This window comes from Clostridium sp. AF34-13 (assembly GCF_003477845.1).
Taxonomy (GTDB): domain Bacteria; phylum Bacillota; class Clostridia; order Lachnospirales; family Lachnospiraceae; genus Butyribacter; species Butyribacter intestini.
The window spans coordinates 147,481-243,599 of the sequence record NZ_QUEB01000003.1 but is presented as its reverse complement, the minus strand read 5'-3'; the positions used below and the strand labels follow the sequence as shown (position 1 = coordinate 243,599).

Here is a 96,119-nt window from a genome sequence, read left to right as displayed (position 1 = left end):
CACATGAGACTTGAAAGAGAAGAACAGTATAGGAAAGGCGAAGAAGCAGGAGAGGCCCGTGGGATTGAAATTGGAGAAGCCCGTGGAGAAGCCCGTGGGATTGAAATAGGAGAAGCTCGTGGAGAAAACCGTGGAAGATGTGAGGGATTAAAAAATCAGATAAGAAAGAAACTGGCAAAAGGAAAAACAATTCTACAGATAGCAGATGAAGTAGAAGAAACAGAGGAAAAGGTGATTGAGCTGATAAAAGAAATTGAGACGGAGCAGGTGTAGGAGGGAGGATAAATCAAGCCGTATTCGCAATTCTACGAAGTTCATTTATTGGAATATGATTTGACATTCTGTGTTAAAAAGCAAATAAATACCAATAATATAAACATAATTATAATAATCAAAATAACTCAAAACGCTTCAAAATTGGTAACAGTTCAGCCTTTCATTTATTACATTCATAAACCTGCAAAGCAGCAAGCTGTCAGTTGCTGCTTTGCAGCTTTTTGTTTATTTACGCGAAAGCAAAGTGAGGATGGAACAAATAAATTTGTTCCATCTGAGCGTGCTCGAGAGGGATTTGCCATCATTTCAGAAATGAAAGGCTATTCTACCATAAAAATGTACTTAACAATACAATGAACAAGCTCATTGTATTGCCAATTACATTTTTATGGCTGAACTGTTACCGAAATTATAAAATTAAAAAAAATCAATGTATAAAATTGCTAAATTTGCAGGTATAAAAAATATTAACACTGTGTTAATATTTTGTTCAAATGTTAAAGGCAGTTTGATGGGTGCAATAAAGACCGATGATTTCTGCTTTAAGCAAAAGTAAATTAACAATTTATTACCCATAGAGATGGGAGAAGGAGGATTTCTTAATGAGATTAAAAAAAGGAATGAGAAAAGCCCTTTCTTTAGCTCTTTCAACAGCACTCATTATTACAAGTGCAAACATTGGGAGTACAAAAAGTAAGGCAGCAGAAGCGGATGATACGACACATTCATATGTCGCAACAGTAAAAGATAACAAATTAACAAGTGTAACTCTTGATGGAAAAGATGTTACAAAAGAACAGAAAATATTTAATAATGGTACAGATGATAATGGTAAGTTTTATGTAACAGATAAAGAAAGTGCAAAAACAGTACATGGACTTGGAATTGATTTTTCTGAAGTTGTTTCTAGCACAAAGGGTTATAAAACACCAACTATCACATTAGCAGGTACAGGAGATTGCAATCAGTACTATTATGGCGGAAGTGTTGTTACTAAGTTTAATGGAACAGACAGTGATACTTGTGGTTCTTGGAATTATGTAGGAGATGGTGACTCATCAAAGGTTATCGCAGATGCAATAAAAGATAGCGGAAGTAAATTCCTTTTAAATATTAAAGATGAAGCTAGTGAGGATTGGACAAATATTAATTATACTGTTACAGTAGAGTATTATGACAGTTCAGCAAAACCAACTATTGATATGTCAAATGTCAAAGATGAGATTACTATTCATCGTGGAGAGACAATTAAGATTTCTGCACCTGTAACAAAACCAAATTCAACAAGAACTATTGAATTTGACGGATGGGCATATGACAAAACATATACTGCTATCAAAGGTGTAAAGGCTTGGTTTGATGATGAGACAGATGAGTTCTATATATCAGCAAGTGATGATGCAGATATGAATGCAGATACACCTAAGATTTATATGGGAACAAAAACAGATATTGATGGAACTACATATAAATTATCAGGTGGGAAAGATTGTACTCTCGTTGTTAAAGAAGCTTTAGCAACACCGACACCAACAGCAGAAGTTTCATCAGCACCTGCAGTGTCAACAAAGCCTTCAACAGCCCCAACAAATGGAGCAACAACAGCCCCAACAAATGGAGCAACAACAGCCCCAACAAATGGAGCAACAACAGCCCCAACAAGCGGAGCAACAAATACACCGGCACCTGTAACATCAAATACACCAGCACCAACAAGCGATGCAACACCAGCTCCGACAGAAGCTCCTAAGGGAAATATGGATAAATTTAATGTTGCATTTAACTATGTAGCAGATGACAAATGGGGCGAGCAGTCATGGGGAGACAAGTCAGTTGATGTAACTGGTGATGGAAAATATGAAATCAGCTACACTGCTCAGTCTGATACAACTGACATCTTTATGATGATTCTTTCAACAGACCTTTACAAAGGTTCATTAAACAAAGACTTTAAGCTTGTTCCTACAACTGTTTCTGTTGGAAAGACAGATTACAAAGTAAATGCGAAAGGCGGATGGTGCTTCTCAGACCAGGAAGAAACAAACGCTTACAGATACAACATTGTAAATCCATATAACGGACCTATTGGTTCAGATGGTGTAACATATGTTGACCCTGCCGTAACATCTATTGATGGACTTGGAACAGTACCTGTAAAGAAAGGAGATACAATCAAGGTATCATTTACTGTATCAGGAATGAAGAGCAGCACTAGTGCAAAATCAAAAGCTAAAGTAACAGTTTCTAAGAAAACAGTAACAGTAGCAGCAGGAAAGTCAACAACAGTTTCTTATAAAGCACTTAATAAGGCAGGAAAAGCAGTTAAGGCATCAGCTAAGACTTCTAATAAGAAACTTGCAACAGTAAAAGTAACAAGCAGCAAGAAAATTAAGATTTCAGTACCTAAGAAAGCAACAAAGGGTTCTTCAGCTAAGATTACACTTACAAGTGCAGGAAAGAAAGCAACTATCACAGTTAAGGTTGCAAACCCTGTTAAGAGTGCAAAAGCAGCTAAGAAAACAGTAAAGATTAAGAAGGGCAAGAAAGCAAAAATAACAGTTAAGGTTACAGCTCAGAATAAGAAGAAAGCAACAACAGATAAATTAACAGCTAAATCTTCTAAGTCAAAGATTGCTAAGATTACAGGCAAGAAAGTTTCTAAGGGTAAAGTAACAGTAACAGTTAAGGGTGCTAAGAAAGGTACTTCAAAACTTACAATCAAGATTGGTAAGAAATCAGTTAAGGTAACAGTTAAAGTAAAATAATTGCCATAATATAATAAAATTTTCCAAAGCATAATTTTTGAAATAAAAAGCAGAGGCGAATGTAAAAATTCGTCTCTGTTTTTCTTTGATTATAGCAAAATTAAGGCGGAATTATTATGATTTTTAAAAAATTCTATTCCAAATATTGTCAAAAATTAGCCTTAACTATAATGTTGATAATATGGGAAAAATCACTGAAAAAACTCTTGTATTTTATGTAGAAATATCTAATAAATATACAAAGTGCACAAAAAAAGCTGGAATTATTATGCATTTTTACTGTTTATTTGAAAATGTTATTCTGTTACTATGTTAGATGTAACGAAACGGCTTATAGGGTTGAGTGCGGACTACAACTTTATCGTTTCAAAAATTATGCAACCCTATATATGATAGGGAGAAGGAGGATATGTTAATGAGATTAACAAAGGGAACAAAAAAAGCTCTTTCCTTAGCACTTTCAACAGCGTTAGTATTGACAGGTGCAAATGTAGGTACATTAAAGGCAGATGCAGCTAAAGTTAATAACAAAGATGGTGTTAAATTAACACTTACAGGTAAAACTTTAACTGAAAAATACGCTACTGTTAAAGAGGATGGAACAGTTAAAGTTACAACAACTTTTGCAGATGCAGCTACAGCAGGTGCTCTTAAAGGAGCAAACTTTGGTGAAACAAAGACAGCTACTGATGTAAAATATGTTGATGACTGTGATTTCTCTTTAAAGATTGTTAAAGTTGAAGTTGCTGAGAAGAATGTATTAGCAAAGAATGTAACTGGAGATTACAATAATTCAGATTTATATGAAGTTAATACAACAGATAAATCTTTCAAAGATTTTGTGGCAGAAAAAGGCGATGAGATTACATTTACATACAAGGTAACCGGTCTTGAGGATTATGAGGATACTTTAGATGCACTTAAGAAAGAGAATGAAGCACTTGCAGCATCAAAGGCAGCCCTTGAGAAAAACAATGCTTCACTCGTAGCATCAAAAGCAGCCCTTGAGAAAGACAATGCTTCACTCGTAGCATCAAAAGCAGCCCTTGAAAAAGACAACAAGTCACTTGCAGCATCAAAGGCAGCTCTTGAGACAGAGAACAAAGCACTTGCAGCATCAAACTCAGCACTTGCAGCATCAAAAGCAGCTCTTGAGGATCAGCTTAAGAATACACCTGCACCAACAGAGACACCGGCACCGGTTGCTAAAGGTCAGATGGGTAACTTCAATGTTTCATTCGACTATGTTGGTGATGATACTTGGGGCGAGCAGTCTTGGGGTGACAAGAGTGTCAATGTAACAAAAGATGGTGATTACTCTATCGAATACACAGCAACAAGTGATTCAAAAGGAATCTACTTAATGATGCTTGACACAGACCTTTATTATGGAAGTCTTGCAGACAACTTTGCATTCACAGTTAAGAATGTAAAGATTGGTGACAAGACATACGCTATAGATAACAAAGGATGCTGGGGATTTGCAGATCAGACAGTTTCAAAGAACTACAGATTCAACATCGTAAATCCATGGAATGGTCTCTTTGACAAGACTGGTGTTAACTGGCAGGATGAAAAAGTTACAACTATTGATAAGTTAAACAAAGCTCCTGTTAAAGCTAATGATAAAATTGTAGTAAACTTCAATGTAACAACAAAGAAAGCTTCTTCAACAGTATCTATCAAGGCTGCTAAGTCTAAGGTTTCGGTTGCTCCATCTAAGTCTGCAACAGTTAAGTACACAGTTAAGGGTACATCAACAGTTAAGGCTACAAGCAACAACAAGGCTGTAACAGTTAAGGTAAACAAATCTAAGAAGAATGTTACAATCACAGCTAAGAAGACAGCAGTTATGGGCAAGACAGCTACAATCACACTTAAGGCTGGTTCTAAGAAGTCTACTATTAAAGTAACTGTTGCTAAGACAGCAAATGTTAAGAAGAAAAAGATAGCAAAATACACAGTTGCACTTGCAAAGGTAACTAAGAAAGTTAAGGCTAAGAAGATTAAAGTCTCTGTAAAGAACAAGAAAGTTGCAAAAGTCACAGTTAAAAAGACTGCAAAAGGACAGGTAACATTCCAGGTTAAGGGACTTAAGAAAGGTAAGACAACTGCTACACTTAAATATGGTAAGAAGTCCGCAAAAGTCAGCGTAGTAGTTAAATAATATTTAATAAGTTTGAATTCCCACAATTAAGGAAAACAAATCGAAAGAGCTTTCAGGGAGGGCACACCAATAGGTGTGCTCTCTTTGTGTTATGAACAGATAAAGAGTAGATTGAAGATGTCCGATTGAGTATGCAACAGGTGTTTATAAATGCCGTATATATTAAAAAACATGTATAATATATCTAAAAGTCAGGATATAAATATTAACAAAAATATAATAAAATATGAACATAATAATAACAGTTCAGCTATAAAAATATATTGCAATATTTGAGTTTGCCAATTCTATTGCTATATTTATGACAAAACTGTTACTTATAAAAGGTATAAAATGAATTAAAATTATGTGAGAGGAGAATTATATGAGAAAAACAACTAAAAAATTATTAGCTGCTGCATTGTCAACTGCTATGGTTGTTGCATCGTTTACAGGTGTAGGTGCAGTGAATGGTGCAAAGCCGGCAAGTGCTGCAATAAGTTCAGTCTGGAAAGAAGACGGTTATCACGCTTATCTTTATTATCAGACAAAGACATGGGATTACAGAGATCCGCTTAAAACAGGAAAAGAGTATTCTTATGTGCAGGCCGGTGGTCAGGATGTGACAGAGAAAGCAGAGATTACGGATGTTCTTTTAAAAGAAGGTGACGGAGAGTACACTGTTAAGATTTCAGGTGTTGACCTTACAGGAGCAGATGCGTTTAACATGATGGGAATTTCGACAGATATTCCTCTTAAATCAGCAGACAGCATAAAAGTCACAGATGCAACATTAAAAATTGATGGTAATGAGGTAGAGGGAGCAGCAGGAGTAGAACTTCCACATACAAAATCATATGAGGCAAACGGTTATAGTGTATTCAGTTATACAGGTTATGACGGATGGAATCTTTCAAGCACTATTCCTTTCAAACAGGGCAAACTTACAACAATGCCTAAATCCGATATTGAGATTTCATTTAAGATAACAGGTGTTCCTAAGTTTACAAAGACATATGGAAAAAAGGCTGGAGCTACATTTACAAGCGGAAATTATACATATAAGGTAACAACTGCCGCTACAGAAGATACAAATGGCAAAGTTGCAATTACAAAGCTTTCTACAAAGGGAAAGAAAGCAAAGACACTATCAGTTCCAAATACAGTTAAGGCATCAGGCGCGACATATACGGTATCTGCTGTTAATGCAAATGTTTTCAAAGCAGCAAAAGCAACATCTGTTACACTTGGAAAAGGTGTGACAAAGATTGCATCTTCAGCATTTGCAAATTGCAAGAAACTTACAAAACTTGTGGTAAACGGTAAATTATCGTCTGTTGCAAAGAATGCATTTAAAGGTTGTACTAAAAAGATTAGCATTTCAGGAAGTTCAGTTGATGCAAATGCTAAAAAGATTAAGGCAGCCGGTGCTAAGAGCATTAAAAAGGTTTATACACCTATTTTTGCCACAAAATATGCTACAAGTGGACTTGTGAGCGGAAAAGCTGGAACTGTTGCAATTACTGCTGAAAATGTTAAGAGTGTGACAAAGGTTACTGCTTCAAGTGCAGATGAAAAAATAATCAAAATTAAGAATGAGAAGACATCAGGTCTTACATATTCTGCTGAGATATTTGGTGTAGCTGCCGGAAGTGCAAAGGTTACATTTAAGATTGCATATAAGAGAATTGATGGAAAAACAGCAACAAAGACTATTACAAAAGATGTAACAGTTGCAGATGGCGGTTTTTACGGACAGCTTGAGGATAAAGATATTACACTCCGCGTGAAACTGCCGGAGACTTCAACAAATGTCGGTGAAGAGAGAACCGTTTCGATAAAGGGCGGGACTTCAGCAAACATGACTGTTAAAGACAACGGTACTGTTCGTAAAGATGTTTCTACACAGTGGCTCATTGAAAATGAGATGGGGGAGGGTGTAAACCTCGGAAATACTCTTGAAGCTACTTTAGGAACTTATGCTGACAAGGTTGCTGCTACAGATGCTACAGTATTTGAGCAGGCATGGGGGCAGCCTATTACAACAGAAGCTTATATCCAGTCACTCCGTTCATATGGCTTTAATACTATCCGTATTCCTGTAGCATGGTCAAACATGGATTCAGAGGATGGAACATATACTATCAATGAAAAATACCTCGGTCGTGTAGAAGAAGTTGTAAACTACGCATTAAACTGTGGTATGTATGTAATTGTCAACGATCATTGGGATTCTCAGTGGTGGGGACAGTTTGGTGCGTGCAAGGAAGATGCTGACGGAAAAAAAACTGCCGATGAGACAAAACGTGCAGAAGCATGGAAGAGATATAGTAGATATTGGACACAGATTTGTGACAGATTTAAGGATTATTCAGATCATCTCATTTTTGAAGGTGCAAACGAGGAACTTGGTGACAGATTAAACGACGCAATCTATGAAAGTGGTTATTGTGTACCAAAAGATGACAATGATACAAAGGCTATCTCAGGAAACCTTACAGAGGATGAGAGATACGAAATGGCAAATAAGATTAACCAGAAATTTGTAGACATTGTCCGCAGTACAGGCGGAAACAACGCATACAGACATCTCCTTATCGCAGGTTATGATACAAACATTGACAAGACTTGTGATGACAAATTTAAGATGCCAACAGATACAGCAGAAAATGGAACTACTAAACTCAGCGTTTCAGTTCATTACTATACACCATGGGATTTCTGTGGAGACGGTGGCAGCGGTATCTATACACAGAAAGACAAAGAAGCAACAGAAACATACTTCACAAAGATGGATAAATTCTACAATGCAGGATACGGAATCATCATGGGTGAGTTCAGTGTTTGCAATCCAAAGCAGGAGGGTGTTGCACAGTGGTTAAATGATACAATGACTATTGCAGCTAAACATCATATTTTACCTGTACTTTGGGAGACAAATCAGTACATGGATAAAGACAACTGTAAGATGAGATACAATGACATTGCCGTACTCTACAATACAATCACAGGTTCAACAGGTGATACAAGTTCAAAGATAAATACAAACGGAACAACAACAGACGGTTCAATCGCAGATTATCTTGAAACAACAAATGTAAATAACCTCAAAGCAGGCTTTGAATGGACAGGAAAGTGGTACAAGAACGGCGGTGGAAACCTCGTAGGAGATGATATATACACAACAGAAGAAGGTGGAACAAAGGTAACAAAAGGTTCTGTTGAAGCATTTGTACCTGAGTCATCATCAAAATCATCAATTGACGGAGATACAACAGAGCTTGGCTTTAATGACTGGGGCTATCAGGCATTCTTAAAGATTGATTTATCTAAGTATAAGAAGCCGGTTGTTGCATTCAACTTCTTAGATATATCAGATACAGAGGACTTTGTCGAAACAGTGACTATTGGAACATCAGACAAAGTTGGCGGAAGCGGAAAGAATACATATGACCTTAAGTATTCAGAATTCCATGGAAAAGGAATAGTGCTTAATGATACATTGTTAAAAGCACTTGAAACAGAGCCATACCTCTATATAACATTTGCAGGAAAACCTGCAGTGACAGGAATTACTGTTTACGAGGGTTAAAATCTTAACAGATAGTGTAAATAGAATATTTTGTATAGTGTATCACTGACTTTTAGTTAAATAAGCATTAAAACAAGCCGAATACAGAATAAAGTATCTGCGTTCGGCTTGTTTATTTATTTCTTAAAACCGGTTATGCTGATTATTTTCCACAGTTCTTTTTATCAATCTGCTGATTAAAAGCATAAAAGTTTCGACAGTCAAGGTTTTCCTGAGTGCGTCTGAGACATTCGCCAAATCTCTGGAAATGAACAATTTCTCTTTCTCTGAGGAAACGGATAGGTTCTGCAACTTCAGGGTCTTTTACTATACGAAGAATATTATCATAAGTCAGGCGGGCCTTCTGCTCTGGTGCGACCTCGTAAGAACAACATAGCTGGAAACCCTTGAAAATACGCCATTTTGCGTAGGACAAGCCTTTTCCTGCTACGATTGCATAAGAACAAAAACATAGAAAAATGAAGATGAAGCAAGCTATCCTACATAGTTCCAATGGTTTCAGCAACTAAGACGTTCAACAATGAGCGTCTATTTTTTTACCCAAAATGAAAGGAGAATCAAACATTATGAAAAAGATTATGAAGCGATTGCTTACAGGTGTACTTACCCTTGCAACCGTATTTACTGCATTACCTGTCACACAGGTTCATGCTGCGGATTCCGTCTATACTACTACGGACGGTAAAGCAGGAACAATCGTCAAGATTGACAATGGCGGTTCAGAGGTTTCCAGCTTTGAAGAAAGCATAATGAACGCTGACGGGCAGATTGCCTACTGTATTGATATAAACACAAATTTCCAATCGGGATATAAGAATCGTATCAATGCAACGGAGCGAATGAGCGACGACCAAATATCTGATGTGGCGTTGAATCTGGAATACGTCAAACAGTATGCAGAAAAGCACAGTCTTTCCAGCAAACAAGTCTATCTGTTGGAACAATGTGTTGTCTGGCGAAGATTGAGCGTTCACTTAGGCTGGGGGTACAACAATGTACGAGCTGCCTATGATGAAGTGTCAGAGAAAATCCAGTCAGAAATCTATGAGAACGCAAAGGCTTTCGCTAAAGAAAATAAAGACCGTTACGATTGCGGTGGTTACATCTATGTTGGTGAAGGACAGGACTTAGGACAGTTCTGGGCGAAGTTAGCTGTCGGTGATGGCAAGATTCAGAAATCGTCCAGTAATACAGCGATTACAAAATCTAATGACTGCTATTCTTTATCTGGTGCGACTTATGGTGTCTATTCTGATAAAGGCTGCACGAAATCAGTTGCCACACTTATGACAGATGGCAACGGGAATACGGATACGGTGGAGTTGAGAGCTTCTACATACTATGTAAAAGAAATCGAAGCTCCAAAAGGATTCCAGTTAGATAACAACGTCTATACCCTTACGGTAAAGGCTGGTGAAACTTCCACATTGAAAGTCAGCGATACACCAAAAGTCACAGACACTTTGGTTGAGCTTTTCAAGATTGATATGGAAACAGGAAAAGCAACCGCACAGGGTAACGCTTCTTTAGAGGGTGCGGAGTTCGTCTGGAAGTATTATGACGGTTATTACACAAAAGATAATCTTCCATCAGAACCAACACGCACATGGACGACAAAGACAAAAGCGGAAAAAGGCAGCGATAACACTATCCACTATATCACAAGATTGGCAGATTCCTATAAGGTATCTGGTGACAGCTTCTATACACAAAACGGTACTATCTGTTTACCGCTTGGTACTATCACTGTAGAAGAAAAAGCTGCTCCAAACGGTTACTTGTTAGATGGTGCTTATATGCAAGCCGCTGGAAGTTCTGAACAGATAAAAGGCGTATATGTGGCACAGATTACAGAAGATGGCGAACTTGCAGCATTAAGCGGCAGCAACCAGTATTCCGTATCGGACAAGATTATCCGTGGAGGTGTGAGAATCCAAAAGCGTGACCTTGAAACAAAAGACACAAAACCACAAGGCGGTGCAACATTGAAAGATACTGCCTTTGAAATCATTTCCTTAAATGATAATGCGGTATTGGTAGATGGCAAATTATACAACAAAAATGAAACAGTCAAGACAATCCATACAGGCGTTGACGGTATCGCTACGACTGCCGCAGATACTTTACCTTATGGAAAATACCGCTTAGAAGAAAGCAACGCCCCAGAGGGATATTTGACGGACGGTGCAAAACCGATTGAGTTTGAAATCACAGAGAATGGAAAAATCGTTGACTTAACTGACGAAGCACATTCCATCTACAATCAGATTAAACGTGGTGACTTGGAGGGTGTGAAAATCGGTGACGGTACTCATAAGCGACTTGCGAATGTTCCGTTCAGGATCACAAGCAAGACCACAGGCGAAAGCCACATCATTGTGACGGACGCAAACGGTCAGTTCTCTACCGCTGCTGACTGGGTATCTCATACACAGAACACCAACGCTGGCGAAAACAGTGAGGACGGTATCTGGTTCGGTACTTCCACACCAGACGACAGCAAAGGTGCGTTGCTCTACGATACCTATACAATCGAGGAATTACGCTGTGATTCCAACAAAGGAATGACACTGATTCCTGCTTTTGATGTGATAGTTTCAAGAAATAAGACTGTCATTCATTTGGGTACATTGACAGATGATTATGAACCAGAAATCTCTATCCATACTACCGCTGCTGATAAGGCAACAGGCGAAAAATCAATTGTCGCTGGTAAAAGCGTGACTATCGTTGATACCGTCACTTTAGACGGACTTACAAAAGGTACGAAGTATCAACTAAAAGGCTGGCAGATGGTGAAGTCTGAAAACGCACAGCTTCTTATTGATGGTGAGCCTGTGGAAAGTGATTACACTTTCACTGCAAAAAAATCAGAGATGGAAGTTGAGGTTTCTTATACATTCAATGCTTCTGCTCTTGGTGGTAAAGATCTTGTAACTTTTGAGGAATTGTACGATTTATCCAATCCAGACGAGCCTATCAAGATGGCAGAACATAAGGACATTGAGGACGACGGGCAGACTGTGAGAATCGAGGAAAGAATCATCACCATTCATACCACAGCTACCGACAAGGCAACAGGTGAAAAGATGATTGTTGCTGGTAAAGAGGTGACTGTCATTGATACGGTCACTTTAGATGGCTTGGAAAAAGGAACAAAATATCAGCTTAAAGGTTGGGAAATGGTGAAATCTGAAAATGCAGAGCTTCTTGTGGGTGGTGAGCGTGTGGAAAATGACCTTGCTTTCACCGCTACGGACACGAAGATGGAAGTTCAGATTACATTTACATTCAATGCCAGCGAGCTTGCAGGCAAGGAGCTTGTGACATTTGAGGAATTGTACGATTTATCCAATCCAGACGAGCCTACAAAGGTAGCAGAACATAAGGACATTGAGGACGACGGACAGACTGTGACAATCACAGAGCGTATCATTACCATGCATACAACCGCTACCGACAAGGCAACAGGGAAAAAGACAATCGAAGCTGGTAAAGATGTGACTATCGTTGATACCGTCACTTTAGACGGACTTGAAAAAGGTGTGAAATATCAGCTCAAAGGCTGGGAAATGGTGAAGTCTGAAAATGCAGAGCTTATCATAAATGGTAAACGTGTAGAAAATGACCTTACTTTCACCGCTACCGATACGAAGATGGAAGTTCAGATTGCATTTACATTCAATGCCAGTGAGCTTGCAGGAAAAGAGCTTGTCACATTTGAGGAATTATATGACGTGACAAATCCAGACGATCCTATCAAAGTAGCTGAACATAAGGACATCAAGGATAAGGGGCAGACGGTGACAGTCAAAGAAAAACCAGAATCCCCTGCCACATCAGAAGAACCCAGCACACCAACAAGAACAGGCAATTCACCAAAGACAGGTGACAATACACCATTTGCCGCATTGTTCGCTATGATGGGGATTTCCGCTGCTGGTCTTATTTTTGCAGGATATAAGAGATTTCGCAAAGTAAAGAAAGTTAAATAATACGGGAGGTCACAGTATATGAAAACTTCCCGTTCACCGCCCACCATAAAGAAGTCAGTCTGTAACTGACAGCTTAACCAAATTCTGCTTGATTATCATTTATCTTTCTGAATGGGGATTGTCAAGGGTGCTTCAAGCACAACGCTTGCCCTTGATGATTCACAGGCAGACAGATACTATCCAGACAGCAGAATGACACTATCAATCATTAAAAATATAGAAAGAAAAGAGGTAAATACATTTATGGAATTAAAACACGTTATCCCTAACATGGAAAGAACATTCGGGAATTTGGAATTTGCAGGTGAGAATAAGGTGGAACAGCGTAGGATCAACGGACGTATGACGGTCGTTTCCCGTAGCTTCAACCTTTATTCGGACGTGCAGAGAGCAGATGATATTATCGTGGTGCTGCCTGCTTCTGCTGGTGAGAAGAACTTTGAATCAGAGGAAAAAGTAAAACTTATCAATCCAAAAATCACCGCAGAGGGTTACAAAATCGGTACAAGAGGATTCACAAACTATATCCTGTCAGCGGACGATATGGTGAAAGCATAAGGAGGAAAAATTTATATGAGATTAGCAAATGGAATCATTATTGATAAGGAAAAGACATTCGGAGTGTTGAAGTTCTCGGCGTTGCGTCGTGAGGTACATATCCAGAATGAGGACGGTACGGTTTCTGAAGAAATCAAGGAACGTACCTACGACTTGAAGTGTAAGGAACAGGGACGCATGATACAGGTAAGTATTCCCGCCACTGTTCCATTAAAGGAGTTTGACTACAACGCAGAGGTGGAAATCATCAACCCTGTGGCAGACACGGTGGCAACCGCTACATTTCAAGGTGCAGACGTGGACTGGTACATCAAGGCAGATGATATTGTTTTAAAGAATAAGAATGGTCAGCCAGCAGGAAATCCACAGCACCATAACCAGCAATCACAGAATAAAAAATAAGTCATGTCGTTTTGTTGCTTGCAATATTGGAATAGGATATAATTTCCTCATAAAGTAAGATTTGTGATATACTAAAATTTAATAACGAGGAGGAGTTTAAGTGTCAGAAATTTTGCAACTACTAAATGATTTTCAAGGAATTATCGGTACAATTCTTGGTAGTGTTACAACACTGATTGTTACTGATATATTAAAAAAAAGAGGACAATTAAAAAATTATCTTGTTTCATACGAAGCCAAGTTTCAAACATTTCGAGATGTCGGTTGCAGTATGGGCGGCAAAAGGGATGAAGATTTTTATGGTTATTCTATAAAATATATAATTCAAATATATAATCAGAGTGATACTCCCAAAATAATGAGAGATTTTAGGCTAATATTCTATAAAAATGCAAAAGAACAATATTCCCTTATCCCTGATAATGAAGAAACCAGAAGATATTCTGCTCATATCTCACATATTGATGAGATGGAAGTTGCCAATATTGCTCCAAAAGAAATACAGGTATTAAAACAATCAATCTATGTTATGTATGATATGTTAGATAAAATTCAAGGTGCTGATAAAGTAGAATTGCAATATAAAGATGAAAAAGATAAAAATAGAAAAATTATATTATCAAATAAAGTAATTACAACAGATGATTATGTGCAAGAATAATATCATTTAATACTTGATTAAAACTTAATATTCTATATTGCATAAGCAGTAAATCTATAAGGTTTGCTGCTTTTTTTCATGGAAAGGAGATTTTTATATGCCACAATTCAAAAAATGGGGAAAACATATCAGAGCCAGCGACAAATCACTGGTTTTTCGTTTCTCGGCTGGTTCGCTGCTCCTGCTGTTTCTTGCTATGATTATACTGTTGAACCTAAAGGCAATTGTAACAACGGACTGGGAATCGGTTAGCTTTCTACAAGATGGCAGTGTCCATTTTTCAGTTACGCCATATAGGATAGTTACGGTCATAGTGTCAGCTCTGGTCTGTGTGATTGCTGCCTTTTTGTATCAGCGTTTCCAGTATGACAGGGTGAAGCAGCTCTTCCACCGTCAAAAGCTAGCAAAGATGATACTTGAAAATGGCTGGTATGAATCGGAAACAACACAGGAAAGCGGATTCTTCAAGGATTTACCAGCGTCCAGTAAAAAAGAGAAAATCACCTATTTTCCTAAACTGTATTACCGTATGGATAACGGACTATTGTATATCCGTACAGAAATCACGCTGGGAAAATATCAAGACCAGCTCTTACACTTGGAAAAGAAGCTGGAAACAGGCTTGTACTGTGAGTTGGTGTCAAAAGAATTAAAGGACAGCTATGTGGAGTATGTCTTACTTTATGACACTATCGCAAATAGAATCACTATCAATGAAGTACAGGCGGAACATGGCAGCCTGCGTCTGATGAAAAATGTCTGGTGGGAGTATGACAAGCTCCCCCATATGCTGATTGCTGGCGGCACTGGTGGAGGAAAGACCTATTTTATTCTCACTATCATTGAAGCTCTGCTCCGCTGCAATGCGGTCATGTATGTGTTAGACCCGAAGAACGCCGACCTTGCGGATTTATCCGTCGTCATGCCAGAAGTCTATTACAAAAAGGAAGATATAACTGCCTGTATTGACAGATTTTATGACGGTATGATGGCAAGAAGTGAAGCTATGAAACTCATGGAGAACTACAAGACGGGTGAAAACTATGCCTATCTTGGTCTTGCTCCGCATTTTCTCATTTTTGATGAATATGTGGCGTTTATGGAAATGCTGACGACAAAGGAAAACGCCGCTGTTTTAAATAAGCTTAAACAAATAGTCATGCTCGGACGACAGGCAGGTTACTTTCTCATTCTCGCCTGTCAGCGACCAGACGCAAAATATCTCGGTGACGGAATCCGTGACCAGTTTAACTTCCGTGTTGCATTGGGGCGTATGTCAGAGCTTGGCTATTCCATGATGTTTGGTGAGGTAGACAAGGACTTTTTTCTGAAACAGCTCAAAGGACGTGGATATGTCGATACGGGAACGAGTGTCATATCCGAGTTTTACACTCCCCTTGTACCCAAAGGACACGATTTCCTAAAAGAAATAGGCAGATTGTCACAAAACAGGCAGGACGGACAGGCGGCGTGCGAAGCGAAAGCCGCAGGTACGGACTAGCCTGTGTTGGTGTGGCTTGCCACACCAACCATTCGCCCCCGTTATCTAACAGGGGGGCACAAATCAACTGAAAACAGTCAATTTAATATGGAAAAATCCTTAAAATATGAGGATTTTTCAAACATTCAAGGGAATGTGACAAAATCGGTAAATGTCACATTCCTTTTCGATTGGAGGGATTTTTACTGAACGATACCGACTGGATAAATGATTTTAAAGAAAAACGGACACAGTACGGCGTTTCCCAGAATCAGCTTGCGGTCATGGCTGGTGTCAGCCGAGAGTATGTCAGCAGGCTTGAATCTGGAAAAGTAGCCTTGGCAGATGAAATCAAGGTGAAACTCACGGACGCTCTGGATAAACTGAATCCAGAAAATCCGCTGGAAATGGTCTTGGATTACGTCAGAATCCGATTCCCCACACAGGACGTAAAACACGTTGTGGAGGATATTCTTAAATTAAGGCTTGATGTGATGATACATGAGGATTTTGGCTTCTACTCCTATGCGGAACATTACGTCTTGGGTGATGTGTTCGTGCTGGCTTCACCCGATAAGGAAAAAGGCACATTGCTAGAGCTGAAAGGTAAAGGCTGCCGCCAGATGGAAAGCTACCTTTTGGCACAGCATAGGAGCTGGTATGACTTTCTCATGGACGCTCTGATAGAGGGAGGTGTGATGAAACGTCTTGACCTTGCCATCAACGATATGGTAGGAATCTTAGACATTCCGGAGCTGACAGAGAAATGCAACCATGAGGAATGTATTTCCGTATTCCGCAGCTTCAAGAGCTACCGCAGCGGTGAGCTTGTAAGAAGTCAAGAACAGGATAAATACGGTATGGGAAATACATTATACGTCGGTTCGCTCAAATCGGAAGTCTATTTCTGTATCTACGAAAAGGACTATGAACAATACGCAAAGTATGACATAGCCATTGAAGATACGAAAATCAAGAACCGTTTTGAAATAAGGCTAAAGAATGAGCGAGCCTATTATGCGGTGCATGACCTGCTGACCTACCACGATGCAGAGCGTACCGCTTTTGATATTATCAACCGCTATATGCGATTCGCTGACAAGGAGGTGGATAAGCGACGCAGCGAATGGAAAACCAATGAGAAATGGGCGTACTTTATCGGTTCTGATCGTGGGCGTTTGAAACTGACGACCAAACCAGAACCGTACACGCTCGCAAGGACGCTGAACTGGATAAGCAGACAGGTAGCTCCCACATGGAAAGTCTTACAGCAGATAGACAATACCAACGGTACGACTTACCTCAAAGATATTTTAGACCATGCGAAGCTCACCGAGCGTCATAAAAAGCTGATTGAACAACAGACGACTTCCACAGAGGAAATCATCAGTAAGGAGGAATGACAACATGAAGCATATCTTATTTGACTTCTTCCTGTTCTCACTTGGGGCAGGATTCGGAGTAGTGACTATGTGTCTTATGCAGTCTGCAAAAGCCGCAGACAGAGAAATTGAAATGATGGAAAGGAGAAAGAGATAATGAATTTCGGACAGAACTTATACAACTGGTTTTTATCTAACGCACAATCCCTTGTGCTTATGGCAATCGCTGTTATCGGGGTGTATCTCGGATTCAAGCGTGAGTTTTCCAAACTTATCGGATTCTTGGTGATTGCCCTAATCGCTGTCGGCTTGGTATTCAATGCCGCTGGCGTAAAAGACGTACTGTTGCAGTTATTCAATAAGATTATTGGAGCATAAGTTTTATGTTAAAAATAGAATTGTAGAATATATCAATAACTAGTATAATTTAGATGTAAATTCTATTTAAAAGTGAGGAAAAATATGGACAATATAGAAAATAAAAAGAAGCTCGCTAATATATTAAAAAGGGCAAAAAATACTGCTAAACCAGATAAATGTATTATGTGTGACAAACCACAAACAAGCTATTGTAATTCTCATTTAATTCCGCAAATGGTATTGAAAACTATTGCTGACAATGGGAAACTTTTACACCCTAATACACTAATCGGAATTGAGATTCTTGACATTGAGAAAGGTATCAATAATGCTGGTACATTCCATTTTATTTGTAGAAAATGTGATAGTGAACTTTTTCAAGATTACGAAAACCCAGATAAAATGAAAACTTATCCAACTGATATAATGATGGCAGAAATTGCTCTAAAAAATATGTTGTTAATGTTGAGCAAACGAAATGAAGAAAAAGAGATATTTAATATTGTACAAAACGAAATGAACGGTTTTGAAAACAAGGAGGTTCTTGATGAAATTCAAAGACTAGATATACAGGAATATCTTGATGCTTTAGATTTATACAAACAAATTATAAAAAACAATTCTACCGGTTGCTTTCAAGTTTTATATTGGAAGAAATTACCGTATGTTGTACCTTTAGCTGCACAATTACCTATTGCAGTTTATAAAGATATGTATGGAAATATTATAAATGATTTGTACGATACTAACCCTGATTATCGTATACAAAATCTTCATTTATGTGTTTTTCCTATTGAAAATGAAACCATTGTATTACTCTTTTATCATAAAAGGGATAAAAATTACCGTCGTTTAAGACATCAATTTAATAGTTCATCAGATGAGCAATGTTTAAGATTTATCAATTATTTGATTTTTGCATACACGGAACATTATTTTTTTGCAAAATCAATTAGAGATAAAATAGAGTTTGATAAAAATATGATAAAGCTTAGTAAAGAGTCAAATGGAAATCCAAATTTTGGTTTTGTGGATTTTAAAGACTTATTTACTGAGTATATCCCCGTATCTATGAATGATATACCAAATTTCTTGTCTGAAGAATACAGTTTGCAAAAAACTGAAAGTTAAGACAGGTATTTATTTAAGCAGTAAATCATATCGGTTTGCTGCTTTTTTCATGTAAAAATTTAAGATTGGAGGACAACATGAAAACAGATATTTTTGAGAATATGAAAGAGCTGGTCGGCTGTAAAGATGTTTCAGACCTGCCCTATAGAAAACGCGAGGTATGGGAAGAAATCAAACGACAGTCACTGCTTGCCTATCCCAAAGAACAGTTAGAAAAATTTTCCCATTATGTATTCGGTGTAGATTATGCTGTTATAATGGGAATACTGGATATGATGAAAGGAAGTGACAGACCATGCAGGAAATGCGAATCTACCTGTTAAACAATACAAAACCTTACCACGACGAGGACGACGGTTACTCTGGCGACTGGTTCAACTGCCCGATAAATTTTGATGAAGTCAGAGAAAAGTTAGGTGTAGAGAATGAGGAACAGGTCGAGATTGCAGACTATGAGCTGCCATTCCATATCAACACCGACACACCGATATGGGAAATCAACGCCCTTTGCCGCTTCGTGCTGGAAATAGACGGTACGCCTATCGGTAACGAAATGAAAGCCATTCAGCAGAAATGGTTTGACAGCTTCGAGGACTTTATCGACCATAAGGACGAGATACGTTACTATGATGTGGGTGACGGTGCAGCACTGGCAGAATACCTTATCTGTGAGGAAAATATATTCGGTGAGATTCCCCACGAATTACAGAAGCATATCGACTACCATTCCTACGGAAACGAGCTGGAAATGGACGACAGATACCTTTTCACAACAAACGGTGTATTCCGTTATCAGTAAGGGGTGATGTGGTATCGAAGAAATGCGAATCTATATCGCCAATCTGGGGAAATATAACGAGGGTGAGCTTGTAGGTGCGTGGTTCACACCGCCTGTCGATTATGATGAGATGGCAGAACGTATCGGCTTGAATGATGAATACGAGGAATACGCAATCCATGATTATGAGCTGCCCTTTGAGATTGACGAATACACACCCATTGAGGAAGTCAACCGCCTGTGTGAAATGGTGGAGGACTTACCAGAGGACATACAGGACGAGCTTTCAGAGCTGCTCTGCTATTACAGCAGCTTGGAGGAATTGTGCGAACACGCAGACGACATTATCCATTATCCCGATTGTGACGATATGACAGACGTTGCCTATTACTTCATAAATGAATGTCAAAGCCTTGGTGAGATACCAGACAGGATAAGGAACTACATAGACTATGAAGCCTACGGTCGTGACCTTGATTTAGAGGGGCGTTTTGTCGTCACCAATCATGGCGTGTTTGAATGTCCGTATTAGCAATGACAACTGAATATCTTATTATCAGCCAGTTATCAATGAACTGGTATTTTTTATGCAGCAGCTTGTGAAAACAGGCTGCTGTTTCCATTTTAAGAGAAATCTTCAAAGAAAGGAGCTGTGAAAAATGAAGAAAATCAAAAGCTATACAAGCATTTGGAGCGTGGAAAAAGTCATTTATGCCATTAACGACTTTCAACTCCCGTTCCCTCTCACGTTCAGTCAGATGGCATGGTTTGTCGTGTCGCTGTTCGTGGTTATCCTCTTTGGGGAGCTGCCGCCCTTTAACATGATTGACGGTGCGTTCCTCAAATACTTTGGAATCCCTGTCGCTTTTACATGGTTCGTGTCACAAAAGACCTTTGACGGGAAAAAGCCTTTTGGGTTCTTGAAATCCTGTATCTCGTTCTTCCTGCGACCAAAAGTGACCTATGCAGGAAAAGCCATCAAGCTGAAAAATGAAAAATTCAATACCGCTGTTACAGCAGTTAGGAGTGTGATGTATGTTCCCGATTAAATATATCGAAAACAATCTGGTGTTCAACCATGACGGTGAGTGCTTCGCCTACTATGAGCTGACACCTTACAATTATTCGTTCCTGTCACCAGAGGAAAAGTACATGGTGCATGACAACTTCCGTCAGCTTATCGCCCAGAACCGTGACGGGAAAATCCATGCCTTACAGATTGCCACAGAAGACAGCTTGCGTGCGGTGCAGGAACGCTCAAAGAAAGGAATCACAGGCAGGTTGAAAAAGATAGCCTGTAAAAAGGTAGACGAACAGACCGAAGCGTTGGTTGAGATGATTGGGGAAAATCAGATTGACTACCGCTTTTTTCTTGGCTTCAAGCTGCTGGTGAATGAGGAAGAAATCAGCTTAAAGGGCATGAAAAAATCAGCGGCTATGACCTTTGCCGATTTTATCTATGAGGTCAATCACAAGCTCATGGGCGACTTTGTTTCCATGAGCAATGATGAAATCAACCGATTCATGAAGATGGAAAAGCTGCTGGAAAGTAAAATATCAAGACGTTTCCAGTTCCGCAGACTGGATAAGAACGACTTCGGGTATCTCTTGGAACATATCTACGGAAACACGGGTGTTGCGTACAGTGATTATACCTATGAGCTGCCTGTCAAGAAGCTAAAGCGTGAAACGCTGGTAAAGCGATATGACCTTATCCGTCCGACACGCTGCATGATAGAGGAAAACCAACGATACCTAAAGATTGAACGTGAAGATCAGACAACGTATGTTGCCTACTTCACGATTAACAATATCGTGGGTGAGCTGGACTTCCCATCTTCGGAAATCTTCTACTATCAACAGCAGCAATTCACGTTTCCTATTTCCACTTCCATGAATGTAGAGATTGTAACGAATAAGAAAGCCTTAACCACAGTCCGTAATAAGAAAAAGGAATTGAAAGATTTGGATAACCATGCGTGGGAATCCAATAACGAAACAGGAAGTAATGTCATGGACGCTCTGGATTCGGTGAATGAGCTGGAAACCAGCTTAGACCAGTCAAAGGAATCCATGTATAAATTATCTTACGTTATCCGTGTAGCTGCTGATTCTCTGGACGAGCTGAAACGACGCTGTGATGAAGTCAAGGACTTCTACGACGATTTGAATGTGAAGCTGGTACGCCCATTCGGGGATATGCTCGGCTTACATGGTGAATTTATCCCATCAAGCAAGCGTTACATCAATGACTATATCCAGTATGTCACTTCTGACTTTCTCGCTGGTCTTGGATTCGGTGCGACACAGCAGCTTGGGGAAACGGACGGTATCTATATCGGTTACAACCTTGACACAGGAAAAAATGTATATCTAAAACCCAGCCTTGCCGCACAGGGCGTAAAAGGCTCTGTCACCAACGCATTAGCGGCAGCGTTCCTCGGTTCGCTCGGCGGTGGCAAGTCATTCTGTAACAACCTTATCATCTATTATGCGGTGCTGTTTGGAGGGAAAGCGGTCATTGTAGACCCGAAATCAGAGCGTGGCAACTGGCAGGAAACACTACCCGATATTGCACATGAAATCAATATAGTCAACCTTACCAGTGAGGACAGGAACAAAGGACTTCTCGACCCGTATGTGATTATGAAGCGTACAAAGGACGCTGAAAGCCTTGCGATTGATATTTTAACATTCCTTACGGGCATTTCTTCCCGTGATGGTGAGAAGTTCCCTGTCCTTAGACGTGCAATCCGTTCCGTTACACAAAGTAAGCAGCGAGGACTACTCCATGTCATTGATGAATTAAGGAAAGACGGTTCGCCTGTTGCAGAAAATATCGCAGACCATATCGAGAGCATGACAGACTATGACTTTGCACACCTCTTATTCTCGGACGGTGATGTGGAGCAATCCATCAGCTTAGACAGGCAGCTCAACATCATACAGGTAGCAGACCTTGTGCTGCCAGATAAGGACACAAAATTTGAAGAATACACTACTATGGAATTATTGTCAGTGGCAATGCTTATCGTCATCAGTACCTTTGCCTTAGACTTTATCCATTCAGACCGCAGTATTTTCAAGATGGTGGATTTGGACGAAGCATGGACGTTTTTACAGGTGGCACAGGGAAAGACTCTCTCTAACAAGTTGATTCGTGCTGGTCGTTCCATGAACGCCGCTGTTTACTTCGTCACACAAAACTCTGGTGATGTGGACGACGAGAAAATGAAGAACAATATCGGCTTGAAGTTTGCCTTTAGAAGCACGGATATAAAGGAAATCAAGAATACCCTTGAATTTTTCGGCGTGGATAAGGAAGACGAGGGCAACCAGAAGCGATTGCGTGACTTAGAGAACGGACAATGCCTGTTTCAAGATTTGTATGGGCGTGTAGGTGTTATCCAGATTCACCCTGTATTCGCTGATTTGTTCCATGCCTTTGATACCAGACCGCCCGTACAGACGGAAGAATCGAGGTGAAGCCTATGCGTAAACGAAAAATCCTGAGATTCTTCGGTATCGCTCTGCTGGTGGTTCTCGGTGTGCTGGTGTTCCTATCTATCACAGGCACGGTGGCTCATGCCGCTGGTCTGGTTGACAGTACAGTGAGTGACGCTAACGCCTACTCTAAATATCCGCTGGAAAACTACCAGCTTGACTTTTACGTTGACAGCTCGTGGGACTGGCTGCCTTGGAACTGGTTGGATGGTATCGGGAAAAGTATCCAGTATGGCTTGTACGCTATCACAAATTTTGTCTGGACGGTGAGCTTATATATTTCCAATGCAACGGGATATATGGTACAGGAAGCCTACAAGCTGGACTTTATCTCTGATACCGCAAGCTCTATCGGAAAGAACATCCAGACGCTTGCTGGTGTCACGCAAAGCGGTTTTTCCAGTGAGGGATTCTATGTGGGATTCCTGCTTATCCTCATTCTGGTAATGGGTATCTATGTCACCTACACAGGACTTATTAAGAGTGAAACGACAAAAGCGGTTCATGCAGTCGTCAACTTCCTTGTAGTCTTTATCCTGTCAGCGTCCTTTATTGCCTACGCTCCGAACTATATCAGTAAAATCAATGATTTTTCCGCTGATATAAGCAGCTCGGCATTATCGCTCGGTACAAAGATTGTGCTGCCCGATTCCAGCAGCAAGGGAAAAGACAGCGTGGATTTGATAAGGGACAGCCTGTTTTCCATACAGGTGAAACAACCGTGGCTGCTCTTGCAGTATGGGGAATCCGATATTGACAAGCTCGGCTCTGACCGTGTGGACAGCCTGTTAGAAGCAAGCCCAGATACGGACGACAGAGAAGATATAGTGGTTGAGGAAATCGAGGATAAGGACAATGCAAACCTAAGCGTTACAAAGACCATGAGCCGATTAGGAACAGTGGTATTTCTGTTCATCTTCAATATCGGAATCTCTATTTTTGTATTCCTGCTTACTGGCATGATGATTTTCTCACAGGTGCTATTCATCATTTACGCTATGTTCCTGCCTGTCAGCTTCATTTTATCCATGATACCGACCTATGAGGGCATGGCAAAAAAGGCACTTACGAAGCTGTTCAATACCATCATGTTAAGGGCAGGTATTACGCTGATTATCACCACAGCATTTAGTATCTCAACTATGTTTTACTCCATTTCTTCTGGCTACCCGTTCTTCATGGTGGCATTTTTACAGATAGTCACTTTTGCAGGAATCTACTTCAAGCTCGGTGACTTAATGGCAATGTTCAGTCTGCAATCTTCCGATACACAGCAGGTCGGCAGACGTATCATGCGGCGACCTTATATGTTCTTAGGCAGAAGTGCAAGACGCTTGGAACGTAAAATCGGCAGGACGGTTGCGGCTGGTGCTGCTGGCGGTGTAGCTGGTGCGGTGGTCGCTTCAAATAGCCGCAAGGTTGATACAGCAAAAGGAAACAGTCATACACGACCAAACCATGACACCGCTTCTGATACTTCCACTTTTGGGAAACGTGCTGGTGCGAAAGTCGGTGCTGTGCTTGATGGTAAAGACCGCTTGAAAGATAAGGCAAAATCCATTAGACAACAGGTCAAGGATATGCCGACACAGGCACAGTATGCAGTACATAGCGGCGTAAACCAGATACAGGAAAATGTATCAGACTTCAAGCGTGGTATTGTGGAGGAAAAAACGACCAGAAAACAGGGTCGTGCAGAGAAACAGGATAAGCACAGACAGACGGTTGCGGAAAAACGTATGGAACTGGATAAAGCGAAAGAAAGCACAGGATCAGTGACAAAAGGAACTGCCCCTGTGCATGAGCGACCAGTGACAACGCCTGTATCTGCGAAAGCAGCTCCACAGTCGGCAGGTTCTAAAGAAGAACAGAATATCAAAGAACGCCCTACTACTGTTAAGAGGGAGCAATCACAATCTGCCAGAGCAAAAGAGCCTGTCACAAAGCAACAGGAAGTAAGGACGCAGGTTGCCAGAGAATCTTCTTCTCCAGCAGCTACACCAAAACATTCGGGAACTGTGACAGATATGCCCCGTCAGACAGTCAAACATCAAAAGCAGACAAAGACCGTACAGAAAAAGACCACAAAACCGTCAACCATGAAGAAAACGACCAGCAGGAAAGGCGGTAAGAAATGAAGCTAAGACACTTCGCTGTGTTCGGTGGGATTTTTACGGTGATTATCTGTCTGCTTTTGTTCCTGTTTATCGTGACCGCAGATGATGAAGAAAACAGCACTTCCTACTTTGATTTTTCTGGACTGAATCTGTCAGAGGAAGTGCTGAAACATCAACCGACGGTAGAAAAATATGCGAAAGAATACGGAATCTCGGACTATGTGAACTATCTGCTTGCCATCATGCAGGTGGAATCTGGCGGTACAGCTACGGACGTCATGCAGTCGTCAGAATCAATGGGGTTGCCGCCTAATTCCCTCTCGACGGAGGAATCCATCAAACAGGGGTGTAAATACTTCTCGGAGCTTTTAAAATCCGCAGAAGCAAAAGGCTGTGACATTGACACAGTGGTACAAGCCTATAACTATGGCGGTGGCTTCATTGACTATGTGGCGAAGCATGGAAAAAAGTACACTTTTGAACTGGCTGTCAGTTTCGCTAAAGACAAATCGGGCGGTGTCAAAGTCACCTATAAGAATGAGATTTCCATTAAGGAAAATGGCGGCTGGCGTTATAAGTACGGAAATATGTTCTATGTCCGTCTGGTGAACCAGTATTTAGCTGTTCCCAGTTTCAGTGACGCTACCGCACAGGCAATCTTCAAAGAAGCATTGAAGTATCAAGGCTGGAAGTATGTCTTTGGCGGCAGCAATCCAAACACCAGCTTTGACTGTTCTGGTCTTACGTCTTGGTGCTATGGGAAAGCTGGTATCAGTCTACCTCGTACCGCACAGGCACAGTATGACGCTACGCAGCACATACCGCTGTCACAGGCGAAAGCTGGTGACTTGGTATTCTTTCACTCCACTTATAATTCTGGAACGTATGTCACCCATGTGGGAATCTATGCAGGAAACAACAGAATGTATCACGCTGGCGACCCTATTGGATATGCAGATTTAACAAGCCCGTACTGGCAGAAACACTTGATTGGTGCTGGTCGGGTAAAATCAAAATAGAAAGGAAATGGTACTATGATATTTAAGAAAAAGGACAAGGAATCAAAACCGAAAAAAGAGAAAAAAGTGCTTGTGATGAAAGTCGGCACACACAAGAAAACTGTGATTGCCTTATGGCTGGTGCTGATTACAAGCGTCAGCTTTGGGGTGTATAAGAATTTCACCGCCATTGATATGCACACGGTACATGAAAAGGAAGTCATTGAACAAAGAATTGTTGACACTAACAGGATAGAGAACTTTGTAAAAGCCTTTGCGAAGTCCTACTATTCTTGGAGCAATACGCAGGAATCCATTGATAAAAGAACCGCAGCCATCAACAATTATCTGACTAAGAGCTTGCAGGATTTGAATGTCGATACGGTAAGGCAGGATATACCCACAAGCTCTACGGTAACAGATGTAAAGATTTGGGATATAGAACAGGCTGGAACAGACGACTTTACCGTTGTCTACTCCGTAGATCAGACGGTAACGGAGGGTGAAACGTCAATCGGTTACACCTCCGCTTATATGGTAGTGGTTCATGTAGATAGCAATGGAAACATGGTTATCATACAGAATTCGACCATTAGCAGCACACCGACAAAATCCAGCTATGAACCAAAGACAAAGGAATCTGACGGAACGGTGGATGCTGCCACAACGGAGGAAGTGACAGAGTTCTTGGAAACATTCTTTAAGCTGTACCCTACCGCTACGGAAAAGGAGCTTGCCTATTATGTATCTGGCAATGTGCTTGAACCTGTAAACTGTGGTTATCTGTTTTCAGAGTTGGTAAATCCTATCTTCATCAAAGATGGGGAACAGGTCAAAGTTTCGGTATCGGTGAAGTATCTCGACCAGAGAACAAAAGCAACACAGATTTCACAGTTTGACTTAACGCTGGAAAAAGATAGTAACTGGAAGATTGTAGGATAAAAAGATAATCTGATAGATTGACACATTAAAATGAATGTGTTAAAATTTCTTTGTTTTATAAAGGAGAAAAATTATGAATTACTATATAACAAATCAACCCAAAAAGAAACTTATCTCTGTACAATTAAATCCGATGAAACATTGTACAGAGTATAGCATATAAAGAAATGCGTAAGATTTCATCGGGAATGTGGCAATAGAGTGATATACTTTTATTGTCTCTTTTCCGTATGTTATAAAACGTAAAAAAATTAAGGCTATAGGCAATGTTTTGTCTATAGTCTTTTGTTATACATTCATAATTTTAACAGGAGGCTATTGCACTTTGTGTATTTTGCCTCCTATTTTTTATGCTCAAAAACAGAGAAAGGAACATGAAACATGAGTTTATTAGAGATTACAAATTTATCACATTCGTTTAGTGAAAATGTTTTATATAAAAATGCAGATTTTTCATTAAACAAAGGAGAACATATTGGAATTGTCGGGCAGAATGGAACGGGAAAAAGTACGCTGATTAAACTTTGTACGGGGCAACTTCTCCCCGATGAAGGGCGTATTATATGGCAGCCTAAAACAAGTATCGGCTATTTAGACCAATACGCTGAAATTGATATGCAGCTTGATATGAAAAGATTTTTGAAAACTGCTTTTTCACATCTATATGAATTGGAAGAAAAAATGAACTGTTTATATGAGAATATACATGATGGTGATTTTCAAAACTTAGACATAGCAGCAAAGTATCAAGAAGAATTAGAACGACAGGATTTTTATTTGATTGATACGAAAATAGAGCAGGTCGCAACTGGTTTGGGATTATCAGCAATCGGTTTAGATAGACCTATTGCACAAATGAGTGGCGGTCAACGTGCAAAGGTAATATTAGCAAAACTATTGCTTGAAAAGCCAGACGTATTATTGCTTGATGAACCAACCAATTTTTTGGATAAAGAACATATTGATTGGCTGTCGGAATATCTCTGCGGTTTAAGTAATGCCTTTATGGTTGTTTCGCATGATTATAGTTTTTTAGAAAAAATTTCAAATCGAATTTGTGATATAGATAACTACAAAATCGGAAAATATTATGGCACTTATTCGGAATTTTTGAAAAAGAAAACTGCTCTGCGAGAGAATTATATACGTCAATATTCCGCACAGCAAAAGGAAATCAAGAAAACGGAAGAATTTATCCGTAAAAATATAGCAGGAAGAAAATCAAAAATGGCAAGGGGCAGACAAAAGCAACTAGACAGAATGGATAAGATGGAGGCTATTGAACAAAAAGAAGTTGTGCCATTTTTTCATTTTCGTGAAATGCCTTTGACAAATACAGAACATTTAAGCGTTAAGCATTTATCTGTTGGTTATCATTATCCTGTTTTATCTGACATTGATTTTGCTATTAATGGTGGACAGAAAGTTGTAATAACTGGTTTTAACGGTATTGGAAAATCGACATTATTAAAGACATTGGTCGGAAAATTAGATGTTCTAAATGGTTCATTTTCTTTTTCCGAGCAAGTGAAGTTACGATATTTTGAACAGGATTTATATTGGGAAAATGAAAAGGAAACTCCAATACAGATAGTGTCTGATTGTTATCCGTCCCTTACGATAAAGGAAGTAAGAAAAAACCTGGCATGTTGCGGAATCATAGGAGAACACGCAATGCAGAGTATTGGCACATTAAGCGGTGGAGAACAAGCAAAAGTAAAAATATGCCTATTAACTCTTACTCCTTGTAATTTTATTATCATGGACGAGCCAACAAACCATTTGGACATTCAAGCAAAACAAGCTTTAAGAATTGCATTAAAGGAATTTAAAGGCACAGTTTTGCTTGTTTCTCACGAACCTGCTTTTTATAAAGAGATAGCACAAAAAATAATTAACATTGAAAATATCATTAAGAAAAAATAACTCTGATAAATGTAAAATTATTCTTTTATTTTTTTAGACTTGATAATTCCGTCAGCGACACTTTCCATGATAATTAAATCCTTATCGGAAAGGTTGTCAAGTTGTTTTTCCAACTGTCGTCTTCTGGTGCTTTTATCCAGATCAGACGCAGGCAGGAAAAATTCATCAACGGAAATATTAAGTAATGATACAAGGTCATAGAACACCTGTAAACTTGGGTGCTGCCCTTTGTTTTCAATATTTGTCAAATAGCGTGGGTCAATTTCAATCATAGCTCCCACCTGTTCACGAGTAAGACCTCGTTTTTTACGAGCTTCTTTGATGGCAAGACCAAAGGCTCTGAAATCATACTTATCTTCTTTTTTACGCATATTTAATCACCTCACTACATTTTACTGTTCCTGTTGATTTTCTAACAGGTATAGAAAAACGTATAGTAAGGTTTATCAGTTCCTATTATGCGTAAATCAATTAAAAAGTGCTGCATAGCGGCAAATAAAAAAAACCGCTATTAACAGTACCGTTTTTGCGTGTCACAAAATACCTTTTTCCAGATGGCGGTTGAAAAGCCGCCTTTTTCTTTTCCCATCAATAGAAAAACAACATAATGGTTTTGGGTTAGCGGCTTTGGGAGGTAGCCGCATTGAAAGACCTGTATAATCGACAATCTTCAATATATCCGTTATTGTCAAAAAAATCCTAGCTTTCACAGCGGCACAATATACCCTTGAATATGGTTTTTCACGTTACATAACAGGAACAATTTTAAAAGCACAAGAACAGCATTTCTTATATGCCCTTGTGCTTTTTTGCTACTTTAAAAAATTTTTTGATTTTTTTCTGATTCGGGTTACAAATCGCCCCTCCGTGTTGAGTGTTAGTGCGGAAAGAGGTAAAAAGCCTTTTCGCTTTAGCAACTTCAACTTGAAAGGAGGTGAGATTATGAAACCTTCTTCATTTGAGAACGCTATAAGACTTCAATTTGACTGTCTGGCTCGTAAGGTAATTGGCAGAACTGTAAAGAACTACAACAAAGAACTTGCCAGACGTGCAAAGCATGAAATATCTTTCTGTGAAATACCAGAGCTGGAATTAAACCAGTTGGGTGTATCGGACGAATACCCGATTGAATTTACTTCCTTTGATGTGTTTGGTACAGAAGTTCGTGTGTATGATGAGAAATTATGTGAAGCAATCAAAAAATTAAGCGAAAGACGACGCAATGTTGTGTTGATGTTCTATTTTCTGGAATTACCAGACGCAGAAATCGCAGAGATTTTGGATATTTCCAGAAACTCTGTTTATAGAAACAGAATGTGTTCACTAAAGCTCATTAGAGATATGTATGAGGAGGAATTATAACATGATGAAGTCTACAAAAAAGTGTCCTCTATTCTCCACAATCAGTTTAGCTGCTGATGGCGACGAAGTGGCAATAGAGAAAATATTAAATCACTATGACGCTTACATATCAAAAGCAAGTTTACGCCCGTTCTATGATGAACACGGAAATATGTATATTGTGGTCGACATGGAACTGAAAGGCAGAATCAGAGCTGCTCTTATTAAAGCAATTCTAGGTTTTGAAGTCAGAGTGAAATAAGCGAATATATACGGAGTGTTCTATCACCTCATTCCAGCTCCGTTTTACAAGTGTTCTTTGAAAAATGAATAAAGTAATCAGATACGTTTGATATACGGTGAGCCGACGGACTGGAACGCCATGACCCACGAAAGGAGGAATAAAGAAGCGAGCGACCATGCCAGTGATCCGTAAGCGACTGTTGGAAAAGTTGCTGCCATGACCTGTATATCAGAATAATGATACACCCGTATGACACGGTTCACCCATCAGAATGGAAATGGTGAAATTCCAGTGGAGCTTTCCAAAGCCATCTGATTACTTCTTATTTATAGACAAATTCTTTCATAATGTACAAGCATTTTTGCATACTTTGTAAATATATTGTAGTGAGGTGGTTCAATGGCAAATGACGCAAAGGTAGTTTGCAAGAATGTTTTTAAAAATTGTGATAGAGCGGCGTTTACAAAAGCATTTACTCTAAAATGGATAGAGTTGATAAATCAATATGAAAAAAATAAAGGAAAGGCAACTCCTGCCAGATGATAGACAAACTATCCTACGAGATGTTATAATAACATTATGTAGAGATAGTTTGTTTCGTCTTCTCTAAAAGGAGAACGAAGCATGATAGAATCAAAATCAAGAGTTGCTATTTATTGCCGCTTATCAGAGGAAGATAGAAACAAACAATCAGAAACAGACGACAGTAACAGTATTCAGAATCAAAAGTCAATGTTACTTCAATACTCATTAGAGCATGGTTGGGAAGTCTACAACATATACAGTGATGATGATTACACTGGTTCTGACAGACGACGACCAGAATTTAACAGGTTGTTGGAGGACGCAAAGAATCGTAAATTTGATATTGTCCTTTGTAAGACACAATCCAGATTTACCAGAGAACTAGAATTAGTGGAAAAATATATCCACGGTCTTTTCCCTATTTGGGGTATTCGTTTCATCAGCATTGTTGATAATGCAGATACCGCTAATAAAGGAAATAAGAAATCAAGACAGATAAATGGTCTGGTGAATGAGTGGTACTTAGAGGATATGTCAGAAAACATTAAAAGCGTTCTCACTGACAGAAGAAAGAACGGACACCATATCGGTGCTTTTGCCCTGTATGGTTACAAAAAAGACCCTGACGTAAAAGGGCATTTGATTATTGATGAAGAAGCTGCGGAAGTTGTCAGAGAAGTTTTTACACTGTTTTCACAGGGATATGGAAAGACCGCCATTGCCCGTATGCTGAATGACAGAGGAATACCAAACCCTACGGAATACAAACGACTTCATGGTTTGCGTTACAAGCAGCCTAAAACGAAAAACAGTACCCTATGGAAATATTTTGCCATATCAGATATGTTGGTGAATGAAATCTATATCGGGAATATGGTTCAAGGGAAATATGGCAGCGTTTCTTATAAGACAAAGCAAAACAAACCCAGACCAAAAGACGAGTGGTACAGAGTTGAGGGTACACATGAGCCGATTATTGACCGTGAGTTATGGGATAGGGTTCAAGCATTGGTAGCTCAAAAGGCAAAACCTTTCACAGTTGGCACAATCGGCTTATTTGCCAGAAAAGCTCGCTGTATGAATTGTGGTTATACAATGCGTTCATCAAAGAATCGTGGTAAGCATTATTTACAATGTTCTAACCGCCATGTAGCAAAGGACGCTTGTATAGGTTCTTTCATTTCAGTAGACAAATTGGAAAAAGCTGTGATTGATGAACTTAATAAGTTATCCGCAGAATATCTGGATAAAGATGAGCTTGAACAAAATGTGCAATTCAATAATGACTTGCGAGGTCAAAAAGAAGCTTTGGAAACGGAGATTGCTGCTTATCAAAAAAAGATTGCGGAATACACAAAAGGAATCCGTGAACTATATTTAGATAAGGTAAAGGGTATTCTTTCCGAACTTGATTACTTGGATTTATCTAAAGATTTCTCAACACAAAAAGAAAGGCTCGAAAAACTGGTAATTGATACGCAGAAACAGCTTGATGTTATTGAAAGAAAAATGCTGATTGGCGATAACAGACGACAGTTAATCGAGCAATATACAAATCTTGAACACTTAGACAGGGAAACGGTTGAAAAGCTGATTGATTATGTATTGGTCGGTAAGAAAGACCCTGTAACTAAGGAAGTACCTATTGAGATACATTGGAATTTCTAAAGTTCTCATATCTGGCAGCTAGTATGCCAGATTATTGGGAACTATCTTTTAAAACCTCAATGTTGTCTTTACACAATCGTACCATCTGCCGCCATGTCTTCATAAAGATCGGTTATTGTATCACCAGTGCTCTGAAGCTGGCTCGCACTGAAAGGCTCTCCACTTGCTGCCTGCGGCCATATGGCAAGTGTGTGGTCAATATAGTATTTATCAAAGCCGGATGCCTTGATTTCTTCCGGTGTAAGATTTTTTGTAAGCTGTCTGATAATGGTAGCAACAATTTCAAGATGACCGAGTTCTTCGGTGCCGATGTCAGTAAGAGCACCCATGACACGGCGGTCGGTCATACTGTAACGCTGTGAGAGATAACGCATAGCGGCACCAGCCTCGCCATCCGGACCACCGTATTGACTCATTATTACCATTGCAGCTTTTGGGTCGCACCTTGTTATATTGACAGGGTATTGCAATCGCTTTTCATAATTAAACATAAACTCCTCATTTCTGCGTCAAACGCAATGATATTTGTTTTTCGTGAAATTTACAGAAACTTTAAAAATCCATAATAAACAACAATAGTTTATTTTTTATTCCCATGGCCACGGGTCTTTTACCCATTCCCAGTAACATGAGTCCGGGACATCATATTTAGAAAGTGGACCATATTTCTGTGTATATTCATTTACTGCTTCTTCTCTTTCTTTTTTTAATTTGTTGTAATAACACAGAGCATCTTTGTCACATGGGTGTGTGTCTAAAAAAAGAACTGTATCGTCCATTGCGAAGCTTACCTGGGTGATATATGCCAAGAGGTTATGCTTTTCTCTATTCATCTCGCACCTCCTTTTTGACTGCAAAATCCATTTGGAATACAGCCGTAAAACGGATAGTCAAGTTCTTTAAAAATAGTTCCCTGTGAAAGACCTTCGCAGAGGGCATAGACATTTCTCCACTTTTGCCAAGGAACATAGCCTATTCCAATAGGAATATTGTGCATATCAATATGTGATATTGAATCAGCACAATTTTCAGGTGGTCTGTAATGTGGTCGCTCACAACCGGAATCGCATGTTCGTGGTTGATTTTGATGGTGGTTGTTGCAACCGGAAGTCATATTGCTCTGGTTTTGAGAATGACTATTGCATCCCGGAACCGTATTATTTGGTTTTTGAGAGCAGCAGCTGCAGTTACCACAATGCTGACAGCCTGCCTGTAATCTGAAATTCATGTTATTCATAGGAAATTCCTTTCGTTATCGGAATCATATATTTTAAGAATTAGAATATATTTATATATCTAATCTATATATTTTTATGAAGAAATAAGAAAAATGTTACTGAGATAGCATATTACTGACGGGATAGTTAGGTAGATATTAAGAAAACTTATATTATAAGGATTGAAGTTCAGAATAATCCCATAACATAATATCTAAGAGATAATCAGAATTGTTATAGTTGATAAGAAATGGAATATAATCAGGGACAGTTTCATCATGTATATCAATATTGGACATAATATACTGAATTGGATTTATGGTTTTGTCAATTTTAAAGACAGCAAAAAAGGATACCAGCATTTTCTGGTATTTGTTGGTTTGCAGTAATGTATTTTGGTTTTCAGAGTATGTATTCATGAAAATTGAAACCTCATTTCTTTGTGTGGTATAGCAATGTTGTAAGCCGTAGTACCAGTTTAGGGTCAGATACATTTTAAATCCAATAGGGTTATATAAATTGTTATTGGTTACACAGGCTATTTAAAATTAGTTCTATATTTATTTTAACATACTTTTGTAAAATTGTAACATAAATAATTAAAATATTTTATATTTTTGTGCAGAAACATGTCGAAAAATTCACAATAAATCAGGGGAGTAGTGCGAAAAATCTATATATACAGGATTTTTCGCACACAAGATTTGTGTCTGTGCACACTTGACACAAACTTAATATGCAAAAAAATGTGTGCAGAAATGAGGAGTAAAGTGAAAAATAGGATAATAAAAGTAATTATTTCATTATGTTTTATTTTGTTGGCGATAGGAGCAGTCAGGGGAGATTATTTTTCTGTTATTGATGTTTTACAAAAAAGTGTCGGCTATGATAATTCAAGGTCTGTTGAAAAGATGCAGGAGGATTTTGATGCTTTTTTAAATCAGATTTTTATTGACAGCGTTTCGCAGGATACCTTGACAATGAATTATACTTTAAAAAATAAAAAGATATATGGTCTTGATAATATGGAGGTCAGTTTTGGAAATATGGATTTTGATGAACAGAAGGGGACTTATTCGGTTTATGAAAATATGATGGAGACTCTTAGAAGTTTTGATTATGATAAATTGAAAGAGGAACAGAAAATCTGTTATGATCTTGCAGAGTACATGATGAAACTAAATCTGGAATCGTCAAAATATCCGGACTTTGAGGAGTATTTAAGTGAGACTTCGGGTGTCCAGGCACAGCTTCCTGTTTTGCTTGTTGAATATAATTTTTATACGGAAAATGATATTAAAGATTACATAAAGCTGTTAAATCTTATTCCAGAGTATTTTAATAATGTCATTAAATATGAAAAATATAAGGCAAGTAAGGGAACTTTTATGAGTGATACTTGTGTGAATCTGGTGATAAAACAGTGTAATGCGTTTGTTAAAAATCCGGATAAAAATTATCTTATTACGACTTTTGAAAAGAGAATATCAGGATTTGCCAATATAAATGATACTGATAAACAAAATTATATTGCTAAAAATAGAGATGCTGTACTTAATAAAGTTATCCCGGCATACAAAAATCTTGTATTTGGATTGGAGTCACTTAAGGGTAATGGAAAGAATAATGGAGGTCTTTGCGGTTTTAAAAATGGTAAAAAGTATTATGAATATCTTGTAAGGCGAAAGACGGGGTCTGACAGAAGCATTAAAGAAATGGAAATATTAATAGATAAGGAATTGAAGCAGGCACAGAAGAAAATTTCGGAGATTATTGCAAAAAATTCAAAGATTTATGATAGTGCCGTAAATGTAAAGTATAAATATACTGAGCCAAATGAAGTTATAAAACATTTAAAGAGTGCAATGAAAGAGGATTTTCCGTCACTTTCCGATGACATAAAGTGTCAGGTAAAGTATGTTGACCATTCTCTTGAAGAAAGTCTAAGTCCCGCTTTTTATCTGACACCTGCGATAGATAATTATAATAATAATGTGGTTTATCTTAACGGAAATAAAAAATACGACCTTAGCAAAGCGTTTACAACAATAGCACATGAAAGTTATCCGGGACATTTGTACCAGAACTGCTTTTTCTATTCAAAATCACCGGTTCCTTTCAGAAGTGTTGTTAATATAGGCGGTTATGTTGAAGGATGGGGGACTTATGCAGAACTTTACAGTTACAAATATGCCGGGTTGGATGAGAAAACGGCAGAGATACTTCGGGAAAACACTATCGCAACGCTTTGTATTTATGCACAGGCTGATATAGGAATAAATTATAACGGCTGGAGTCTTACAAAATTGGCAAAATATCTCATGGCATATGGATTTGATATAGAACAGAGTAAAACAGTGTATAACAGTATGGTTTCAGAGCCGGCAAATTATCTTAAATATACTATGGGTTATTTAGAGATAGAGCAGATGTATAAAAAGGCAGAGAAGAAGCTTGGAAAGAAGTTCACACCGAAGAAATTTCATGAATATATATTGTCGATAGGGGAAGCACCTTTCTCATTATTAAATGAAAGGCTTGATACTTGGATAAAGGAGCAGAGCCGGGGCTGAAAGAAAAGTATTATCTATATTAGTGCAGATAGGAAAACAGACAGCCATGTTGATGTTTGCAGATGTGAAAAATCTAAAATTGTATTATAATGTGAAAGCAGTTGAGAGATAAATAAAAACAGCACAGCAGTTTTTTAAATACTGCTGTGCTTGTGGATTAAAAAAGTACAATATTTATATAATTCTGCGTTTATTTATCACGGTCAGGCAAATAGCACTTTATTCAATCAAATCTCTCTGGGTGAGGATTTTTGCTTCGCCACTTTCACGCATTTCAATAACCGGAGAACCTTTGTGGTTTATATAATCATCAGTGATAGTTACCCGTCCTATCATGTCATCCTTAGGAATTTCATACATTATATCAAGCATAAAGTCTTCAATAATGGCACGAAGAGCTCTTGCCCCGGTGTTTTTCTTTAAGGCTTTTTTTGCTATGCAGTGAACGGCTTCATCGTCAAATTTAAGGTCAACTTCATCAAGTGCGAGAAGCTTTTTGTACTGCTTTAAGATTGCATTTTTGGGCTGTGTGAGTATCTGTGCGAGCATATCCTCAGTCATTGCCTGAAGTGTAAATACTATAGGAAGTCTGCCTAGAAATTCAGGAATCATACCAAATTCTCTGAGATCCTCAGTAGTAACTTTTGAGAGAATATTTTCGTCGTTATCATATTTATCTTTAAGTTCAGCTTCAAATCCAATGGACGACTGTTTTGTAAGTCTGTTTTTAATAACTTTTTCAAGTTCAGGAAAAGCACCGCCACAGATAAATAAAATATTTCTCGTATTAACCGTTGTAAGCGGAACCATTGCATTTTTGCTTGTAGCACCGACCGGAACTTCGACATCACTGCCTTCAAGAAGTTTTAACATTCCCTGCTGAACGGATTCTCCACTTACATCTCTGCTGTTTGTGTTTCTTTTTTTAGCAATCTTGTCAATTTCATCTATAAAGATAATTCCATGTTCGGCTTTTTCAACATCGTTGTCGGCTGCGGCGAGAAGCTTTGATAAAACGCTCTCTACATCATCGCCTATATATCCGGCTTCTGTAAGTGAAGTCGCATCAGTTATGGCAAGAGGAACCTGAAGTATTTTAGCAAGTGTTTTAACAAGATATGTTTTACCGCAGCCTGTTGGACCTACCATAAGCATATTTGACTTTTCGATTTCGATTCCGTCATCTTCCTCAATATCATCTGAGAGTACACGCTTATAATGGTTATAAACTGCGACAGACATTACTTTTTTTGCAAATTCCTGACCGACTACATATTCATCGAGTTTTGATTTAATTATATGAGGTGCAGGAAGATGTTTTATGTCAAAGACACCTGTCTGTATATTATCTTTTTTCTTTTCTTTTGCAGCTTTTTTCTTTTTAATCTTCTGATTTTTAGGGATATTGTCACCGCCCGGCATATTTGGCATACCAAATCCGAACATATCCATATAAGGCATATTTGGAAATGTGCCGTTCAGGTTCATATTGTTCATTGAATCAAAAGTTTTCTGCATACAGTCATTACAGATACATATATTATTTGGAATATGTATCATTTTGCCTGCTTTGCTTTCAGGACGGCGGCATATATAACAGATTTCTTCATAACTATCGTTGTTATTATTGTTATCTGATGCGTTTATATTATCACTATTATTATTATCTGACATAAATTATCTCCTTTTCTTGACTACTATGCTGTAGTGTGTTAAAATATGAATTGTGTGCTCCCATAGTTAAATGGATATAACAGCCCCCTCCTAAGGGGCAGTTGTAGGTTCGATTCCTACTGGGAGTGCTTTTTGTTTATCTGGATGTGTTTATGCGGTGGCAAAATTGTTTACAATTTAGCAAACCGTAACATCATGATAGCTTATATATTTAAAATATGCAATGCAACTTAGTAAAAGATTAGCGTTTTTTTATAAATAGATTAAGATTTTAATAAATTGAATTAAACGATAGATTTAGTGTTATGAGCAAGCAGCACAGCAAATTGCGAATATCCGCTTGACTATCAGATAAGAGGTATGTTATTTACACAGGAAGTGGGGAGATTATGAACAGAAAAAGAGTTTTATCGTCGTTTTTGACTGTAATTATCATGTTTTCCGCAATGTTGTCGGGAGTTAGTGCACAGGCAAAGGGTGGTTCATGGCCGAAAGGACCGTCAACGGACAGTCTTGTCAGCGGTTCGGCAATAGTTATGGAAGTTTCCACGGGTACGGTATTATATGGAAAGAATATTCACAAAAAACGATATCCGGCAAGTATCACCAAAATTCTTACGGCACTTTTAGCTGCTGAGAACAGTTCACCGAGTGATGTTGTAACATTTTCAAAGACGGCAGCATACGGTATAAGTCCAGGAGATTCGACGGTAAGTTCTGAGCCGGGTGAGAAAATGTCGATGGAACAGTGCCTTTATGCCATCATGCTTGAGTCCGCAAATGAGGTTTGTCTTGCGGCAGGAGAACATGTTTCAGGAAGTGTAAAGAACTTTGTTAAGCTGATGAACAGGCGTGTTAAGCAGCTTGGTCTTAAAGACACACATTTCAATAATCCAAACGGTCTGCCTGATCCTAATCATTATACTACGGCATATGATATGGCGATGATAGGAAGAGCAGCTTTACAGAATTCCGTATTTAGAAAGGTCAGCAATACACCGAGATATACTTGTGCAAAGACAAATAAGCATAAGATGAAGAGAATATGGCTCAATCATCATGAGGCTATCAATCCGGACGAGTATCCTCAGTACGGATACAAATATTGTATCGGTGGAAAGACAGGATTTACACACGCAGCAGGAAATACGCTTGTTACATTTGCGGAAAAAGACGGTATGCAGCTTGTCTGCGTTGTCATGAAGTCGACAAGCCAGAAAGCAGGAGAGCCTAATCAGTACACGGATACGATTAAACTTTTAAATTATTGTTTTGGAAAGTACAAAAAGCATAATGTCGGTGGTTCTGATTCAAAGATAAGTGAAGATTTGTTTGACAATTACGGAAGTTTCTTTAACAGTTCAAATTCTCCGGTGAGATTTGAGGGTGAGTCAAGTGTTGTACTTCCAAAGAATGTTAAACTTTCAAAGGCTAAGCAGAAAATAATTTACAATAAAAATGTTAAAATTAAGACTGGAAAGAATATTATAGGAAAAGTAACCTACACTTATGCGGGAAAAACGGTTGGTTCAAGCAATATTATTTATGACAGTACAAAGAAAACATATCTTGATGAAGCATCAAGAAAAGTTGTAAACAAAGAAATAAAATCAATCGAAAAGACAAATTCAAATCCATCATTGTTTCATAAGATATTTACCGGAATAAGAGATGGCATTTCAGGTGGAATTTATGGAGTGATTGATTTTATCGTAAACAACATTGTTCTTTCGATAGTCATACTTTTAGCGATAATAGTTATTGTGATGTTTATAATTTTTGCCATTACAGGTAAGTCCATTGTAATGTCAAGGAGCAGAAAAAGGCATGGTGGCTACCAGAGTAAAATGGGTAGAAGAAATCATGCTAAAAGAGTAAGGCAGAACAGAAAAGATTCTTCTAATAAGAATGTGAGAAGAAATCATAGTAAGCATTATACAAAGAAAACATCTGCTTCAACAAGTGATAAGCCGTCTACAAGAAAAAACACAAATTATTCAATACGCCGTAAGAAAACGCGTGAGAGTTTTGGAAAGAATTTCTTTGACTTTTAAATATCGGATCGGAGTGGATTGTCACTCCGGTCTTTTTTTCATATTTATATAGTGAGGGTGATTGCGAAACTGATTATATGTTGTGTTAATTGCACAATTTAATAAAGTATTATGAGAGTTTCGCAATTTGATATTATTGAAATATGGAAAAAGAAGCGGAGATTATTTGTATGAACAGGTTGTGTATGGAGGCGGCGGTTTCGCAGGAGTATCAGGATTATCTTGTAGAGTATTATGGAGATGAAAAATACCTGACCGATAAATATGGTGAGGGATGTTATCAGATAATCTCTGAGCGGTTTGCGATTGCATATGTAAAGGGAGATGAAGTTAGAAGTGGCATAAACGGCGGAGCATTTTTTGTGCCCGCCTGCTATGGTCTTATGTCATCAGAGCCTGCTCTTGCGTCGGCGGGGATAACAAAAGTCAGAAATCAGCCGAATCTGTCTATGTACGGACAGGGAGTTATGGTTGGGTTTATAGATACGGGGTATGCCGTGCGAAAATAGAAGAAAGGGATATAACAGGAGTATGAAAGAAAAATATTATTCAGATTGTATTAAGGTTTTAGATGAAGTGGGAAAGGTTGTTATAGGAAAAGACGACTGCATAAGAAGTGTTATGGCGGCAGTTTTGGCTGAGGGACATATACTTATTGATGATGTTCCGGGTGTCGGAAAAACATCGCTCGCAACAGCATTTGCGAAAGCAATGGGTCTTGAAAACAAAAGAACACAGTTTACATCGGATGTAATGCCGGCAGATATTACCGGATTTAATATGTATGACAACAAGAGTCAGGAATTCATTTATCAGCCTGGACCTGTAATGTGCAATTTTTTTCTCGCGGATGAAATCAACAGAACCTCACCGAAAACGCAGTCGGCACTTCTTGAAGTGATGGAGGAAAAGAGTGTGACCGTTGACGGTGTGACGAGAAAAGTTCCTGAACCGTTTATAGTCATAGCTACGCAAAATCCGGAGGGAAGTATAGGAACACAGCTTTTGCCGGAATCACAGCTTGACAGATTTATGATATGTATTTCCATGGGTTATCCTTCACTTGAGGATGAGATAAAGATTGCAAAAAATTGTGAAAAAGATTATGAAAATGTGCGTATGTCAGAAAGTGTTGCGTCTGTTATTGACGGGGAAGAACTCTTAAATATAAGAAAATATGTGAAAGATATTTTTATAGCTGATGAAGTTTATGATTATATATGCAGACTTATCAGAGCTACCAGGGGAAGCGATTATATAAGACTTGGAGTAAGTCCGAGAGGAACAATCGCACTTACGAAGCTTTCAAAAGCATTTGCATTTCTTGATGACAGAGATTATGTGACACCAAAAGATGTCAAGGAGGCATTTGAAAAGATTGCTCCGCACAGGATTGTCATGTCGGGAAGAGCATCAGGAGAAAGGATTTCTTCGCAGATGGCTATCAAAAAAATAAGTAACGGCATAAAAGCACCGGGAATTAAAAAGAAGAAATGAGGAGAAAATGGCAGGTAGGATTTTTACATTTATTTTGAGTGTATTGTTTACTTTATATATGTCAGTTTTATATAACAGCAATGGTTTTTTGTTTGTGTTTTATGCTGAAATTTTAATAGGAAGTATGTTGTTTATCATGAATATGATATTGTTTTTCAAGCTTAAGATAAAGCTTGAAACAAAGCCTGTCATAAACAAATGCGGGCGGATAAATTTTGAACTTGTTCTTGAAAACAGGAGTATTTTGCCAAGTGGAAAAATACTGCTCACATTGAACTGCCTTGACCCATATAATATGAAGCAGAAAAAAGTTGTTGTTAAGCAGTGGTGTTCGGCAAAAAGGACAGAGAGATGTTCGTACAGTTTTAGGGATGATGAAATCTTATCCGGAAATTATATAGTTTCTGTTAAAAAGGCGGGAATATACGACTATCTGGGATTTTTCAAGTTAAACAAACATATGAAAAATAAAAGTGAAGCAGTTTGTATAGTGCCTGTGACAGATGGAAAATATATTGAAACCGAAGAAAAAGATAGTGATGACAACTGTGTGATGATTAGCGGGAATAAGAAAAATAACGGAGATTTCAGCCATGTCAGAGAGTATAGAAATGGCGACAGGCTTAGAAATATACATTGGAAGCTTTCATCAAAAAGTAATATACTCTATGTAAAGGAATTTTTGGATGATAGTAAAAATTATTATTGTTATTATATTGAGACAAGACCGTTAAAAAGAGAAGAAATTGCAAGAGAATTTGATAAATGGAACAAGGTAGGATTTGGGACTATCGAAAATGGTGAAAATATAGTCTATGTCTGGTATGATGCAAGACAGAAGCATGTGAAAAGAGCATATGTATCAAATGAGGAAGAATTATACCGGGCGTTATGTGAGATAAATGTTTATGATGAAATGAATTTGCGGTCAACAGGAAATAATCCTGTTATTGATAAAGATACGCTTATAGAAATGGAGAAAACAGGTTAGAGTTATGGAATTGTATGGAATCAGGCAAAAGAAAAGACAGACAATGCCTTTAGCGGGGATTTTTATGGCGATAACTGCCGTTGGAGTTTACCGCAGTTTTTGTGATGAGTTTAGTTATCCGGCAAATTATAGAGAGGTGTATCTGGCAATCTTCATCTTCTCGTTGATATTTACATTGACGGGGATGTTAAAATCAATTCCCCAAAATATATTATTTGCCGGATATACGATTGCCTTTTTTGGTTTTATGCTATTAAGGCGTGATTATTTGAAAGGGAGTTTAAATATACTTCTTAATTATGTGAACATAAAAAAACAGGAGTATTTACAGTCTGATGAAATGACAGATGTAACTTCCGTTTTGCACGGTTCACGGCTTGGGAATAGTGGAAAAGCAGCCATTATCGTGATAATAGGGATGATGGTTCTTGCCATGGCAATATGTATTTTTAGTCTGAAAAGCAGGGTGTGGAGTTATATTCCGGCGGCGGTAGTGGTTATCATGGGAATGATGTACGGAAAAACACCATCTGTGGAGACTTTTGCGATGCTTGTTGCAGGTGGTGCGGGTATAGCATTTTCTATTACAAACCGTAAAATGAAAAATAAGGCGGTGGGATATGCGGTCATTTCAGTTATAATGGCAGCCTGTATGGCAGTTTCAGTCTGTGTTACAGATCAGACCGAAGAAAAGATTATGTCGAAAAACAATCAGATTTTAAGAAAACAACAGCAATATGAAAAGATTGCAAAAAAGATTGCTGATAATATCGTTGAACAGATACAGGATATGAGTTATCGTGGAAGATTATCAAATGTTTCACCTGTTTACACGGGGAAAAATATGTTTGAAATAGTGCTCGACAAAAAGCCCGGGTCAAAAATTTATTTTAAAGAATTTAGTGCGGACACATACAATAACGGCAAATGGACGAGTGAAGCAGAGGAATCAGGATTTTATTCTTATCGTTTGAAAAGTATTTTTTCTTATGGATACAAGTCTGTTAAGGATATGGCGGACAAAAGTAGTGAAACAAAACTTATAAATATGCGTGTCCAATATGACAATAAGGCAAATCAGAGAGATAAAAAACTGGCTCTGCCTTATTACAGTGATGTAAAAAATATAAATACAAATAAAAAATCTGATGATAAAAATGTAACAACTGTTGATAATGGGATAAAATTAGATGATTTGGAGAGAAGCATAACAAGAAAAGCTGATGATTACAATATAAAGTATTATGATGTGGCGTATTCAGAATATAATTATCTTTTAAACAGTGATAAAAGTTATGTGACAGATACAAAATATAGCGAATATGTCAGAGAAAATTACCTTGGAGTGCCTGATGATGACAAGTTAAAAAAATTTGCAGATGAAATAGAATTGTCTGAACAGTTAAGCCTTAAATGTCAGGAAATAGAGTCTGCATTGCAAGCTGATACGACATATACAAAAAATCCGGGCAGACTTCCTCTGACGAAAGATTATCTTGACTATTTTCTTTTTGAAAATAAAAAGGGCTACTGTGAGCATTATGCAACGGCATCGACGATTCTTTTAAGATTGAAAAATATTCCGGCAAGATATGCCGCAGGTTATATGGTTTTTCCAAGTCAGTTTAAAAAGGTAGTGAGAAAGAGTGCTTTTGGGAAAAATAAAGTGTACTATGTGGCACAGGTACATGATGAGGATGCACACGCATGGTCTGAGATATATAAAGAGGGGGTGGGCTGGCTGCCGGTAGATATGACAAAAACATCTGCAATCTCAAAGGAATATGCCGATGAAGAACCGCCACAAGTTTCTTTTGATACTGTACCGAAAAGCACTAAAGCGGCAGATAAAGCTCAACACAGGGCAAAAAATACGGCAAAGCCAAAGAAAAATAAAGTTAAAAATGATAACGGGAATGTAAAAAAGAAAAAAGACAACAGGAAAAAGTCCGATAACAAGACAGTAAAGAACAAAACAAAAGTTAAGGACAAGATGGAAAGCAATATTAAGAAAAGCCAGTCGGAAAAGACTGCAGCAAAAAACAGAACAGGCTTGCCGTTGTATGTAAGATTACTGCTTGTTTTTGCGGTGGCATTTGTACTTTTTCTGATATATATTTTTTATGGCAGACAAAAAATGTTTTATCTTTTATATAAAAAGAAGATTTCAAGAGCAGAAAACAATTCAGCAAAGCTTTTTGTGGCAAGAAGATTTTTGACCCTGTATATGGGATGTGAAGGCAGGAAAATGGAAAAGCTTTCCGATGATGAATATATCAAAAAACTGTCCGAGGTGTGTGATATAGGAAATCTTAGGGAGATACTTGAAAAGGCTGCTTTTTCGGCGGAGGATATATCAGAGAGCGAACTGTTGTGTTGTCTTTGTATAATGAATGAAATTGCATCAAAGATTAGAGCCGAAAGGTCTTTACATTGTCTTTATTTTGAGTTAAACTTGTTACAGAACTTTATTATAGAAAAAACTAAATAAATTTACTTTTTTCTATAACACTTATTAAAAATTTTCACTGAGAAGGAGGAAAAATATGTTAGAGGAATTAAAGAAAAGAGTTTATGAGGCAAATATGCTTTTACCAAAGTACGGTCTTGTAACATTTACCTGGGGAAATGTAAGTGAGATTGACAGAGAGAGTGGAATTTTTGCTATCAAGCCAAGTGGTGTTGAATATGACAAGCTTACACCTGAAGATATGGTGCTTGTTGACCTCAACGGAAACAAAGTTGAAGGAAAATATAATCCGTCATCAGATACGGCAACTCATGTAGAGCTTTACAAAGCATTCAAGGACATCGGAGGAGTCGTACATACTCACTCATCATATGCTACAAGCTGGGCACAGGCAGGAAGATCAATTCCATGCTATGGAACAACACACGCTGATTATATTTATGGTGAAGTTCCATGTGTACGCTGTCTTACAAAGGACGAGATTGAGGATGCATATGAAGAGAATACGGGAAAACTTATCGTTAGCGAGTTCAATGCAAGAAATCTTGATCCTGTAGCTGTTCCTGCTGTTCTTTGCAAAAACCACGGACCATTTGCATGGGGCAAAGATGCTCACGAGGCAGTTCACAATGCAGTAGTTCTTGAGGAAGTCGGAAAGATGGCATATCGTGCTGAGACTATCAATCCTAGAATCCAGCCTGCACCACAGGAGCTTCAGGACAAACATTACTATCGTAAACACGGTGCTAACGCATATTACGGTCAGGGCAAATAATAATATTTTTATTCGCACACCAGCGGGGATAGACTACGGTCACCCCGCTTTTTTAAATGCTGACGGAACAAGCAGGATATATTCAATATGGGATCAGACAATACCCATTGAAAATATGAAAAGCGGCAGAATTCCCGACGGATTTTTGTTCGGGGCAGAATATTTAAGAAGTAATATTAATGAAGCACTTATGTCTGATAATCCTAAAAACATAGTTCCGAGTGTAGACACAAACGGACATGGAACATTTCTTGCAGGGGTTGCCTGTGGCAATAAGATTGATGAGAGAAATTTTTCGGGGGTTGCCCCGCTTGCCGATATATGCGTCGTTAAGTGCCGTGAAGCAAAAGACGGTCTTAAAAGATATTTCCGCATAGGCGGTGATAAAGTAGTCTACGGTGAGCAGGATATAATGCTTGGCATAAAATATTTGTGGCAGACTGCAGTAAAAGCCGAAAAACCGCTTATCATATGCTTTGGAATAGGAACAAATATAGGAGGGCATGAGAGAGGAGGATGTCTTGGAGAATATCTCGAAAGTAGAGGAAATTACAGCGGTGTGTGTGCGGTGGCTGCGTGTGGAAATGAAGCTAATGCCGGACATCATTACAGGAGCGGACTGCTCAGGTCGGGGCAGGATGTTGAGGTCGAACTGCGGACGGGAAGTGATGATGGATTTACGATAGAGTTGTGGGGAGATGCACCAAATCTTTATGCGATAGGTATCATATCTCCAAGCGGTGAATACAGCGGAAAGACAACGGCAAAACTCGGTGAGCAGCACAGGATAAGGTTTGTACTTGAAAAAACAGTGGTTGACATAGATTATCTGATAACGGCATATGAGAGCGGCGACGAGTGTGTAAGGCTAAGATTCAGCTCAGTTGAACCGGGGTTATGGAAAATAAGGGTTTTCAATGACAACCGGGGTGATGGTTTCTTTGATATGTGGCTGCCGATAAAAAATTTTATAACTGATGAAACTTATTTTCTTGAAAGTGACCCTGATGTGACGATATGCAATCCGGCAAACAATATAGCTATATTGTCAAATGCCTACTATAATTCATATACGACCAGTGCCGTTGCAGACTCAAGCCGTGGCTACACAAGGTCTGGATATATAAAACCCGATATATGCAGTCCGGGAATAGACATATTTGGACCGATGGCAAGTGTCATTACAGACAGGACACAAAAAGGTGATGTGTCATTGGCAAGATATGGTTATATGAGCGGTTCAAGTGCCGCTACGGCAATAACAGCCGGGGCAGCAGCACTTTTGATGGAATGGGGGATAATAAGAAAAAATGACATAACGATGGACACCGTGTCCGTCAAGAAATATCTTATCCGTGGTACGATAAACACGGGGGTGGAAGTCCCAAACAGGATATGTGGTTACGGCGGCATTGATCTTTATGGTGTGTTTCAGACAATGCGGGGAAGAATATGATTTTAATATATTTTATCATATGACAGGTATATCCTATTTCAGTTTGACTATGTTGTAATTTTTTGGATAAATTTATGGATTTACTGCACTGACGGTCTATGTGTTGCCAGTGTCAGAGTTTTTTATGTCACGAAGCAGCACTTTGTATCTGAGGTTTGCAGCATTTATTTCATATATAAAAAGGTCTATAAGGTCCGGGTCATCTACACTTTCGAGTCCTTTGTAAGCATTTTCAAAGCTTTTTTGTGTCTCTTTTAGTGCATTTTTAAGGAACTCTTCTCTTTTGGGAGGGTTTCTTTTTTTGTTTGAAAAAATCATAAAAATTCCTTTCTCATTATTTGACTCTAATATCATTTATAAATAAGTATAGACAAGGGTTGGAAAAAATATGCAATTTTATAAAAAAGTTAAAAAAATTTTTTGTCATTTTCTCTTAAAAAACGACAAATTAAAATTTAAGTCTTTAGAAAAGAGAAGATGACGTGATTACAAAATACAGTGAAGTATCATATCAAAAAAATTAAAAAAAGTTTAACGAAATTTTTGCCTTAGGAGTGAGGCAGATGTTGTGCAGAATAAATAACAAACTAAGAAAAATTTTAGTCAGATATTAACAAAAATAAAGATGAAATTTTGGCGATTTTAGATAAAAACAGGGGGTGTTGACATACATTTTGTGTGATGTTAAAGTTAGCCCACGCAAATGGAGGAGGTGAAAGACATGAGAGAAATATTTGTGTGCGGTATGCTTTTAATGGCAGGAATTGATGATATGAAAAGAAACAGAATAAGTAATTGTATAGTGATTCCGGCAATAATTTTGTCGGTTATATACAAAGTGTATTTTGATGGATTTTTGTATGCAATGCGTGGGATAAAAGATATGACTTTAATATGTCTGATATTTCTACCGGTGTTTAAGCTGCGGGGAATAGGGGCAGGAGATATAAAATTATTTTGTATGATTACCGGATTCTACGGATTTATTTTTGGTATAAAAGTGGCTGCACTCACTATTATGTTTGCAGGAGTCGCGGCGGTATATCGTGTTTTAAAGTATCCGTATTTGCTAAACAGATTTTTTGAATTAAAAAATTACCTGTTATATGGTGTTTGTGGTGCCGGGCATTATTTTGCAGCGGATAAGTCAGAAAGAGCAGTGATTATCCGCATGGCACCATTGACGGCAGCAGCATATTTTTTAGTGTTGTTGTAATTGTTAAAAAATTGAGTTTGTAAGTTGTTTTTCAGGCAGATAAAGACAAACTTATTGTAAGAGGAGGGATAGTTTGGAGAAAGTAGTAATAGGTCTATATGATAAGACGGTCTATTCAGAGAGGTTTGCAGAATACTTTTATAATAATAAAAATAATTGTATAGATTTCATGATATTTACAGTGTTTGACAAAATTTCAGAATTTGTAAAAAAGGGAAAGCTGGATGTATTACTTTTGGGTCAGGAGTATGTTGATGAGATTAAAAACACAAAAGAAATTGGTAAGATAATTGTTTTGTCAGAAGGAAATTATGTGATGGAGGGTGAAAAATATCCGGTTGTGTTTAAGTATCAGTCGGTAGAAAATATTATTAACGAGGTGCTTGAAAATATAGCTGATGACGAGAAAATCCGATTGGAAGAAAATAATAAAAATCCGGTCAAAATCAATACGGAGTTAATAGGAGTGTATTCGTCAGACAGCGTAAATCTGGCATTGAAATATGGTGTTGATCTTGCGATAAAGACGGCAAAAGTAAAAAAGACACTTCTTGTATGTCTTGACCAGTTAAACGGTCTTGATGGTGCATTAAGGCTGGAAAATAATATGTGTGAACAGTTTTTTTCATATGAGGGAGAGAATATGACTTATGAAACTTCATATGTAAGAGGAATGTCAGAAGTCATATATTATCTGAATAAAAAGGGCAGTAAGCTTGCCCTGAAATTACAGTCTATAATATGTCACAGAGGTGGCGTGGATTGTATATATTCGGTGGAAGATTACAGAGATCTTAAATACTTTGATATTGAGGGAGTAGAGGAGTTTATCAGTATTCTTTCAGGTCAGATGGAGTATGAAACGATTATTTTTGTAATAGGTTATCTCAATGAAACATTTATTGAGTTGATGCAAAGGTGTGATAAATTGTATTTTTCTGCTGTGCAGGATGAGATTGACAGGCAGAGATTTAGTTCTTTTGAAAAGACGCTGATGCGTGATGGTCTAGCAGGAAGTCTTGATAATATTATGTTTTATGCATCAGAAAAATCAGTGATTGATTGAGCAAAAAAGAGAGGAACTTCCTGATTAAAAGTTAAAAATATGAGCAATAAAAAATTTTAAATAACTGATCAAAAAGTAACAGTTCAGCCATAAAAAGATAATTGGCAATACAATGAGCTTGTTCATTGTATTGTTAAGTACCTTTTTATGGTAGAATAGCCTTTCATTTCTGAAATGAAATAAACAAAAGCTGCAAAGCAGCGACTGACAGCTCGCTGGCAGGTTTATGAATGTAAGAAATGAAAGGCTGAACTGTTACGACAAAAATTCTGATTTAAGGTAAAAACATGGATTGTAAGTGGATATATGGAGAATATAAGCAAAATAAAAACAGAGATTTATAGGGAACTTGTTGAAAAAATGATTGATGGAGGGGAGTGCAGTGATGAAGAATTATATGAATTGATAGAGGAACGGGTATTTGAAAAAAGCCATAGTACATACATATCACAGAATAATAAGGAAATACTTGTCAGAGGAATTTTTAATTCAATACGCGGAATGGATGTACTTCAGGAACTTGTAGATAATCCTGATATTACTGAGATTATGGTGAACGGCTGCGATAATATTTTTATTGAAAAGAATGGCAGGATAAGCAGGTATCCGGAAAAGTTTGTAGATGTTAATAAACTTGAAGATGTTATCCAGCAGATAGTATCAAAGGTAAACAGGGTTGTGAATGAGACAAGTCCTATTGTAGATTTCAGGCTTGTTGACGGTTCAAGAGTGAATGTTGTACTGCCGCCTGTAAGCCTTAGCGGACCTGTTGTAACTATAAGAAAATTTCCGGAGAGTCCAATGACAATGGAGAAGCTTATAGAGATAGGTTCACTTACAAAAGATGCAGCGAGCTTTTTGGAAAAGCTTGTGAAAGCGGGATACAACATTTTTATAAGTGGAGGAACAGGCAGTGGCAAAACAACATTTTTAAATGCACTGTCAGATTATATTCCAAAAGATGAAAGGATAATCACGATAGAAGATGCGGCAGAGCTTCAGATAAGAAATATACAAAATCTTGTAAGGCTGGAAGTAAGAAATGCAAATGTTGAAGGCAAAAATGCGGTAACAATAAGAGATCTCTTAAAGTCATCGTTGAGGATGCGGCCTGATAGAATAATCTTGGGCGAGATAAGAGATGCTGCGGCATGTGAGTTGCTAAACATAATGAACACCGGTCATGACGGAAGTCTTTGCACCGGTCATGCAAACAGTTCAAAGGATATGCTTTCAAGAATGGAAACATTGGTATTGTCAGGAATGGATATACCGGTGATGGCAATAAGAAATCAAATAGCATCTGCACTTGACATAATAATCCATCTTGGGAGGATTCGTGATAAGACCAGAAAGGTTTTAGAGATAGCAGAGATTGTTGGTATGGAGGGGGACAGGATAAAGCTTCAGACTTTATTTGAGTTCGTTGAGGAAGGTGAGGATAAAGACGGGAGGGTGAAAGGAAGTTTATGCAGGAGAGAAAAGGGGCTTATCCACACGGAAAAGCTTCAAAGAGCCGGGATAGAGTTATAAATTTATTCAAATCAGATAAAACAAAGTTGATAAAATACTTTTTTTGTGGATTTGGAAAGATGTTTTTGGTATCAATGTTATTTTACAAGTCAGTTATCATATGTTTATTCATATCTGTTATATATGGGTGGCTTAATATAAAAGTTGAAATAAAAAGAAATAATGAACACTGGAAATGGAATGTAAATCTTGAATTTAAGGAAATGATGTTGAGTGTGTCGGCTGCTCTTTCAGCGGGTTATTCTATTGAAAATTCCATAAGGGAGTCAAGAAAAGACATAGAATTATTGTATGGGAAAAAATCGCTGCTTTTGCCTGAGGTAGACAGAATGATTTTATCCGTAGAAAACAGTATTCCTATGGAAAAGGCAATATCGGAGTTTGCATCAGGGTGTGATGTTGAGGATATAAAGTGCTTTTCGGATATATTTTGTATTGCACAGAAAACAGGTGGAAATATGGTTGAAATAGTTAAATCTACGGCAGATAAGATAAGCAGTAAGATAGAAGTCAATAGGGAGATAAAAACAATGATAGCGGCAAAAAAGATGGAAAGCAGGATAATGAATGTAGTACCGCTTTTGATAATCGTATATTTCTGGATAACCTCACCAGGTTTTTTGGATTGTCTTTATACGGTGGGCGGGCATATTTTTATGACAATATTGTTTTTGATATACATATTCGGCTGTATGCTCAGCAATAAGATAGCAAATATAAAAATTTAATGCTATCAGGGAAATGGCAGAGTGGATTGTGAATATCCGCCTGGCTGTAGATGGCAGGCTGCATCATTGATTAGGACAAGATGTAAATCTACAAATAAGAAGGAGGGGTATGTTGAGGGATATTATTTTATTTGGTGTTAGTGTCGGAGTATTATGTTTATATTTTGCATTTCTGCTTTATGAATGGTTTTTAAATAAAAAGAAAATGCGGGCTGAAACTGATAAAACATATAATTTTATACTACCGGCGGCAAAAAGGATTTTAAGTATTTTGCAGAATAGACTTTATATGGAGTTAAAGGAAGAAACCTTAAAAAGATACAGAAAATTGTATGTTGGAAAAAGTGATGATGATATAAAACGGGATTATTACATAAAACATATATCGGTATTTTTATATATGCTTGGAATATGTCAGGTATTGTTTTTTGTGACGTTGTTATCATGTCAGAATGACCGGGAACTGGTTTGCGGTTATTATATTGAGAAAAATGACATTGGTGGCGAACAAAAAGAGATAAAGGTAGAGACAAAAATAGGTGGGTTAGAAAAAGAATTAGATATAACATTACCAGAGAGAAAATATAGTGACGAGGAAATTAAGATACAGTCAGAAAAGGTAAAAAAATATATTTATGCACATTATCTTGGAAAAAATAAATCCTCTGATAAAGTCTGTAAAAATCTGTATCTTATGAAAAAAGTTAAAGGAAGTATGTTTGTGGTGTCGTGGTTTTCTGATGATGAGAAAATTATATCGGAACAGGGAAAAGTATATGGCAGCAGGATAAGTAAGCCGCAGCAGGTCGGACTTACGGCTGTTATAAAATATGAGGCATTCAAGGAAAAATTAAGGTTTAATGTTATTGTAACTCCAGTAAAAAAAGGAAACGAGCAAAGTATATGGGACGAGTTGGATAAACTTCTTTCAGATGCTATGGAAAAAACAAAAAGTCTGAGATATTTTAAACTTCCTGAAAAAGTCGCAGGGAAAAAAATCAAATATGGCATAAATAGATATGAGCCTTTGTGGAAACTTACGGCAATTATGGCAGTTATGTTTATTATTGTTCCATATTTACTTGAAAGCATGACAAAAAGTAAAGTGTCAGACAGGGAAAAGCAGTTAAAACTTGCATATCCTGAGATGATAGAAAAGTTTGTATTGCTGGTAAATGCAGGATTACCGGTAAAAAATGCGTGGATTCGTATAACGGAAACAGAGGGTGAGAAATCAAAAGCTAATAATTATACTGATAAAAATTATTTGAGTAAGAATTATCGGGATAATTATTATCTTATAGAAGAAATGCTTCTGACAAGAAGGCAGATGGAAAATGGACTTAGTGAAGAAAAGGCATATGAGCTGTTTGGGAGGAGGATAGGACTTTTAAGCTATATGAAGTTTTGCACATTACTTGTGCAAAATATGAAAAAAGGAACCGCAGACCTGATAAGGATTTTGGAGTATGAATCCGCAGATGTATTTAACGAGAGAAAGGAGAATGTCAAAATACTTGGAGAGGAAGCAGGAACAAAGCTTCTTCTTCCCATGATGATAATGATGGTGATAATATTTGCAATAATAATGTACGCTGCTTTTGCAGGTATGTAATGTACTCTCAAAATCTTCTGGACGAAGAATTTAGAGATGAAGTTTTGATATACAATGACATTTTCAAAGTGCGTACACGGTATGTACGACGAGAAAATTGAAACAATAAATCGGAAATCTAGTGTAGTGTATCATTGATTTTCAGCTAAATAACGCAGGGTAAATTTTCATTCCTCCGCCTTGCAGAATGAAAATTTATGCAAGTTATTTGGCGAAATGTCATTGATACAGTACACTGGCCGAAATGCTCGTTTTGAGGAGATACCGAGAGTACATTGTAGAGAAAGAGAGGGAAAAATTATGATAAGAAAGAACGATTTAAGAGATTTGATTTATGAGGAAGATGGAATAGGTGTCGTTGAGATTATTCTTATTCTTGTAGTGCTTATAATGCTGGTGGTTATATTTAGAAAACAGATAACAGGTATTGTAAGCAGTGCATTTTCAAATATAAATGAGGATTCGGAAACGATAAATGAAGATATTGAACTTGATGAATAAGAAAAAATTAACAGCACAGGGAAGCATAACCGTTTTTATGACCTTTATTTTTATGATTATATTAAGTCTCATACTTGATATATTTGAAAATACAAGAATCATATCTTCAACAGGCTATATGAAAAATGCATCGCTTAGTGCAGAAAAGACCTTGTTTGGTGATTACAATCTGGAACTTTATAAGGAGTATGGCTTGTTTGGATATGGTGGTTATAATGGGATTGATTACGATGATATGTGTCAGGAATTTAGGGAAATTGTTAAAAAAAATCTTTGCGTAAAGCCGGAAAATGCGTTATTGACATATACGGACATATATAAAATAAAAAATATAACTGTAAAGACTGAAAAAAGTCAGGGATTTAAAGATGGTGATAATTGGGACAGGCAGATAAAGGCGTGTCTTGTGAGCGATACTGTCGATGAAATTGCAGACAAGATAAAAAATAAACATTCTGAGGATGGTACATATGATGAAAAGGAAGTTTATAAAAAACTTGATGATGCAGACAGTTATGAAACGGGAAAATATAAGGAAAAATATGCTGATAAGAATGAAAAGGGGAGTGAGGAAAAGCAAGGAAAAACAGAGATTGAAAATTCGGATAAAGATGGAAATAAATCTGAGAAAAACGATAAAACAGAAGCCAAAAAGGATAAAGCTGATGAAAAAAGAAATGACATGGAAGATGCGGATATTGGAAACCCATTAGAAATGTTTAAGGAACTAGTACAGAATGGTTATCTTTCGCTGGTGTGTGATATTTCTGAAGTTTCAAATGAGAACATAGAAAAAGCACTTGTAGAAGATGGTTATGTCAGTGAAGAAAAAAAAGTTAAAGAAAATGTCTTATCGGAAAGCAGTAAAAAGAATAAAGCTGGAAAAAATGTTTTATTGGAAGGCAGTGAAACAAATAAAGTCAGAAAAAATGTTTTATTGAAAGGCGGTGGAGAGAATAAAGCTAGAAAAAATGTTTTATCGGAAGATAGAGAGAAGAAAATTTCAAAATCAAAAAAACATGAGAAAACAGAGGATTATGAGAGTGCCGGTTCATTTTTAAAAAATATATTCTCAAACACTGATATGCAGGATACTGACTTTAAGGCTATAGGAAGCTGTGGAACAAATAAATTGTCAGAGATGATTTATGCGGAAAAGAAACTTACATCTTATGCAAAGAGTTCTGCAAGTGCAGTTGATTATGGTATGGAATATCTGATATGCGGAAAAGAAAACGAAAGGGATAATCTGACTGGAGTTATAAATAGGATAATTTCTATGCGTATGCTTATAAATTTTGCAATCATTTCAAAAGATGAAGTGATAAAAGCAAAAGCACTTGCCACAGCGACTGCAATAGCAGGAATAACAGGAATAGAGCCGGTCATAAAAGGGGTTCAGTATGCAATAATTGCAATCTTAGCGTTTGAGGAGTCATGTATAGATACAGCAGCACTTCTTGACGGTAAAAAAATTCCACTGTTAAAAAATACAACTGATATAAAAATAAAATATGAAGAAATATGTACCGTATCAGGCAGTTTTTTTAGAGAGAAAGCACGGCAGTATCAAGAAAGTGATGGAAAGATAACAGCAAATTTTATAGATTACAGGGAATATCTTTTTGCATTTCTTGCGGTGGTTCCGGAAGAAAAAATAAAAAGCAGACTATTTGATATTATCCAACATGATTTGAGAACAAGATATAATGAGAGTTTTCGCATCCATGATTGTATAGTAGCAGCGGATTACAATATTACATATAGTATGAAATTTGCATTTCCGTTTTTATGGAATATGTATGGAAAGGATTTGAAGTATAAAAAATTTAGAAGGCAGGTGAGCGTTAGTTACAGATATGGATAAAAATATAAAAGCATCAATTACGGTTGAAGCATCATTTTGTGTTCCTATATTTTTTCTGGTGTTGTTTTCATTGTTGTATGAATTTAATATTCTATTTGGAATAAATGAAAATTATGCAAAATTGTATGATGCGGCAGACAGATATGCGATATACAGTCATGATACCAATGAAAATAATTCGGACAAATCTGAATATTCATATGAAAAAATCAGAATGCTTACAGATAATATAGCTTCGTTTTTAAATGGTAAAAATATAATAAGCTGGACAGATAAAGGCGGATATAAGGTCTGTTATATGAAATACAAAAAGAAAGTTCCATTTGGAATGGCAGGGTTTGGACAGAACTTTTACCACCAGATGGTTGTGAGTGAGTATGCTGGAAAAAGTATGCTGACTGATGAAACGGCAGGGGATGAAGATGTTTATATAACGGAGACAGGCAAAGTCTATCATACACATTCTGACTGCACATATTTAAAACCGAGTGTAAAGAGAGTTTTTGCAGATAAAATTGACGGAATGAGAAATCTTTCAGGAGGGAAATACAAAAGATGTGAGCATTGTTTAAAATACTCTAAAACTGTAGGGATTTATATTTACATAACAGATTATGGAGACCGGTATCATATGTCAGGACATTGTTCAGGAATAAAAAGAAATATAAAAAAGGTAAAAAAATCAAAAGTAGGAGGAATGTTAGAGTGCAATAAATGTATGGAAAGGGGATAGATATATGGCAGTAACGATATTACTTGGATTATGTCTTGCTATATGTATGATAACGGATATTATAAAAAGAACGGTTGATATAAGAGTGCTGATATTATTTTTTTGTATGCTTATGATTTGTGGATTTATTGAAAAAAACATCAGTATTCATAATATTACAACAGGTTTGTTTGCGGCTGCTTTATTTGCGGCATTATCTTTTGTTTCAAAAGGAGCAATCGGCATGGGAGATGCCTTACTGTATTCATGTATTGTGTGTTTTGTGGGCATGGAAAAAGCTTTTTACATTATTTTTATGTCGGTGATGTTTGCGTTTTTTGCTGCATTATATCTTGTGATAGTTAAAAGAAAAGAAAAAAAATATGAAATACCGCTGGTACCGTTTATTTTTATGGCATATGTAAGCAGCTTTATGGTTTGACAGGGGGAGGGTTATTGGAAAAGATTGATTATAATAATAAAAATATGAGAAGTTATAAAAAATGTAAAGATGCAAATCAGAAAGAAGATACATCTGTTGAATATGAGGAGGTAGGCAAAAAAAGAAAAATGGTTAAAAAATATGATATATCAGGTAATTACACGGTTGAAGCTGCTTTTATTGTTCCAATGATACTGGGTATTGTCTTTGCAATCATGTATATGCTCTTTTTTCTGCATGATAAAGTGGTTTTGCAGGAAAATCTAAGGACAGTAGTGTTGAGTGCTGCACAGAATGAAAATGTATCTGGCAGGAATGTAGTTACTGACAATTTAGCAGAAAAGATTGAGAAAGGTGCTGAGAGTTCGTTAGGAAAAAAAGGAAATACCGTAACAGGCTATAAAGAACAGGTATCAAAAAATTTAATAGTCCTAAAAGTCAAAAATGCGGATTGCAATGTTGGTATTAAGTATGTGACAGCTAAGGCAAATGCTGTTGCGAATATGAATATTCCCGTTATAGCTTACTTTATGAAAAAGAAAAACAAAATCTGCTTAAAAACAAGATGCTTGAAATTGAAACCGGAAAGTATGCTTTGGAGAAAAAATACTAAGCAGTAAAAAGCTGCAAATGGCTTTTGGAGGTGAAAATAGAAATTATGGTTAAATATGAAAAAAAAGATGGTGCATTTGGTTCATATATTGTGTATGAGATTGATGATGTGGACAGTGAAACAGCAGAAAATGAAACGATAGAACTGAAAATGCTTAAAAATAACAAGATACCGGGAGTGCTTACATATGACATTAGATATATGGATGATAAATTTTGTCTGTATTATGATATAAAAGATATGATTTCCATGAAAGATGCGATAAATATAAAAAGTGTTGGGTATAATGAGCTGTGTCGTATATATACTGCGGTTATACAGATTGCAAAAAGTTGTAAAAAATATCTTATATCATTTGATTCAATTATGTTTAAAATGGAGCTTATATATACTAAAAGAAAGTTTAGGGAGTTTGCTTTCTGTATTTTTCCGGACCATGATATATCATATAGAAAACAGTTGAAAGATATGACGGAAGAACTTATGAGGGCAGTAGAGCATGAGGACAGGGAGGGGGCGGAATTTATTTATGAATTATATGAAATTGTTTCAACAGATAGTTTTTTTATTGGTGACATTGAGGAGTTTGTAGATGAAAAAAAGAAAATTCATGATTTAAAGAATAGTGAGATATGTGAAGACAAAATATCTGTGGAAGATAAAGGCAGAAGAATACAGTCGGAGCAGACGAAAAAGGAACTTTCCGGTGAGTGCCGGAGAGAAAGAAATAACTGTAATGATAAAATTTATCAATCTGATATAATCGGTGTGGAGGAAAAAGTCTGTAAAGTTAATAAAACAGGTTTGTACAGAAAAGATTATAGCGATGGCAAAGTCCGTAAGGCAGGAAAAAGCCCTAAATATAGTAAGATTTTTAAAAATAGAAAGTCTTATCAAGACGGTGAAATCTGCATGACGGGCAAAGATTATCAAGTTGGCGAAGTCTGTCGGGATAGAAGTAAAAAATTTACGCTGGTGAGAGGAAATATAAAAGATGTGCTGGTGAGGGAGTTCGTTCCAAGAGCCATAGATATAAAGAAGTCTGTTTCATTTGGCTGTGGAATGGAGGAGTGTGTGCATATAGGCAGAAGTGTAAAAAATGAGGTTGTATTTCCACATAATTATATCAGCAGGATACACGCAGTACTTGAGGCAGATGAAAATTTTTTGTATGTTACCGATAAAGGTTCTTTAAACGGGACTTTTATAAATGGCAAAAAAATTGCCGCAAATGTAAAAACAAAGTGTAGTGTCAGGGATGAGATTACATTTGCGGATATATGTTTTATTGTTGTTTGAGTACACCAGGGTTCTGGAGCTAAAAGACATTTTGAAATCAACTGATGCCGTGTATTGTTCCATTGCTGTCTGATTTTGTCACTTGCATAATACTACTTAAAAACAATAGATTTGTTGATATATTCTGTTTTAACTACAATATACGGATAACTCTTGGCTTTAGAAGTTGATTTTTGCTTAGGACCATATAATTCCGTGTCAAATACGATATAGTTATCTGAAAGATAAAGTTCATTGACGGTAATGCTGAAATCAGGTGAAAGCTGTTTGCCGTAGCCTTTTACTATATAGAGTTCTCCCTCACATGAAAAACTGAGTTCAAAGGCATTTTCTTTGCGTTCCCTTATCATTTTTCTGAGTTCCTGTGGGATTTCGCTACCGGTTACGACAGTGTAATCTATATCCCTAGTTTTTGGATAATCATCCTGTTTGCTGCATCCGCTAAACAAAAGAGTTGGTGATAATGCGGCTGATAGGAGAAAAATATAAACTTGAATTCGGTGAAATGAGTTTTTTTTTCGATTGAACATAGGGCTGCCTCACTTTATTATATTAGTAAAATATTATGAATAAAAAATGCTTTTTATGTATATTTTTAAGGAAATAAGGTACAAAGAACCGAAAAAATTATCAAAAAATCAGCGTCAGAAAGATAGTATATGTTGTAATTGCTTTCATTGATTTTTAGAGGACTGTGGTTTATAATAGTAAATATCAGACATCGTTGGCTGTGGAAGTAAAAGCAGGAGGATAGTAAATAGTATGAAAGAATTGAACAAGGTAGAGTTTAAAAAGGAAGTCGAGGATTATTTAAAAGTTTTATTTAGAAAATCTATCAATGAAGCTGATGATCAGCAGAAGTTTCAGGCTGTAGCATATGCAGTTAAGGATTTTATCGTAGATCAGTGGATGGCTACACACAGAACTTATGAGGAACAGGATGTTAAGACAGTTTATTATTTGTCAATGGAGTTCCTTACAGGTAGAGCTTTAGGAAATATTATCATTAACTTAAAAGGAAATCAGGCAATAAAAGATGCTATCGAAGAACTTGGTATGGATCTTGATGTGATCGAGGATCAGGAGCCGGATGCTGCACTTGGAAATGGTGGTCTTGGAAGACTTGCGGCTTGTTTCCTTGACTCGTTGTCAACACTTGGATATCCGGCATATGGATGTGGTATCCGTTATAAGTATGGAATGTTTAAGCAGGTTATTGAAAATGGTTATCAGCTTGAAAAGCCGGATGACTGGCTCAAATATGGAAATCCATTTGAAATTAAAAGACCTGAGTATGCAGTCGAGGTTAAGTTTGGCGGTTATGTTGCTATCCGCAAGGATGAGTGCGGCAGGGATAAGTTTGTTCAGGAGAATTATCAGTCAGTAAGAGCCGTTCCTTATGATCTTCCAATCGTTGGCTACAATAATAATGTTGTAAATACATTGAGAATTTGGGATGCAGAGCCTATTGATACATTCAATCTTGACTCATTTGATAAGGGGGATTATCAGAAAGCAGTTGAGCAGGAAAATCTTGCAAGAACTATCTGCGAGGTACTTTATCCAAATGATAACCATATGGCAGGTAAAGAGCTTAGATTAAAGCAGCAGTATTTCTTTGTATCTGCAAGTATTCAGCGTGCAGTTATGAAATATATGGAAAAGCATGATGATATTCGTAAAATTCATGAAAAAGTCGTATTCCAGTTAAATGATACACATCCTACAGTTACTGTTGCAGAGCTTATGCGTATCCTTATGGATGAGTATAATCTTTCATGGGATGAAGCATGGGATGTTACCACAAAGTCATGTGCATACACAAACCATACAATCATGTCAGAAGCACTTGAAAAATGGCCTTTAGAGCTGTTCTCAAGACTTCTTCCAAGAATTTATCAGATTATTGAAGAAATAAACAGAAGATTTGTACTTCAGATTCAGGCTGCATATCCTGATGATAACAGCAAGGTTGAGAAAATGGCTATCATTTATGACGGTCAGGTTAAGATGGCACATCTTGCAATAGCAGCAGGTTTTTCTGTTAATGGTGTTGCTAAACTACATACTGAGATTCTTAAACATCAGGAACTTAAAGATTTCTATGAGATGATGCCTGAGAAGTTCAACAATAAGACAAATGGTATCACGCAGAGAAGATTTTTACTTCATGGAAATCCGTTGCTTGCACAGTGGATTACAGATAAGATTGGTGATGACTGGATTACAAATCTTAAACATATCAATGAACTTTCTGTTTATGCTGATGATGAACTCAGCCAGAAAGAGTTTATGAATATCAAGTATAAGAATAAAGTAAGACTCGCAAAATATATCAAAGAGCATAATGGAATCGAAGTAGATCCTCGTTCTATCTTTGATGTGCAGGTAAAGCGTTTACATGAGTATAAGCGTCAGCTTTTAAATATTCTTCATGTAATGTACCTTTACAATAAATTAAAACAGAATCCGGGAATGGACTTCTATCCTAGAACATTTATATTCGGTGCAAAGGCATCGGCAGGATATATGAGAGCAAAATCAATTATTAAGCTGATCAACAGCGTTGGTGATGTTATCAATAATGATGCTTCAATCAATGGAAAGATTAAGGTTGTATTTATTGAGAACTACAGAGTATCAAATGCCGAGATTATCTTTGCGGCAGCAGATGTTTCAGAGCAGATTTCAACAGCAAGTAAAGAAGCATCAGGAACAGGAAACATGAAGTTTATGTTAAACGGTGCACTCACACTTGGTACGATGGATGGTGCAAATGTTGAGATAGTTGACGAAGTTGGCGAGGAAAATGCATTTATCTTCGGTCTTTCATCAGATGAGGTAATCGCATATGAGCACAACGGACAGTACAATCCAAGAGATATATACAATTCGGATGCAGACATCCGTGCCGTTCTTACACAGCTTGTAGACGGGACATACTCACAGGGCAATTTTGAAGAGTTTAGAGATATTTACAATTCACTTCTTGACGGACAGGGCGGCAGACCTGATATGTACTTTATCCTTAAAGATTTCAGATCATATGCAGAAGCTCAGGAAAGAGTTGAAGCAGCTTACAAGGATGAGAAGAAGTGGGCTCGTTCAGCTATGTTAAATACAGCAAAGAGCGGTAAATTCTCATCAGATAGAACTATTGAGGAGTATGCAAAAGAAATCTGGCATCTTGACAAAGTTAAAGTTGAGGTTACGGACGCTGACTAATTGTGAGTCTATATGAGTGCCGGCTGGTTCATTATAATGTGTAATAGCAAATTATTATAGAATGAGCAAGCCCTGATATTACCGATTATATTTTTATAGCTGAACTGTTACACTCTAAATTGCATATATTAAGGGTTTTAGTAAAGACTTCAAAATGTGCAAAAGAGAATGTTACAAATCATCCCCCGTTTTACTGCGATAGCAGTAACGGGGGATTTTTTTAAATGCATAGGAAAAAGCACATAATGTAGAGTGATGTCATTTTTAAATGTATATGAAAAAGCATATAATGTAGAGTGATGCTGTTTTTAAATGTATAGAAAAATGCAAATAACATAGTGTGATGCCGTTTTTTAAATTTTAACATTAGCTGCCGGCTAAACAAAATAACCGGATTTTACAGGACTACAGTGTAATTAATTTTATGTTTTTTGACCGAATAGCTTCATTGTGGTAAAATTATCCATGTTGCATACAATAAATGCATGAAAGTGCACAAAATGCATGAAAGTGCATATTGCAGATTAGTAGGGAAAGGAAAATTTTATGAAAACAAAACAAATTATCAGCATCGTGATTACCGGAGTTGTGATAATAGCGGTTGGAATCACAGGTGTTGCATCAAATGTGATAGGTTCAAAACTTATTAAGCAAAACAAAACAGAAACAAGCAGTATAGTGAAAGATATGTTTTCGTCAGTTTCGGGAGATTCAAATATAGAGCTTCCGAATAAAGATTTTGTCGGTGTCATAAATATTGAGGGGGAAATCGGAGCTTCTTCATCTAACAGTCTTACATCAGACAGCACATACAATCATGACTTTTATTTAAAATATATTGAAAAGATGGAAAAGTCAGATAAAAATAAGGGAATACTTCTTTATGTTGACAGTCCGGGAGGAGCTGTTTATGAGAGTGATGAGATGTATCTTAAACTTATGGAATATAAAGAAAAGACAAAAAGACCGATATGGGCATATTTTGCATCACAGGCTTGCTCAGGCGGATATTATATCTCAATGGCGGCAGATAAGATTTATGCAAACAGGAATTGCTGGACGGGTTCTATCGGCGTTATAGTTTCACTTACAAATTGCAAGAAACTTTATGACAAACTTGGTATAAAAGAGATTGATATAACAAGCGGAAAAAATAAAGCTATGGGTTCACAGGGGCTTGAGCTTACAAAAGAACAGAGAGGTATCTTACAGTCACTTGTAGATGAAGCTTATGATCAATTTGTTGGTATTGTTGCAGATGGCAGAAAGATGGATAAGTCGGCAGTAAAGAAAATAGCAGATGGTCGTATCTATTCAGCAAAGCAGGCAAAGGAAATAAATCTCGTGGATGAGGTTGGCTCTCTCAAAGACGAAAAGAAAGCATTTGCAAAAGAAGCAGGATTTTCGGAGGACATAACTTATTATACACCTGAAAAGGATTCATTATCAGGAATGTTTAGCAGTATATTTGGTGCAGTAAAAGACATTGTTCCTAAGTCAGATATTGATCTTGCAGAGGACATTGTTCAAAACAATGGAAATGGGGTGCTTAAATATTATGCAAAATAGACCGGATAATCGTATATATGCAGGCTTTTTTGTTCGTCTTGCAGCATATATAGTTGATACTGTAATTGTCTGGGCGGCTATGCTTATCGTCAGGATTCCAGTATGGGTCACAACGATTTCAAGCCCCGATAACTTTTTGGTAAAAGATTTTATCTTTCAATATTCTATCAAAGATATATTGTTTTACATTATGCAGGCAGCATATTTTATCCTGCTAACATATTTCACGGGTTCAACACTTGGAAAGAAGCTCTTTCAGATAAGGGTGGTGAGTGCCGAGGATAGAAAAATGACATTTTTTGAAGTGACATTCAGAGAGACAGTAGGAAGATTTTTGTCTGCACTTATACTCTCGATAGGATATATCATGATTGCTATTGACAAGAAAAAAAGAGGACTTCACGATATTTTAAGTGATACAAATGTTGTATATTATCATGAGAAAAAGGTTTACACTCATGCGGATATACATTACAGAAACATGGTTGATGCAAATGTGCAGGCTGTGGCACAGCCACAGAATCCAAATTCACACGGAGAGGTAAATGCACAGTCACAAAGTCCAAATCCATATGGAGAGGTAAATGTGCAGCCACAGAACCAAAATCCATATGGAGAAGTAAATGGACAGCCACAGAACCAAAATCCATATGAAAAAGTAAATACGCAGCCACAAAATCAGGATAATAAATCTGTATATTCAAATGATACGGAAGATTTTGACAATACGGATAATGCTGAAGTATCATCGGTAAAAACGGTTCATCCACAGAATATGCCGGGTGGATATTTTGAGGACGCTGACGATAAAGATGGAAAATAAAATCAGGTAAAAGTTTTATTTTAATAGGTCCCCACCCACCACTTATTGGTCTATGCAATAGAAGTGGTGAGTGGGGACTTTTTTTCTAATTTCTAAATTCTGACAGTACTTTTAAAAGTTTGAAAATATCAACAGGCTTTGATAAATACTTGTTCATGCCGGCATTAAGACATTTTTCAATATCTTCTTTAAAGGCATTTGCAGTCATTGCTATGATAGGAATAGTATGAGCTTCGGAACTATTCATGTTTCTTATGGCGGTTGTTGCGTAAAGTCCGTTCATTACGGGCATTTGCATATCCATAAGTATCGCATCATAGGTATGCTTTTTAGAATTTTTAAGCATTTCAACACATATAGAACCGTCGGAGGCGTGTTCACAGGTTATGCCATGCATTTTCAAAAGTTCAGATATGACTTCGTAATTTAATTCATTGTCTTCCGCTATAAGCAGGTTCATTCCGGAGCAGATTTTTGAATAATATTCTATTGTCAAAGTTTCAGTGGCATTTTTTGAACGCTCCTTAAGATATGGAAGTTCCAATGTTACGGTAAAAGTAGTTCCTTTGCCGAGTTCGCTCTGAACATCTATGCTGCCGTTCATTATATCAGTAAGATATTTAACAATCGACAGACCAAGCCCATATCCGGGAACTTTATTTATTCTTGAATCAGTTTCACGCGTGAATTTTGAATACATATTTTCAATATATTCTTTTGACATACCGATGCCGGTGTCACTGACTTTAGCGATAAGCCGTATGTTTTTGCTGCCTGGTATTTCTTGTTGATACATTTCAAAAACAATACTTCCTCCGTCAGGAGTGTATTTTATGGCATTAGATAGTATATTTGTGTATATCTGCTTGATACGGAGTGGGTCGGCAAATAATTCACTATATAAAATATCATGTTTAAAACATTTGATGTCAAGGTCTTTACCAAGTTTTATCTGTTCCAATGATGGAGGAAATTCATCAAAAATTTCACAGATATTTATTTCCTTTGGTGTAATTTTCATCTGTCCGTTTTCTATTTTTGAAATATCGAGAACTTCATTGACAAGCTCTAATAAAAAGTTGCCTGAAAGTTTAATTTTTTCAAGACTGTATTTTACTTTGTCAGGTTCGGTTAAATGCGTTGCGGCAATATCTGTAAATCCCATAATTGCATTCATCGGTGTTCTTATGTCGTGTGCTATCTGTGATATAAATTCTGTTTTTGCAACATTTGCTTTGTTTGCTTCTTCAGCTATTGAAATCCAGCTTTGTTCACGGCGTTTGCTCGCACTTATTATCTGTGTGACATATAAAACATCTGTTACGGTATTTGCTTCGTTTCGTTTTCTTACTATAAATCTTGCAGTGTGCCAGTTATTGTCAGTAGTCAGGTACTCTGTTGCTATGGTTTCCTCATTTTCAAGGCGTTTTGCAAGTGTCGATATATCAAAGAACTGCAGCAGTCTGTCTTTGTATTCGGGAACAATAAATTCATTGCACAATTTGTTCATTTCATAGGATGCACAGCCTGTTTTTCCTGCAAGTCTATGGGAGCCGCTTTTTCCGGATATTTCTTTAAATGTATCTTTTTCCAAGTCTATAAGAAAAATTGTATAATATATCTGGCTTAGTGCAGATATAACTTCATTTTTAAGATTGGCTTCTGCAAGTGCCTGTTCAAGTTCAAACTGTTTTTTCTGCTCAATCGCCACAATGTCATCAATATGTCTGAAACCGAGTAAGAGTTTGTAGTCTGAAACAGTTAGTGAAATTCGTACAATGACAGTTTCAAAATACTGTTGTCTTAAAAGATTTGGTACGCTTCGATACCTGAATACCAATCGTTCTTTGTTTTTTAGCTCATTTTTAAGATTTTGTATATCCATTGTTTTCTTAAAGAAATCAATACTTTCAGATGCTATATATTTTTCAGCGTAAATTTTAATTGTTTCAGTATAGTCGAGCGGTTTTGGATTTTCAACCGGAATGAAATTAGCGGCATTTGCAATTCTGTCAAGCTTGAGCAGTTCCAGAGTGTTTTTTTCAAGATCGACATAATACACGGAGGTATAGTCACGGCATAAAACATCAAGAAACTGTTTTTCTTTTTCAAGCTCAGATTTATTTTCATTTATAATGTCCTGACGCTGCATAAGGAGAAAATCCTTATCTATATTTTGCCATATACTGCCAAGATGCATACCTATCGTACGCATAAGCATCAGGTGGAAAGGCGAAATTGGAAAGGAAGGTGCATCAAGTCTGATATATCCGAGAAGGTTTCCGGCATATGATATAGGAAATGCAATAACAGAATTTATACCGGCATTAAGAAGTTTATTATTCTCATCAGTCATGGCAGTAGGACTGTCCTTAATATCTGTTTCGATGATTATCTGACGCTTGGACAAACGGCTGTGCCAGTCAGGGATTGTTTCTGCCGAAAATATGTCAGGCAGAGTATCAGATAAATGATAGCCGTTTTTCAAATACTTAAATTTAAGTTCATATATATTTTTGTTAAATAATTCAAAAATAAAAGCTGCACTGCTGTTTGTAACAGTGCAAAGCTGTTTGAAAATTGACTCTAAGAATGTTGCTCTGCTTTTGTCTGGTGTAAGATTTTCTAAGTTAATCAATTCATTGATTATCGAATCGTAAGTACTTTGAAAATTATTATTTTCGTTGTTATTATAAATATTTTCCATGTATGTGCTCATATATATTCTCCTTCATCCCCTCAATATATGTTTATTGTGTCATTGATATTCAATATATAAATTACAGATTGTCGTGTATTTAAATGTAAGTCAGTGATATAGTATGCCGGTGTTGTTTAAAAGTATTAAGTTAATTGTAGCATTAAAACAGATAAAGTAAAAGTGCTGAGTTCGGTGTTGTAGTGGTGCATGGATATTTGGTGGTTGACATTTTTGGTGGTTGACATTTGCAATTAACGGTGTTATTATTTCACATACGCAATATATAACAATGTTAAGTTTTGAAAAGGTTATATATTATGCAGTACATTATATTAAATATGATAAGTTTTTAAATGATATTTTTTGCTGCCAACTGATTACATTACAGGTGTAAACATTATTATTTTTTTGATGAGGTGAGATGATGAATGATAAATTTGAGGAACTTTTTAAGGCTATGCATCAGTTTCATAAACTGAGGATTGGTGAGATGATGCCAAATGTCAGCGGTGCTGATTTTTGGGCGATGAACAATATTGTAAATAAGAGCGAAGATGGAAAGATAACTATTTCTGAACTTGCTAAAAAGACAAATGTACTTCCATCTGCAATATCGAGAACTATCAGAGGTCTTGAGGACAAAGGATATGTCGAAAGGACAATAAATAAAAATGACAGGAGAAATACTTATGTTGAGATGACTGACAGGGGAATAGAAGTTATGCAGGAAGTAAAAGAAACTATGCATAATTTCGGAGAAGCAGTTTTATCAAAACTTGATGAGGATGAACTTTCACAACTCGTAGCATATCTGAATAACATATATGATATTGCGAAAAAGGAGATTGAAATTAGAAAGATTAAGAAATAGATATGATGCGAAACTGATTGCAGGCTGTGAAGATTGTGTGGATATAGCAAAGAATACCGCCGGCACGCTTGCGCTATGTTGTCACTCGTAGCAGTACATAAGTCAGTAAAAGACATTGACTAAGTGCTGACGGTGACAAAAATGTCGGCTAACATTCTTTGTTATATCTCCACAATCAATTTAAAATTATGACAGTTTCACAAATGTCTATAAGAATTAAAAGATAGAAAGTAAAGAAAGGATAGAACAATGGGTAAAATTTTTAAAAATATGCTTCCTTACCGGAAAGCGGTTATTATTATCATTGCTTTGCTGTTTGTGCAGGCGTGGTGTGATCTGTCGCTTCCGTCTTACACATCGGATATTATCGATGTGGGTATTCAGAACAGCGGTGTTGAACATATTGTGCCTGAGAAACTTACAAAGAGTGAGTTTAAAACGGCACAGTTTATCATGACGGATGATGAAGCTGATTTGTGGAAAGGTCTGTATAAAGCGGATGGAGAGTTTTATAAACTTAAGGATAAGTCATCTAAGGAGCTTGATGAAGCGGATGAAAAACTTAATTTGCCGCTTATCATGAATTATCAGATGAGCACTTTAGAGGTAAGCAGCTTCAAAAAGACGATTGCAAATCAGATGGGAAAGAAAGAGTCTGAACTTGAAAATGTAAGTGTCGAGCAGCTTGGCGAGTCACTCGGTGTGAAACTTAAGAGTTTCAAACAGGAAAAAGAGGATGATGACGGAAACAAAGTCAAGGTTGACTGTGTTGACGCAAGACCGTTTTTTGCCGGAATGATGCAGAGTGGCAAGATGGATAAAAAGAGCATTTTGTCTATGAGGGATAAGATGAGTGATACTATATATGCAATGGGAAGTTCTCTTGTTAAATCAATGGGTGTTGCCTATGCGGTTTCCTGTGATAAGGCGGCAGGCATTGATGTTGACCATATCCAGAAATCATATCTTTTGTTTGCGGGACTAAAAATGCTTGGAATGGCACTTCTTATGGGTGTGGTGACAGTGATCGTCGGTTTCTTTGCTTCGAGAGTCGGAGCAGGAATCGGTATGACACTCAGGGAAAAAGTATTTAAAAATGTTGTCGGATTTTCAAATGCCGAGATGGATAAGTTCTCAACTGCATCACTTATCACGAGAAGTACAAATGACATCCAGCAGATACAGATGGTATCGGTAATGCTCTTAAGGATGGTTGCATATGCACCTATTCTTGGAATCGGCGGTGTGTTAAAAGTTGTGCAGACGGGAGCAGGCATGGGATGGATAATCGTGCTTGCGATAGCTGTGATACTCGGATATGTCATGGTACTTATGTCTGCCGCTATGCCTAAGTTCAAACTTATGCAGAAGCTGGTCGATAATATCAACCTTGTTTCAAGAGAAATTCTTACCGGACTTTCAGTTATCCGTGCATTTGGCAGGGAGAAAAAAGAAGAAGAAAGATTTGACGAGGCAAATAAAGACCTCACAAAGACAATGCTTTTTACAAACAGGGTTATGACATTTATGATGCCGGGCATGATGATGATAATGAATATTCTTACAGTCGGCATTGTGTGGTTTGGTGCTAAAAAGATTGACGGTGGAAATATGCAGGTCGGAGCTATGACTGCATTTATAACATATGCGATGATGATAGTCATGTCATTCCTTATGCTTACGATGATGTCGATAATGCTCCCTCGTGCGGCTGTCGCAGCAGAGCGTATTGACGAGGTTGTCCGCACAGAATCTTCTATTAAAGATGCTGACGATCCGGAAAAACTTACAAGCCATGACGGTGTAATATCATTTGAGCATGTAAACTTTAAATATCCGGGAGCAGAGGAAGATGTACTTCACGATATTGATTTTGTGGCAAGACCGGGGGAGACAACTGCTATCATAGGCAGTACGGGATGCGGCAAATCAACATTGGTAAATCTTATTCCGAGATTATACGATGTTTCGGATGGAAGGATATTGCTTGACGGAAAAGATATAAGAAATATTTCAATGTCAGATCTCAGGGAAGAAATCGGTTTTGTACCTCAGAAAGGAGTTCTTTTCTCAGGAACTATAGCTTCAAATCTCCGCTTTGGAAATGATGATGCAACTGATGATGAGATAAAGAAAGCCGCCAGGATAGCACAGGCGACAGAGTTTATCGAGGCGAAAGATGATAAATACGAAAGCTCAATATCACAGGGTGGAAGTAATGTATCAGGAGGTCAGAAACAGCGTCTTGCGATAGCGAGAGCGATAGCCAAAAATCCAAAGATATTTATATTTGATGACAGTTTTTCGGCACTTGATTTAAAGACGGATGCAGCACTTAGAAAAGCGTTATCTGAAAATGTAAAGGACAGCACGGTTATCATTGTTGCACAGAGAATAAGCACAATATTACACGCAGAGCAGATACTTGTTCTCGATGACGGAAAAGTAGTCGGAAAGGGAACGCATGAACAGCTTCTTAAAAACTGTGATGTGTATCGTGAGATTGCAAAATCCCAGTTGTCCGCTAAAGAACTTGGCATGGATGAAAGTGAGGTGTCAGACAATGAGTAATGAGGAACAATTTAAAAAGCCACAGCCACGCAGGAGAGGGCCTATGGGCAGAGGTATGCAGCCGGGCGAAAAGCCTAAGAATCTCAAAAAATCATTAAAAACACTTGTAAAATATATCGCAAAATATAAGGCAGGCATATTTGTCGTAATGTTTTGTGCGGTGTGCTCAACCGTCTTTACCGTAGCAGGACCGAAGATATTAGGTAAAGCGACAACGGCATTATCTGAGGGTCTTATGGCAAAGATAAGCGGAACAGGAAGCATTGATTTTGATAAGATAGGACGCATACTTCTTATTGTGCTCGGTCTTTATCTTTGCAGTGCATTGTTTAGCTTTATTCAAGGCTGGATAATGACCGGCATCACGCAGAAAGTATGTTATAAACTTCGACAGGAAATATCAGAAAAGATAAACAGGATGCCGATGAAATATTTTGAGAGCCGCACTTACGGCGAGGTGTTATCACGAATTACAAATGATGTAGATACACTCGGACAGGGTCTTAACCAGAGCATAACAACGATAATCACATCCGTTGCAACACTTATCGGTGTCCTTGTAATGATGCTCAGTATCTCGCCGCTTATGACACTTATCGCACTTGTCATACTTCCTATATCACTTGCACTTATAAGTCTTGTGACAAAGAAATCACAAAAATTTTTCCGTGCACAGCAGGAATATCTCGGTCACATAAACGGTCAGGTCGAGGAAGTTTACGGCGGTCATCTTGTAATAAAAGCATTTAACCGTGAAAAAGATACTATAGAGGAATTTGAAAAAACAAACAAAATTTTATATGACTCAGCATGGAAATCGCAGTTTCTTTCAGGAATGATGCAGCCTATAATGATGTTTGTCGGAAACTTAGGCTATGCGTCAGTTGCACTTGCAGGTGGGATGCTCGCAATAAAAAATGTAATTACGATAGGTGATATACAGGCATTTATCCAGTATGTAAAGAACTTCACACAGCCGATACAGCAGATAGCACAGGTAATAAACATGGTTCAGTCAATGTCTGCAGCATCGGAGAGAGTTTTTGAATTTCTTGACGAGGAGGAAGAACAGCAGATAGCAGAAAATCCTGCCGACATTTCAAAAGTAACAGGAGAGGTATCATTTGAAAATGTTCATTTCGGTTACAATCCTGAGCAGATAATCATTAACGATTTCAGTGCAAAGGTAAAACCGGGACAAAAGATAGCGATAGTAGGTCCTACCGGTGCAGGAAAGACAACTATGGTAAAACTTCTTATGCGTTTTTATGATGTAAACAGCGGTGCGATAAAATTAGACGGCAGAGATATAAAAGACTTTAACAGGCGTGAACTCCGTGACGCATTTGGAATGGTACTTCAGGACACATGGCTTTTTAAGGGAACGATAATGGAAAATATCCGTTACGGAAGACTTGATGCGACAGACGAGGAAGTAATCGCAGCGGCAAAAGCGGCGAGAGCACATCACTTTATTCAGACACTTCCGGGCGGTTACCAGATGGAACTTAACGAAGATGCAAGCAATGTGTCACAGGGACAGAAGCAGCTCCTTACGATAGCGAGAGCAATTCTTGCGGACAATAAGATACTTATCCTTGACGAAGCAACATCTTCGGTCGATACAAGAACCGAGATAGAGATACAGAAAGCTATGGATAATCTTATGAAAGGACGCACGAGTTTTGTCATTGCACACAGACTTTCAACAATTCGTGATGCCGACCTTATACTTGTTATGAAAGACGGAGATATAATAGAGCAGGGAAATCACGATGAGCTTCTTGCGGCAAACGGATTTTATGCAAATCTTTATAATTCACAGTTTGAAGATGTTGTGGCGTAGAGAAAGTTATACAATGGCATTTTGGCTGCAACATGATATTTTTTACAGTTTGAGGATGTTGTGAAATAGAGAAGTAATCATACAGTCATATGGCAATTATATTTTAAACAATAATTTTGAATAAAAAAAAGAAATCTGTTAAGAATATTAACAGATACTATCAGACACCTTGATGGCATTGAGGTGTCTGTTTTGTTTAAAAGTAATTGTTGCCGGTCGCACCGTAGGTGTGAACAATAACTAATGGAGGGATTGCCGTATGTATGATAAGAAAGAAAACAACTTTAAGAAAAAAGGGCTTTGCGTGTCATTATGTGCTGCACTTGTATGTAGTCTTGGAATAGGCGGGGTATATTACAAGATGAATAAAGCACCGCAGAGTGACGGGACAAAACTTTTTTCGGACTCATCGACAGGGACAAAATCAGCAGATACAAATGATAAAAAGGAAACATCGTCAGATAAAAAAGGCAATGCAGCAGACAAAAATACGGAAAATAAAACAGTAGCGGCAGGTTCGGGTGCTGTAAAAAACATCAAAAAGAAAAATATTAAAAGTGCAAGAGAAAAATTAAACGATGCAAAGGCAGAAATTAAATCGGACAAAAACAATAATGATACTGATGTAAAAAAAGCAGCAGCTAAAACGGATGATAAAAAGAAAAGTACAGATACAAAACAGCATGATGGCAACATAAAAAGGAATAGAAACACAGATAAGAATAAAACAGTAAGCACAATATCAAAGGATACTTCTCTTAAATTTGATGCAGAAAAGGGAATTATATGGCCTGTCGGAAGTGGCGAAAAGGACATAATCCTTAAATTTAGCAACAGCAATACGGTATATTTTAAGACGCTTGCACAGTACAAAGTAAATCCTGCCATCGTTATAGCGGCAAAAGCTGATGAAAAGGTAAAAGCTGCGGCAGCAGGTATTGTAAAAAGCATAAAGACAAGTGACGAAACAGGAACAACGGTAACCGTTGATATAGGAAACGGATATGAAGCTATATATGGTCAGCTTAAAAACTTAAATGTAAAGAACGATCAGAAGATTGCCAAAGGTGATATAGTAGGTCATATAGCAAAACCTACGAAATATTATACAGAAGAAGGAACAAATCTTTATTTTGAAGTTAAAGAAAACGGAAAGAGCGTAGATCCTTTGCTGCTTTTGAAATAGATGTTTTTTAGAAGACAATCGGATATTCGTAACCTGCTCTGTTACTTCCTTGATAGAGTTAAATATAATTGATAACTGTTGTTACTGTACTATATAGATGTGTCAGTGACAGCAGTTTTTCTTTTCATAAATACCAATATATGTTAATATAATGATGCAAGGGTCAAAAATAAATGGCAATGTATGTTTACATACAAATTTCCATTTATTGGCTTGACCCACCAAACACCGACAATAAAATTGGAGGTGTTTGCAGGATTGCGAGAATTGCATAGCAATGTAGCAATCCGTGGCATCAGCAAGGGTTTAAAAATATATGTCAATGTATGTTTTAGAACCTTACACTAAGTGATAAAGAAGTTGGTTGAAAAGATTGCACTTAAAGTGCGGAAAGAGAGGGAGTTATGCAATACAGATTAGTAGGAAATACAATGCCGGCAGTTGAGGTGCTTTTTGATTCACCGGGAGAGTCTATGTACACGCAGTCAGGTGGCATGGCATGGATGACCGATGGGATTCAGATGGACACAAACACGAAAGGTGGTCTTTTAAAAGGTGTTGGTCGTATGTTTGCGGGTGAATCAATGTTTATGGCAACATACACGGCAACTAAAGCGGGGTCGGAAATTGCATTTGCATCAACTGTTGCAGGTGAAGTTCTTCCTATAAATATTGGCGAGACAGGTGGATTTATCTGCCAGAAAGGGGCATTTCTTTGTGCTGAGCCTTCAGTAGAACTATCAGTTGCATTTACAAAGAGATTTTCATCAGGTTTCTTTGGCGGAGAGGGTTTTATACTCCAGGATATTACAGGAACAGGTATGGTATTTCTTGAAATTGACGGTGATAAAGTTATCAAAGAACTTGCACCGGGGGAGGTTTTAAAAGTTGACACGGGTAATGTGGTCGGATTTGAAAAGACTGTAAGCTATGAAATAGAGACAGTAAAAGGTCTTAAGAACATATTCCTTGGCGGAGAGGGACTTTTCCTGACAAGACTTGTAGGACCGGGAAAGGTTATACTCCAGACGCAGAACTTTAATGATTTTGCGGGAAGGGTTGCAAGCAGAATTCCGTCTAAGTAGTTTTTGCGGCGGCATTTATTTTGAAAATGTTAATTTGGGGCGGCATCGAACTGTGATTTTGCACAAGCTGTTTGGCAAAATGTAAATGATGTTTTATACTATGAAAAAAACTGTGGATTGTTATCTTTTAAGAATTTTTAATGGATAACCAGTCCACAGTTTTTAGTTTATGGGATTTGGCTATTATACAATAGTTGTTTTAATCAACGGTAGCCGGAATTTTACCCTCTATGATGGCTTTTACATCACCAATGCTCTTGTCTGTAAAAGTAGCTATCTGTTCAGGAGTGAGTCCGTTGTTATGCATATTTAGGACTATCTTGGTTTCAGCCGTGGCAATGCCGCGTTTTTCGCCCTGTGCTTCACCGATGGCAATGCCCCGTGCCTCGCCGATGGCAATGCCCCGTGCCTCGCCGATGGCAATACCATCTTCTTTTATACCCTGACTTAAATTGCACATAACATTCACATCCTCTCTTAAATTATTTTCAACAGGAATATCATATTCATTTCCTATTATATTTATTTTTTCGTTTACAGTTAAATCTTTTGAAAGCAACGCACTTAAAAGACGGTGCATTTCGTAAGTGTTATCGTGTGGCGGAAGACTGTTTGCAAGTCCTATCATGATAATATTCAGCAGTTCAAGGTTTCCATGCCAGTTGTGTCGGGCAATCAGGTCATCTTTTGTAAGATGAATATGGCTCATGCTGTTTTCAGGCATATTCATGCAAACCCAGATGGAATAGACCTGTTTAATATTATTATAGTCTGAATTTTCAAAATCACGCCCCTTTTGCGAGGAAATCATTCTGCTCACATAAAAGATTGCCCTGTTTAGAATATCGTACTTTTGGGGTTCCGATTTTTGTGCTTCCACATTTATGATTATCTGTGATAATCTGCTTTCTTTGTCTGTTGCATTGTTGTCTGCTGTGTTACTTTTTGATGGCATCCTGACATAAAAGATAATGTCAAATCTTATCATACCTTCATTGATTTCAGTATTTTCACTGTTTAGACCTACAATGCGTCCGCCGTTTACTTCTTTATCAGTGTTTGCAAGTTCACTTGCAATGCATTCGCTGTTGCTTTCTTTTTCGGTGTTTGTAAGTCCGGGTTCAACAGGAACAGAGCTGATATAAGGTTCACCCTCTATGAGAGGGACAATATCCGTAGGTTTCATGTCCTTAAATTCAGGAACTGTTTTTGCTAATATATGTGCAAGTATAATTTTCTGACCAAGCAGCCTTTTAGCACTTTCATCATACTGAGCTTCTTTATCAGTAGCAGTTATTGAATTTTTAAGTTCTGTATTCAAAAATGACATCCTTCCTTGTAGTTAATGTACTGTCGGTATCTTCTCAAAACGAGTCATTTCGGCTGCATTTCTGATATACTGTTTCCATTTTCTCGTCGTACACACCGTGTACGCACTGCGAAAATATCATTGTATATCAAAAATCCATCTCGAAATTCTTCGTTCAGAAGATTCCGAGAGTACATTAGTTATTTAATAATAATATACACAAAAATGAAATTTAAGGCAAGAAATATTAAGTTTTATGTCTGTATAATTTTACTAAAAATACTTTGTTATCGACTGGCTTCGGTATTTGTAAGGTTCTGGGATGTTATGGAATATCCGGCTCTTTTTATAGGTTTGCATCCTTGACAGAATAACTTAAAAATAGTTAAATATAAAAACGGAAATATTTGAACAATAAGTATCGGAGCATTAGTTTCGTGTGCAGTTTACAATGTATTTAGAAATGAGGATAGAGCATGAAAAGGAAAGTAAATCCGGTGGCACTTTTGCCGATTTTTGTATTTTTGGCATTATATCTGGGGCTTGGAATTGTATTTGAATATATAATGAAAATTCCAATGGGATTTTATAATATCCCAATAATTGTGGCTTTTTTAGTAGCTATTTTAACTGCCTGTCTGCAAAACAGAGAGGTATCTTTTGACGAAAAACTTGAAATCATGGCACAGGGAATGGCAGACAAAAATATAATAACAATGCTGCTTATATTTCTGACAGCCGGAGTGTTTGTTGGTGTTGTAGGTCGGGATAGTGCAGAAAGTGTCGCATATTTTATGCTACAGTTAATTCCGGCACGGTTTGCAGTTATTGTTCTTTTTATCGTTGCGTGTTTTGTGTCTGTTGCAATGGGAACTTCTGTTGGAACAATAACACTTATAACGCCAATTGCTGTTGCGGTGGCGGATGCTTCTGGTTTTTCAGTGCCGCTTTGCGTGGCTGTGGTAATGGGTGGTTCTATGTTTGGAGATAATCTGTCATTTATTTCAGATACGACTATTGCAGCGTGCAATGGGCAGGGTTGTGCAATGAAAGATAAATTCAGGCAGAATTTCCGGATTGCATTTCCGGCGGCTGTTGTGACTGTTATTATCATCGGGGTTTTATCGATGAATACCAATATAAACGGAAGCGTGCATCATAATTACAATCTGGTACAGATAATACCGTATGTACTTGTATTGATGGGAGGGATAATCGGCTGGAATGTGTTTCTTGTACTGCTGACGGGTATTGTATCAGGAGCGGTTATAATGTTAGTTACGGGACAGACTTCTGCTGTGGAACTTGTCACAAATATGGGAAATGGTGTATCGGGTATGTTTGAAACCTGTATCGTAGCAGTCCTTGTAGCTGCATTGTGTGCATTAATTCGTGTATATGGCGGTTTTGATGCACTTTTACATGGAATACATCATGTATTCAAAGGAAAACAGGGCGGACAGCTTGGTATGGGGATTTTAGTTGGTGCTATGGATATAGCGACTGCTAATAATACGGTGGCTATAGTAATGGCAAATCCGATAGCAAAAGAAATGGCACAGACATATGAGATTACACCGAAAAAAACAGCATCGCTGCTGGACACATTTTCCTGCATAACACAGGGGATTTTGCCTTATGGAGCACAGATGCTTGTTGCAATATCAGCGGTTACGGAATTAGGGAAAAGTATATCGGCATTTGATATTATTCCATATATGTTTTATCCGTTTTTTCTGCTGGTAAGTTCTTTAATTTGGATTGGTGTAAAAAGATAGGAGGATTTTTATGAAATACAATATTGATTTAAATGACAACGATTACATTGAGTTTAATTATTCGTATCTGAAACATTCAAAGATTGGGAAGTATTCTCTTTTAGCTACAAGAATTTCTTTTCCTATTGCAATGTTTGTTTTTGTTTTGGCACTACTGATTATCAAGATAGAAATAGGTCTTGTCATATCGGTTGCTGCAGTTGCAGTTTTATCAACTGTTTTGTGGTGGTTTATCGTGCCTGTTTTGATGCGTAGGAATATTAAAAAGGATATTATGAAAATGAAAAGTGACGGAAAGCTGCTTTATCATGAGAAAGCTTCGGTTGAGTTTTTAGATGACAGGATTGTTGAAACTTGCGAGCAGGGTGAAACTGTAGTTAAGTACAGTGATATAGTTAATGTTTATGAGGAGAAAGGTTATATCTACATATTTTACGGTGCAATGCAGGCATTTATATTGCCTGAGAGATGTTTTGGGGACAATGAAATCAGGGAGATTAAGAATAAATTGTCACAATCAGGTGTTAGGGCATAAAGTTAAAGTGAATATAAAAATTGTATATAAATATATGAATTTAGGAAATGCAAATATGAACTGATAAATTCATTTAAAACTTGACAAATAGAATGAAAGTCTATATAGTTATCTAAGGTAATTAACAAAGGTAATTATATGGGCTTGTTTATTTAAAAATCGTGGAAAGAGGTTTTATTATGACTATCGAAAAGATAAAAGCAATATTTGATGCGTGCTATTTGGCAAAGCGGTCAAGGGATTTACTTCCTCCCCTTCCAAAGGGTGTTACACCTTCATATATTCACTATCTGGATGTGATTGAGTCATTTGGACAACAGGGTGTAAGCGTAAAAGTATCGGATATAAGTGACGCACTTGATATTCCAAGACCGGGGGTGACACGCACTGTAAAAGAGATGCAGGCAAAAGGCTATCTTCGCAAACAGACATCCGAGAGTGACGGTCGTGTTACTTATATTACTGTTACAGAGGATGGAAAAAAATTATCCAAGATATATAATACACAGTATTTTAACAGATTACTTCCGCTTCTTGAAGATATTTCAGATGAAGATGCGGAATGTACAATAAGGACTATTGAAAAACTTTACAAAGTTATGTCAGAGAGGAGTGTTACAATTGAGTAGTAATAATAAAACAGATTTTACGCAGGGAAGTATATTAAAAAAATTGTTCTGGTTTATGCTTCCGATTTTAGGGGCACTTATTTTGCAAGCGGCTTACGGTGCAGTGGACTTGCTTGTTGTAGGAAAATTTGGCTCGACAGCAGGACTTTCAGCGGTTTCAACAGGAAGTCAGGTACTTAATCTGGTGACATTTGTTGTCACACAGTTTGCTATGGGTATTACGGTTCTTATAGCAAGATATATTGGAGAGAAGAAAACGGGGCAGATAGGAAAGGTACTTGGAGGGGGTGTTGTTGTCTTTACGATAATATCAATAGGATTGTTTATTTTTATGGTATGTTTTGCAAGACTTATTTCAGTTTTGATGCAGGCACCAACGGAAGCAGTTAGTCTTACAACGGTTTATGTCCGTATCTGTGGAAGCGGAATATTTTTTATTGTTGCCTACAATGTACTTGCGGCAATTTTCAGGGGACTTGGGGACAGCAGGTCCCCATTGATATTTGTATTTGTTGCCTGCATTGTAAATATTGTTGGTGATATGCTTCTGGTAGCTGGACTTCATATGGATGCGGCAGGTGCGGCACTTGCCACCGTTCTTGCTCAGGCTGTCAGCGTTGTGTGTGCGATTGTGATGCTATTCAGGAAAAAACTTCCATTTTCAATAGCGAAATCAGATTTTAGATTAAACAAACAGTGCCGTAAATTCCTTGAAATCGGTCTGCCGCTTGCCTTGCAGGAGTTCCTGACACAGCTTTCATTTCTAGCACTTTGTGCTTTTGTAAACAGGCTTGGTCTTGAGGCATCATCGGGATATGGAGTTGCCTGCAAGATAGTAAACTTTGCGATGCTGATACCAAGTTCGCTTATGCAGTCGATGGCATCTTTTGTATCGCAGAATGTCGGTGCAGGAAACAAAAAAAGAGCAAGACAGGCAATGTTTACAGGAATTGGAATCGGTGCTGCATTTGGATGTGTTGTGTTTTGTATAGTAATGTTTAAGGGCGATGTACTTGCCGGATGCTTTTCAAATGATGCCGCAGTTATACAAAAGGGATTTGAATATTTGAAAGGATTTGCACCGGAAACGATATTGACCGCCGTGTTGTTTAGTATGATAGGTTATTTTAACGGAAATAATAAGACATTATGGGTAATGATACAGGGACTTACACAGACACTTCTTGTGCGTCTGCCGATGGCTTATATCATGAGTATCCAGCCTAACGCAAGCCTTACAAATATCGGAATTGCAGCACCTACATCAACGGTTGTCGGAATTGTTTTGAATATTATATTTTTTTTTTCATATGAGTAAGAAAGAGACTGCAGGTGAATAACTATCTCAATCAGAGGAGTGTGTGTGCGAATTGTCATATGCTATGCGAATATCTTCCGGAAGACCGTTTGGGGTTAATGCTTTTGCGGTGTCCTCATTGCCATCTTTCGTTGCCTGAGAGTAATACCAGCATTTGTACTTAAGCATATCCAGAGTTTTGTGTAGTTGTTTGATTTCTACTTCCACGCGTTCTTTTTGTTTTTGTATAAGATCAAAGCGATCGGAATAAGTGGCAGGACCTTCTGCACACCAATCCATAAAGAGCTTGATATCCTTGATTTCAAGACCGGATTTCTTTAGGCACTCGATTACCCGTAATGCCTCAATTTCGTTTTCGCTAAATTTACGAATACCGGATTCTCGTATGAGTTGCGGAAAAAGTCCTTGATTATCGTAATAGCGAAGTGTTGAAATTGGCAAATCAAACATTTTTGCTACTTGTCCAATTGTGTACATGGCATACCTCCAAAATATTTTTTTGAATATATCGACTTAAAGTAAGGTTTAATGATTAGTGTTAGTATAGCATATGAAATGATGTGATTCAAAACAGGCAAAATTGTTTTTTTTAATTTCTTGCTTATTATAATGCATAAAGACAAAAAAGCAAGAAATTTTTGTTTGACATTTTTCAAAAATAAAAATATAATAACTTCTAAACGAGTACACTAGCGTAAATCCAGTTTTGTTACTCGCTTTTTTGTGCACCAGTTGTCGCACATTATGAAAATATATAATGCATTTAAAAGTGTGTAGCTTATCAGCGTAAGTCCAGCTTATGTGATATCTACGCATTTTTTTTATGCAGAAAAAGGAGGCTAAATCCTCTCCTCACCAGAAGGTTCGGATTTTGCTTCGCAAAACAAGGAGGATTATAAAATGGCAGAAAGTAACAAGATGAAGGAGATGCCGGTAAATAAGCTCATGGTTCAGATGGGAATACCAATGATTTTATCTATGGCATTGCAGGCGGTTTACAACATTGTAGACAGTGCCTTTGTTGGAAATATGAGATCAGGAAGTGAGGCAGCACTTAATGCACTTACACTTGTATTTCCGGTTCAGATGCTCATGGTAGCAGTTGGAATTGGAACAGGTGTTGGAACCAATGCACTTCTTGCAAGAACACTTGGACAGGGAAATAGCAAAAAAGCAGCAAAAGTTGCTGGAAACAGTTTGTTTCTTGGAGTGATTATTTATGCGGTGTGCCTGTTGTTTGGAATTTTTGGAGTAAGAGCATATATTTCATCACAGACAATTGCCCCTGAAGTTATTTCAATGGGAACAGACTACTTAAAAATATGCTGCGTAATTTCATTTGGGATTATTTTCTTTTCGTTATTTAAAAAACTTTTACAGGCAACAGGGCGTTCACTATATTCTACAATAGGGCAGGTTGTGGGTGCAGTGTTGAATATTATTCTTGATCCAATTATGATTTATGGTATTGGACCAGTTCCGGAAATGGGGGTGAAGGGAGCTGCATATGCAACAGTAATCGGACAGGTGGCATCTGCGGTACTTTTGTTTATATTCCATATAAAGCTTAACAAAGAATTTGAGCACGGAGCAAAGTATATGAAGCCGGATGGAAGGATTATAAAGGAAATATATTCTATTGGACTCCCTGCAATTATTGCACAGACACTTATGTCTATTATGGTGTATATGATGAATCTGATTTTGAAATTCAATCCTTCCGCACAGACTGCATATGGATTGTTCTACAAAGTACAACAGTTTGTATTGTTCCTCGCCTTTGGACTTAGAGATGCAATTACACCGATTATTGCTTTTGCATACGGAATGCGTAGCAAAAAGAGGATTCATGATGGAATCAAATACGGATTGATATATACGATTGTCCTTATGATTGTTGGTGTAGCAATTACAGAAATTTTCCCGGGAGATTTTGCAACTTTGTTCAATGCAGGACAGTCAAGGGAATATTTTATTGGAGCAATGAGGGTAATTTCAGTAAGCTTTCTGTTTGCTGGAATAAATGTTGCTTATCAGGGAATTTATCAGGCATTGGATGGGGGCATTGAATCATTGGTAATCTCGTTTTTGAGACAGCTTATCATTATCCTGCCACTGGCTGGGATTTTTTCTCTGTTTGTCAGAAATGGTCAGATGGGAGTTTCTATAATCTGGTTGGCATTCCCAATAACTGAGGTGATTTCATGCCTGGCAGGATATATATTTTTAAAGAGAATCAGAAAGAATAAAGTAGATTTTTGAATTAAGGAGGAAAAAATGACAAAATGGTATTAAAAAGCTTGCAAAGAGCTTAAAGACTTACAAGAAATTCCTATATCAGAAAGGATTGAATAAAAAAGCTAAGATAACAAAATAAAATACAGAAAGTGTAAGAGTTCTTAACAGGTGAAAGTTCACTCTTTCATCCTGTTAAGTTCAGGCAGTACCGTAAACAGCATAGTTATAAAACACATACTTCCACCTATTACATTAGATACGGGTTCTGCCATAAATACACCGTCCGTTCCCATGTGGAGAGCGTATGGAAGTATATATGTGAGTGGCACAACAATAAATACTTTGCGTAAAAGTGAAAAGAAAATTGCCTGTTTTCTTTTGTTAAGTGATTTGAAAACGGTCTGACCGATATATTGCAAATCCATAAAAATAAATGCAGCAAAATAAAGTTTCAATGCAGGCACAACATCTTTTATAAGTGTTGCATCGGAACTAAATATCATAATTAAATATTTAGGGGCAAGTATGATAATACTCCACATTATGCCGGTATAGATAAGTGCCATGACAGCCATTACTATGCCGGCTTTTTTTACACGCTCCGGGCGTCTTGCACCATAATTATAACTGATGATAGGTGAAGAACCCTCTGTTATGGCATAGATAGGAGTTTCGACCATCTGTCGTACACTTGAAATAATAGTCATAACGGAGATATACACATCCCCGCCGGTAACATAAAGCACATTATTGCAGCAGATTGAAACAAGACAGTTTGTGAGCTGCATTATAAATCCTGCCGTGCCAAGAGTTATGATATTTTTGGCAATGGAAAGGCAGGAAGAAAATTCGTTTTTATGCAGCAGCCTGACCTTTATCTCAGCTTTTTTGCGAAGAAAATAGAAAACAAAAACAGCAGAGAGTATCTGTGATATTACGGTGGCAATGGCAGCACCGTTTACTCCAAGCCCGAACACAAAGATAAACAGCGGGTCGAGTATAATATTTGCAACTGCACCGATTGTTACGGAGAACATTCCTGTTGTAGAATATCCCTGTGCATTTATAAACGGATTCATGCCGGTAGATACCATGGCGGGGAGAGTTCCAAGCAAATAGATTACAATATATGGTCTTGCGTAAGTCAATGCGTTTGGGGATGCTCCAAAAAGAACGAGCAGCGGTTTTGAAAATACAATGCCGATTAGCATCAGGAATATTGCACTTGCACATACCATTGTAAAAGATGTATTTAAAATAGTATTTGCCTTATTATCGTCACCCATGCCGCGATTAATAGAAAAAATCGGAGCACCGCCGCTTCCGAAAAGATTGCTGCACGCTGTGATTATCATTATCAAAGGAAAACAGAGTCCGACGGCTCCGAGAGTGGCAGTTCCGATTTCAGGAATACGCCCGATATAAATACGGTCAACTATATTGTAGAGAAGACTTAAAATCTGTGCTACAAGCATTGGGAGAGCGGCATTTAAGATATTTCCTGTTACAGTGCCGGTTTCAAAATTTATGCGTTTCATGATTATACCTCGATTTCATTTGTATTTTTGCTTGTTTAAATATTCATTATTTTGAGTTTCTGTGGAAGAAACAGTATTTGCCTTCAACTTATAGTTTTTATCTTGATTTTCAGTTAGAGAACAAATCTTGCTTTCGCTCAGTTATATGTTGAAAATAATTATAGCATGATTTAAACTATATTTAAAATATATCTTATAAACTCAGATATTTGTAAAACTGTCTATATCCGTAATTAAATTGCAAAAAATATAATACAACTTATAAGTAGTTTTGCAAATAATTAAATATATTTTTTAAGCATCTAAGGGGGCATTATTTATGAAAGATATTAAATGGGCAGTTTTAGGTACGGGAGTAATCGCAAATGAGATGGCACAAGCTTTGATAAAAAAGGGAAAGAGCATATATTCAGTTGCGAACAGGACACATCAGAAAGCCGTTGAATTTGCAAAAAAATACAATATTAACAAAGTGTATGAGGATATGAATGATGTTTTTGAAGATCCAGAGGTGGATGTTGTATATATTACAACTCCGCACAATACTCATTATGAATTTATGATAAAGGCAATAAATAATGGAAAACATATACTTGTGGAAAAATCCATAACATTAAATACAAGTGAGTTAAGCCGGGTAATCAATTTGGCAGAACAAAGGGGAGTTGTAGTTGCAGAAGCAATGACTATATATCATATGCCGATTTATAAAAAATTAAAAGAAATGCTCAACTCGGGAGTTCTTGGAAAAGTAAATCTTATCACAATGAATTTTGGGAGCTTTAAAGAATATGACATGAACAACCGCTTCTTTAATCCAAACCTTGCAGGAGGAGCAATGCTTGATATAGGAGTGTATGCCCTTTCATTTATACGCTGGTTTATGGATTCAAAACCGGATAAATGTGCGTCACAGACAAAAAGTGCACCGACTGGAGTTGATGAACAGGTTGGATTATTGCTTATGAATGATGAAGGTCAGATGGCGTCGGTCATGCTCTCACTTCATTCAAAGCAGCCGAAAAGAGGAATGATTTCGTGCGAGAAAGGATATATCGAGATTATGGAATATCCGAGAGCATGGGAAGCAGCGATACATTATGTCGAGTCAGGTGAAACACAAAAGATAACTGCAGGTGAAAATGCAGATGCCCTTGTATATGAACTCGAAGATATGGAGAGGGCAATAAATGGTGAACATGGATGTATGCATCTTGATTATACATGGGATGTTATGGATATGATGACGGGTGTCAGAAATTTTAAATATCCTGAGGAGATGTGATAGCAGACAAATTATGATATGGAGTATATCCATTTCGCAAAGGATGAACCGTCCCTTTTTTGCTTTTTATTTATGTGTGCAAATGCATTTGAGGAGATAAAAAGATATTCACAGAATATTGAGTTGTACGAAAAGTCAGGTTTTGTGAGATTTAAGAAAACAAAAACAGAGAATAAAGGTTTTGTGTATTTAGAAAAAATAGAAAATAGAACGGAGAACATTAAAGATGAACATTACAGTGTATCTTGGGGCTTTTGAGGGAAATGACCCGGCATTAGTAGATGAAGTAAAGAAACTTGGAACATGGATTGGCGAGAGTGGACATTCCCTTATATACGGTGGTTCTAAGTCAGGACTTATGGGGGTGATAGCTGAGAGCGTATTAGAAGCAGGTGGAGATGTGACGGGTGTAGAACCACAGTTTTTTGTTGATGCCGAATTGCAATACGATGAGATAACTAAGCTTATAGTCACAGAAAATATGGAAGAAAGAAAAACAAAGATGATTGAACTTGGGGACGCATTTATTGCATTTCCGGGTGGAACAGGCACTTTGGAAGAAATTTCAGAGGTTATGTCAAAAGTATCTTTAAAGCAGCTTGATGCACCATGTATTTTGTATAATCTGAACGGTTATTATAATGGGCTTAAAGAACTTCTTGAACATATGATTAAAATGGGATTGTCCTCAGAGGAACGGCAGGAGGGCATATATTTTGTAGAAAACCTTGAGCAGATTAAGGAGATATTGGGTAGGAAATAGAGAAAGTCATGCATATAAAAAAATAAAGTAATTATTTTTAACAAATGTGGCAGGACTTCCGTGTACGACATTGTAAGTTGCCGTTATATTCAGATGGTCTACATCCGTATCTGCCCAGTCTGCAATGTTCTGCGGCAAACCGATACGGCGGTGAAGACTCGACAAGTGATAAAATGTCCTCTGATGTGTTAAATTCGTTCAGCCAGGCATGCACAATATTTACTGTACAGAATTATGGTGCAGGGCAATTAAAAAGATGTAAGAAAGTGCTTATTTTATATATTATCGAGGATGCGATAGTGACGGCTGGTGCGATATTTTTAATCTTACTGTCCGTCACATAGGTTTAAGATGGGGAGGGAATAGTGAATTACAACTTGTATTTCGGATGGATTTTTGGGATAATATAGGATATAATAACTGAATAAAAAATGTTGCTAAAAATGAGGTAGGATAATGAAATTAAGTATTAGAAACTTTGCAAAAATATTAAGAGCTGATATTGAGATTGATGGAATCACAATTATTGCGGGAAATAATAATATTGGTAAAAGTACGATAGGCAAAACTTTAGACGCTGTTTTCAATGCAACATATAATATAGATGAAAAGATGAATAATGCAAGAATTGATTCGTTGTCACATATGTTACGCAATGAAATTGAGCAAAACAGATATAAACATGATTTAAGATTCAGACATTATACAATGCGTACTTATAGTGAATTTGCTAAGGTCCTTTTAGAATGTGAATCAGCAGAACGGGAAGAAATCTGCAGAAAATATGAAGAGCGTATGCTTCCACAAAGTGATGACGAATCAGATTTTGTAGAAAAAGTAATTGGTTATTTAGAGGAAAATAAAAAAATATCGGATGAAGTATTTAGCAGGACGATATATACTAATTATTTTGAGGAATCATTTCATGGGGAGATAAATTCTTTATATGATAAAGAGGGTCTGGCAGAAATAGTTTTGTCAATAAAAGAAAAAGATATTCGATTAATTTTTAAAAAAGATGAGTGTATAGAAGAAAAACATCAATTTGAAATTTTAAATAACTCCATTTATATAGATGACCCTTTTGTTATAGACGAAATGAATCATATATTAACATTTGGAATATCAGAACTTTCGCTTCATAAGAGAAATATTTTACGAAAGTTGATTCAAAAAGAAGACAAAGAAGTAGAGGAAAAGGCGTTTTCTGATTTATTGGTAGCAAATAAACTTGAGGATATTATCAAGATTATTAACAGAGTGGCTGCCGGAAAAGTAGTAAAAAAACAAAAATATATGTACCAGTTTGCTGATGATTCTTCTAAGGAACTGGATGTTGCTTCATTGTCAACGGGAGTCAAAGCGTTTTTGATTTTGAAACAATTATTATTAAATGGAAATCTGAGCGATAAAGATGTTATTGTATTAGATGAGCCTGAAATACATTTACATCCGGAATGGCAGTTGTTATATGCAGAAACAATTGTATTGTTGCAGAAAAAATTTGATTTTCATATTGTTGTAACAACGCATAGTGCTCATTTTATGGAGGCTTTAGAGTTATATTCAAAAAAATATGAAATATCCGAAAGATGTAATTATTATCTGGCAGATATGCAGGAGAATGGAGCAGTTTTTGAAAATGTAACAAAAAATATAAGTAAGATATATAAACAGATGGTTGACCCAACTTTATTATTAAGCAGGTTAAGAGAGGAACTGGAAACAGAAGATGACGAATTATGAGCAGATTAAAGGGTTGTTTCAGAAATTTGCAGACAAATATGTATAGAAACAGAGCTTTCAAGTGCTTCAGAGGATAAGGCAGAAACAAAAAGAACGGGTGATAAGAAACTTGTTTATGAAAATAACAGGCAGGATTTGAAAATAATTGATATGGATGAGATTGCACATAATGTATATCGTATTGCACGGTTTCCGGATTCTGTTAAGGAAAGTGAATCACTTGCTTCAGCAGATGCGTTTGCAATCAGTTCTGAGGATATATGGTATTTTATAGAATTTAAAAATCAAAAAATATCAAAAGCAAAAGACTGCGTAACAAAAAAAGCGTTTCAAAACTGGTATTGGATTGTAGATATATTATATGAACTTAAAGATAAGAATAATATGCAATATAATACATTTAATTATGATAATCCTATTGCGTTTGCAAAAGAAAATGTAGTTTATATTTTGGTGGTTAGTGAGGAAAAAAATATTGTAGATGCTGATAAGATGCGTAAATGTCTTTTGGCTGGTCAAAAGTTTCAATCAGATTACATGAGAAAACTAGAAAAATATATTTTTAAAGAAGCATATATTTATACTCCTGAATTATTGGAAAATAATTTTGTTAAGCATTTTAAATATTAGGAATCATTGGTGAATATATCTCTTGCCATCTCCTAAAAAAGGACTATAATTTCATGCGGAAAAATCCAATAAAAAAGAAAAGAGATGTAAGACATGAAAGACAAAAGACTTATACTTAGAGGAGAGGTAGCACTTATTTTGGTAATCATAATAAACAGCATGGGCGTATTGCTTATGCTGCAATCAGGTTCCGGAATATCGGCAATATCAAGTGTACCGTACGCATTTAGTGAGGTATTTCCGAGATTATCACTTGGAAAAATTCTCGGACTCGAAATAGGTTTTCTGCAATTTTATAAATAATACTTGATGTACGGCAAAGCGTACGCTATAATATAAATGACATAATAGATTTCGTCAATTTGTAAAAGTATGTGTACTATTGATGAAATTGATAACTATATTTGTTTTATTAGCAAAACATATATAGATTTACAATTACGGATGAGAATAATATATTATTATTAAAAATGCCCCTTATCAGATTCCGCCACGATATGAGAAACTGGTAGGAAATCTTGATGGGATTATTTCGAGGAGAATAAATATACAACATCGGTTGGTCTATCAGGTATATGAAGATGAGTTTACAGAACATGATATAAAATATCAAGGAACAATAAAAATTATCCGAATGTGGACTCATTATGATAATGTAAGATAAAATTTATAATTTATCTGCACAAAAAATTAACAGGGATGTCGCAAGAAGTACTATAGAATATACTTAATGTGACAGCCTTGTTAATTTTATTTTACTCAACATAATAATCTTCATTTCTGAATTAAGAAATTCTTTTTGTAGTGGTATATTATGATGAATATATGCCATATGAGCATTTAGATGAAGATATTGAAATGATGAAAAAAGCAGGTATAAATACTGTGAGGATTGCCGAGGCTGCATGGAGCATTTGTGAGCCGTAGGAGGGTGTTTTTGATTTTTCCCATATGGAAAAAGTCATGAAAGTATTTAAGTTTGATTTACAGGGGGCGAGTGAGAATAACATGAAAAATAAAATTGACAATTTAATAAAAAAACTGATAAGCAGCGGCACTACAATATCAACGATGGAGAGCTGCACATCAGGTCTTATTGCATCCATGATAACCGACACGGAGGGGGCATCAGCAATCTTTCCGGGCGGATATGTGACTTATCTTAATCAGACTAAGATTTTTGTCGGTGTGGATGAAGGTATAATAAATAAATACGGTGTGTATTCAAACGAGTGTGCTAAGGCAATGGCACAGACTGTTAAGGAAAAATTGAATACGGATATAGCAATCGGTATAACGGGAACGACAGGAAATGTTGACCCCAATAATGCAGACAGTGTTCAGGGAAAAGTATATTTTTGTATAATTGCAGGTGAAAAAGTAAATTCTTTTGAGTTTGATGCTGATGTTAAGGGAATGGACAGACATGAGATTAAGTTGTTGTATGCTGAAAAAGTGTTTGAGAAGCTGGAAATATTAATAACTCAAACTTCCCACACCAATAAGGTGCGAATCCCATTTTAGGTATGGGAAGTCTTAGTAAAATATTGTTTGTGTCAGATAACATATGTTAAAATATAAATAATAAAATAATGTTAGAAATTAACTGTATATTTCAATTATTTCCTAAAAAAATGTAATATAATACAAAAAAATATAAATACATAAACAGGTTATGGTAAAACTGCAAAAGTATAAATATTCAAACAGCACAATACATAATTAGTTGCTGATATTTACATTTGCGGTAAAACATAGGAAAAATTGGAGGAAACAGAAATGAAAGACAAATACGGAAAAACTCTTATTGCGTGTTATCTTGGTTTTATTACACAGGCGATAGCGGCGAATTTTGCACCATTGTTGTTTTTAACTTTTAAAAGAACATATGGAATACCGATAAGCGAGATAGCATTTATATCAACAACATTTTTCTTCACGCAGCTTTTAATAGACTTGTTCTGTGCCAAATTTGTTGACCGCATCGGTTATAGAAAGTGCGTTGTTGCATCTGAAATATTTTCGGCAGCAGGACTTATAGGAATTGCAATATTGCCGGAGATTTTGCCAAATGCGTATGCAGGAATTATTATAAGCGTTATTGTTTATGCGATGGGAAGCGGTCTTATAGAAGTGCTTGTAAGTCCGATAGTAGAAGCCTGTCCGTTTGAAAATAAAAGCAGTGTAATGAGCCTGCTTCATTCATTTTACTGCTGGGGGTCGGTAGGAGTCATACTTTTATCGACAGCATTCTTTGCTGTATTTGGAATAGAAAACTGGCGGACACTCGCCTGCATATGGGCGTTAGTTCCTATTTATAATGTATTTAATTTCCTTAGTTGTCCTATAGAACGGCTGACAGAAGAAGGAGAGGGGCTTGCAATAAGAGACTTGTGCAGACTTCCGATATTCTGGATTTCTATAATACTTATGGTCTGTGCAGGTGCAAGCGAAATCTCAATGGCACAGTGGGCATCAGCCTATGTAGAATCGGCACTAGGACTTCCTAAGAGTGTCGGAGATATTATGGGACCGTGTCTGTTTGCAGTCGCAATGGGGATAAGCCGATTGTTTTATGGAAAGTACGGAGAAAAAGTTGACCTTATAAAATTTATGACAGGTTCAGGGGTGTTGTGTCTTGTATGCTATCTGCTGGCGGGACTTGGAGTCAATCCCATTGCCGGTCTTGCAGGCTGCATAATATGTGGTTTTTCAGTCGGCATAATGTGGCCTGGTACGATAAGCATAACATCAGTAAGGATAAAAGCAGGAGGAACAGCTCTTTTTGCATTACTGGCAATGGCAGGAGATATGGGAGGTTCGATAGGACCTGCAATAGTTGGATTTGTAACACAAAATGCCGGTAATAATCTCAAAGCAGGAATGCTTGCAGGATGTGTATTTCCGATAGTTCTGGTAATATCAGTATGTATGTTGAAAGTTATGAAAGTGAAGCAATGAAACTTCCTGCCATAGTTTTAAACTATGGCAAACTACAAAATAAAGATATTATACATATGTAATGGTGAAATGATAATATAACTTCAGAAAAACAAAAGTATTGTTACGAGCAAGCAGCAGAGCGAATTACAAATATACGCTTAACATATTGTTACTCGTAAATTAGTATTTAAAACTTTAACATAAGTATGAACAAAGAAACAAACAGGAGGTTATACAGATGAGTACATTAAAAACACCATTCAGATATGATTTTGTAGGAAGCTTTTTAAGACCACAGAAATTAAAAGATGCTAAGGCTGATTTTGCGGCAGGTAAGATTACACAGGACGAGCTTGAAAAAATAACAGATGACTGCGTCCGTGACATTGTCGCAAAGCAGAAAGCAGCAGGCTTTCATGCTATAACAGATGGAGAATTTCGCAGAAAGTTCTGGCATCTTGATTTTATGTGGGGATTTGAAGGTGTTGCTCATGAGAAAAAGGGCGGCGGAGTTCAGTTTAATGGAGAGATGGCAGACCTTGAAGCCACTTATCTTGTTGGCAGGGTTAAGGCAAAAGTACATCCATTTGTGGAATATTTTAAATTTCTTAAGCAGTTTGAGGATGAGAATACAGTGGCTAAATACACGATTCCTGCACCAGCACAGATGTACCAGCAGATGATAGTTCCTCAGAATATTGCTAAGACAAGAGAGTTTTATGAGGCGGATGATGAGCTTATACAGGATATAGGAACAGCATATCAGGAAGTTATCGCACAGTTTTATGAGGCTGGATGCCGTAATCTTCAGTTTGATGATTGCACATGGGGTGCGATTGTAGGGGATGCCGCAAAACAGAGATATAAATCACTCGGACTTGATATTGAAGATGTAAAGGCACAGCTTTTGAAAGTAAATAATCTTGCACTTGAAAAGAAACCGGAAGATATGGTTATAACATCACATATCTGTAGAGGTAATTATCATTCTACATTCTTTACAAGCGGACCTTATGATTCAGTTGCAGATTATGTATTTGCACAGGAAAATGTTGATGCACTTTTATTAGAGTATGATGATGAGAGATCCGGTGGATTTGCACCGCTTGCAAAAGTTTCACCTGATAAGAAAGTTGTTCTTGGTCTTATAACAACTAAGAAACCTGAACTTGAGGACAAGGAAACCGTAAAGGCAAGAATTGAACAGGCTGCAAAATACATTACGCTTGACCGTTTATGTTTAAGTCCACAGTGCGGATTTGCTTCGTGTGAGATTGGAAATAAACTTACGGAAGAACAGCAGTGGGCAAAACTTGCACTTGTGAAAGAGATAGCAGAAGAAGTCTGGAAATAAAGAAAGACTACCGTTAAAACAAAACAGACAGAGGGTTTTAGAGCTGTTACTATTTACACTATATATCGGGCAATAAAGAAACTAATTATATATTGTGTTATGAGCAAGTATAAAAGCAGATTGAAAATATTCGCTTGACTTATGTATATATATATATATGAAAGTTTTGCAAATGTCTGGAGATATATAGGTGAATAGTAGGCAGAAACCTCTGTCTTTTTTTCTTTGTCAGCGTAAAATTTTATTTGGATAAACAAAAAAGAAATTATTTTGTATTTAGATTTTATTAGCGTGAAGCTTTATCTAAATAAATAGAAAAGACACCATTTTGTGTTTGCTTTTTGCAAAGGTAGAAAATAAAAATAAGCAATGTTATAATGTAATGCAAAGGTTTAAATCAAATAATAATGTAACAATTAGAGGTATAAGAATACTTTGGGGTATTATATTGAATAATTTGCGGAGTTGTTAAAAGCAAAGTTTTAATTTTACTATAATTGCAAGTATGACACGGGTTATCAGACTTTGATTTATTTTTAGGAGGCAGAGTTTTATGGATGAAAGATTAAAAAAACAGCTTGATTTTGCATTGGAGATAGATAAGGAAAAAAATATATTCAGACAGACACATCTGTCAGGTCACGGCAGAAATGAAAATGATGCGGAACACGCATGGCATATGGCAATCATGGCATATCTGTTAAAAGAGTATTCAAATGAACCGGTGGATATTGGAAAAGTTATGCTTATGTGCCTGATACATGATATAGTGGAGATAGATGCAGGTGATACATATGCGTATGATGCTGAAAATCTTAAGACGCAGAAAGCAAGAGAAGATGCGGCAAAAGAGAGGATATTTTCAATACTCCCGGAGGAACAGAAAGACGAACTTATAAAGCTGTTTGATGAGTTTGAGGAATTTAAGACAGCGGAGTCAAAATTTGCTCATGCGATGGACAATCTCCAGCCTTTAATCTTAAATAACAGTAATGGTGGCGGTGACTGGAGAGAACATGGTGTGACGGCAGAGCAGGTGTACGGCAGACAGAGCAAAACAAAACTTGGCTCTGAGCGTCTGTATGATGTTATTGACAGAATTATAAAGGAGAACATTGTTAAAGGGAACATAAAGCCGATTTAAAAATATTTTATAGGAGTGTTCGTACGCTTTATAGCATCGTGTTTGTCAGCAGATAAAAGTCTACTATTAGGGAAAAAATGTAATGTCGGGTTCTGTTATCAAGGAACTTCCGGTAGCTCTTGAATGTGAACTTATCAAAGTCATAGATGACAATAAGTATCTTGGCAGAATTAAAAATGTAAGTGTTGATGAGAGCGTATTAGGTGGGGATGGAGCGAAGTTAAAATAAGATTTTTGTTTGACTTTTTTTTAAAACACAAATATAATAATTAACGAACGAGTAGCAGACTAGCGTAAATCCAGTTTTGTTACTCGTTTTTTATGTGTGTCTTATCACACATATTGATAAATTATTCTTGATCCAATCATGATTTATGGAATTGGTCCGGTTCCTGAGATGGGAGTAGAGGGTGCTGCATATGCTACTGTAATCGGACAGGTTGTATCTACTGTATTGTTGTTTATTTTCCATATTAAATTAAATAATGAATTTGAGCATAGAGTAAAATTCATGAAACCGAATGGCAGAATTATCAGGGAAATCTATGCGATTGGACTCCCTGCAATTATTGCACAGGCATTAATGTCTATCATGGTATATGTGATGAATCTGATTTTGAAGTTCAGTTCGTCAGCACAGACAGCATATGGATTGTTCTATAAGGTACAGCAGTTTGTACTGTTCCTCGCCTTTGGACTTAGAGATGCAATCACACCAATTATTGCTTTTGGGTATGGAATGAGGAGTAAAAAGAGGATAAATGACGGAATCAAATACGGACTTGTTTATACGATTGTACTTATGATTGTAGGTGTGGCAATTACGGAGATTTTTCCGGGGGCTTTTGCAACTTTATTTAATGCAGGACAATCAAGAGGATATTTTGTTGGAGCAATGAGAATTATTTCCATAGGTTTTATTTTTGCAGGAATAAATGTAGCATATCAGGGAATATATCAGGCGTTGGACGGTGGCATCGAGTCACTGGTTATTTCGCTTCTCAGACAATTTGTGATTATTTTACCATTGGCGGGTATTTTTTCAATTTTTGTAAGAAACGGTCAGATGGGAATTTCATTGATATGGTGGGCATTTCCGATAACGGAAGTAGTAGCTTGTGCAGTTGGATATGTATTTTTAAAGAGAATAAGAAGAAATAAAGTGGAAAGTATAAGTAAAGTATGATTTGGGTCAGAAAAAGTGCAGAGTAAAGTGTGATTTAGGTTGGAAAAAGTGTAGAATAAGGTGTGATTTAGGTCGGAAAAAGTGTAGAATAAAGTATGATTTAGGTCAGAAAAAATGTAGAGCGGTATGTTGAATAGAACGGAAAAAATGTGATATACTCTTTTAAAGAGGTGATGATGAATGTATAGATTTGCGATAGAAAGTCTTTTGCAGTGGAAAGAAAAAGAAAACAGAAAACCTTTGCTCTTAATGGGTGCGAGACAGGTTGGAAAAACATGGTTAATGAAAGAATTTGGAAAAAAATATTATGATAAAGTCGTAAAGTTTGAAAGCATATTTTGAGAAATATCATCCCGAAAAAGCAGTACGATTTTCATCAAAAAAGTATATTGATCAGGGCTGGATGGAAAATATTCCATTATATGCGGTTTGCAATTTATAATATACTCAACTCCAAAATCCAGATGTTTCGCATCTGTAGCACTTTGTGTTATATGATTTTGTCGTTCACAAATTCGGTACAGGAGAACAGGTTCTCCTGCATTGCGAATTTGTGATATAATAATCATTAGAGAAAAATATAAGGAGACAAAATCATGAACATAGAAATAAAAGAATACACGAAAAACTAGTTAAAGATTGTCTTGCACAGGGAAAAGAGCATGGTTTTAGAGTATTACAGTTCAATGCTGTTGTAGCGTCAAATATTCATGCAAGACATCTTTATGAGAGACTCGGATTTGAGCAGCTCGGAAC

82 protein-coding genes, 1 tRNA gene and 5 pseudogenes (1 of these 88 running past the window's edge) are annotated in these 96,119 nt (G+C 37.1%); 76 read left to right on the top strand and 12 right to left on the bottom strand.

Annotation, left to right across the window (positions count from 1 at the left end; genetic code table 11):
* From DWZ63_RS15630 to DWZ63_RS04395, 4 genes and pseudogenes are all read left to right on the top strand, one after another.
* Positions 1-273: pseudogene (locus tag DWZ63_RS15630) on the top strand (hypothetical protein); the annotation flags it as partial.
* A gap of 605 nt (positions 274-878) precedes the next feature.
* Positions 879-3,041: a hypothetical protein gene (locus tag DWZ63_RS04405; RefSeq protein WP_118498843.1), complete on the top strand. Its 2,163-nt coding sequence runs from the start codon at positions 879-881 to the stop codon at positions 3,039-3,041.
* Positions 3,042-3,456: 415 nt separating this feature from the next.
* Complete coding sequence (locus tag DWZ63_RS04400) at positions 3,457-5,208, top strand: hypothetical protein (RefSeq protein WP_118498841.1); 1,752 nt, start codon at positions 3,457-3,459, stop codon at positions 5,206-5,208.
* A 364-nt stretch (positions 5,209-5,572) separates the two neighbouring features.
* Entirely contained in the window at positions 5,573-8,779 is a 3,207-nt protein-coding gene (locus DWZ63_RS04395) for a cellulase family glycosylhydrolase (RefSeq protein ID WP_055945379.1), read from the top strand.
* A 142-nt stretch (positions 8,780-8,921) separates the two neighbouring features.
* Here DWZ63_RS04395 and DWZ63_RS15930 read toward each other — a convergent pair.
* Positions 8,922-9,143 (bottom strand): annotated as a pseudogene (locus DWZ63_RS15930) (manganese catalase family protein); the annotation flags it as partial.
* A 202-nt stretch (positions 9,144-9,345) separates the two neighbouring features.
* On the opposite strand from DWZ63_RS15930, the gene DWZ63_RS04385 reads away from it, so the two are divergent.
* From DWZ63_RS04385 to abc-f, 18 genes are all read left to right on the top strand, one after another.
* On the top strand, positions 9,346-12,774 hold the full coding sequence (locus DWZ63_RS04385; protein WP_118498837.1) for a VaFE repeat-containing surface-anchored protein: 3,429 nt from the start codon (positions 9,346-9,348) through the stop codon (positions 12,772-12,774).
* Positions 12,775-13,017: 243 nt separating this feature from the next.
* Positions 13,018-13,332: a YdcP family protein gene (locus DWZ63_RS04380; protein ID WP_016440011.1), complete on the top strand. Its 315-nt coding sequence runs from the start codon at positions 13,018-13,020 to the stop codon at positions 13,330-13,332.
* 15 nt (positions 13,333-13,347) lie between these two features.
* The gene (locus DWZ63_RS04375) at positions 13,348-13,734 is read left to right on the top strand and encodes a YdcP family protein (protein WP_016440012.1); all 387 of its coding nucleotides are present in this window, start codon (positions 13,348-13,350) and stop codon (positions 13,732-13,734) included.
* A 100-nt stretch (positions 13,735-13,834) separates the two neighbouring features.
* Complete coding sequence (locus tag DWZ63_RS15925) at positions 13,835-14,395, top strand: hypothetical protein (protein WP_016440013.1); 561 nt, start codon at positions 13,835-13,837, stop codon at positions 14,393-14,395.
* A gap of 97 nt (positions 14,396-14,492) precedes the next feature.
* Positions 14,493-15,896, top strand: a complete 1,404-nt coding sequence (locus tag DWZ63_RS04365) for a DUF87 domain-containing protein (RefSeq protein ID WP_118498835.1) — start codon at positions 14,493-14,495, stop codon at positions 15,894-15,896.
* 170 nt (positions 15,897-16,066) lie between these two features.
* Positions 16,067-17,278 (top strand): MobT family relaxase, encoded by a 1,212-nt coding sequence (gene mobT, locus DWZ63_RS04360; RefSeq protein ID WP_118498833.1) that lies wholly within the window; start codon positions 16,067-16,069, stop codon positions 17,276-17,278.
* Positions 17,279-17,282: 4 nt separating this feature from the next.
* On the top strand, positions 17,283-17,414 hold the full coding sequence (locus tag DWZ63_RS04355; protein WP_005363224.1) for a DUF3789 domain-containing protein: 132 nt from the start codon (positions 17,283-17,285) through the stop codon (positions 17,412-17,414).
* Positions 17,414-17,635, top strand: coding sequence for a hypothetical protein (locus tag DWZ63_RS04350; protein WP_005363222.1), 222 nt, complete (start codon positions 17,414-17,416; stop codon positions 17,633-17,635). Before DWZ63_RS04355 ends, DWZ63_RS04350 begins: the two co-directional genes overlap by 1 nt.
* A gap of 84 nt (positions 17,636-17,719) precedes the next feature.
* Positions 17,720-18,748, top strand: a complete 1,029-nt coding sequence (locus tag DWZ63_RS04345) for a hypothetical protein (RefSeq protein ID WP_118498831.1) — start codon at positions 17,720-17,722, stop codon at positions 18,746-18,748.
* 77 nt (positions 18,749-18,825) lie between these two features.
* On the top strand, positions 18,826-19,071 hold the full coding sequence (locus tag DWZ63_RS04340; protein ID WP_118498829.1) for a hypothetical protein: 246 nt from the start codon (positions 18,826-18,828) through the stop codon (positions 19,069-19,071).
* Positions 19,044-19,547, top strand: a complete 504-nt coding sequence (locus DWZ63_RS04335; RefSeq protein ID WP_118498827.1) for an antirestriction protein ArdA — start codon at positions 19,044-19,046, stop codon at positions 19,545-19,547. The genes DWZ63_RS04340 and DWZ63_RS04335 overlap by 28 nt, the downstream gene beginning before the upstream one ends.
* A 13-nt stretch (positions 19,548-19,560) precedes the next feature.
* Positions 19,561-20,058, top strand: a complete 498-nt coding sequence (locus DWZ63_RS04330; protein WP_207664378.1) for an antirestriction protein ArdA — start codon at positions 19,561-19,563, stop codon at positions 20,056-20,058.
* Between the two features lie 127 nt (positions 20,059-20,185).
* Positions 20,186-20,575, top strand: coding sequence for a conjugal transfer protein (locus DWZ63_RS04325; RefSeq protein ID WP_005363216.1), 390 nt, complete (start codon positions 20,186-20,188; stop codon positions 20,573-20,575).
* Positions 20,562-23,012 carry an ATP-binding protein gene (locus DWZ63_RS04320; protein WP_118498823.1) on the top strand — a complete coding sequence of 817 codons (2,451 nt, stop codon included), beginning with the start codon at positions 20,562-20,564 and terminating at the stop codon, positions 23,010-23,012. Before DWZ63_RS04325 ends, DWZ63_RS04320 begins: the two co-directional genes overlap by 14 nt.
* A 5-nt stretch (positions 23,013-23,017) precedes the next feature.
* Entirely contained in the window at positions 23,018-25,168 is a 2,151-nt protein-coding gene (locus tag DWZ63_RS04315) for a YtxH domain-containing protein (protein ID WP_118498821.1), read from the top strand.
* Positions 25,165-26,166 carry a bifunctional lytic transglycosylase/C40 family peptidase gene (locus tag DWZ63_RS04310; protein ID WP_016440024.1) on the top strand — a complete coding sequence of 334 codons (1,002 nt, stop codon included), beginning with the start codon at positions 25,165-25,167 and terminating at the stop codon, positions 26,164-26,166. Before DWZ63_RS04315 ends, DWZ63_RS04310 begins: the two co-directional genes overlap by 4 nt.
* Positions 26,167-26,184: 18 nt before the next feature.
* The gene (locus tag DWZ63_RS04305; RefSeq protein WP_347474825.1) at positions 26,185-27,087 is read left to right on the top strand and encodes a conjugal transfer protein; all 903 of its coding nucleotides are present in this window, start codon (positions 26,185-26,187) and stop codon (positions 27,085-27,087) included.
* A gap of 381 nt (positions 27,088-27,468) precedes the next feature.
* The gene (gene abc-f, locus DWZ63_RS04300; RefSeq protein WP_016440026.1) at positions 27,469-29,013 is read left to right on the top strand and encodes a ribosomal protection-like ABC-F family protein; all 1,545 of its coding nucleotides are present in this window, start codon (positions 27,469-27,471) and stop codon (positions 29,011-29,013) included.
* 17 nt (positions 29,014-29,030) lie between these two features.
* Here the strand turns inward: abc-f and DWZ63_RS04295 are convergent, their stop codons facing one another.
* Positions 29,031-29,384: a helix-turn-helix domain-containing protein gene (locus DWZ63_RS04295; RefSeq protein WP_118498818.1), complete on the bottom strand. Its 354-nt coding sequence runs from the start codon at positions 29,382-29,384 to the stop codon at positions 29,031-29,033.
* Positions 29,385-29,955: 571 nt separating this feature from the next.
* Between DWZ63_RS04295 and DWZ63_RS04290 the strand changes: the two genes are divergently transcribed.
* The 4 genes from DWZ63_RS04290 (at position 29,956) to DWZ63_RS04280 (ending at position 32,791) form a co-directional block, all read left to right on the top strand.
* Complete coding sequence (locus DWZ63_RS04290) at positions 29,956-30,375, top strand: sigma factor-like helix-turn-helix DNA-binding protein (RefSeq protein WP_016440028.1); 420 nt, start codon at positions 29,956-29,958, stop codon at positions 30,373-30,375.
* A gap of 4 nt (positions 30,376-30,379) precedes the next feature.
* Positions 30,380-30,616 carry a helix-turn-helix domain-containing protein gene (locus DWZ63_RS04285; protein ID WP_199588481.1) on the top strand — a complete coding sequence of 79 codons (237 nt, stop codon included), beginning with the start codon at positions 30,380-30,382 and terminating at the stop codon, positions 30,614-30,616.
* A 381-nt stretch (positions 30,617-30,997) separates the two neighbouring features.
* The gene (locus DWZ63_RS15625; RefSeq protein WP_016440029.1) at positions 30,998-31,141 is read left to right on the top strand and encodes a hypothetical protein; all 144 of its coding nucleotides are present in this window, start codon (positions 30,998-31,000) and stop codon (positions 31,139-31,141) included.
* Between the two features lie 81 nt (positions 31,142-31,222).
* Positions 31,223-32,791, top strand: a complete 1,569-nt coding sequence (locus tag DWZ63_RS04280) for a recombinase family protein (protein ID WP_101884088.1) — start codon at positions 31,223-31,225, stop codon at positions 32,789-32,791.
* A gap of 83 nt (positions 32,792-32,874) precedes the next feature.
* On the opposite strand, the pseudogene DWZ63_RS04275 reads toward DWZ63_RS04280, so the two are convergent.
* The 3 genes and pseudogenes from DWZ63_RS04275 to DWZ63_RS15920 form a co-directional block, all read right to left on the bottom strand.
* Positions 32,875-33,282, bottom strand: a pseudogene (locus tag DWZ63_RS04275) (manganese catalase family protein); the annotation flags it as partial.
* Between the two features lie 96 nt (positions 33,283-33,378).
* Entirely contained in the window at positions 33,379-33,624 is a 246-nt protein-coding gene (locus DWZ63_RS04270) for a spore coat protein CotJB (protein WP_118498816.1), read from the bottom strand.
* Positions 33,621-34,028, bottom strand: a complete 408-nt coding sequence (locus tag DWZ63_RS15920; RefSeq protein ID WP_243020479.1) for a spore coat associated protein CotJA — start codon at positions 34,026-34,028, stop codon at positions 33,621-33,623. Before DWZ63_RS15920 ends, DWZ63_RS04270 begins: the two co-directional genes overlap by 4 nt.
* 750 nt (positions 34,029-34,778) lie before the next feature.
* Between DWZ63_RS15920 and DWZ63_RS04255 the strand changes: the two genes are divergently transcribed.
* Positions 34,779-36,581: a DUF885 domain-containing protein gene (locus DWZ63_RS04255; protein ID WP_182431440.1), complete on the top strand. Its 1,803-nt coding sequence runs from the start codon at positions 34,779-34,781 to the stop codon at positions 36,579-36,581.
* A 219-nt stretch (positions 36,582-36,800) separates the two neighbouring features.
* Here the strand turns inward: DWZ63_RS04255 and clpX are convergent, their stop codons facing one another.
* Positions 36,801-38,255, bottom strand: coding sequence for an ATP-dependent Clp protease ATP-binding subunit ClpX (clpX, locus tag DWZ63_RS04250; protein WP_055945286.1), 1,455 nt, complete (start codon positions 38,253-38,255; stop codon positions 36,801-36,803).
* A 56-nt stretch (positions 38,256-38,311) separates the two neighbouring features.
* Between clpX and DWZ63_RS04245 the strand changes: the two genes are divergently transcribed.
* The 8 genes from DWZ63_RS04245 (at position 38,312) to DWZ63_RS04210 (ending at position 47,498) form a co-directional block, all read left to right on the top strand.
* Positions 38,312-38,383: transfer RNA gene (locus DWZ63_RS04245), tRNA-Arg, on the top strand.
* Positions 38,384-38,644: 261 nt separating this feature from the next.
* On the top strand, positions 38,645-40,309 hold the full coding sequence (locus DWZ63_RS04240; RefSeq protein WP_118498812.1) for a D-alanyl-D-alanine carboxypeptidase family protein: 1,665 nt from the start codon (positions 38,645-38,647) through the stop codon (positions 40,307-40,309).
* A gap of 170 nt (positions 40,310-40,479) precedes the next feature.
* The gene (locus DWZ63_RS04235; RefSeq protein ID WP_022014523.1) at positions 40,480-40,818 is read left to right on the top strand and encodes a hypothetical protein; all 339 of its coding nucleotides are present in this window, start codon (positions 40,480-40,482) and stop codon (positions 40,816-40,818) included.
* Between the two features lie 22 nt (positions 40,819-40,840).
* On the top strand, positions 40,841-41,806 hold the full coding sequence (locus DWZ63_RS04230) for a MoxR family ATPase (protein ID WP_022014524.1): 966 nt from the start codon (positions 40,841-40,843) through the stop codon (positions 41,804-41,806).
* A gap of 7 nt (positions 41,807-41,813) precedes the next feature.
* Positions 41,814-42,797, top strand: coding sequence for a DUF58 domain-containing protein (locus DWZ63_RS04225; RefSeq protein ID WP_118498811.1), 984 nt, complete (start codon positions 41,814-41,816; stop codon positions 42,795-42,797).
* Positions 42,798-42,801: 4 nt separating this feature from the next.
* A complete protein-coding gene (locus tag DWZ63_RS04220) occupies positions 42,802-45,288 on the top strand; it encodes a transglutaminase-like domain-containing protein (RefSeq protein WP_118498809.1) in 2,487 nt (828 codons plus the stop codon).
* A gap of 55 nt (positions 45,289-45,343) precedes the next feature.
* Positions 45,344-46,042 (top strand): L-ribulose-5-phosphate 4-epimerase, encoded by a 699-nt coding sequence (locus DWZ63_RS04215; protein ID WP_022014527.1) that lies wholly within the window; start codon positions 45,344-45,346, stop codon positions 46,040-46,042.
* The gene (locus DWZ63_RS04210; protein ID WP_022014528.1) at positions 46,011-47,498 is read left to right on the top strand and encodes a S8 family peptidase; all 1,488 of its coding nucleotides are present in this window, start codon (positions 46,011-46,013) and stop codon (positions 47,496-47,498) included. Before DWZ63_RS04215 ends, DWZ63_RS04210 begins: the two co-directional genes overlap by 32 nt.
* A gap of 96 nt (positions 47,499-47,594) precedes the next feature.
* Here DWZ63_RS04210 and DWZ63_RS04205 read toward each other — a convergent pair whose 3' ends face one another.
* The gene (locus DWZ63_RS04205; protein ID WP_022014529.1) at positions 47,595-47,816 is read right to left on the bottom strand and encodes a DUF2508 family protein; all 222 of its coding nucleotides are present in this window, start codon (positions 47,814-47,816) and stop codon (positions 47,595-47,597) included.
* 403 nt (positions 47,817-48,219) lie between these two features.
* On the opposite strand from DWZ63_RS04205, the gene DWZ63_RS04200 reads away from it, so the two are divergent.
* The 11 genes from DWZ63_RS04200 to DWZ63_RS04150 all read left to right on the top strand — a co-directional run bounded on the left by DWZ63_RS04200 (position 48,220) and on the right by DWZ63_RS04150 (position 59,090).
* Positions 48,220-48,714, top strand: coding sequence for an A24 family peptidase (locus DWZ63_RS04200; RefSeq protein ID WP_055945280.1), 495 nt, complete (start codon positions 48,220-48,222; stop codon positions 48,712-48,714).
* Positions 48,715-48,787: 73 nt separating this feature from the next.
* Entirely contained in the window at positions 48,788-49,780 is a 993-nt protein-coding gene (locus DWZ63_RS04195; RefSeq protein WP_055945278.1) for a hypothetical protein, read from the top strand.
* A 306-nt stretch (positions 49,781-50,086) separates the two neighbouring features.
* The gene (locus DWZ63_RS04190) at positions 50,087-51,313 is read left to right on the top strand and encodes a CpaF family protein (protein WP_055945276.1); all 1,227 of its coding nucleotides are present in this window, start codon (positions 50,087-50,089) and stop codon (positions 51,311-51,313) included.
* On the top strand, positions 51,250-52,041 hold the full coding sequence (locus tag DWZ63_RS04185) for a type II secretion system F family protein (protein ID WP_055945274.1): 792 nt from the start codon (positions 51,250-51,252) through the stop codon (positions 52,039-52,041). Before DWZ63_RS04190 ends, DWZ63_RS04185 begins: the two co-directional genes overlap by 64 nt.
* A 112-nt stretch (positions 52,042-52,153) precedes the next feature.
* A complete protein-coding gene (locus DWZ63_RS04180; RefSeq protein ID WP_055945273.1) occupies positions 52,154-53,656 on the top strand; it encodes an immunoglobulin-like domain-containing protein in 1,503 nt (500 codons plus the stop codon).
* 300 nt (positions 53,657-53,956) lie between these two features.
* Positions 53,957-54,157, top strand: coding sequence for a Flp1 family type IVb pilin (locus DWZ63_RS04175; protein WP_022014535.1), 201 nt, complete (start codon positions 53,957-53,959; stop codon positions 54,155-54,157).
* Positions 54,132-56,024 (top strand): DUF5702 domain-containing protein, encoded by a 1,893-nt coding sequence (locus DWZ63_RS04170; RefSeq protein WP_147353201.1) that lies wholly within the window; start codon positions 54,132-54,134, stop codon positions 56,022-56,024. The genes DWZ63_RS04175 and DWZ63_RS04170 overlap by 26 nt, the downstream gene beginning before the upstream one ends.
* Positions 56,017-56,757 (top strand): hypothetical protein, encoded by a 741-nt coding sequence (locus DWZ63_RS04165; protein ID WP_055945270.1) that lies wholly within the window; start codon positions 56,017-56,019, stop codon positions 56,755-56,757. The genes DWZ63_RS04170 and DWZ63_RS04165 overlap by 8 nt, the downstream gene beginning before the upstream one ends.
* 4 nt (positions 56,758-56,761) lie before the next feature.
* Positions 56,762-57,178, top strand: a complete 417-nt coding sequence (locus DWZ63_RS04160) for a prepilin peptidase (RefSeq protein WP_055945268.1) — start codon at positions 56,762-56,764, stop codon at positions 57,176-57,178.
* 14 nt (positions 57,179-57,192) lie between these two features.
* Positions 57,193-57,798 carry a hypothetical protein gene (locus DWZ63_RS04155; protein WP_055945266.1) on the top strand — a complete coding sequence of 202 codons (606 nt, stop codon included), beginning with the start codon at positions 57,193-57,195 and terminating at the stop codon, positions 57,796-57,798.
* Between the two features lie 38 nt (positions 57,799-57,836).
* Positions 57,837-59,090 (top strand): DUF6382 domain-containing protein, encoded by a 1,254-nt coding sequence (locus DWZ63_RS04150; protein ID WP_055945265.1) that lies wholly within the window; start codon positions 57,837-57,839, stop codon positions 59,088-59,090.
* Positions 59,091-59,182: 92 nt separating this feature from the next.
* Here the strand turns inward: DWZ63_RS04150 and DWZ63_RS04145 are convergent, their stop codons facing one another.
* Positions 59,183-59,620, bottom strand: coding sequence for a protease complex subunit PrcB family protein (locus tag DWZ63_RS04145; RefSeq protein WP_055945263.1), 438 nt, complete (start codon positions 59,618-59,620; stop codon positions 59,183-59,185).
* Positions 59,621-59,852: 232 nt separating this feature from the next.
* Between DWZ63_RS04145 and DWZ63_RS04140 the strand changes: the two genes are divergently transcribed.
* The 3 genes from DWZ63_RS04140 to DWZ63_RS04130 all read left to right on the top strand — a co-directional run bounded on the left by DWZ63_RS04140 (position 59,853) and on the right by DWZ63_RS04130 (position 64,707).
* Positions 59,853-62,315 (top strand): glycogen/starch/alpha-glucan phosphorylase, encoded by a 2,463-nt coding sequence (locus DWZ63_RS04140; protein WP_118498805.1) that lies wholly within the window; start codon positions 59,853-59,855, stop codon positions 62,313-62,315.
* A gap of 546 nt (positions 62,316-62,861) precedes the next feature.
* Complete coding sequence (sppA, locus tag DWZ63_RS04135; protein WP_118498803.1) at positions 62,862-63,884, top strand: signal peptide peptidase SppA; 1,023 nt, start codon at positions 62,862-62,864, stop codon at positions 63,882-63,884.
* Positions 63,874-64,707, top strand: a complete 834-nt coding sequence (locus DWZ63_RS04130) for an RDD family protein (protein WP_243020478.1) — start codon at positions 63,874-63,876, stop codon at positions 64,705-64,707. Before sppA ends, DWZ63_RS04130 begins: the two co-directional genes overlap by 11 nt.
* A gap of 85 nt (positions 64,708-64,792) precedes the next feature.
* On the opposite strand, the gene DWZ63_RS04125 is transcribed toward DWZ63_RS04130, so the two are convergent.
* On the bottom strand, positions 64,793-67,426 hold the full coding sequence (locus tag DWZ63_RS04125; protein ID WP_243020477.1) for an ATP-binding protein: 2,634 nt from the start codon (positions 67,424-67,426) through the stop codon (positions 64,793-64,795).
* Between the two features lie 406 nt (positions 67,427-67,832).
* Here DWZ63_RS04125 and DWZ63_RS04120 point away from each other — a divergent pair, with 406 nt between their 5' ends.
* The 5 genes from DWZ63_RS04120 (at position 67,833) to DWZ63_RS04100 (ending at position 74,967) form a co-directional block, all read left to right on the top strand.
* Entirely contained in the window at positions 67,833-68,279 is a 447-nt protein-coding gene (locus tag DWZ63_RS04120; protein WP_055945257.1) for a MarR family transcriptional regulator, read from the top strand.
* Positions 68,280-68,528: 249 nt separating this feature from the next.
* On the top strand, positions 68,529-70,850 hold the full coding sequence (locus DWZ63_RS04115) for an ABC transporter ATP-binding protein (protein WP_118498801.1): 2,322 nt from the start codon (positions 68,529-68,531) through the stop codon (positions 70,848-70,850).
* The gene (locus DWZ63_RS04110) at positions 70,843-72,696 is read left to right on the top strand and encodes an ABC transporter ATP-binding protein (protein ID WP_118498799.1); all 1,854 of its coding nucleotides are present in this window, start codon (positions 70,843-70,845) and stop codon (positions 72,694-72,696) included. The genes DWZ63_RS04115 and DWZ63_RS04110 overlap by 8 nt, the downstream gene beginning before the upstream one ends.
* A 259-nt stretch (positions 72,697-72,955) precedes the next feature.
* Positions 72,956-73,882 carry a M23 family metallopeptidase gene (locus tag DWZ63_RS04105; RefSeq protein WP_118498797.1) on the top strand — a complete coding sequence of 309 codons (927 nt, stop codon included), beginning with the start codon at positions 72,956-72,958 and terminating at the stop codon, positions 73,880-73,882.
* 404 nt (positions 73,883-74,286) lie between these two features.
* Positions 74,287-74,967 (top strand): TIGR00266 family protein, encoded by a 681-nt coding sequence (locus DWZ63_RS04100; RefSeq protein WP_118498795.1) that lies wholly within the window; start codon positions 74,287-74,289, stop codon positions 74,965-74,967.
* A 199-nt stretch (positions 74,968-75,166) separates the two neighbouring features.
* On the opposite strand, the gene DWZ63_RS04095 is transcribed toward DWZ63_RS04100, so the two are convergent.
* On the bottom strand, positions 75,167-76,288 hold the full coding sequence (locus DWZ63_RS04095; RefSeq protein WP_055945248.1) for a PD-(D/E)XK nuclease family transposase: 1,122 nt from the start codon (positions 76,286-76,288) through the stop codon (positions 75,167-75,169).
* A 464-nt stretch (positions 76,289-76,752) separates the two neighbouring features.
* Between DWZ63_RS04095 and DWZ63_RS04090 the strand changes: the two genes are divergently transcribed.
* The 4 genes from DWZ63_RS04090 (at position 76,753) to DWZ63_RS04075 (ending at position 80,536) form a co-directional block, all read left to right on the top strand.
* The gene (locus DWZ63_RS04090; RefSeq protein WP_055945246.1) at positions 76,753-78,054 is read left to right on the top strand and encodes a Na+/H+ antiporter NhaC family protein; all 1,302 of its coding nucleotides are present in this window, start codon (positions 76,753-76,755) and stop codon (positions 78,052-78,054) included.
* A gap of 10 nt (positions 78,055-78,064) precedes the next feature.
* Positions 78,065-78,589 (top strand): YcxB family protein, encoded by a 525-nt coding sequence (locus DWZ63_RS04085; protein WP_055945244.1) that lies wholly within the window; start codon positions 78,065-78,067, stop codon positions 78,587-78,589.
* A 179-nt stretch (positions 78,590-78,768) separates the two neighbouring features.
* Positions 78,769-79,218 (top strand): MarR family transcriptional regulator, encoded by a 450-nt coding sequence (locus tag DWZ63_RS04080; RefSeq protein ID WP_055945241.1) that lies wholly within the window; start codon positions 78,769-78,771, stop codon positions 79,216-79,218.
* Positions 79,202-80,536: an MATE family efflux transporter gene (locus tag DWZ63_RS04075; protein WP_347474822.1), complete on the top strand. Its 1,335-nt coding sequence runs from the start codon at positions 79,202-79,204 to the stop codon at positions 80,534-80,536. Before DWZ63_RS04080 ends, DWZ63_RS04075 begins: the two co-directional genes overlap by 17 nt.
* A gap of 27 nt (positions 80,537-80,563) precedes the next feature.
* Here DWZ63_RS04075 and DWZ63_RS04070 read toward each other — a convergent pair whose 3' ends face one another.
* A complete protein-coding gene (locus DWZ63_RS04070) occupies positions 80,564-81,013 on the bottom strand; it encodes a MerR family transcriptional regulator (protein ID WP_055945235.1) in 450 nt (149 codons plus the stop codon).
* Between the two features lie 423 nt (positions 81,014-81,436).
* On the opposite strand from DWZ63_RS04070, the gene DWZ63_RS04065 reads away from it, so the two are divergent.
* Positions 81,437-82,798, top strand: a complete 1,362-nt coding sequence (locus tag DWZ63_RS04065; protein WP_055945233.1) for an MATE family efflux transporter — start codon at positions 81,437-81,439, stop codon at positions 82,796-82,798.
* Between the two features lie 152 nt (positions 82,799-82,950).
* Here DWZ63_RS04065 and DWZ63_RS04060 read toward each other — a convergent pair whose 3' ends face one another.
* A complete protein-coding gene (locus tag DWZ63_RS04060) occupies positions 82,951-84,312 on the bottom strand; it encodes an MATE family efflux transporter (protein ID WP_055945230.1) in 1,362 nt (453 codons plus the stop codon).
* 319 nt (positions 84,313-84,631) lie between these two features.
* Here DWZ63_RS04060 and DWZ63_RS04055 point away from each other — a divergent pair, with 319 nt between their 5' ends.
* From DWZ63_RS04055 to DWZ63_RS03980, 17 genes and pseudogenes are all read left to right on the top strand, one after another.
* Complete coding sequence (locus DWZ63_RS04055) at positions 84,632-85,597, top strand: Gfo/Idh/MocA family oxidoreductase (protein ID WP_055945228.1); 966 nt, start codon at positions 84,632-84,634, stop codon at positions 85,595-85,597.
* Positions 85,598-85,615: 18 nt separating this feature from the next.
* The gene (locus DWZ63_RS15620) at positions 85,616-85,855 is read left to right on the top strand and encodes a hypothetical protein (RefSeq protein ID WP_055945225.1); all 240 of its coding nucleotides are present in this window, start codon (positions 85,616-85,618) and stop codon (positions 85,853-85,855) included.
* Positions 85,824-86,360, top strand: a complete 537-nt coding sequence (locus DWZ63_RS04045) for a TIGR00730 family Rossman fold protein (protein WP_118498793.1) — start codon at positions 85,824-85,826, stop codon at positions 86,358-86,360. The genes DWZ63_RS15620 and DWZ63_RS04045 overlap by 32 nt, the downstream gene beginning before the upstream one ends.
* Before the next feature lie 77 nt (positions 86,361-86,437).
* The gene (locus DWZ63_RS15530) at positions 86,438-86,704 is read left to right on the top strand and encodes a hypothetical protein (RefSeq protein ID WP_147353200.1); all 267 of its coding nucleotides are present in this window, start codon (positions 86,438-86,440) and stop codon (positions 86,702-86,704) included.
* A gap of 112 nt (positions 86,705-86,816) precedes the next feature.
* Entirely contained in the window at positions 86,817-88,106 is a 1,290-nt protein-coding gene (locus DWZ63_RS04040; RefSeq protein ID WP_055945220.1) for an AAA family ATPase, read from the top strand.
* A 135-nt stretch (positions 88,107-88,241) separates the two neighbouring features.
* The gene (locus tag DWZ63_RS04035; RefSeq protein ID WP_118498791.1) at positions 88,242-88,736 is read left to right on the top strand and encodes a hypothetical protein; all 495 of its coding nucleotides are present in this window, start codon (positions 88,242-88,244) and stop codon (positions 88,734-88,736) included.
* A 93-nt stretch (positions 88,737-88,829) separates the two neighbouring features.
* Complete coding sequence (locus DWZ63_RS04030) at positions 88,830-89,039, top strand: DUF6198 family protein (protein ID WP_055945214.1); 210 nt, start codon at positions 88,830-88,832, stop codon at positions 89,037-89,039.
* 154 nt (positions 89,040-89,193) lie between these two features.
* Entirely contained in the window at positions 89,194-89,400 is a 207-nt protein-coding gene (locus DWZ63_RS04025) for a Txe/YoeB family addiction module toxin (protein ID WP_082440774.1), read from the top strand.
* Positions 89,401-89,540: 140 nt separating this feature from the next.
* Entirely contained in the window at positions 89,541-89,663 is a 123-nt protein-coding gene (locus tag DWZ63_RS04020) for a beta-galactosidase (RefSeq protein ID WP_312032823.1), read from the top strand.
* Positions 89,664-89,699: 36 nt separating this feature from the next.
* The gene (locus DWZ63_RS04015) at positions 89,700-90,260 is read left to right on the top strand and encodes a CinA family protein (protein ID WP_243020476.1); all 561 of its coding nucleotides are present in this window, start codon (positions 89,700-89,702) and stop codon (positions 90,258-90,260) included.
* Between the two features lie 255 nt (positions 90,261-90,515).
* On the top strand, positions 90,516-91,697 hold the full coding sequence (locus tag DWZ63_RS04010) for an MFS transporter (protein ID WP_118498789.1): 1,182 nt from the start codon (positions 90,516-90,518) through the stop codon (positions 91,695-91,697).
* Between the two features lie 220 nt (positions 91,698-91,917).
* Entirely contained in the window at positions 91,918-93,033 is a 1,116-nt protein-coding gene (locus DWZ63_RS04005) for a 5-methyltetrahydropteroyltriglutamate--homocysteine S-methyltransferase (protein ID WP_118498787.1), read from the top strand.
* Between the two features lie 553 nt (positions 93,034-93,586).
* Complete coding sequence (locus DWZ63_RS04000) at positions 93,587-94,177, top strand: HD domain-containing protein (RefSeq protein ID WP_055945201.1); 591 nt, start codon at positions 93,587-93,589, stop codon at positions 94,175-94,177.
* Between the two features lie 82 nt (positions 94,178-94,259).
* On the top strand, positions 94,260-94,406 hold the full coding sequence (locus tag DWZ63_RS03995; protein WP_243020475.1) for a hypothetical protein: 147 nt from the start codon (positions 94,260-94,262) through the stop codon (positions 94,404-94,406).
* A gap of 138 nt (positions 94,407-94,544) precedes the next feature.
* The gene (locus DWZ63_RS03990) at positions 94,545-95,363 is read left to right on the top strand and encodes an MATE family efflux transporter (protein WP_347474821.1); all 819 of its coding nucleotides are present in this window, start codon (positions 94,545-94,547) and stop codon (positions 95,361-95,363) included.
* 180 nt (positions 95,364-95,543) lie between these two features.
* Positions 95,544-95,681: pseudogene (locus DWZ63_RS03985) on the top strand (AAA family ATPase); the annotation flags it as partial.
* Positions 95,682-95,961: 280 nt separating this feature from the next.
* Positions 95,962-96,119: pseudogene (locus DWZ63_RS03980) on the top strand (GNAT family N-acetyltransferase) (its annotated part continues 70 nt past the right edge of the window); the annotation flags it as partial.

Coding starts and splice junctions, on each gene's coding strand:
- DWZ63_RS04140 (WP_118498805.1), top strand. CDS start 59,853: ATGAAAGAATTGAACAAGGTAGAGTTTAAAAAGGAAGTCGAGGATTAT.
- DWZ63_RS04340 (WP_118498829.1), top strand. CDS start 18,826: ATGAAAACAGATATTTTTGAGAATATGAAAGAGCTGGTCGGCTGTAAA.
- DWZ63_RS04385 (WP_118498837.1), top strand. CDS start 9,346: ATGAAAAAGATTATGAAGCGATTGCTTACAGGTGTACTTACCCTTGCA.
- DWZ63_RS04165 (WP_055945270.1), top strand. CDS start 56,017: ATGGATAAAAATATAAAAGCATCAATTACGGTTGAAGCATCATTTTGT.
- DWZ63_RS04205 (WP_022014529.1), bottom strand. CDS start 47,816: ATGATTTTTTCAAACAAAAAAAGAAACCCTCCCAAAAGAGAAGAGTTC.
- DWZ63_RS04015 (WP_243020476.1), top strand. CDS start 89,700: ATGAAAGTATTTAAGTTTGATTTACAGGGGGCGAGTGAGAATAACATG.
- DWZ63_RS04090 (WP_055945246.1), top strand. CDS start 76,753: ATGAAAAGGAAAGTAAATCCGGTGGCACTTTTGCCGATTTTTGTATTT.
- DWZ63_RS04325 (WP_005363216.1), top strand. CDS start 20,186: ATGAAGAAAATCAAAAGCTATACAAGCATTTGGAGCGTGGAAAAAGTC.
- DWZ63_RS04115 (WP_118498801.1), top strand. CDS start 68,529: ATGGGTAAAATTTTTAAAAATATGCTTCCTTACCGGAAAGCGGTTATT.
- DWZ63_RS04380 (WP_016440011.1), top strand. CDS start 13,018: ATGGAATTAAAACACGTTATCCCTAACATGGAAAGAACATTCGGGAAT.
- DWZ63_RS04295 (WP_118498818.1), bottom strand. CDS start 29,384: ATGCGTAAAAAAGAAGATAAGTATGATTTCAGAGCCTTTGGTCTTGCC.
- DWZ63_RS04320 (WP_118498823.1), top strand. CDS start 20,562: ATGTTCCCGATTAAATATATCGAAAACAATCTGGTGTTCAACCATGAC.
- DWZ63_RS04130 (WP_243020478.1), top strand. CDS start 63,874: ATGCAAAATAGACCGGATAATCGTATATATGCAGGCTTTTTTGTTCGT.
- DWZ63_RS04120 (WP_055945257.1), top strand. CDS start 67,833: ATGAATGATAAATTTGAGGAACTTTTTAAGGCTATGCATCAGTTTCAT.
- DWZ63_RS15620 (WP_055945225.1), top strand. CDS start 85,616: ATGGAGTATATCCATTTCGCAAAGGATGAACCGTCCCTTTTTTGCTTT.
- DWZ63_RS04220 (WP_118498809.1), top strand. CDS start 42,802: ATGGAATTGTATGGAATCAGGCAAAAGAAAAGACAGACAATGCCTTTA.
- DWZ63_RS04335 (WP_118498827.1), top strand. CDS start 19,044: ATGCAGGAAATGCGAATCTACCTGTTAAACAATACAAAACCTTACCAC.
- DWZ63_RS04005 (WP_118498787.1), top strand. CDS start 91,918: ATGAGTACATTAAAAACACCATTCAGATATGATTTTGTAGGAAGCTTT.
- DWZ63_RS04405 (WP_118498843.1), top strand. CDS start 879: ATGAGATTAAAAAAAGGAATGAGAAAAGCCCTTTCTTTAGCTCTTTCA.
- DWZ63_RS04230 (WP_022014524.1), top strand. CDS start 40,841: ATGAAAGAAAAATATTATTCAGATTGTATTAAGGTTTTAGATGAAGTG.
- DWZ63_RS04055 (WP_055945228.1), top strand. CDS start 84,632: ATGAAAGATATTAAATGGGCAGTTTTAGGTACGGGAGTAATCGCAAAT.
- DWZ63_RS04010 (WP_118498789.1), top strand. CDS start 90,516: ATGAAAGACAAATACGGAAAAACTCTTATTGCGTGTTATCTTGGTTTT.
- DWZ63_RS04045 (WP_118498793.1), top strand. CDS start 85,824: ATGAACATTACAGTGTATCTTGGGGCTTTTGAGGGAAATGACCCGGCA.
- DWZ63_RS04100 (WP_118498795.1), top strand. CDS start 74,287: ATGCAATACAGATTAGTAGGAAATACAATGCCGGCAGTTGAGGTGCTT.
- DWZ63_RS04200 (WP_055945280.1), top strand. CDS start 48,220: ATGAGAGAAATATTTGTGTGCGGTATGCTTTTAATGGCAGGAATTGAT.
- DWZ63_RS04215 (WP_022014527.1), top strand. CDS start 45,344: ATGTTAGAGGAATTAAAGAAAAGAGTTTATGAGGCAAATATGCTTTTA.
- DWZ63_RS04065 (WP_055945233.1), top strand. CDS start 81,437: ATGGCAGAAAGTAACAAGATGAAGGAGATGCCGGTAAATAAGCTCATG.
- DWZ63_RS04040 (WP_055945220.1), top strand. CDS start 86,817: ATGAAATTAAGTATTAGAAACTTTGCAAAAATATTAAGAGCTGATATT.
- DWZ63_RS04225 (WP_118498811.1), top strand. CDS start 41,814: ATGGCAGGTAGGATTTTTACATTTATTTTGAGTGTATTGTTTACTTTA.
- DWZ63_RS04285 (WP_199588481.1), top strand. CDS start 30,380: ATGAAGTCTACAAAAAAGTGTCCTCTATTCTCCACAATCAGTTTAGCT.
- DWZ63_RS04400 (WP_118498841.1), top strand. CDS start 3,457: ATGAGATTAACAAAGGGAACAAAAAAAGCTCTTTCCTTAGCACTTTCA.
- abc-f (WP_016440026.1), top strand. CDS start 27,469: ATGAGTTTATTAGAGATTACAAATTTATCACATTCGTTTAGTGAAAAT.
- DWZ63_RS04060 (WP_055945230.1), bottom strand. CDS start 84,312: ATGAAACGCATAAATTTTGAAACCGGCACTGTAACAGGAAATATCTTA.
- DWZ63_RS04145 (WP_055945263.1), bottom strand. CDS start 59,620: ATGTTCAATCGAAAAAAAAACTCATTTCACCGAATTCAAGTTTATATT.
- DWZ63_RS04365 (WP_118498835.1), top strand. CDS start 14,493: ATGCCACAATTCAAAAAATGGGGAAAACATATCAGAGCCAGCGACAAA.
- DWZ63_RS04170 (WP_147353201.1), top strand. CDS start 54,132: ATGAAGATATTGAACTTGATGAATAAGAAAAAATTAACAGCACAGGGA.
- DWZ63_RS04110 (WP_118498799.1), top strand. CDS start 70,843: ATGAGTAATGAGGAACAATTTAAAAAGCCACAGCCACGCAGGAGAGGG.
- DWZ63_RS04160 (WP_055945268.1), top strand. CDS start 56,762: ATGGCAGTAACGATATTACTTGGATTATGTCTTGCTATATGTATGATA.
- clpX (WP_055945286.1), bottom strand. CDS start 38,255: ATGTCAGATAATAATAATAGTGATAATATAAACGCATCAGATAACAAT.
- DWZ63_RS04030 (WP_055945214.1), top strand. CDS start 88,830: ATGAAAGACAAAAGACTTATACTTAGAGGAGAGGTAGCACTTATTTTG.
- DWZ63_RS04270 (WP_118498816.1), bottom strand. CDS start 33,624: ATGAATAGAGAAAAGCATAACCTCTTGGCATATATCACCCAGGTAAGC.
- DWZ63_RS15625 (WP_016440029.1), top strand. CDS start 30,998: ATGGCAAATGACGCAAAGGTAGTTTGCAAGAATGTTTTTAAAAATTGT.
- DWZ63_RS04190 (WP_055945276.1), top strand. CDS start 50,087: ATGGAGAATATAAGCAAAATAAAAACAGAGATTTATAGGGAACTTGTT.
- DWZ63_RS04185 (WP_055945274.1), top strand. CDS start 51,250: ATGCAGGAGAGAAAAGGGGCTTATCCACACGGAAAAGCTTCAAAGAGC.
- DWZ63_RS04080 (WP_055945241.1), top strand. CDS start 78,769: ATGACTATCGAAAAGATAAAAGCAATATTTGATGCGTGCTATTTGGCA.
- DWZ63_RS03990 (WP_347474821.1), top strand. CDS start 94,545: ATGATTTATGGAATTGGTCCGGTTCCTGAGATGGGAGTAGAGGGTGCT.
- DWZ63_RS04125 (WP_243020477.1), bottom strand. CDS start 67,426: ATGAGCACATACATGGAAAATATTTATAATAACAACGAAAATAATAAT.
- DWZ63_RS04350 (WP_005363222.1), top strand. CDS start 17,414: ATGAATTTCGGACAGAACTTATACAACTGGTTTTTATCTAACGCACAA.
- DWZ63_RS04345 (WP_118498831.1), top strand. CDS start 17,720: ATGGACAATATAGAAAATAAAAAGAAGCTCGCTAATATATTAAAAAGG.
- DWZ63_RS04290 (WP_016440028.1), top strand. CDS start 29,956: ATGAAACCTTCTTCATTTGAGAACGCTATAAGACTTCAATTTGACTGT.
- DWZ63_RS04375 (WP_016440012.1), top strand. CDS start 13,348: ATGAGATTAGCAAATGGAATCATTATTGATAAGGAAAAGACATTCGGA.
- DWZ63_RS15920 (WP_243020479.1), bottom strand. CDS start 34,028: ATGAATAACATGAATTTCAGATTACAGGCAGGCTGTCAGCATTGTGGT.
- DWZ63_RS04310 (WP_016440024.1), top strand. CDS start 25,165: ATGAAGCTAAGACACTTCGCTGTGTTCGGTGGGATTTTTACGGTGATT.
- DWZ63_RS04070 (WP_055945235.1), bottom strand. CDS start 81,013: ATGTACACAATTGGACAAGTAGCAAAAATGTTTGATTTGCCAATTTCA.
- DWZ63_RS04240 (WP_118498812.1), top strand. CDS start 38,645: ATGAACAGAAAAAGAGTTTTATCGTCGTTTTTGACTGTAATTATCATG.
- DWZ63_RS04280 (WP_101884088.1), top strand. CDS start 31,223: ATGATAGAATCAAAATCAAGAGTTGCTATTTATTGCCGCTTATCAGAG.
- DWZ63_RS04105 (WP_118498797.1), top strand. CDS start 72,956: ATGTATGATAAGAAAGAAAACAACTTTAAGAAAAAAGGGCTTTGCGTG.
- DWZ63_RS03995 (WP_243020475.1), top strand. CDS start 94,260: ATGTCGGGTTCTGTTATCAAGGAACTTCCGGTAGCTCTTGAATGTGAA.
- DWZ63_RS04235 (WP_022014523.1), top strand. CDS start 40,480: ATGAACAGGTTGTGTATGGAGGCGGCGGTTTCGCAGGAGTATCAGGAT.
- DWZ63_RS04085 (WP_055945244.1), top strand. CDS start 78,065: ATGAAATACAATATTGATTTAAATGACAACGATTACATTGAGTTTAAT.
- sppA (WP_118498803.1), top strand. CDS start 62,862: ATGAAAACAAAACAAATTATCAGCATCGTGATTACCGGAGTTGTGATA.
- DWZ63_RS04355 (WP_005363224.1), top strand. CDS start 17,283: ATGAAGCATATCTTATTTGACTTCTTCCTGTTCTCACTTGGGGCAGGA.
- DWZ63_RS04395 (WP_055945379.1), top strand. CDS start 5,573: ATGAGAAAAACAACTAAAAAATTATTAGCTGCTGCATTGTCAACTGCT.
- DWZ63_RS04175 (WP_022014535.1), top strand. CDS start 53,957: ATGATAAGAAAGAACGATTTAAGAGATTTGATTTATGAGGAAGATGGA.
- DWZ63_RS04000 (WP_055945201.1), top strand. CDS start 93,587: ATGGATGAAAGATTAAAAAAACAGCTTGATTTTGCATTGGAGATAGAT.
- DWZ63_RS04315 (WP_118498821.1), top strand. CDS start 23,018: ATGCGTAAACGAAAAATCCTGAGATTCTTCGGTATCGCTCTGCTGGTG.
- DWZ63_RS04150 (WP_055945265.1), top strand. CDS start 57,837: ATGGTTAAATATGAAAAAAAAGATGGTGCATTTGGTTCATATATTGTG.